This window comes from Photobacterium pectinilyticum (genome assembly GCF_024357955.1).
GTDB lineage: Bacteria > Pseudomonadota > Gammaproteobacteria > Enterobacterales > Vibrionaceae > Photobacterium > Photobacterium pectinilyticum.
The window spans coordinates 1-115,343 of the sequence record NZ_JANEYT010000001.1; the positions used below are offsets into that span (position 1 = coordinate 1).

Annotated in this window: 106 protein-coding genes, 1 tRNA gene, 1 pseudogene, 1 riboswitch and 1 other annotated feature (1 of these 110 running past the window's edge); of the genes and pseudogenes, 48 read left to right on the forward strand and 60 right to left on the reverse strand. The window is 47.1% G+C overall.

What is annotated here, in order from left to right:
• Positions 1–248: 248 nt before the first annotated feature.
• From NHN17_RS00005 to NHN17_RS00020, 4 genes are all read right to left on the reverse strand, one after another.
• Entirely contained in the window at positions 249–1,247 is a 999-nt protein-coding gene (locus tag NHN17_RS00005) for a hypothetical protein (protein WP_255040036.1), read from the reverse strand.
• 291 nt (positions 1,248–1,538) lie between these two features.
• On the reverse strand, positions 1,539–1,832 hold the full coding sequence (locus NHN17_RS00010; protein WP_255040037.1) for a hypothetical protein: 294 nt from the start codon (positions 1,830–1,832) through the stop codon (positions 1,539–1,541).
• A gap of 130 nt (positions 1,833–1,962) precedes the next feature.
• A complete protein-coding gene (locus NHN17_RS00015) occupies positions 1,963–2,214 on the reverse strand; it encodes a hypothetical protein (protein WP_255040038.1) in 252 nt (83 codons plus the stop codon).
• 431 nt (positions 2,215–2,645) lie between these two features.
• Positions 2,646–4,244 carry a recombinase family protein gene (locus tag NHN17_RS00020; RefSeq protein WP_255040039.1) on the reverse strand — a complete coding sequence of 533 codons (1,599 nt, stop codon included), beginning with the start codon at positions 4,242–4,244 and terminating at the stop codon, positions 2,646–2,648.
• Positions 4,245–4,309: 65 nt separating this feature from the next.
• On the opposite strand from NHN17_RS00020, the pseudogene NHN17_RS00025 reads away from it, so the two are divergent.
• Positions 4,310–4,438 (forward strand): annotated as a pseudogene (locus tag NHN17_RS00025) (short-chain dehydrogenase); the annotation flags it as partial.
• Positions 4,439–4,891: 453 nt separating this feature from the next.
• Entirely contained in the window at positions 4,892–6,445 is a 1,554-nt protein-coding gene (locus NHN17_RS00030; protein ID WP_255040040.1) for a GGDEF domain-containing protein, read from the forward strand.
• Here NHN17_RS00030 and NHN17_RS00035 read toward each other — a convergent pair.
• The 5 genes from NHN17_RS00035 to NHN17_RS00055 all read right to left on the reverse strand — a co-directional run bounded on the left by NHN17_RS00035 (position 6,442) and on the right by NHN17_RS00055 (position 13,647).
• Positions 6,442–8,430 carry a DNA topoisomerase III gene (locus NHN17_RS00035; protein ID WP_255040041.1) on the reverse strand — a complete coding sequence of 663 codons (1,989 nt, stop codon included), beginning with the start codon at positions 8,428–8,430 and terminating at the stop codon, positions 6,442–6,444. The two genes, NHN17_RS00030 and NHN17_RS00035, sit on opposite strands and share 4 nt — an antisense overlap.
• A 148-nt stretch (positions 8,431–8,578) precedes the next feature.
• Entirely contained in the window at positions 8,579–9,673 is a 1,095-nt protein-coding gene (gene mnmH / locus NHN17_RS00040) for a tRNA 2-selenouridine(34) synthase MnmH (protein WP_255040042.1), read from the reverse strand.
• 2 nt (positions 9,674–9,675) lie between these two features.
• Entirely contained in the window at positions 9,676–10,716 is a 1,041-nt protein-coding gene (gene selD / locus NHN17_RS00045) for a selenide, water dikinase SelD (RefSeq protein WP_255040044.1), read from the reverse strand.
• Positions 10,717–10,836: 120 nt separating this feature from the next.
• Positions 10,837–11,400 (reverse strand): NAD(P)H nitroreductase, encoded by a 564-nt coding sequence (locus NHN17_RS00050; RefSeq protein WP_255040045.1) that lies wholly within the window; start codon positions 11,398–11,400, stop codon positions 10,837–10,839.
• A gap of 234 nt (positions 11,401–11,634) precedes the next feature.
• Positions 11,635–13,647: an NADPH-dependent 2,4-dienoyl-CoA reductase gene (locus tag NHN17_RS00055; RefSeq protein WP_255040046.1), complete on the reverse strand. Its 2,013-nt coding sequence runs from the start codon at positions 13,645–13,647 to the stop codon at positions 11,635–11,637.
• 309 nt (positions 13,648–13,956) lie between these two features.
• Here NHN17_RS00055 and sppA point away from each other — a divergent pair, with 309 nt between their 5' ends.
• From sppA to NHN17_RS00070, 3 genes are all read left to right on the forward strand, one after another.
• The gene (gene sppA / locus NHN17_RS00060; RefSeq protein WP_255040047.1) at positions 13,957–15,807 is read left to right on the forward strand and encodes a signal peptide peptidase SppA; all 1,851 of its coding nucleotides are present in this window, start codon (positions 13,957–13,959) and stop codon (positions 15,805–15,807) included.
• Between the two features lie 89 nt (positions 15,808–15,896).
• The gene (ansA, locus tag NHN17_RS00065) at positions 15,897–16,907 is read left to right on the forward strand and encodes an asparaginase (RefSeq protein WP_255040048.1); all 1,011 of its coding nucleotides are present in this window, start codon (positions 15,897–15,899) and stop codon (positions 16,905–16,907) included.
• Between the two features lie 129 nt (positions 16,908–17,036).
• Positions 17,037–17,705, forward strand: coding sequence for a glutathione S-transferase family protein (locus tag NHN17_RS00070; protein ID WP_255040049.1), 669 nt, complete (start codon positions 17,037–17,039; stop codon positions 17,703–17,705).
• A gap of 20 nt (positions 17,706–17,725) precedes the next feature.
• Here the strand turns inward: NHN17_RS00070 and NHN17_RS00075 are convergent, their stop codons facing one another.
• On the reverse strand, positions 17,726–18,034 hold the full coding sequence (locus NHN17_RS00075; protein WP_255040050.1) for a YeaC family protein: 309 nt from the start codon (positions 18,032–18,034) through the stop codon (positions 17,726–17,728).
• A 196-nt stretch (positions 18,035–18,230) separates the two neighbouring features.
• On the opposite strand from NHN17_RS00075, the gene NHN17_RS00080 reads away from it, so the two are divergent.
• Positions 18,231–19,043, forward strand: coding sequence for a DUF2989 domain-containing protein (locus NHN17_RS00080; RefSeq protein WP_255040051.1), 813 nt, complete (start codon positions 18,231–18,233; stop codon positions 19,041–19,043).
• Positions 19,044–19,141: 98 nt separating this feature from the next.
• On the opposite strand, the gene msrB is transcribed toward NHN17_RS00080, so the two are convergent.
• Positions 19,142–19,555 (reverse strand): peptide-methionine (R)-S-oxide reductase MsrB, encoded by a 414-nt coding sequence (gene msrB, locus NHN17_RS00085; protein WP_255040053.1) that lies wholly within the window; start codon positions 19,553–19,555, stop codon positions 19,142–19,144.
• Positions 19,556–19,902: 347 nt separating this feature from the next.
• Between msrB and gap the strand changes: the two genes are divergently transcribed.
• Both gap and NHN17_RS00095 read left to right on the forward strand, forming a co-directional pair.
• Positions 19,903–20,898 (forward strand): type I glyceraldehyde-3-phosphate dehydrogenase, encoded by a 996-nt coding sequence (gene gap, locus NHN17_RS00090; protein WP_255040054.1) that lies wholly within the window; start codon positions 19,903–19,905, stop codon positions 20,896–20,898.
• 361 nt (positions 20,899–21,259) lie between these two features.
• Positions 21,260–22,135: a D-hexose-6-phosphate mutarotase gene (locus tag NHN17_RS00095; RefSeq protein ID WP_255040055.1), complete on the forward strand. Its 876-nt coding sequence runs from the start codon at positions 21,260–21,262 to the stop codon at positions 22,133–22,135.
• Between the two features lie 130 nt (positions 22,136–22,265).
• Here NHN17_RS00095 and NHN17_RS00100 read toward each other — a convergent pair whose 3' ends face one another.
• Positions 22,266–22,646, reverse strand: coding sequence for a VOC family protein (locus tag NHN17_RS00100; protein WP_255040056.1), 381 nt, complete (start codon positions 22,644–22,646; stop codon positions 22,266–22,268).
• 574 nt (positions 22,647–23,220) lie between these two features.
• Here NHN17_RS00100 and NHN17_RS00105 point away from each other — a divergent pair.
• Genes NHN17_RS00105 through NHN17_RS00115 form a run of 3 tightly spaced genes read left to right on the forward strand, consistent with a single transcriptional unit; the run spans position 23,221 to position 28,012 of the window.
• On the forward strand, positions 23,221–25,155 hold the full coding sequence (locus NHN17_RS00105; protein ID WP_255040057.1) for a PrkA family serine protein kinase: 1,935 nt from the start codon (positions 23,221–23,223) through the stop codon (positions 25,153–25,155).
• Between the two features lie 32 nt (positions 25,156–25,187).
• Positions 25,188–26,459 (forward strand): YeaH/YhbH family protein, encoded by a 1,272-nt coding sequence (locus NHN17_RS00110; protein ID WP_255040058.1) that lies wholly within the window; start codon positions 25,188–25,190, stop codon positions 26,457–26,459.
• 23 nt (positions 26,460–26,482) lie between these two features.
• Complete coding sequence (locus tag NHN17_RS00115) at positions 26,483–28,012, forward strand: SpoVR family protein (RefSeq protein ID WP_255040059.1); 1,530 nt, start codon at positions 26,483–26,485, stop codon at positions 28,010–28,012.
• A 139-nt stretch (positions 28,013–28,151) separates the two neighbouring features.
• Here the strand turns inward: NHN17_RS00115 and fadR are convergent, their stop codons facing one another.
• Positions 28,152–29,003, reverse strand: coding sequence for a fatty acid metabolism transcriptional regulator FadR (gene fadR, locus NHN17_RS00120; protein ID WP_255040060.1), 852 nt, complete (start codon positions 29,001–29,003; stop codon positions 28,152–28,154).
• A gap of 553 nt (positions 29,004–29,556) precedes the next feature.
• On the opposite strand from fadR, the gene nhaB reads away from it, so the two are divergent.
• The 3 genes from nhaB to NHN17_RS00135 all read left to right on the forward strand — a co-directional run bounded on the left by nhaB (position 29,557) and on the right by NHN17_RS00135 (position 32,540).
• Complete coding sequence (gene nhaB / locus NHN17_RS00125) at positions 29,557–31,149, forward strand: Na(+)/H(+) antiporter NhaB (protein ID WP_255040061.1); 1,593 nt, start codon at positions 29,557–29,559, stop codon at positions 31,147–31,149.
• Positions 31,150–31,389: 240 nt separating this feature from the next.
• Positions 31,390–31,908 (forward strand): disulfide bond formation protein DsbB, encoded by a 519-nt coding sequence (gene dsbB, locus NHN17_RS00130; RefSeq protein WP_255040062.1) that lies wholly within the window; start codon positions 31,390–31,392, stop codon positions 31,906–31,908.
• A gap of 281 nt (positions 31,909–32,189) precedes the next feature.
• On the forward strand, positions 32,190–32,540 hold the full coding sequence (locus tag NHN17_RS00135; protein ID WP_255040063.1) for a hypothetical protein: 351 nt from the start codon (positions 32,190–32,192) through the stop codon (positions 32,538–32,540).
• 16 nt (positions 32,541–32,556) lie between these two features.
• On the opposite strand, the gene NHN17_RS00140 is transcribed toward NHN17_RS00135, so the two are convergent.
• The 9 genes from NHN17_RS00140 to NHN17_RS00180 all read right to left on the reverse strand — a co-directional run bounded on the left by NHN17_RS00140 (position 32,557) and on the right by NHN17_RS00180 (position 45,206).
• Positions 32,557–33,798, reverse strand: a complete 1,242-nt coding sequence (locus tag NHN17_RS00140; protein ID WP_255040064.1) for a carbohydrate porin — start codon at positions 33,796–33,798, stop codon at positions 32,557–32,559.
• Positions 33,799–33,937: 139 nt separating this feature from the next.
• Positions 33,938–36,502 carry a glycoside hydrolase family 3 protein gene (locus tag NHN17_RS00145; protein WP_255040065.1) on the reverse strand — a complete coding sequence of 855 codons (2,565 nt, stop codon included), beginning with the start codon at positions 36,500–36,502 and terminating at the stop codon, positions 33,938–33,940.
• 61 nt (positions 36,503–36,563) lie between these two features.
• On the reverse strand, positions 36,564–37,583 hold the full coding sequence (locus tag NHN17_RS00150) for an ABC transporter ATP-binding protein (protein ID WP_255040066.1): 1,020 nt from the start codon (positions 37,581–37,583) through the stop codon (positions 36,564–36,566).
• The gene (locus tag NHN17_RS00155) at positions 37,584–38,570 is read right to left on the reverse strand and encodes an ABC transporter ATP-binding protein (RefSeq protein WP_255040067.1); all 987 of its coding nucleotides are present in this window, start codon (positions 38,568–38,570) and stop codon (positions 37,584–37,586) included. It lies immediately after the preceding gene.
• Positions 38,570–39,502, reverse strand: coding sequence for an ABC transporter permease (locus NHN17_RS00160; protein ID WP_255040068.1), 933 nt, complete (start codon positions 39,500–39,502; stop codon positions 38,570–38,572). Before NHN17_RS00160 ends, NHN17_RS00155 begins: the two co-directional genes overlap by 1 nt.
• 15 nt (positions 39,503–39,517) lie before the next feature.
• Entirely contained in the window at positions 39,518–40,507 is a 990-nt protein-coding gene (locus tag NHN17_RS00165) for an ABC transporter permease (protein ID WP_255040069.1), read from the reverse strand.
• Between the two features lie 93 nt (positions 40,508–40,600).
• The gene (locus NHN17_RS00170; RefSeq protein ID WP_255040070.1) at positions 40,601–42,247 is read right to left on the reverse strand and encodes an ABC transporter substrate-binding protein; all 1,647 of its coding nucleotides are present in this window, start codon (positions 42,245–42,247) and stop codon (positions 40,601–40,603) included.
• Between the two features lie 22 nt (positions 42,248–42,269).
• A complete protein-coding gene (locus NHN17_RS00175; protein ID WP_255040071.1) occupies positions 42,270–44,012 on the reverse strand; it encodes a DUF2264 domain-containing protein in 1,743 nt (580 codons plus the stop codon).
• A 12-nt stretch (positions 44,013–44,024) separates the two neighbouring features.
• Entirely contained in the window at positions 44,025–45,206 is a 1,182-nt protein-coding gene (locus NHN17_RS00180) for a glycoside hydrolase family 88 protein (protein ID WP_255040072.1), read from the reverse strand.
• Positions 45,207–45,402: 196 nt separating this feature from the next.
• Here NHN17_RS00180 and NHN17_RS00185 point away from each other — a divergent pair, with 196 nt between their 5' ends.
• The gene (locus NHN17_RS00185; protein ID WP_255040073.1) at positions 45,403–46,491 is read left to right on the forward strand and encodes a LacI family DNA-binding transcriptional regulator; all 1,089 of its coding nucleotides are present in this window, start codon (positions 45,403–45,405) and stop codon (positions 46,489–46,491) included.
• A gap of 126 nt (positions 46,492–46,617) precedes the next feature.
• Here NHN17_RS00185 and NHN17_RS00190 read toward each other — a convergent pair.
• Positions 46,618–46,705, reverse strand: a tRNA-Ser gene (locus NHN17_RS00190).
• 244 nt (positions 46,706–46,949) lie between these two features.
• On the opposite strand from NHN17_RS00190, the gene NHN17_RS00195 reads away from it, so the two are divergent.
• Positions 46,950–47,537, forward strand: coding sequence for a UPF0149 family protein (locus NHN17_RS00195; RefSeq protein WP_255040074.1), 588 nt, complete (start codon positions 46,950–46,952; stop codon positions 47,535–47,537).
• 67 nt (positions 47,538–47,604) lie between these two features.
• Here the strand turns inward: NHN17_RS00195 and NHN17_RS00200 are convergent, their stop codons facing one another.
• From NHN17_RS00200 to aspS, 20 genes are all read right to left on the reverse strand, one after another.
• Positions 47,605–48,468 carry a bile acid:sodium symporter family protein gene (locus tag NHN17_RS00200; RefSeq protein ID WP_255040075.1) on the reverse strand — a complete coding sequence of 288 codons (864 nt, stop codon included), beginning with the start codon at positions 48,466–48,468 and terminating at the stop codon, positions 47,605–47,607.
• Between the two features lie 105 nt (positions 48,469–48,573).
• On the reverse strand, positions 48,574–49,635 hold the full coding sequence (nadA, locus tag NHN17_RS00205; RefSeq protein ID WP_255040076.1) for a quinolinate synthase NadA: 1,062 nt from the start codon (positions 49,633–49,635) through the stop codon (positions 48,574–48,576).
• A 120-nt stretch (positions 49,636–49,755) separates the two neighbouring features.
• Positions 49,756–50,502, reverse strand: coding sequence for a tol-pal system protein YbgF (gene ybgF / locus NHN17_RS00210; RefSeq protein ID WP_255040077.1), 747 nt, complete (start codon positions 50,500–50,502; stop codon positions 49,756–49,758).
• 19 nt (positions 50,503–50,521) lie between these two features.
• The gene (gene pal / locus NHN17_RS00215) at positions 50,522–51,052 is read right to left on the reverse strand and encodes a peptidoglycan-associated lipoprotein Pal (RefSeq protein WP_255040078.1); all 531 of its coding nucleotides are present in this window, start codon (positions 51,050–51,052) and stop codon (positions 50,522–50,524) included.
• Between the two features lie 35 nt (positions 51,053–51,087).
• Positions 51,088–52,437, reverse strand: a complete 1,350-nt coding sequence (gene tolB, locus NHN17_RS00220) for a Tol-Pal system beta propeller repeat protein TolB (RefSeq protein WP_255040079.1) — start codon at positions 52,435–52,437, stop codon at positions 51,088–51,090.
• Positions 52,438–52,447: 10 nt separating this feature from the next.
• A complete protein-coding gene (tolA, locus tag NHN17_RS00225) occupies positions 52,448–53,512 on the reverse strand; it encodes a cell envelope integrity protein TolA (protein WP_255040080.1) in 1,065 nt (354 codons plus the stop codon).
• 13 nt (positions 53,513–53,525) lie between these two features.
• Positions 53,526–53,972, reverse strand: a complete 447-nt coding sequence (gene tolR, locus NHN17_RS00230; RefSeq protein ID WP_255040081.1) for a protein TolR — start codon at positions 53,970–53,972, stop codon at positions 53,526–53,528.
• Between the two features lie 5 nt (positions 53,973–53,977).
• Positions 53,978–54,664, reverse strand: coding sequence for a protein TolQ (tolQ, locus tag NHN17_RS00235; protein ID WP_255040082.1), 687 nt, complete (start codon positions 54,662–54,664; stop codon positions 53,978–53,980).
• Entirely contained in the window at positions 54,661–55,068 is a 408-nt protein-coding gene (gene ybgC / locus NHN17_RS00240) for a tol-pal system-associated acyl-CoA thioesterase (protein ID WP_255040083.1), read from the reverse strand. Before ybgC ends, tolQ begins: the two co-directional genes overlap by 4 nt.
• Positions 55,069–55,343: 275 nt before the next feature.
• A complete protein-coding gene (gene ybgE / locus NHN17_RS00245; RefSeq protein ID WP_255040084.1) occupies positions 55,344–55,646 on the reverse strand; it encodes a cyd operon protein YbgE in 303 nt (100 codons plus the stop codon).
• Positions 55,639–55,752, reverse strand: coding sequence for a cytochrome bd-I oxidase subunit CydX (cydX, locus tag NHN17_RS00250; RefSeq protein WP_044622852.1), 114 nt, complete (start codon positions 55,750–55,752; stop codon positions 55,639–55,641). Before cydX ends, ybgE begins: the two co-directional genes overlap by 8 nt.
• Before the next feature lie 11 nt (positions 55,753–55,763).
• Entirely contained in the window at positions 55,764–56,900 is a 1,137-nt protein-coding gene (cydB, locus tag NHN17_RS00255; protein WP_255040085.1) for a cytochrome d ubiquinol oxidase subunit II, read from the reverse strand.
• A gap of 17 nt (positions 56,901–56,917) precedes the next feature.
• Entirely contained in the window at positions 56,918–58,504 is a 1,587-nt protein-coding gene (cydA, locus tag NHN17_RS00260; RefSeq protein WP_255040086.1) for a cytochrome ubiquinol oxidase subunit I, read from the reverse strand.
• 1,004 nt (positions 58,505–59,508) lie between these two features.
• Positions 59,509–60,525 (reverse strand): Holliday junction branch migration DNA helicase RuvB, encoded by a 1,017-nt coding sequence (gene ruvB, locus NHN17_RS00265; RefSeq protein WP_255040087.1) that lies wholly within the window; start codon positions 60,523–60,525, stop codon positions 59,509–59,511.
• Positions 60,526–60,573: 48 nt separating this feature from the next.
• Positions 60,574–61,197 (reverse strand): Holliday junction branch migration protein RuvA, encoded by a 624-nt coding sequence (ruvA, locus tag NHN17_RS00270; RefSeq protein WP_255040088.1) that lies wholly within the window; start codon positions 61,195–61,197, stop codon positions 60,574–60,576.
• 105 nt (positions 61,198–61,302) lie between these two features.
• Positions 61,303–62,013 (reverse strand): methyl-accepting chemotaxis protein, encoded by a 711-nt coding sequence (locus tag NHN17_RS26020; protein WP_373689522.1) that lies wholly within the window; start codon positions 62,011–62,013, stop codon positions 61,303–61,305.
• Between the two features lie 9 nt (positions 62,014–62,022).
• A complete protein-coding gene (locus tag NHN17_RS26025) occupies positions 62,023–62,589 on the reverse strand; it encodes a hypothetical protein (RefSeq protein ID WP_373689523.1) in 567 nt (188 codons plus the stop codon).
• Positions 62,590–62,866: 277 nt separating this feature from the next.
• Positions 62,867–63,388: a crossover junction endodeoxyribonuclease RuvC gene (gene ruvC / locus NHN17_RS00280; RefSeq protein WP_107350185.1), complete on the reverse strand. Its 522-nt coding sequence runs from the start codon at positions 63,386–63,388 to the stop codon at positions 62,867–62,869.
• 12 nt (positions 63,389–63,400) lie between these two features.
• A complete protein-coding gene (locus tag NHN17_RS00285) occupies positions 63,401–64,144 on the reverse strand; it encodes a YebC/PmpR family DNA-binding transcriptional regulator (RefSeq protein ID WP_255040089.1) in 744 nt (247 codons plus the stop codon).
• 207 nt (positions 64,145–64,351) lie between these two features.
• Positions 64,352–66,136: an aspartate--tRNA ligase gene (gene aspS / locus NHN17_RS00290; protein WP_255040090.1), complete on the reverse strand. Its 1,785-nt coding sequence runs from the start codon at positions 66,134–66,136 to the stop codon at positions 64,352–64,354.
• A 417-nt stretch (positions 66,137–66,553) separates the two neighbouring features.
• Here aspS and NHN17_RS00295 point away from each other — a divergent pair, with 417 nt between their 5' ends.
• The 9 genes from NHN17_RS00295 to NHN17_RS00335 all read left to right on the forward strand — a co-directional run bounded on the left by NHN17_RS00295 (position 66,554) and on the right by NHN17_RS00335 (position 75,632).
• The gene (locus tag NHN17_RS00295) at positions 66,554–67,438 is read left to right on the forward strand and encodes a DUF72 domain-containing protein (protein WP_255040091.1); all 885 of its coding nucleotides are present in this window, start codon (positions 66,554–66,556) and stop codon (positions 67,436–67,438) included.
• A 222-nt stretch (positions 67,439–67,660) separates the two neighbouring features.
• The gene (gene cmoA / locus NHN17_RS00300; RefSeq protein WP_255040092.1) at positions 67,661–68,389 is read left to right on the forward strand and encodes a carboxy-S-adenosyl-L-methionine synthase CmoA; all 729 of its coding nucleotides are present in this window, start codon (positions 67,661–67,663) and stop codon (positions 68,387–68,389) included.
• 15 nt (positions 68,390–68,404) lie between these two features.
• Positions 68,405–69,379, forward strand: a complete 975-nt coding sequence (cmoB, locus tag NHN17_RS00305; RefSeq protein WP_255040093.1) for a tRNA 5-methoxyuridine(34)/uridine 5-oxyacetic acid(34) synthase CmoB — start codon at positions 68,405–68,407, stop codon at positions 69,377–69,379.
• Positions 69,380–69,465: 86 nt separating this feature from the next.
• On the forward strand, positions 69,466–70,233 hold the full coding sequence (locus NHN17_RS00310) for an ATP-dependent zinc protease family protein (protein WP_255040094.1): 768 nt from the start codon (positions 69,466–69,468) through the stop codon (positions 70,231–70,233).
• A gap of 20 nt (positions 70,234–70,253) precedes the next feature.
• Positions 70,254–71,759, forward strand: a complete 1,506-nt coding sequence (locus NHN17_RS00315) for an inactive transglutaminase family protein (RefSeq protein ID WP_255040095.1) — start codon at positions 70,254–70,256, stop codon at positions 71,757–71,759.
• Positions 71,760–71,768: 9 nt separating this feature from the next.
• Positions 71,769–72,737: an alpha-L-glutamate ligase-like protein gene (locus tag NHN17_RS00320; RefSeq protein WP_255040234.1), complete on the forward strand. Its 969-nt coding sequence runs from the start codon at positions 71,769–71,771 to the stop codon at positions 72,735–72,737.
• Between the two features lie 123 nt (positions 72,738–72,860).
• Positions 72,861–74,042, forward strand: a complete 1,182-nt coding sequence (locus NHN17_RS00325) for a MalY/PatB family protein (protein ID WP_255040096.1) — start codon at positions 72,861–72,863, stop codon at positions 74,040–74,042.
• Between the two features lie 98 nt (positions 74,043–74,140).
• A complete protein-coding gene (locus NHN17_RS00330; protein ID WP_255040097.1) occupies positions 74,141–74,647 on the forward strand; it encodes a VC2046/SO_2500 family protein in 507 nt (168 codons plus the stop codon).
• 298 nt (positions 74,648–74,945) lie between these two features.
• Positions 74,946–75,632 (forward strand): SDR family oxidoreductase, encoded by a 687-nt coding sequence (locus tag NHN17_RS00335; RefSeq protein ID WP_255040098.1) that lies wholly within the window; start codon positions 74,946–74,948, stop codon positions 75,630–75,632.
• Between the two features lie 140 nt (positions 75,633–75,772).
• Here NHN17_RS00335 and adhE read toward each other — a convergent pair whose 3' ends face one another.
• Entirely contained in the window at positions 75,773–78,472 is a 2,700-nt protein-coding gene (adhE, locus tag NHN17_RS00340) for a bifunctional acetaldehyde-CoA/alcohol dehydrogenase (protein WP_255040099.1), read from the reverse strand.
• 707 nt (positions 78,473–79,179) lie between these two features.
• Between adhE and NHN17_RS00345 the strand changes: the two genes are divergently transcribed.
• From NHN17_RS00345 to NHN17_RS00360, 4 genes are all read left to right on the forward strand, one after another.
• Positions 79,180–79,818 (forward strand): YchE family NAAT transporter, encoded by a 639-nt coding sequence (locus NHN17_RS00345; RefSeq protein ID WP_255040100.1) that lies wholly within the window; start codon positions 79,180–79,182, stop codon positions 79,816–79,818.
• Positions 79,819–80,051: 233 nt separating this feature from the next.
• Complete coding sequence (locus tag NHN17_RS00350; protein ID WP_255040101.1) at positions 80,052–80,489, forward strand: ATP-dependent zinc protease family protein; 438 nt, start codon at positions 80,052–80,054, stop codon at positions 80,487–80,489.
• 6 nt (positions 80,490–80,495) lie between these two features.
• Entirely contained in the window at positions 80,496–81,401 is a 906-nt protein-coding gene (gene rimK, locus NHN17_RS00355; protein ID WP_255040102.1) for a 30S ribosomal protein S6--L-glutamate ligase, read from the forward strand.
• Complete coding sequence (locus NHN17_RS00360) at positions 81,361–82,452, forward strand: succinylglutamate desuccinylase/aspartoacylase family protein (RefSeq protein WP_255040103.1); 1,092 nt, start codon at positions 81,361–81,363, stop codon at positions 82,450–82,452. Before rimK ends, NHN17_RS00360 begins: the two co-directional genes overlap by 41 nt.
• 70 nt (positions 82,453–82,522) lie before the next feature.
• On the opposite strand, the gene NHN17_RS00365 is transcribed toward NHN17_RS00360, so the two are convergent.
• Positions 82,523–82,681 (reverse strand): hypothetical protein, encoded by a 159-nt coding sequence (locus NHN17_RS00365; RefSeq protein ID WP_255040104.1) that lies wholly within the window; start codon positions 82,679–82,681, stop codon positions 82,523–82,525.
• A gap of 18 nt (positions 82,682–82,699) precedes the next feature.
• Here NHN17_RS00365 and NHN17_RS00370 point away from each other — a divergent pair, with 18 nt between their 5' ends.
• Positions 82,700–82,891, forward strand: coding sequence for a magnesium transporter (locus tag NHN17_RS00370; protein WP_373689525.1), 192 nt, complete (start codon positions 82,700–82,702; stop codon positions 82,889–82,891).
• Positions 82,892–83,048: 157 nt separating this feature from the next.
• Here NHN17_RS00370 and NHN17_RS00375 read toward each other — a convergent pair whose 3' ends face one another.
• Together NHN17_RS00375 and cysS are read right to left on the reverse strand one after the other, a co-directional pair.
• Entirely contained in the window at positions 83,049–83,543 is a 495-nt protein-coding gene (locus NHN17_RS00375; RefSeq protein WP_255040106.1) for a hypothetical protein, read from the reverse strand.
• Positions 83,544–83,777: 234 nt separating this feature from the next.
• A complete protein-coding gene (gene cysS, locus NHN17_RS00380; protein WP_255040107.1) occupies positions 83,778–85,160 on the reverse strand; it encodes a cysteine--tRNA ligase in 1,383 nt (460 codons plus the stop codon).
• A gap of 319 nt (positions 85,161–85,479) precedes the next feature.
• Here cysS and NHN17_RS00385 point away from each other — a divergent pair, with 319 nt between their 5' ends.
• On the forward strand, positions 85,480–85,977 hold the full coding sequence (locus tag NHN17_RS00385) for a peptidylprolyl isomerase (RefSeq protein ID WP_255040108.1): 498 nt from the start codon (positions 85,480–85,482) through the stop codon (positions 85,975–85,977).
• A 40-nt stretch (positions 85,978–86,017) separates the two neighbouring features.
• On the forward strand, positions 86,018–86,749 hold the full coding sequence (gene lpxH, locus NHN17_RS00390; protein ID WP_255040235.1) for a UDP-2,3-diacylglucosamine diphosphatase: 732 nt from the start codon (positions 86,018–86,020) through the stop codon (positions 86,747–86,749).
• Between the two features lie 104 nt (positions 86,750–86,853).
• Here the strand turns inward: lpxH and NHN17_RS00395 are convergent, their stop codons facing one another.
• Positions 86,854–87,756, reverse strand: coding sequence for a sulfite exporter TauE/SafE family protein (locus NHN17_RS00395; protein ID WP_255040109.1), 903 nt, complete (start codon positions 87,754–87,756; stop codon positions 86,854–86,856).
• Between the two features lie 208 nt (positions 87,757–87,964).
• Here NHN17_RS00395 and NHN17_RS00400 point away from each other — a divergent pair, with 208 nt between their 5' ends.
• The 10 genes from NHN17_RS00400 to hisIE all read left to right on the forward strand — a co-directional run bounded on the left by NHN17_RS00400 (position 87,965) and on the right by hisIE (position 97,468).
• On the forward strand, positions 87,965–89,197 hold the full coding sequence (locus NHN17_RS00400; protein ID WP_255040111.1) for an EAL and HDOD domain-containing protein: 1,233 nt from the start codon (positions 87,965–87,967) through the stop codon (positions 89,195–89,197).
• Complete coding sequence (locus NHN17_RS00405; protein WP_255040112.1) at positions 89,194–89,733, forward strand: YchJ family metal-binding protein; 540 nt, start codon at positions 89,194–89,196, stop codon at positions 89,731–89,733. Before NHN17_RS00400 ends, NHN17_RS00405 begins: the two co-directional genes overlap by 4 nt.
• Before the next feature lie 379 nt (positions 89,734–90,112).
• Positions 90,113–90,250: a sequence feature (His leader region), on the forward strand.
• Positions 90,251–90,286: 36 nt separating this feature from the next.
• Positions 90,287–91,183 (forward strand): ATP phosphoribosyltransferase, encoded by an 897-nt coding sequence (gene hisG / locus NHN17_RS00410; RefSeq protein ID WP_255040113.1) that lies wholly within the window; start codon positions 90,287–90,289, stop codon positions 91,181–91,183.
• 3 nt (positions 91,184–91,186) lie between these two features.
• Positions 91,187–92,500 (forward strand): histidinol dehydrogenase, encoded by a 1,314-nt coding sequence (gene hisD / locus NHN17_RS00415; protein WP_255040114.1) that lies wholly within the window; start codon positions 91,187–91,189, stop codon positions 92,498–92,500.
• A 7-nt stretch (positions 92,501–92,507) separates the two neighbouring features.
• Positions 92,508–93,554, forward strand: a complete 1,047-nt coding sequence (gene hisC, locus NHN17_RS00420) for a histidinol-phosphate transaminase (RefSeq protein WP_255040236.1) — start codon at positions 92,508–92,510, stop codon at positions 93,552–93,554.
• 17 nt (positions 93,555–93,571) lie between these two features.
• The gene (gene hisB, locus NHN17_RS00425) at positions 93,572–94,657 is read left to right on the forward strand and encodes a bifunctional histidinol-phosphatase/imidazoleglycerol-phosphate dehydratase HisB (RefSeq protein ID WP_255040115.1); all 1,086 of its coding nucleotides are present in this window, start codon (positions 93,572–93,574) and stop codon (positions 94,655–94,657) included.
• Positions 94,657–95,304, forward strand: a complete 648-nt coding sequence (hisH, locus tag NHN17_RS00430) for an imidazole glycerol phosphate synthase subunit HisH (protein ID WP_255040116.1) — start codon at positions 94,657–94,659, stop codon at positions 95,302–95,304. The genes hisB and hisH overlap by 1 nt, the downstream gene beginning before the upstream one ends.
• 15 nt (positions 95,305–95,319) lie before the next feature.
• Entirely contained in the window at positions 95,320–96,054 is a 735-nt protein-coding gene (gene hisA / locus NHN17_RS00435) for a 1-(5-phosphoribosyl)-5-[(5-phosphoribosylamino)methylideneamino]imidazole-4-carboxamide isomerase (RefSeq protein ID WP_255040117.1), read from the forward strand.
• Positions 96,055–96,071: 17 nt separating this feature from the next.
• Positions 96,072–96,845 carry an imidazole glycerol phosphate synthase subunit HisF gene (gene hisF, locus NHN17_RS00440; RefSeq protein WP_255040118.1) on the forward strand — a complete coding sequence of 258 codons (774 nt, stop codon included), beginning with the start codon at positions 96,072–96,074 and terminating at the stop codon, positions 96,843–96,845.
• A complete protein-coding gene (gene hisIE / locus NHN17_RS00445) occupies positions 96,842–97,468 on the forward strand; it encodes a bifunctional phosphoribosyl-AMP cyclohydrolase/phosphoribosyl-ATP diphosphatase HisIE (protein WP_255040119.1) in 627 nt (208 codons plus the stop codon). The genes hisF and hisIE overlap by 4 nt, the downstream gene beginning before the upstream one ends.
• 67 nt (positions 97,469–97,535) lie before the next feature.
• On the opposite strand, the gene NHN17_RS00450 is transcribed toward hisIE, so the two are convergent.
• Both NHN17_RS00450 and NHN17_RS00455 read right to left on the reverse strand, forming a co-directional pair.
• Complete coding sequence (locus NHN17_RS00450; RefSeq protein ID WP_255040120.1) at positions 97,536–98,114, reverse strand: thymidine kinase; 579 nt, start codon at positions 98,112–98,114, stop codon at positions 97,536–97,538.
• Between the two features lie 182 nt (positions 98,115–98,296).
• Positions 98,297–99,892, reverse strand: coding sequence for a Na+/H+ antiporter NhaC family protein (locus NHN17_RS00455; protein ID WP_255040122.1), 1,596 nt, complete (start codon positions 99,890–99,892; stop codon positions 98,297–98,299).
• A gap of 99 nt (positions 99,893–99,991) precedes the next feature.
• A riboswitch (Lysine riboswitch) is annotated at positions 99,992–100,175 on the reverse strand.
• Between the two features lie 371 nt (positions 100,176–100,546).
• On the opposite strand from NHN17_RS00455, the gene NHN17_RS00460 reads away from it, so the two are divergent.
• Positions 100,547–100,942 (forward strand): H-NS family histone-like protein, encoded by a 396-nt coding sequence (locus tag NHN17_RS00460; protein ID WP_255040123.1) that lies wholly within the window; start codon positions 100,547–100,549, stop codon positions 100,940–100,942.
• A gap of 281 nt (positions 100,943–101,223) precedes the next feature.
• Here NHN17_RS00460 and NHN17_RS00465 read toward each other — a convergent pair whose 3' ends face one another.
• The gene (locus NHN17_RS00465) at positions 101,224–102,192 is read right to left on the reverse strand and encodes a lytic murein transglycosylase (protein ID WP_255040124.1); all 969 of its coding nucleotides are present in this window, start codon (positions 102,190–102,192) and stop codon (positions 101,224–101,226) included.
• 3 nt (positions 102,193–102,195) lie between these two features.
• Positions 102,196–102,480 carry a YcgL domain-containing protein gene (locus tag NHN17_RS00470; protein ID WP_255040237.1) on the reverse strand — a complete coding sequence of 95 codons (285 nt, stop codon included), beginning with the start codon at positions 102,478–102,480 and terminating at the stop codon, positions 102,196–102,198.
• Positions 102,481–102,701: 221 nt separating this feature from the next.
• On the opposite strand from NHN17_RS00470, the gene minC reads away from it, so the two are divergent.
• Genes minC through minE form a run of 3 tightly spaced genes read left to right on the forward strand, consistent with a single transcriptional unit; the run spans position 102,702 to position 104,486 of the window.
• A complete protein-coding gene (minC, locus tag NHN17_RS00475; RefSeq protein ID WP_255040125.1) occupies positions 102,702–103,382 on the forward strand; it encodes a septum site-determining protein MinC in 681 nt (226 codons plus the stop codon).
• Positions 103,383–103,403: 21 nt separating this feature from the next.
• Entirely contained in the window at positions 103,404–104,216 is an 813-nt protein-coding gene (minD, locus tag NHN17_RS00480) for a septum site-determining protein MinD (protein WP_255040126.1), read from the forward strand.
• Between the two features lie 6 nt (positions 104,217–104,222).
• The gene (gene minE / locus NHN17_RS00485; RefSeq protein ID WP_255040127.1) at positions 104,223–104,486 is read left to right on the forward strand and encodes a cell division topological specificity factor MinE; all 264 of its coding nucleotides are present in this window, start codon (positions 104,223–104,225) and stop codon (positions 104,484–104,486) included.
• Between the two features lie 85 nt (positions 104,487–104,571).
• Here minE and rnd read toward each other — a convergent pair whose 3' ends face one another.
• The 7 genes from rnd to yoaA all read right to left on the reverse strand — a co-directional run bounded on the left by rnd (position 104,572) and on the right by yoaA (position 112,406).
• Complete coding sequence (gene rnd / locus NHN17_RS00490; RefSeq protein ID WP_255040128.1) at positions 104,572–105,696, reverse strand: ribonuclease D; 1,125 nt, start codon at positions 105,694–105,696, stop codon at positions 104,572–104,574.
• 329 nt (positions 105,697–106,025) lie between these two features.
• On the reverse strand, positions 106,026–107,711 hold the full coding sequence (gene fadD, locus NHN17_RS00495; RefSeq protein ID WP_255040129.1) for a long-chain-fatty-acid--CoA ligase FadD: 1,686 nt from the start codon (positions 107,709–107,711) through the stop codon (positions 106,026–106,028).
• Between the two features lie 110 nt (positions 107,712–107,821).
• A complete protein-coding gene (locus NHN17_RS00500; RefSeq protein ID WP_255040130.1) occupies positions 107,822–108,736 on the reverse strand; it encodes an alpha/beta fold hydrolase in 915 nt (304 codons plus the stop codon).
• 6 nt (positions 108,737–108,742) lie between these two features.
• Positions 108,743–109,297, reverse strand: a complete 555-nt coding sequence (locus NHN17_RS00505) for a Slp family lipoprotein (RefSeq protein ID WP_255040131.1) — start codon at positions 109,295–109,297, stop codon at positions 108,743–108,745.
• Positions 109,298–109,386: 89 nt separating this feature from the next.
• Positions 109,387–109,668: a hypothetical protein gene (locus NHN17_RS00510; RefSeq protein WP_255040132.1), complete on the reverse strand. Its 282-nt coding sequence runs from the start codon at positions 109,666–109,668 to the stop codon at positions 109,387–109,389.
• A gap of 77 nt (positions 109,669–109,745) precedes the next feature.
• Positions 109,746–110,447, reverse strand: coding sequence for a tRNA (adenosine(37)-N6)-threonylcarbamoyltransferase complex dimerization subunit type 1 TsaB (gene tsaB, locus NHN17_RS00515; protein WP_255040133.1), 702 nt, complete (start codon positions 110,445–110,447; stop codon positions 109,746–109,748).
• On the reverse strand, positions 110,448–112,406 hold the full coding sequence (yoaA, locus tag NHN17_RS00520; protein WP_255040134.1) for a DNA repair helicase YoaA: 1,959 nt from the start codon (positions 112,404–112,406) through the stop codon (positions 110,448–110,450).
• Positions 112,407–112,614: 208 nt separating this feature from the next.
• Between yoaA and purU the strand changes: the two genes are divergently transcribed.
• The gene (gene purU, locus NHN17_RS00525; protein ID WP_255040135.1) at positions 112,615–113,448 is read left to right on the forward strand and encodes a formyltetrahydrofolate deformylase; all 834 of its coding nucleotides are present in this window, start codon (positions 112,615–112,617) and stop codon (positions 113,446–113,448) included.
• 174 nt (positions 113,449–113,622) lie between these two features.
• On the opposite strand, the gene NHN17_RS00530 is transcribed toward purU, so the two are convergent.
• The gene (locus tag NHN17_RS00530; RefSeq protein ID WP_255040136.1) at positions 113,623–114,213 is read right to left on the reverse strand and encodes a VOC family protein; all 591 of its coding nucleotides are present in this window, start codon (positions 114,211–114,213) and stop codon (positions 113,623–113,625) included.
• A gap of 424 nt (positions 114,214–114,637) precedes the next feature.
• On the opposite strand from NHN17_RS00530, the gene argS reads away from it, so the two are divergent.
• Positions 114,638–115,343, forward strand: partial view of an arginine--tRNA ligase gene (gene argS / locus NHN17_RS00535; protein WP_255040137.1) — the 5' portion only. It continues 1,025 nt past the right edge of the window; the window shows 706 of its 1,731 coding nt (coding positions 1–706); its start codon is at positions 114,638–114,640; its stop codon lies beyond the right edge, outside the window.

Genomic DNA, 115,343 nt, shown 5'->3' on the forward strand with positions numbered 1-115,343 from the left:
AGACCCTGATCTCGACGCTTTACTGCCCTGGAACTTCGCTCATTAATACTCGCCCCGTGGGATCATGGGGCGCATACTCTTGAACCTATAAGAATAAGTACCTTGAAAAAGGCGATCTAAAGATTCTAGAAGAAATTGATTGTAGTCAAACACCAAACATATTGAGCTGTGAAATGGGTATATACCGAGAATAAAAATGCCCTGCTTCTCTAAACAACGGTGGCAGGGCATTCTAATTTATTTAGGAATTAAGCTTCATCATCAAGACTAAATGGCAACTTTGTATTGGTGCCATCTAATACTTTTAATCTTGGTGTTGGTGAAATCATGCCATGTTCGATTGCACGATTCATGGTGTCTTCATCAACTTGTGCCCAACTATTACGAGAGTCAATCCAGTAGAATGATGGTGTATAAAAGTATGAGTTATCATCCATTGCTAAAGAGTTAAACACCTCGAATTGCCATGCACTAAAAACTTCGAAGTAATTAAGGCTTGTCCATACATAACTGAGTTTTGATTGATTTGTATCAACATCATAGCTTTGAACTAAACGGGAAGCACGGTCACTAACGAAGATCGCACATGAATTAAATAATTCACGATCTCTGTTGTTACGTACTGTGTCCATAATAGTAAAGCTACCAGTCGATAGTTTTGAGTGAATTTGTTCACATTTATCTAAATCAGTCCTAACAAAGAAGTCAGCATTTTCGTTGAATCTTCCAATAAAACCTGAAGTAGAATGCTCAAAGGTATGTTGATAGTGTTTTGTCGGGTATCCCAACGACTCTAAAGAGTTTTCCATAGCATTTAGGACATCGATATTGTTCTGATTTTTTACCTCATTCAAATCAAAACCATCTTCTAATGGAATAATTCGAATTACAGAAGGGTTTTTAACATTTCTAACCATCTTATCATCTACCGTTGTCGCAAACCCAGAAAGCAAACTGCTTCCCAAACTCGCTCCACTTAACAAGCTCATTGCAGTGAACGTTCCACTGGTGACGTTACTACGTCGAGCTAAACGGCTATGGTAATCGCCAGTGAACTCATCAAGGTTGTTCGGGTTTTTCGGTTCAATATTATAAGCCTTCATCATGATGTTCATTGCATCACTGTGGGACTCAGAATGTGTATGAGAAAACTGATTAGAGTATAAAAGATCGTCATGGTTTTTAACGCTTACACACCCTGTCAAAATAGTAGATGCAGCAGCAATAGCAATAAGTGACTTGTTCATTATGCACTTCCGTGTGATTCTAGCGATTATTAAAATTAATATGCTTATACATGCTCATGCATCTTTAAGCCATTGATTTTTTGTAACTATATATAAAAGTAAAAATTAGGGAAAATCAGCCAGCTTGATTTTAGCAAGACTGGACATCATCAATGCTAAGTCTAAGCTAATACATAATATAAAATTATGGCTAAACTTTATTATTGAAACTCACAATGGGGCATAAGTGAGCTTAACCGAACGATCAAGTTCACATGAAAACAAAAAGCCCTACAAGAGGGCTTTCACAGGTTATCTGTAATATTGCTTCCGTCGCTTAGAATTGTGCTTCCAGCATCTGGCTAGCTCATAGACATCCGAGCGGTAGTCATCCCACGGGTTCGCTAATGCCCTCCCCCTCGCTGCTCTGAGCTTGATGGGATAGTCTTTGCATTCCACTTGGTGCAAGAAGTAGTAGCTTTTCTCCTGCTTGGTCGAGAAATGCTTGAATATCCGGTTTCGGACTCTCGGGTACAGTGCCCACTCCGAATTATATCGGCTGTTGTACTCTTGCCGACCTCGGTATTGCCTTTTTAACTTTTTCATTGCCCCTCCAGGTTTACGTTACCTAGAAGGGATCCTCAGCGAAGTAGTTCATACCTATTCCTAAACCATCAACTAACAACTTATTTTTTTGTAAAGTAACAATCAATTAACACTAATCACTTTAAGCATTTCAGAGGGCTGTTTGCCGCCAGACATTTAGCCGGTCCTTTTCTATCTTACTCCTTCGGACTGATTCACGCTCAGCCTGGTCTTTTTCTAGCTTATCTTCTTCTTTTCGAATCCAAGTACCCAGCGTTGAACGAGGGAGGCCTATCTCATTAGCAAAATCTTTTTTTGTCAGAGTCTTATCCGATGCTTTCGCTGCATGCCATTCATTCAGATACTTTGCTTTCTCACTCTCGGTATATTTTTTTCCCATCATTCACAACTCAACAGAAAACATACTACCAAGGCTAGCATTGACTCCACCACACATCAATAAGTCATTGTTTTATAAGCACTCCTTATAATTTAACATATTTTACAACTCCCTTACAGCAACATTAGCCGTTAACCCCCCACTTCCAGGCTGGGAGTTGAACCCGCGTCCAAAAAAATACTAGGGACTCGTCGATGGGAAGATGGAACTGTGTATCCGCGGCTTGCGCTACCCGCCCGGGCAGATAGACTGAGGATAGGAGGGGTCACCAACGGGTGTCACGCCCTCTGCGGAGCTTGCACGGCGCTACTGCGTTGATTGCAAGGCATTTTTATATGATTAGTCACGCACCGAGCCAGCTCCACCCATCAATTATATGGAGCTCTACACCCGCCATGAAGCACGTATGTTCCGTACTAAGTCATTCACGTGTTTCAACCGTTATAAACCTTTCCTTTTGTTAGCTTCTCCTCCTGATATGGGTCATACCGTTTATTTGATGATTCAAAGCTTACGGAATACGGTTCAAAACCATCATTAAACACAAGCTTCGCCACAAAACTCCTTTTATGCCCTTTCGCCGATACCGGCCAAACCTTTATCTCATTAACAGCCCGTTGCATTAATTCTCGCACCTCTAACCTTGCTTCATAGTTCGAGGTATCAAGTGCGTCATCGGCTACTTTTTTCCATCGTTCACTGAGATCACCATCTACCTTAGCAACATTAATTTGCGCAAGTACCAACTTATCTTCTAGCTCTTTCTTAACAGCTTTACACTCATTGAGTTTCAGGCTTATTTGCGCAATATCGCCGTTCAGGCTTGCTAACTCAACTAGACGTTCAATTCTGCTTTCCGTGTCGGCTATTTGCTTGCTAAAGGTATGTATTTCATCATCCTTGGGCTTATTGACGCGGAACTTACTCATTCTCAAACGACTATGTTTCAGGATTTCCCTTTCAAGGTGAGCACCTGCACAAGTCCAACCTTTACAGTTTGTTTTCCTGTGGGTTTTCCCTAGGCAGTTATAGGTTATGTTGCCATGGCGATTTCTATAACTACCTATAGGTGCTCCACAAAGCGCGCATTTAGCCACTCCAATACCTGTGATGAAGTTAACATGCTTATCTGAACCTCTAGGCCTTTTACGAGACTGCCTAGCATCAACTAACCGGAAGTACTCCATTTCAGAAAGCACCGATGGATAGTAATTAGCAAGGGTATGTTCCTGCCCATCAATGGTGATCGTTCGTTCTCCCATCAACGAACGATTTTGGTGAATCTTAGTAATACTGGCATACGTCCACCCCTCATTCTTTTTACTCTTACGAGTGGTTGGTGGTTGAAAATTGGCATTAAGATAATCGAGAATACGTCCAGTGCCATAGCCGTCGAAAATCATCTTGCATACATGTTTGGCGATGTCGAAGTAAACTTCATGCTCTTTGACCTCACGTGTTACCGGGTCAACCGAACACCACCAAACATGTGTTCCAACCGATTGAATTGCGTATGCCAGACCATTTTCAGAACGTCCCCCCTTCTGATGCTCTGCAATTAGCTTTAAAGCATTTCCTTTCGTTCGGTTGGATTTATGCAGGCTCTCATTATGAGCGCGCTCAAGGTAGACCATACTAAGCAATATATCGGTAAAGTCAGAATTACCCTCACCATAAAGCTTGTCATCAATAGCTGAATAAACTCGGATACCACTTTCAATCAGCTTTAAAAACAAGCTCTGGGCTGCAACAATATTTTGCCGAGACAATCGGTCTAGGCTAAACAAAGCCAATATTGAACCAGGCTTCACCTGCCCTGTTTTCACTCCATCAATGAAACGCCCAAGTGCGCCATCAAGATGCTCACCGTGGTAGGCTGACTTACCATCATCAACAAAGCTTTCACTCGATATAGGCAAATCGTACTTTTGAGATAGCTCCTCTAGCTTAATTGCTTCTTTCTGCTGTGCTAAGCCCGTTCCCTTTTTTTGCTTAGCGCTTGATATTCGGCTGTAACTATAAATCTTTGGCATCCTTAAACTCCTTTAGATGATCCATTTACAGCTACTCTATATCACTAGGTGCATACTTTCTGTGACTTGGCGGACCCAATGCCCTAATCGATACTCAGGCATCCGCCGCAGGTCTGAAAAAAGTCATCGATAACCTCACCCCATCCGATTCGGGTTTGTTTATGGATTATCAGGGTAACTATTTGCCGTGGTAAACGATTAACCTTGGTAACCGTGATGTGCCTTGGTAACCATTATTGCAACGACTTAGCCCCATCCCACTTCTACAATACCCTCTTACTTTTAGCTGGCTGAGCAATTAGCCAGTTACACCTATCCGTGTAGTTCGTCGCATTTTCGTCAACCAATCGTTAGAAAAGCGCTAATTTGCTATACCCATAAGCCTTTTATCGTAAAAAATTCGTAACAATAGTACGTCACAAGCTGCATTTACGACTTCACTCAACCAAAAACTATACCGGATACACAACAACTGGAGTTCCTTGGGAGCTGCAGTGTGGTAATGACACGAATTAATATCAACTATTTGGGAAGGTCACTTGGCGCAAGGTTCACACATTCAAGACTTTTACGATCGGGTGATCTCCCTTTCAGGAAAGTCACACGGTTTAAGGGCAACCTGTGAACAAATTTGCAGGAACCTACTGTTGAGCTTTTCCGTGCAAGATGCCACCTTGGTCGTCGTAGACGGCTCTGAATGGAAAATACTGCTAACCGTAGATAATGCAGGGATCAATTACCAATCCCCACCAATTGAATACCAAGAAACCAAGATATTTCCATTTGATCAGGTCACTCAAGCCGTGCGGTTACAAGTGGCTACTATTCGCGAGCTAAACAATACCTACCGCCTTTATCTCCCCTTAGAAAGGCGTTCGACGATCATCGGCTGCTTCATTGCCGATTTTCCCCAAAATAGGGTATCCAAACAATTTAAAGCCAAGGACTTCAGCTTTCTGGGTGTTTTACTTGCCTCTGAACTCAGTACCTCGATGACTGATGCCATCATCCAAGATAAGCACAGCAGCTGGCGTATTGCTGAGCGGGAGCTCAAGATTCGTCAGCACGAACAGCACAGCTTGCAGAAACAGCTCCAAGCCCTGCATGACATCTCATTCAGGCTATGGCGTGCCGACTCGCTCAACAGCATGCTCTTTACTGCTGTTGATGAAGCAAAAAAGCAACTCAACATCGACAGGATGGCGATATTCCTGTTCAAACCTGGCAACCGAATGCAAGGTACTTATGGTACCGACGTTCATGGGAATACAGTCAATGAGCATTATTTTGAGACGGAAATTCCTGACCTGTGGTTTTCGGTAAATCCACTACAGAAAAACGAAGAATACTTAGCAATTGAGGAAAACACCCCGTTGTACCATAACCTCATGGTGGTCGGATTCGGCTGGAGTGCCTATATAACTTTGTGGGATGAAGATACGCCGATTGGCTGGATAGCCTGTGATAACTTACTCAGTGGGATGCCGCTGCCGACCCATTTGCACCAGTTACTCAAGCAATTTGCCTTCATTGTCTCCCAACACTTGGTCAGACGCCAAGCTGAAGAGAAACTTATCCAGCTCAATACCGAACTGGAGCTAAGAGTAGCCGAGCGAACCCAAGCTTTGCAGCAGGCCAACGAAAAACTAGAAAAAGTCTCCCGCGAAGACTCACTAACTCAAGTGGCCAATCGCCGTCAGTTTGATGAACGTTTTTTTGATGAGTGGCGACGGGCCGAACGACATAGCCTACCAATTTCGCTACTGATTATTGATGTCGACCACTTCAAGGACTATAACGATAGCTTCGGCCATGCTGCGGGCGATCAGTGCTTAAAAATGATTGCTGCGACGCTGGCCCCTTTAGAGCGACGGGCAGGCGCGCTTTTTGCCCGCTACGGCGGCGAAGAGTTTGTCTTGCTACTGCCTGGCCAAGACCAACATGCGGCGCAATATGCGGCCGAACGGGCACTGGAAGCCATCAGGGAGCTCGCTCTACCGAGGAGAACACAAAATAGCGACACTACCGACATTGTCACCATCAGTATTGGCGGATGCACTCTCACGCCTTCGGACAATAATTCAGCCGATACCTTCTTCAAACTCGCCGATAATGCACTATATGAAGCCAAATCCTGCGGCCGTAATCAGCTATTCATGAATAACTACATTAACGATTTTAATCACGAGTTACTTCCCTAGTCCGTTTTTTTCGGAGCACGACGACGAGGGGAACGTACTTTACCAGAAGAAGAGCTTCTCGTTGGCGACTTACCGCTACCTTTGCTATAACGGCGCTTCTTAAATGGTTCTGGTGACTTCAAGTCACGTAGGCTCTGGGGAACCTCACTGGTTTTCACCTTTTCCATCAATTGTGTGACCTGCACTTCCAGCGCATCCATGAAAGGCTTGTAAGCGCACTTTTTATCGGCCATATCCTGCAACTGGTGCTCCCAGTGTGCCGTCATATCCGGATAAGTCGCCTCATTTGGCAAGGCATAGATCAAGCCTTTGCCCGCCTCTGTCGCGTGGATGCTTTTGCCTTGGCGCATCAATAGCTGCCTTTTAAACAGAATATCGAGGATCCCGGCTCGGGTAGCTTCCGTACCCAAGCCATCGGTATCGCGAAGAATTTTTTTCAACGAACTGTCAGAGACAAAGCGGGCGATCCCCGTCATCGCCTGTAACAAGGTTGCTTCAGTAAAGGCTTTTGGCGGTTCGGTCATCTTGTCCAGGATCTCACCATCACGACAGGTTAGTACCGTTCCCTTTTCAAGCGGGGGGACTTTATCAGCCAAATCGGCCTCTTTATCTGTCGGTTCATCCCGCCCCAGTAATGCACGCCATCCAGCTGACATCAACTGTCGACCGCGCGCAACAAACAACCCACCAGCTATCGTGAACTCCAACTTGGCTTCGCTGTATATCGCAGCCGGGTAAAACTGCATCAAGTATTGCCTTGCGATCAGCTGATATACCTTCTGCTCACCGCCACTTAGGCTCGCGCTATTGACTGATTTAGGGGTCGGAATAATCGCGTGGTGGGCATCGACTTTTTTATCATTCCAGGCTTTTGATTTCAGGCTGGTATCGGCCCCTTCAACCGCATTCAATAGTTTGCTATCGGTGTTAGCAATCGCTTGGCAAACATCCCCGGCCTGCTTGAAATGATCCATTGGCAGATAGCGGCTATCAGAACGTGGATATGTGATAACTTTGTGCTTCTCATACAATGACTGACATGTTGCTAGGACATCAGCCGCACTCATACCAAAACGCTTAGCGGCATCAATCTGAAGGGCCGACAATGAATACGGTAAAGGCGGTGCCTGACGGGTTTCCTTGCGCTCGGACGCTGTGACTTCTGCTGGCTGGCCTTTTATTCGGCTGACCACGTTTTCACAAAGCTTGCGGTTGAGTATCCGGCCATCTTCATCCTGCCAAGGCTTGCACGATTCACTCGGTTTCCACCTCGCACGGATCTCCTGCTGCTGGTATGGGATCAAGGCAAAAAGCTCATAGAAGGGTTTAGGTATGAAGTTGGCAATATCATCATCGCGACGGGTAACCAAGCCCAGTACCGGCGTTTGTACTCGGCCAACAGATAGCACCCCTCGGTAACCTCCTTTTTGGCCAAGCAACGTATAAGCACGAGTCATGTTCATGCCATACAGCCAGTCGGCACGGGAGCGGGCCAGTGCCGATACTGACAGCGGAATAAAATCGCGGTTGCTACGCAGTTTCCCCAGCGCACGCTTCACTGCGGCAGGGTTGAGATCGGAAATCAATAGCCGCTGCATCGCCGCTTTTTTTCCTTGGGCTAAATTGACGTAGTCAATCACCTCATCCACTAACAGTTGGCCTTCTCTATCCGGGTCACCCGCGTGGATCACTTCCCCAGCTTGCTTGCAGAGCTTCCTTACCACTCCCAACTGCTTCTTGGCTGTTTTACGGGGCGTCAACAGCCACTGCTGCGGCACTATCGGCAAGTCGAGGATATTCCACTTTTTGTATTTCTCGTCATACGCATCCGGCTCGACTTGTTCGAGTAAATGGCCGATACACCAAGTGACGATATCACCGTTGCCCGCTTCAATATAACCGTCATGGTTCTTGTGGGGCCGAGGTAACACGGCGGCAATGGCACGCCCGAGGCTGGGCTTTTCTGCAATATATAGACGAGACATAGTTGGAATTCAGTTGAATAACGTTGGCAAGTATTGGCTGAACTATAAGAAAAAACTGCGGTGAGAACAAGAAAATACTGGATATAGATACAGGTTGACGTTGTGAAAAAATAGCCCAGTCACTGGTGCTGGGCTTGTACTTATGAGCTTAAGCGCAATTTTCTGCCAACCAAGCTTTAACATCGGCATATTCGCCACGATAGGCAATGCGCTCTGCCTTCTTGCTTAGCTGGTAGGTGTACATCGGATCGTAATACTGCTCGAGCAGCAAGCTAAGCCAGTCATAATGACCTGACAGTTCACCACTGGACTGCATGACCTTAATAGCCTGCTGCTGTACCAGTAGCAACTTCTCGTAGCGCTGGTAGCCAAGGCGCTTGCGGATACTGAACATACCGTGCTCAAGGTACTGGGTAAAACGCTCCCAGCCCTCTTGCTCGCCGAATTCAGTACAGAAATCACGTTGCATCTTAACCACGTAGTCGTCCAGCAATCGTTCCAGTCGGACATCGAGTGGATCATCAACAATCGCTATCGGTGCAGCCTTCATCGCCTGGACAATAGGCAAAGGCACGCCGACCGATCCGATGATCTTCCCTTCATCTTCATAGACAAAGTGCGACACGCCCGCTGCTTGCTTCTTAAGCATGGATATCGCCAGCACATTTTCGAAATTAATCTGGGTACGCTGAGCTGATACATAGCGGCCAAATGACGAACCACGATGATTTGCTGCGCCTTCCAAATCGATCCCATTGGCAAGCTCATTGACCATGATCGTCTTGCCACAACCAGTATTACCACCAATCAAGGTCATCGGTTTGGTGGCTACATCATCGATAGTCTCGATCAAGAAGCGTCGCAGCGCCTTGTAGCCACCCTCGATAAACGGATAATCAATACCCGCTTCTTTCAGCCACTGCTGGGTAATACGCGAACGTAAACCGCCGCGGAAGCAATACAGATAGCCGTTTGGGTTAGCCTCACAAAATGCTTTCCACTGCGCGACTCGCTCGGCTTTAACCTCGCCGTTGATCAATTCATGGCCGAGGGCAATCGCCGCTTCCTGACCTTGTTCTTTGTAACATGTCCCTACCGCTTTACGCTCTTCGTCCAGCATCAAAGGGAGGTTACGGGAAGAAGGATAAGCACCTTGTACAAACTCCACCGGCGCACGCATATCCATCAGCGGCGTATCGTTGATTAACAACTGGCGGAAATCTTGGCAATTAGGGCGAGACATACTTAGCAAATCTCAATCAGTACAGTGTCATCGGCTGCAGCTGCAACCAGCTCGCCAATAGCATTGAGTTCAATGTCATGTTGCTGTGCCAAGGCTTTGACCTCGGCCTCCGCATTAGGTGCGACAGCTAATAGCAGACCACCAGATGTCTGGGGATCGCAAAGCAAGGCTTTTTGCTGATCGGTCATCCCCCCCAAACGGTGGCCGTAACTAGCAAAATTGCGCCCGGTGCCACCTGGTACACAGCCTTGCTCAATATAATCAAATACGCCCGGAAGGCTCGGTACCTGTGCAAAATCAAGCTTGGCTTTCAGACCGCTACCTTCACAAATTTCATTGAGGTGCCCCATCAAGCCAAAGCCAGTCACGTCAGTCATGGCTTTCACGCCTTCTACGTTAGCAAAATCAACACCGGGTTTGTTCAATTGACACATCCAGTCACGAGCCAAACCACGGTGTTCATCAAGCAACTTGGATTTTTTCTCTGCGGTTGTCAGCACACCAATACCAAGTGGCTTGGTCAAATAAAGCTGACAGCCCGCTTCCGCTTGGTTGTTACGCTTGACGCGATCAGTATCGACAATACCGGTTACCGCCAAGCCGAAAATAGGCTCCGGTGCATCAATCGAATGGCCGCCCGCCAATGAAATTCCTGCTTCACGGCAAACGGCACGCCCACCTTCAATCACCTGCTGAGCAATTTCTGGCGCCAATACATTGATCGGCCAACCAAGGATAGCAATAGCCATGATAGGTTTACCGCCCATGGCGTAGATATCGCTAATTGCATTGGTTGCCGCAATACGGCCAAAGTCATACGGATCATCAACGATAGGCATAAAGAAGTCCGTGGTACTGACCACTGCCGTACCATTGCCGAGATCGTATACCGCGGCATCATCCTTACTTTCATTACCCACTAGCAGATTAGGGTCGGCAAACGGAGCGAACTGCGTTCGTAGAATAGTATCAAGAACTTGAGGAGATATTTTACAACCACATCCTGCTCCGTGGCTGTATTGGGTTAGGCGAACACTTTCCATGACACGCTCCGGTAAATTGACAAGAGCAATAAATTCTACTCCTGCTGCCAGATCCTGTCATCAACCTGGATCAAAAAGGGGAAACCTATTGGCTTCCCCTTTCAATCAATATAATAGCGGCTATAGGTATTCAACAAATTGGCTGAGATCCCGCCCCGGCGCTTTAGCATCACGGCATCCCGGGGTCCCCAGGTACAGAAAACCGACAATCATATCATCACCCTGTACCCCCAAAGCCTGCCTCACAACAGCATGATAGGCCCATTTACCGGTACGCCAAAATCCGGCAAAGCCCTGAGCGACCGCCGCTAGTTGCATCGCCTGTACCGCGCATCCTGCCGATAAATGCTGTTCAATCACTGGCACCTTGTCATGCTCAGAGACTTTAGCAACTACCGTTATGACCATCGGTGCTCTGAAAGGGGCTTTACTCGCTTTTTGCAAGGTAAGTTCATCAGCCCCCTCACTATTCGCGGCTTCAACAAAGATATCGGCAAGCTTTTGTCGACTGTCGCCTTGAACACCACCCTCATGAGACACAATGAACCGCCAAGGCGTCAGACCGGCATGGTCCGGTGCTCGCAGTCCTGCACGGAGAATGGCGTCCAATGCTTCTCCCTGTGGCGCGGGTGCCACCATTTTGGGCAGCGACCGACGGTTGAGCAATAAGGTAAGTGCGTCCATAACAACCTCGTAAAAATCAGTAGTCACAATAGACGGTAGCATAGTTTGTTCAAACTAAATCCATTAAGAATGAATGGGCTATTGGCAACTCAAGACAACAAAGGGGGGATCTGTACGAGTGTCAATGCAATATGTACATTTCAGAAAAAGCGCTGGGTACGCTTTTCTCGGTACCCAACTTCTTTTGCTGTTCCTATTGCCCCGAGCCTATGGCCGCTCTTGCCAAACGGGTTCCTACAACTTCGCCGCCAACTCAACACCTTGGCGGATCACCCGTTTGGCGTCAACCTCACCAGCGACATCAGCGCCACCAATCACATGGACATTGATGTTCTTGGCCTTGAGCGCATCAGAGAGCTCATCGACAGACGTCTGCCCAGCACACAGTACAATATGATCGGCATCCAATACCCGCGATTGGCCTTCGACAGTAATGTGCAACCCTTCATCATCAACCTTCTCGTAGCCCACCCCACTGAGCAGCTCAACCCCGCGCTTTTCCAACACTTTCTTGTGGATCCAACCCGTGGTTTTACCCGGCCCTTTACCCATTTTGCCCGGACGACGCTGCATCAACCACACCTGTCGCTGGCTTACATACTCTTCATGGGGATACAAACCACCAGCATGCTCAATCGACTTGTCAATTCCCCAGTCTTTCAGCCAGTCGTCCAAGTTTTGGTGCTCAGGCTCTGTCAGCATCGTAGACACATCAACACCGATCCCACCAGCACCAATCACAGCCACTCGCGAACCCAACTCTACCTTGTCTCGGATCAGGGTTTGGTAATCAATCACCTTCTCATGGTCAATACCCGGAATAGGAGGACGGCGTGGTTGAACACCTGTCGCGACAATTACTTCATCATATCCGCTCAGTTCATCAACCGAAGCCGCTTGCCCTAACTTCACATTCACGCCAGTTTGCTCAAGACGACGACTGAAGTAACGGATTGTTTCCTTGAATTCTTCCTTACCCGGGATCTGCATCGCAAGATTGAACTGTCCGCCAAGGTGATCATTCTTCTCGAACAAGTCGACGTCAAAGCCCCGTTCGGCAGCAGCAACTGCCGTCGCCATGCCAGCAGGCCCTGCTCCGACAATCGCAATACGTCGCTGACCCGCTGTCGGAGACAATACCAATTCCGTTTCGTAGCACGCCTGCGGGTTAACCAAACAACTGGCCCGCTTACCAACAAACACGTGATCCAAACAGGCTTGATTGCAACCAATACAAGTGTTGATGTCATCCGCCCTGTCTTGTTCAGCTTTCACCACAAAATCCGGATCAGCAAGGAACGGCCTAGCCATCGACACCATATCGGCTTGGTTACTAGATAAAATGTCTTCGGCCACCTGCGGAGTATTAATCCGGTTACAGGTCACCAAAGGAATCGAAATTTCAGACTTAAGCTTTTCTGTCACCCACGCGAAGGCCGCTCTTGGCACTTGGGTAGCAATAGTTGGGATCCTTGCCTCGTGCCAGCCAATCCCGGTATTAAGGATCGTCACACCAGCTTGTTCTAGTTGCTTAGCAAGCAACACCACTTCTTCATGGGTACTGCCCTGCTCGACCAAATCGAGCATCGACAAGCGGAAAACAATGATGAAGTCACGGCCAACCCGGGCGCGAACCGCTTTGACCAATTCAAGCGGGAAACGCATGCGGTTTTCATAACTCCCGCCCCACTCATCATAGCGATGGTTCGAACGCTTACAGATAAACTGGTTGACTAGGTACCCTTCCGACCCCATCAACTCAACCCCGTCATACCCCGCCTCTCGAGCCAGCTCTGAACTGCGGGCAAAGGCCTCTATGGTTTTTTTAATTTGTCGGGTACTCATTTCCTTGGGCGTAAATTTTGAAATAGGCGCCTTAATTGCCGACGCACTGACGGCAAAAGGATGCATGGCATAACGACCGGCATGGAGCAATTGCAAGGCTATTTTCCCACCCTCTTGATGCACGGCATCGGTGATCACCCGGTGCGCCCTGGCGGCGCGACCCGAACTGAACTCGGCACTTAGCGGGTGAAGACGACCGCGAAAATTCGGAGAGAAACCGCCGGTAACAATGAGCCCGACACCGCCCTTGGCCCTGGCAGCGTAGAAAGCAGCTAGTTTTTTGAATCCATCGCGGGATTCTTCCAGGCCAGTATGCATCGATCCCATCAACACACGATTACGCAATTGAGTGAAACCAAGTTCTAGCGGCGCTAACAGATGAGGGTAAGATTTATCGTCCATGGCTTCCATTCTTTATATAGTTATGGTCTGACCAGTATACGAATCAGGCAAACATATTTCAAACAATCGTTTACATAAACGCAACAATATATTGATTTGGATCTAACTATTCGTAAAAATAATGCATCGACATATTGATCGATAACTATCCTGCATTTGTTTAGCTAAACGGTTCACCCAATACGATTAATTACTGTAATTACTTGATTACTCGGTTAGCATAGAACTAAACCATTATTATTACGTCCAATCTTATATAAATTGCGAAACAAGCAGGCCAAAGGCCATTGCGAAAAATCAGGAACCTTCATGAAAGTGATCTTTAAAGGAATTGGAAAACTCTTCCGTTGGGTATGGAAACTAATCAGCTTTACTCGTCAGCTGATCATCAACCTACTTTTCCTCATTATCATCGGTGCGCTTTTCTTTGCCTTTACCGAAAGCGGTAAAGAACCAGAGTTACCGGAGCAGGCAGCATTAGTCTTAGACCTTTCAGGGCCGATCGTCGAACAGCGTACCAATACAAGCCCGTTAGATAGCCTCACCAGCAGTGCCTTTGGTAATGAGCAGACACAAGAAAACGTGTTATTCGACATTGTCGACACCCTGCGTACCGCAGCCACTGACGAGCGTATTACTGGACTGGTCCTCAATCTCCGTGATATGCAAGAGACTAACCTGACCAAACTCCGCTATATCGCCAAGGCGCTAAAGGAGTTCAAGCAATCAGGCAAACCGGTTTATGCCATTGGCGATCATTACAAGCAAAGCCAGTACTACCTGTCGAGCTTCGCCGATAAAGTTTTCATGTCACCTGATGGCGGTGTGATGTTAACCGGTTACGGCAGCTATACCCTTTACTACAAGACTCTGTTCGAGAAACTGGACGTCAATACCCATGTCTTCCGTGTTGGCACCTACAAATCCTTTGTCGAACCTTACACTTTGGACGGCATGTCTGACGAAGCCCGAGAGGCAAACACCGCATGGCTCAACCAGCTTTGGGGCGCTTACACTTCTGACGTTGCCAGTAACCGCCAGATTGAAGCCAGCACACTGACACCTGAACTTGATCAGTTTGTAACCGAGCTGAAAAGTGTCGACGGTGACTTTGCTCAACTAAGCAAAAAAATGGGCTTAATCGATGAACTCGTCAACCGTCCGCAGCTTCGCCAGCAACTCGTCAACGCCTTTGGCGAAAACGACGACCACAGCTTCAATCAGATCAGTTACTACGATTACCAGCCTACAATTGGTGATATCCAGCTGCCGAGCGACAACCAAATTGCTGTTGTGGTAGCCAGTGGTGCCATCATGGATGGCACCCAACAGAGAGGCAACGTCGGTGGTGACACTACGGCAGCCCTGCTGCGTGAAGCCCGCCTTGATGACAAGGTTAAATCTGTAATTCTTCGTGTCGATAGCCCAGGAGGCAGTGCCTTTGCCTCGGAAGTGATCCGCAACGAAGTTGATGCACTAAAAGCGGCTGGCAAACCTGTTGTGGTCTCGATGTCGAGTGTCGCAGCATCTGGTGGTTACTGGATTTCGGCCTCTGCTGACAAAATCATGGCCCAACCAACCACGATCACCGGTTCGATCGGCATTTTTGCCATCCTGACCACTTTCGAGAAAGGATTGGAAAAAATGGGGATCTACAGCGATGGTGTTGGCACGACCCCATTCTCGGGCGTCGGGGTTACCCGCGAGTTACCGCAGGGCATTGCTGACATCTTCCAGCTTGGTATCGAAAATGGATACCAGCGTTTCATCGGTTTGGTTAGCCAATACCGCGATATGACTCTTGAGCAAGCAGATAGCGTTGCACAAGGTCGAGTGTGGACAGGTAAAGATGCCCTTGCCCTTGGCTTAGTTGACGAGCTTGGAGACTTTGATGATGCCATCGCCAGTGCCGCTGAACTGGCGACGCTAGGGGACGACTACGAGGTTCGTTGGATGGCCAAGCCATTGAGTACTGCAGAGATGTTCATACAGCAATTCAGCTCTGAAGTTAAGGTATTCTTCCACCAACTGGTGTGGGGTGAGCTGCCTGAAGCAATGCAACCTGTCACACAAAAAGTAGTAACAGATCTCTCCACCCTTGGTAACTTCAACGATCCAAAAGGGCAATATTCCTTCTGCGTAAACTGCCCAGAACTATAAAAGTGAGATCAGCCCGGCGTCACCGGGCTTTTTTTACGCTACATACACCGTATAATGCGCCCACCAAACCGATAATTCTGTACCTTCATATGGAAAGAAAACACATTTACATCGCCTACACTGGCGGCACAATTGGTATGCAGAAGTCAGACCATGGCTACGTACCCATTGCTGGTTTTATGGAACAGCAACTGGAAAGCATGCCAGAATTCCATCGTGCAGAAATGCCAAAGTTCACCATCCACGAATACGATCCCCTTATCGACTCGTCGGATATGACGCCAGCGGATTGGCAGCGCATTGCTGATGATATTAAAGCGAACTACGACAAGTACGACGGTTTTGTGATCTTGCATGGTACGGATACCATGGCATACACCGCCTCAGCCTTGTCTTTCATGTTCGAAAACCTCGACAAGCCAGTGATTGTCACCGGATCGCAAATTCCGCTTGCGGAGCTGCGCTCTGACGGCCAGAGCAACCTGCTCAACGCCCTTCACGTCGCGGCAAACTACCCGATCAATGAAGTTACTGTGTTCTTCAATAACAAACTGATCCGCGGTAACCGCAGTACGAAAGCCCACGCTGACGGATTCGGTGCCTTTATTTCACCTAACCTACCACCGTTGCTGGAAGCGGGTATCAACATTCAAACCAATAATGTTGAAATCGACAAGCAGCCAGATGGGCCATTCAAGGTTCATAACATCACACCTCAACCGATTGGCGTGATCACCATGTATCCGGGGATCTCACCAGAGGTGATCCGCAATACCCTCCGCCAACCAGTCAATGCCATGATCCTACTGACATTTGGTGTAGGTAATGCCCCGCAAAACAAAGAATTGCTGGATCAGCTAAAAGAAGCGAGCGAGCGTGGTGTTATCGTGATGAACCTTACCCAATGTCTGTCAGGCAAGGTCAATATGGGCGGCTATGCAACAGGCTGTGCCCTTGCCGATGCCGGTGTCCTCAGTGGATATGACATGACACCAGAAGCCGCACTGGCCAAGCTACATTTCCTTCTGAGCCAAAATCTACCAGTAGAAAACGTACGCAGTCTAATGCAACAAGATTTACGAGGCGAGCTAACGCTCTAATCCTCAATATCGCGGCAAGATGAATATAAACGGCAACCATTGGCTGCCGTTTTTTCTAGTTCTTCCCGCATAAACAGCAACTCGGCTACACTTTGACTATTCCTGTCAGTGAAAGGCCGTACGTACATTATGATCCTACATGGTTCCTCGATTTCACCTTTTGTCAGAAAAATCATGCTGGCCCTTGCTTATAAAGGGATCACCTATGAGCTGCAGCCCCTCAATCCCTATGTCGAAAAAGAACTGGCCCAAAAGCGCCATCCGCTGGGAAAAGTCCCCATATTGGACGTTGAGCAACACAGCATCATGGACTCCACGGTTATTGCCCATTACCTAGATGACCAATACCCTATTCCGCCGTTGTACCCCGGAGATGCCATCACCAGAGCCAAAATCCGTTGGTTGGAAGAGTACGCCGATACCCGCCTTACCTCGCTCATTGGCGGAGTGCTGTTCTACCAAAAAATACTCAGGGGAAAGATGCTCGATAAAGATGTCGATGAAGAAGCCGTTGAGCAATGTCTCGAAATCCACCTACCAAGAGCCATACAATACCTAGAAGAGCAACTGCCAGAACAGGATTACATCGGTGAGCACTTGTCGATGGCTGAAATAAGCTTGTGGAGCGTACTACGAAGTGGCTGGATGGCAGGGCTGAGATTTTCGCATTACCCGCGCTTAGATAGCTACCTCTCACGTATTGAGCAAGAGCCTTGGGTTGCTAATCTGGTTGGCGAAGAAGACCACGAGCTATCTGGCTTCTATTGCCCGCCCGTGGTACTCGCTAGCATCAAATAGTGTAGCTTGGTAGCGACACCTCAAAGTTCGTCGTGGTCAAAACGAACAATATCATCTGCCGTCATTTCAGCGGTTGAGGCATTGTCGCCTGCAAATTCCTTTTTCAGCTCTGCCTTCGATTTAAATTTTATCTCTCCCCCTTTCTCAACCGTCATGTGGGCAGCATCGGCATTATGACGCGACTGATATAACATTACCGCTTGCATTGAAGAGTCACGCTGTTCAGGAGTCAGGGAGCTACCGTCTGGCCACTTACCAATTTCAACCGCAGTGGCTAGCCGTTGGTAAACCTCTGGGGTCATAGCATTAAGCAAAGTTTCAAGATCCATTGCGTTTCACTTTTTCCATTTAATATTGTTGTTGCCCGCAGTAATAACAGTTTCTATTAAAGCTCGCCAAGGATACGTCGATAAACTGCTTGGGGGATCACACTGCTGAAAACCAGCGGCCCGCCGCAATCTTTTATCTCTTTTTTGATAAACTCGTAAATTAAAGCCACCTTTGCCGAAGTCCTTGAAAACTATAATGAGAAAAGCCACATTAAAACTTACCCTACTGCTGGCCAGTGCTGTACTCCTTAGTGGCTGCTTTGAACGCCACCGCTCGACAGACAGCTTATGTCAGGCCGAGCCACAGCTTTGTGCCGATACCAACCTCAATGATGGCCAGTGTCGCCTGCAACGGGTCAGCCTCATTTGGCAGCGATACGATGTGCAAAAAGATCCAACCGACAAAAATAAATTCAAAGAACTGCAATACACCTACGATTACCAAAAGTGCCTGGAATATGCCGCCCGTATCGAGCCTACGGAATTGAAAGAGCGTAAAACCCACCGCACCCAAGCAATGCTCAGTGCTTACGCCTCGATCGACCGACTCAACACTGAGCTTGCCACATCGAACGATCCTGAGATCCTCTATTTTCGCTGGAGCCAAGGAAATAAAGAGGCGTTGCGGAAATTCTTGAGACTCGAAGGATCTTCAGCAATGGAAACGCCAGAGATGCAATTGGCACTAGCCACCTTCTATACATCGAAGGATCAGGAGAAAACCATTGGCCTACTCAAGCGAGCGCTTGAGCTCTATGCTCGTAAGCCGAAGATAAAACCAGAAATCCTCCAAGGCCTGGCCACGTTATCCCATCAACAAGGCGCTAGGGAACAAGCCTACCTTTGGGCCAAAGTCGGTGAAGCGTTAGCGATGCCGGTTGCCAAACAAGACAAATTAAATGCGTTCTATCCGATGAGCGACGAGCGACGTAATGAATTGAATGGCCAGGCAGAGATGATAGCCCGAGCACTTTATGACGGTGACTTCAACGCCAGCATGGCCGAGTAGCACCATTCAGCAGAGAGGCTATTAGGCATTACTCAAAGGCGCCCCGTGTAGAATGCAGGGCGTCACGATGAGCATAGGCATGAATACCCGCCTAACGGCTACTCGTCCTGTTGTTCGGGATCCTCATTCTCGTTTTTAAAAATTAAAGATACCGAATTAACACAATACCGCTCCCCGGTGGTTTTTGGCCCATCTGGAAATACATGGCCAAGGTGGCTATCACACTGAGCACAGCGGATCTCAATCCGGTGCATCCCATGGCTGTTATCTTCAATATATCGAATCACATCACGCTCAGCCGGCGCATCAAAACTCGGCCAGCCACAACCGGAGTCATATTTATTGCTCGAGTGGAACAATGGGGCCTGACAACAAGTACAGCTATACACACCCGTTTCACGGTTGTGCAGTAACTTACCCGAGAAAGGCGCCTCCGTTCCTTGCTCCCGACAGATGCGATACTGCTCTTCCGACAGTTTATCACGCCAATAAGAGTCTGATTTAACTGACATTACATTCCCTTCATTGAATTTTAACGTTATCTATCTGAAAAATGGTTGCCATTTACGTCAACTGTGGCACATACTTTCTGCTCGAAAGGATTTTACATCTTCACTGCTCATTTAAGCATATTTTGGGTGGGCTTCGTGTTGATATTAAAAGTTAATAACAGCAATGATTGATATTCATACAACATCTGTACGAATTTGCAGCGTTGTAGTTGGAATGTAAAAAAGATCCGAACTTTTTTTTGACCTCACGCAATTTAAGTTCGTTTTTCACTTGCAGGGTCACGTTATATTCTGTAATTTTACTACCAGTTATCTTTCATTAGAAATTAAGTTGTGGAGCAACTGTAATGACTATCAAAGTAGGTATTAACGGTTTTGGCCGTATTGGACGTTTTGTTTTCCGTGCTTCTGTAGAGCGTAACGACATCGAAGTTGTTGGTATCAACGACCTAATCGACGTTGAGTACATGGCTTACATGCTTAAGTACGATTCAACTCACGGCCGCTTCAACGGTACTGTTGAAGTTGAAGGTGGTAACCTAATCGTTAACGGCAAAACAGTTCGCGTAACTGCAGAGCGTAATCCAGCTGACCTTAAGTGGGATGCAATCGGTGTTGACGTTGTTGCTGAAGCAACAGGTATTTTCCTAACTGACGAAACTGCTCGTCAGCACATCACAGCTGGTGCGAAGAAAGTAGTTCTTACTGGTCCATCTAAAGACGCAACTCCAATGTTCGTTATGGGTGTTAACCAAGACTCTTACGCTGGTCAAGACATCGTTTCTAACGCTTCTTGTACTACGAACTGCCTAGCGCCAATCGCTAAAGTTCTTAACGACAAGTGGGGCATCGAATCTGGTCTTATGACTACTGTTCACGCTACTACTGCTACTCAGAAGACTGTTGACGGTCCTTCTGCTAAAGACTGGCGCGGTGGTCGTGGTGCTTCTCAGAACATCATCCCATCTTCAACTGGTGCTGCTAAAGCTGTAGGCGTTGTTCTTCCAGAACTAAACGGCAAGCTAACTGGTATGGCTTTCCGCGTACCAACTGCTAATGTTTCTGTAGTTGACCTAACAGTTAACCTTAAAGAAGCTGCTTCTTACGACGAAATCTGTGCTGCTATGAAAGCTGCTTCAGAAGGCGAAATGGCTGGCGTTCTTGGTTACACTGAAGATCAAGTTGTTTCTCAAGACTTCATCGGTGAAGTTCAGACTTCAGTATTCGATGCTAAAGCTGGTGTTGCTCTGACTGACAAATTCGTTAAAGTTGTATCTTGGTACGACAACGAAATCGGTTACTCAAACAAAGTTCTAGACCTAATCGCTCACATTTCTAAGTAATGTAAGCTTTTAGCTAGATAATAAAAGGCGACGCTACGGTGTCGCCTTTTTTGTATCTGGCTTTATACAAAAGCCGATATCAATATCTGATCAGTATTTGCTGGTTACAGCCGTAGATCTCAGTGCTAGACATCAGAGTCACTCATTACGGTACTCAACCTTGATAACAACTTATTAAGCTTGGTCTTCGTGTCTCCCAGCTTAGAAGCAGTAAACACCAGCTAAAAAATAATTACATATTTAACAAATAAGTTTTAACATGGATTGTTAATTTTCAAATAAAAAGAAGTATATAAATAACTGTTACTTTCACGTCAAAGTGGCAATTATTTATACATTGCTACAACTAAAGGATAGTCTGATGGATTTCAATACTCTTCCAGCAGTAGCAGCCTTATCGGATGCTGTTACCATCTGTGAATACCAAGGGATCAAGATAGTAAGAATCAACCATGCCCAAGCAGAAGCCGGGATTTCCCTTCATGGTGGCCACCTGATTTGGTTTAAACCACAAGGTGAAGAAGACGTTATTTGGCTGAGCGAAAAAGCTGAATTTGATACCACCAAGGCAATCCGTGGTGGTATTCCTGTCTGCTGGCCTTGGTTTGGCAAAGCAGCAGCACCATCACACGGTTTCGCCCGTAACAGTGAATGGACTCTTCAGGAGCACCGTGAAAATGACAGCGGTGTTATTGTCGCCCTGACGCTGTCCGACTCAGAAGCAACCCGCGCTATCTGGCCGCACAAATTCCACAATGTGCTGACCTTCGAAATCGGTACAACCCTAAAAGTCTCGCTAACCTCAACCAATACGGATGATACGGCGTGGAGCTTCTCAGGTGCACTGCACACTTATTTCAGTGTCGCAAATATCCATGATATCCACGTAACCCAGATGGGCAACGAGTATGCTGACAGTACCCAAGGCGGTCAAATTTGCCAAGGCGGCGAGCAGCTGAGCTTTGAAGGTGAAGTGGATCGTGTCTATACCCAACCAGAGCCAACGGTAATGATCCACGACGGTAATAGCCGTAAAATTGCCGTCACTAACAGCGGCCACAATGCCGCGGTGATCTGGAATCCGTGGCAAGCGCTGTCAGAAAGCATGGGGGATATGGCAAACAACAGCTTTGAAACCATGGTATGTGTTGAGTCAACCATCCACAACAGCCAGAGCATAACCCTAGCGCCCGGTGAAGTGCATACACTTACCACGGAAGTCAGTGTAAAACGCTAACAACCTTTGCGGGGCTACCGCGTAAGATCAGCATATTGAATACCTGTACGGCAGTTTGCCGTCAGGTATCTTTTCATCCTCACCAACGTGAGATCAAATGGCTTTAATCCCTTTAAGCTGCTCTGATACATCAAGCTAGCATCTGCGAGTTAGCCTCAATAAGTACCCAGCCATTGCCATCAGGATCGGCAAAGGTCGCAAAACGCCCCCCAATCAAAGTTACAATCTCTGATAATGACACACCTCGGCTTGAAAGCTCATCATACGTCGAGTGGATATCATCTGTCTGCACCACCAGCCCCTGCACAGATCCGGCTTTCATCCCTCCAAAGGGCATCACCAAACTGATCGTGGTCTCAGCTCCTTTCGGTGCAAGTTGGATCCAACGCTTATGCTTATCTGCTTGGTGATCACGTATCAGCTCGAAACCCAGTGCATCACGATAAAACGTCAATGACTCGCTTTGATCAGACACAGGGATCGAAACAGTATCAACACGAGAAATACTCATTAAATAGGCTCCCCCCAAATATCGGCATTTTTTTAGCTTAAGCCAGAGTTTTTGATTTAGCTCTCAAAATAACTCCGGATCGCAAATTTTTGACACTCAAGCTAGACCAAAACATCATTACATAATTACTTTGATTTCCCGCGTATTTGCAAAAATCAGCCTTGCAAATTAGTGATTTTGCAAAAAAGCCATCATGCACTAGCCAGAGCATCATTTGTTACCCGTTGGGAGCGATGAAAACCTTTACATTCAGTAAATAACTCTGCTCTGGAAATAAATTTCATCATTTATGACTGTCTATTTTGACAAGCATGGGGAGTCACAATACATCAACATTTTCGTGATTTTTTTTAAACAAGACCTCTTGCAGAACCTGATTTATAGGAGGATAGTAAACAAATGAGCAAAATTTATTCAGCTTGTAAGGAACACCGAAAAAGGAAATTTAGTTTATAAACCAACAACTCAGTCAAGCACTTTAATCAGTTAGGTCTAGTCTTAAGATATGGGGGATGTGAAAGATTTGTGTTTTCGTCCTTTCTAATTGATTAAAGAACGATTCAGGGGGCATACCATGAGTATTTTTGACCACTATCGTCAACGCTATGAAGAATCCAAGGATGAAGAGCTTTCATTGCAAGAGTTCCTTGAGATCTGCCGTAACGATCGAAGCGCTTATGTCAACGCAGCAGAACGTCTGTTGATGGCTATTGGCGAACCCGAGATGATTGACACCGCTCAAGATCCGCGCTTGAGCCGCCTTTTCTCCAACCGTGTAATTTCCCGCTATAAAACCTTTGAAGATTTTTATGGCATGGAAGAAGCGATTGAGCAGATCGTTTCCTATCTAAAACATGCCGCGCAGGGCTTAGAAGAACGTAAACAGATCCTCTATCTATTAGGTCCTGTCGGTGGGGGTAAATCATCACTGGCTGAAAAACTGAAAAGCCTAATGCAGAAGGTACCCGTTTATGTGCTGACAGCCAATGGCGAGAGCAGCCCGGTAAACGACCATCCATTCTGTCTATTCGATAAAACTGAAGATGGAGATATCCTCAAGAAAGAATACGGTATCCCAGAGCGCTACCTCAACAATATCATGTCGCCTTGGGCTGCTAAGCGCCTGCATGAATTTGGTGGCGATATTACAAAATTCAAAGTTGTGAAAGTACGTCCATCCATTCTTGATCAGGTTGGTATCGCCAAAACTGAACCAGGCGATGAAAACAACCAAGATATCTCCTCGCTGGTGGGTAAAGTTGATATTCGTCAACTTGAACATTTTGCCCAAGACGACCCAGATGCCTATAGCTACTCAGGTGCACTGTGTAAGGCTAACCAGGGCTTGATGGAATTCGTCGAGATGTTCAAGGCGCCATTGAAAGTTCTTCACCCGCTGCTAACCGCAACACAGGAAGGTAACTACAACGGTACCGAAGGCCTTTCAGCCCTACCTTTCGACGGCATTATCTTGGCTCACTCGAATGAATCCGAGTGGCAGACGTTCCGTAATAACAAGAACAACGAAGCCTTCTTGGACCGCGTCTATATTGTGAAGGTTCCGTATTGCTTACGCGTTTCAGAAGAAATTCGCATCTACGAAAAACTCCTGCAAAGTAGTGAACTATCAGCAGCACCTTGCTCGCCAAGCACGCTGGAAATTCTGGCCCGCTTCACAGTGCTTTCTCGCCTGAAAGAGCCTGAGAACTCGAGTCTGTACTCGAAAATGCGAGTCTATGACGGCGAAACACTCAAAGATACCGACCCGAAAGCCAAGTCTTATCAGGAATACCGAGACTACGCCGGTGTCGATGAAGGGATGGCCGGACTATCAACCCGTTTCGCATTCAAGATCCTATCTCGCGTGTTCAACTTCGATCATTCTGAAGTGGCGGCCAACCCTGTTCACCTATTCTATGTACTTGAGCAACAGATTGAGCGTGAGCAGTTCCCACAAGAGCTGGCAGAAAAGTACCTTGAGTTCCTTAAAGGCTACCTAACGCCGAAATACGTTGAGTTTATCGGTAAAGAAATTCAAACCGCCTACCTCGAGTCGTACTCTGAGTACGGCCAGAATATCTTTGACCGCTATGTCAGCTATGCCGACTTCTGGATCCAGGATCAGGAATACCGAGACCCAGAAACTGGCCAGCTGTTTGACCGCTCGGCATTGAACAACGAACTGGAGAAAATAGAGAAGCCTGCCGGGATCAGCAACCCGAAAGATTTCCGAAACGAAATCGTCAACTTCGTGCTCCGTGCCCGTGCCAGTAACGCAGGTAAGAATCCGAACTGGACCAGCTACGAGAAGCTACGCACGGTTATTGAGAAGAAAATGTTCTCGAACACAGAAGAGTTACTTCCAGTTATTTCATTCAATGCCAAAACATCAACGGATGAGCAGAAGAAACACGACGACTTCGTTGCTCGTATGATGGAGAAAGGCTATACCCGCAAACAGGTCCGCCTACTTTCTGAGTGGTACCTACGCGTTCGTAAGTCTTCATAAACTGAGTGGTTTGATGAATAAGGGGAGAGCTTATGGCGCATTTTATAGACCGCAGGCTCAACGGTAAAAACAAAAGCACGGTAAACCGTCAGCGTTTCCTGCGCCGTCACAAGCAACAGATTAAAGAATCTATTGCTGACGCGGTAAATAAACGCTCGATTACCGATGTGGAAAGCGGTGAGGATATTTCTATTCCAAGCCGTGACATCCGCGAGCCAAGCTTTCACCAAGGCCGTGGTGGACAACGTGAAGTTGTCCACCCGGGCAATGACCAGTTCAGCCCCGGTGACCGCATTGAACGCCCCCAAGGAGGGGGCGGACAAGGTGGAGCCGGTGAAGGACAGGCCAGCCCCGATGGTGAGGGCCAGGATGAATTCGTGTTCCAAATCTCCAAAGACGAATATCTCGATTTACTCTTTGAAGATTTAGAGCTGCCAAACCTTGAGAAAAATCAGCTCAACAAAATTGTTGAATGGAAAACGTTTCGCTCGGGCTTCAAGTCGTCCGGCGTACCGGCCAATATTGCCATTGTAAAATCGCTCCAGAATTCTCTGGCTCGACGTACCGCAATGACCGCCGCTAAGCGTCGCCAGCTTCGTGAGCTTGAGAAAACACTGGATCTGTTAATGAATACCGAACCAGCCCAACCTTTCGAGGAAGAGCGGGTGAAAAATGAGATCCAGGGGCTACGTCAGAAAATTAGCAGCGTACCGTTCATTGATACCTTTGATCTACGCTACAAAAACTACGAACGTCGGCCACAGCCTAGCAGCCAAGCGGTTATGTTCTGTTTGATGGATGTTTCAGGTTCAATGGATCAGGCAACCAAAGATATCGCCAAGCGCTTTTATATCTTGCTGTACCTGTTCCTTAACCGGACCTATAAGAATGTCGATGTGGTATTTATTCGCCACCACACACAGGCCAAAGAGGTGGATGAACATGAGTTCTTCTACTCTCAAGAGACTGGGGGAACCATAGTGTCGAGTGCACTGAGGTTGATGAATGATATCGTGAAGAAACGCTACTCCCCTGCCGAGTGGAACATCTACGCGGCCCAAGCATCGGATGGGGATAATTGGGCAGATGATTCACCGGGCTGCCGTGAGCTATTGGACAAGGAACTCTTGCCAGTAACCCGTTACTACTCATACATCGAAATTACACGCCGGGCACACCAAACACTATGGCGGGAATATGAGGCGCTACATGCCAGCCACAGTAACTTTGCGATGCAGAACATAAGGAGCGTGGAAGACATTTTCCCTGTATTCCGGGAGCTTTTTAAAAAGCAAGTCAGTTAACGTCGCTTTAGGGGGGATGTGCTATGGAGACAGTCGCTAAATCAAAGACACTCAGTGACGGTCCAGATTGGACATTCGATTTGTTGGATCAGTACCACAAGGAAATCAAGCGGGTAGCCGACCACTACCGGCTTGATGCCTATCCCAACCAAATCGAGATCATCACTGCCGAACAAATGATGGATGCTTATTCCAGTATTGGTATGCCTATCAACTACCATCACTGGTCTTTTGGTAAGCGCTTCATCGAAACTGAGCGAGGCTATAAACATGGTCAAATGGGCCTTGCATATGAAATTGTGATCAACTCTGATCCCTGTATTTCATATTTGATGGAAGAGAATACCATCACAATGCAGGCGCTCGTTATGGCCCATGCGTGTTATGGCCACAATTCGTTCTTTAAAGGGAATTATTTATTCAAGACATGGACAGATGCCAGTTCCATCATCGACTACTTGTTGTTTGCCCGTAAATACATCACCGAGTGTGAAGAAAAATACGGCGTGAATGAGGTTGAAAGGCTGTTGGACTCCTGCCATGCGTTAATGAACTACGGCGTCGACCGCTACAAGCGACCACAGAAAATCTCTATGGTCGAAGAAAAGGCACGACAGCAAGCCCGGGAAGACTACCTGCAAACACAGGTCAATTCATTATGGCGTACCATTCCGGTTACCCATGAGGAAGAAATCGAAGCGGAAGAAATACGATTCCCGGCGGAGCCGCAGGAGAATATCCTTTACTTCATCGAAAAGCATGCCCCTTTATTGGAGCCATGGCAGCGTGAGGTAGTCAGGATTGTGCGCAAAGTAAGCCAATATTTCTACCCGCAAAAACAGACTCAGGTGATGAACGAGGGGTGGGCAACGTTCTGGCACTACACCATTCTCAATCACCTTTATGATGAGGGCCTGGTGACCGACCGCTTCATTATCGAGTTTTTGCACAGCCATACCAACGTAGTGGCGCAACCGGACTACAACAGCCCGTACTACAGCGGTATTAACCCCTACGCGTTGGGCTTTGCGATGTTCCAGGATATTCGCCGGATCTGTGAAAATCCAACCGAGGAAGATAAATACTGGTTCCCGGATATTGCAGGAAAAGATTGGTTAGATACTCTTCACTTTGCAATGGAGAACTTTAAAGACGAAAGCTTTATCAGTCAGTTCCTGTCACCGAAAGTGATGCGTGACTTCAAGTTGTTTGCCGTCGATGACGACGACCGACATAACTATGTCGAAGTCAGTGCAATTCACAATGAGGAAGGTTACCGGGCTATCCGGGAGAAGCTCTCGTCACAATACAACCTCAGCAACAATGAGCCGAATATCCAAGTATGGAATGTCGCACTGAAAGGTGACCGCTCGCTAACCCTGCGTTATGTACCGCATAATCGCATCCCGTTAGCCGACAGCCACCAAGAGGTTCTGAAACACATGCACCGGTTATGGGGCTTTGACGTCACACTGGAGGAAGAGCTCGCCGATGGCCGTTCCCATATATTAGGAACCTGTCCAAACCGCGCGCAGTACAATACGGAGATCTGACCGAAGATTAAATTGCCTGTCAGCCTGTACCGACAACGCCAAAAACACCGTGTTGCCGCCACATACTTATTAACACTTAGAAACAAAAAGGAGATGCCATGGCATCTCCTTTTCTTTTGTACAATGTAATTCGCTTGGCTTACTGTTCTTCTTCGTACAGGTAGCGAGCAATTTCAATACGGTTAGCGTACCAAATTGCCCCACTCTCACGGCCGTATTTGCGGATACGATCAGCAACCATCTCAGGCTGACTGTTTTCACAGTATGACTTCATGTCTCTGTAAAATTCTAGAGCAAGCTCACAGGCTTCTCTCGACATAAAGTAGTAACCACCGACGCGGGTATAAATTTTGCGTAGACCATTGATTGTGAGTACATACAGGGTATTGCCTGATTTCGTCGCCAACCCTTGGAACATGCGGTAATCAAAGTAATTGAAAGCACGAGCGCGGCTAATAGCCTCGCACAGCTCAGGATCGTCTTTACCGTATTTATCGACGATCTTTTTTACTTCCTGCATCAAGTCAGCTTTGTCTTCACTGTGTTCAATATAATCAGCGAAGCTATCAGCCTTCAACAAGGCTTCACACTCTTCGATAACATGATCAATCAAAGTAGAAGATTCTTCCGGGTTACCCTTGATGGCATAGCGCATGTATACACTGCTGATGTCTGTGCGCGCCGAAAGAAGATCTTCCATCACGCCTTGAACATCTTGGCCATCAAGTGTAATTAGGGTATCGAGAATGCTCAGTCCCGAGGTGTCCATGTAGTTATTCACCCGTGTCGGTTTACCGTGCTGAATTGTCAGCCAACCATCACGAGCGAGACGCTGCAATACCTCACGAAGAGTCGTCCGTGTAACACCAATTAGTTCTGACAATTCTCGTTCTGCGGGAAGGATTGAGCCCTGTGGGAAGTGATTATTCCAGATACTCTCAATAATATATTTCTCAGCAAATGTTGCTGGGCTATCAGCCTTTATAACCATCTGATCAGTTTTCCAGTTGCTTCTTGCTCTATTTTTATTAACTCATCATACCACCAGTCTTTACTTATTGCCCACCTAATTACCAAAAGAAGTATCTCTGTTATCTATTTATAACCATGCACACTCATGTGAGTGATATACATTGAGCATACCCATACCACGCAACATTCGGCCCACCGTTTCGTCGGACCAAAATTTGACGAAGCTCAACGCAAAACGAAATTTGTAAGCATATATTTCACAGAGACATAGAAAAACACACGCAAGCCTTTTTTTGCGATGAATTTTCACAATCTTAAATAAATTCATCTATAAGCACTTGACTGCGACGGATCTCGCGGTAGAGTTAGCACGTTTTCACTCTGGGAGCTGAACGGATGCTGCTGCCTGCTTTAAGTTAAACACCATCAAGGAAATGGTTTTTAGCTTAGAGGGTCTCTATAGAAAAATTAACCAAAACAATTACATAATGGTTACCCTCTCTCGGACTTCAAAGGCAAGATAGCAACGCAGCTTATTATTAGTATTTGCGTATATCAAGAGACTCGAACACATGGCAATTTCGCTAGGGAACGCTTTTATAAAAAACTTCCTCGGTAAAGCACCCGACTGGTACAAGGTCGCCATCATTGCTTTTCTGATCATTAATCCTTTTGTTTTCTTTTTGATTGACCCTTTCGTTGCAGGCTGGCTACTCGTTATCGAGTTCATCTTCACCCTGGCAATGGCATTAAAATGTTACCCATTACAACCCGGTGGCCTGCTCGCTATCGAGGCGGTCGCTATCGGGATGACCAGCCCTGAAATGGTCAAGCACGAATTGGTTGCCAATATCGAAGTGATGTTGCTACTGATCTTCATGGTTGCTGGCATCTACTTCATGAAGCAGCTGCTACTTTATATCTTCACCAAAATATTGATCGGCATCCACTCCAAAACCTTGTTATCGCTGGCGTTCTGCATGATGGCCGCTTTCCTGTCAGCTTTCCTTGATGCGCTGACAGTCATTGCTGTTGTGATCAGTGTTACTATTGGCTTCTACAGTATTTACCACAAGGTCGCTTCTGGCCAGGAACCCCACTCCTCACACGACCATACGTCAGATTCAAATATTCTTGAAGTCAGCCGTGACGACTTAGAAAACTACCGTGCCTTCCTGCGCAGCCTGCTGATGCACGCCGGTATAGGTACTGCACTTGGCGGTGTAATGACCATGGTGGGTGAGCCGCAAAACCTGATCATCGCCGATCAGGCCGGTTGGCTCTTCGGTGAGTTCATAATCCGCATGTTGCCAGTAACCCTGCCAGTGTTCCTTTGCGGTATTGTTACCTGTGTGTTAGTCGAAAAATTCCAGATCTGCGGCTATGGTGCTCGCCTGCCAGAAAACGTCCGCCGTATCTTGGTCGACTTTGACAACGAAGAACGTAAACGCCGAACCAATTTGGATTATGCCAAGCTGATCATCCAAGTCGTGATCGCTGTCTGGTTGATCGTTGGCCTTGCAATGCACTTAGCCGCAGTGGGACTGATCGGTCTGACCGTCATTATCCTAGCGACTTCGTTCACTGGTATTACCGAAGAACATGCACTGGGCAAGGCGTTTGAAGAAGCCCTGCCATTTACTGCCCTACTTGCTGTTTTCTTCTCGATTGTAGCGGTGATCATCGACCAGAAATTGTTCGCCCCGATCATTGATATGGTACTGAGCCTTGAAGGCAGTATGCAGATGACCATGTTTTATATTGCCAATGGCCTGCTATCTATGGTGTCAGATAATGTCTTCGTCGGTACGGTATACATCAATGAAGTTAAATCAGCACTGATTGACGGTATTATTACCCGTGAGCAATTCGACATGCTAGCTGTAGCCATCAATACCGGTACTAACCTGCCATCTGTTGCTACGCCAAACGGTCAGGCTGCATTCCTGTTCGCATTGACCTCGGCGCTGGCTCCGCTAATCCGCCTATCCTACGGCCGCATGGTATACATGGCACTGCCATACACTATCGTGCTATCACTGGTTGGCTTGGCCTGTATCGAGTTCACTCTGGTACCTATGACACAATGGTTCTATGATCTCGGTTGGATCACACAGGCGACAGTGGAGGCCGGTTCACATATTGCCCCGGTTGTTGGTCATTAATTAAATTTATCTAACATCTGATTGTCTGTATTAAAGCCCTGAATCATCAGGGCTTTATTGTATTTTTCGTTATTATTTGGTGCTAATATTTACCCTTAAGGCCAAATATATGACAGAAATTGATATTTATTTGATCTTTGTATACTCAAATAACAGTTAAGTGCTAAATCTGCTCGTGATGATAATGCATGACCGAAACCAAGTCGCTTTAGCCGTTAACCTTTCAACCAGGAAACCCGTATGTATTTTCTAAATACTTTTTCGAAGAGTCGACTTTCGTGGGCTATCTTGCTGGCTTTCATTATCTTTTTTGAAGCCTGTGCCCTGTTCTTCCAGCATGTAATGAAACTCGACCCATGTGTGATGTGTGTTTATGAGCGCGTTGCCATGATGGGGATAGCTTTTGCTGCAATTTTGGGAATGATCGCGCCAAAGAACAATGTTATTCGCTGGGCAGGACTTGCAGGTTGGGCTTACAGTTCTTACCAAGGCCTTGCACTGGCTCAAGAGCATGTCTCCTACCAGTTTCCGGAATTCCCATGGTCAGCCACCTGTGCGCTAGACGTAAACTTCCCAGCATGGGCACCGCTTAACCAGTGGGTTCCGTGGTTCTTTGAAGCCTCAGGCGATTGCGGCAAGATTGTTTGGCAATTCTTCGGCCTTTCAATGCCACAGTGGCTAGAAATTATCTTCGCTGCTAACTTGGTTGCTGTTGCTATTATCGTTGTCGCGCAGATCCTTGGAACCAAGAAAGACTAGCCCCCTCCATTCATTGCCCAGCCCAAGGCTGGGCAAGCCTATAGCCCAGTAGCATTCTGTAGAATGCGGTCTAGTAACCTATCTTTTGTATCTACTTCCCCCTGGTAATCTGAGAAGACCCCAAATATTTGCGTAACCGTCAGGCTTGATTTAGCTATTTGCTGATAATATCGACGTCAACAAAATACCTATATTGACCTTTTCTTCCACAAATTAGTTATGGTCCAGTAGTTCTTGAACTACCATTGTCTATGGAACAACCAACAAGAAGGAGAAAATGTATGACTTTTAAACCCATTATATTGGTCTGTGCATTAGCAGCATGCAGCAATTGCTTTGCTGATACCAATACCAATACCAATACCAATATAAAGATTACACTATTCTATGACCAACTCTCTGTTACAGTTTTCAATAATGACGGAATTATGGAAAACGTCATCGTTGAAACCGATTCATCAAACGGGATTAAGTCGGTCACTAACTCATATGGAAGAACGACTATCCCGATTCAACTCAGAGATAGCCGTTATGTTAACGTCAATGTATGGAATAATGAGCAAATCATTGCTAGTCAAAGAGTCTGGGTTCCTGACTATGAAAGATCTATGTTTGGCTCATCATCTCATTAGAGGTAGTTAAAAATGGTTACCACCACGCTTCAAACTGCGCACCAAATGTCCAAGTGTCTAGTTCACGGCTATCTGCGACGTGGTAACCAAAACTGTCTTCCTTCCAATTAGTTTCTGAATCTGCATATGTTGCATAGATTCTTAGGTGTGGAACCCCACCAAAATGGAATTTTTGAGCGATGGTTGATTTAAATGCTGTGTTCTTATTACTGAATCGATCACTTTCCGCTTGCTGATATCCAATCTCGACCTCTGTTTGAGTGAAATCTGTCCAATTATATCGTGGGCGAACACCAACACTGAGTGTTTCCTTACCATCTAAATTATTATCTAGAGAGATATTTTCGTACATGAATGAATATTGACATGACCATCTGTCGTTGATGGTACAAAAACCATTATTTAACACTCGGTAACTATTACCCGGAGTATCCAAATGTACTTTTGCATCTTGAGTCCACCCCGCAACACCGATACCACCATTAAGTTGAACAGTAAAAATGTTCCACGCAGGTCCAATACTCGCTTTGTGGTTGACAGTCAGCATATAACCCGCCTTTTCAGCGTCACTTCCTAAGTTATCAACAAGCTGTTCGTCATCAACAACATAGGCAAAGTTGGCTCCAAGTGTTAGGTTACCTCCCAAAAAATCAATTCCATGAATACGTGCTTCTGGTGAAATAACAGCTGACTTAAGACGACTTGAATCGACTCCGAGTTCATTATAATCACCATTATGGTAGGCAACGGATACATCAATGAGCGAGCCACCAAATGAATCACTCAATTCAAGATCACGTATACCAATACCACGACCAGTATTATCCCAGTGTTTAAAATCGAGCATATCGTCAGCTAAATTACGCGTGTATCGGTGACCAGCCCACATACTTGTGATATCACTACCAAATATACCGTACAGTTGTCCCCATGCTTGCATAATTGTGAACGAGTTAGAGCGAGAAATTGGGTTATGCCAAGTTCCCATCATAAAACCTATTTCAGCTCTTTGGTTATCTTGGTGGTAAAGATCATGCCTTACACCAAGTTCTGCCCAGTCATCCTCATTACCCAGCCTGTATTTCCCTGAAGCTCCTTCAGCCTTAATGTAGTCTGGGTGCCCATTGCCATTTGAGCTGTCAGGTGAAACATGTAAGCCAGCACGTGCGTAGCCAAAAAAATCAGTGGATGCTATCGCACTGCTTGATAAACAAATAACTGAAAGTAGAGCTGCTGTTGGCAGTAATTTCATATCCATGTTCAATATCCATCATTTACGTTATATATAAAGTTCAGGTACAAAAATCCATTGTGGAAATCCCACAACTATTGTTAATTAGGGGTTATGAGAGCTTAGAAGTAAGCTCTCATATTATATTTATATTTATTGATTTAACTCAGTTAGACCAAACTACATTTGCGATTACAAACTCACAAGGACCATCGAGGTAAATAACGAAAGGTGTATCTAAATAATTAACATCAATATTATTGTTTATAATATCTTCCACTGGGATAGCTATTTCTTCAAATGAATCCGACTTATTAAAGTATCGAGTAACATCAATCATGTTGATATCATCAATATCACTAATTAACGTCGTTTTTTGAAGAGATAAATAAACTTTATTCTTCGGTTCAAGTAGCCCTTTAATCTCGAATTTAAGTGTACCATTTCTGTATTTAGAAAAGTTCTCTACACTTCCATCACCAGTTTGAAGATAGACAGCACAAACTGTTTGACCGACAGTCACCTGCATTGCATCCTGCTGCTGCTGATAATTATACGGTTTAGTCCAAACCTCATTCAGCGTCATACTGTTATTTCTGGATATATCATGCCCAATCCAATGTACTTGGTCTGCAATTTTGAGTTTATAGTCGCCAATCGTCGACTTAACACCATAAAGGTGGGTCTCATACGAAGCGATCTCATCAAGCTCAGCATCATTGATATCTAAGGTAAGGTCGTCTAGATTTCGGTCTTGAATTTTATTTGTGTAATTCAACCCATAACCGTACTCAAATAGTGGTTTATGCTCCCCATTAGGACACTGCTCATTATCAGGCAGCACATAATTTGGAATATGAGATGGAATTTTATTCACCGTTGCACTTCGTTTCTTATTTGGCCAGCTGTATGAAAGCTTTCCGGTGAAATCATATTGTGTATATCCTGAGCTATCTCTCAATAACAGGTCTGTAATACCAAACCCTTCACTACCCGGTAAAAATGCAGCAATGAAAGCGTCTGAATTGGCAATTTCTTCATTAAGATACAAAGGACGGCCACTGAAAAAGACACTAATCACTTTAACGCCAGCATTTTTCAGCTTCTTTATTTTATCGCAATCAGCCTTATATGCTTTCTTCAGGGCACTAAACTCTAGCGTCTGCCATACTTTAATGTCACCCATCATTTCTGCATAAGGATCTTCACCAAAAACTACGATGGCAACATCACCAGACTTTAGCGAGATCTCAAGGTTTGGATCATAAGTTACGTTCTCCTGACCTAACTCAGCTTCTAGTGCCATCTTAACCGTTGATGCGCCCGGAAAGTCATCAAGCGTGTTTTCGTCCCCTTGCCAAGTTAAGCTCCATCCGCCCGCTTGCTTTTGCAAGTCATCTGCCGCACTACCCGTCAGGATTATTCTCTGATCTCTATACAATGGTAGGAGCTGATGTTTATTTTTAAGCAAAACCAAAGACTGTCGTACCGCTCGTCGTGCAATATCGCGGTGAGAGCAAGCACCTAACTGCTCCTGCATACCTGCATATTTCCTTAAAATAGGTCTCGACTTATTCCATAGCCCGGCACGCATTTTTACTCTAAGAATACGTGTTACAGCATCGTCTATTCGACTTAACGGTATTTCACCATTGTTTACCCCTTCAAGGGCAGATTTAATGACTCCCTTCCAATTAGATCGGATCGGCACCATTAAAACGTCATTACCCGCATTAATGGCATAATTGGCATTGGTATCTGTACATTTATTAACTTCAGAATGACCATGCCAATCTGTTACAACCACCCCATCAAAGCCCATCTGGCCTTTCAAAACATCACAGATCAAATATTTACTGCCGTGAATTTTGTGGTTGTACACCTCTCCTTGTCCTGGACTCAAGTCATAGTTTGATTCATTTTCCCAACTATTAAATGAAGACATCACCACTTGGGCCCCTGCCTCAAGGCCGCTAAAGTAGCCACAGGCATGAATATTTCTCAGTAACTCTTCACTGTAAGCATTCACCCCACGGTCGATACCTGACGAAGTACCGCCATCTCCAACCCAATGTTTAACATTGGAAAGAACCTTCTCATCACTCTTCAGCTGTTGAGCATCACCTTGCAATCCCTCAACCATTTTAGCTGCATACTGATAAGTAATCTCAGGATCTTCGGAGTACCCTTCATATACCCTTCCCCATCGTAGGTCTCGAGGGGTGGCAACTGTAGGTGCAAATGTCCAGTCTAAGCCTGTTGCAACAATTTCCCTCGCTGTCACTTGGCCTATTTCGAGGATTAACTCAGGGTCACGAGCACACCCCAAGCCAATATTGTGAGGGAACACAGTAGCACCAAATACATTATTGTGGCCATGAACCGCATCAGTCGCCCAAATAAATGGAATTCTAAATGAACGATCTGAGAACATTTCTTCTGTTGCCATCCAGAAATCATCGGCCTTACTTGCCCAATCCTTTGCTGATGCATGTTTATTATCATTGGGCCATGCGCCACCACCATTTAGTATTGAACCAATCTTATACTCTTTAAGTTCTTCTGTTGTAATCTCTCTTATCTCAGGTTGAATCATCTGACCAATTTTTTCTTCGAGGGTCATCTGATTTATAATTAATTCAACCTCATCTTCAATTACATTATCTTGAGAGATTTTAGACACAATTTTAGGCCACGCCTTAAAGTAAGGAGTGCTACAAATATTACTCATTAATATCACCAGCTAATTTTTATTAACCACCTAATTTATATTTAGGTGGTTATTTATCAATTTAAAATAAATGACAACGCACAAAGTGTTCAGGCTCAATTTCTACCGGTTCAGGCAAAGACTGCTTACACTCGTCTCTTGCTTGAGGGCATCGTGATGCATAAGGGCACCCTGTTTTTTCTGGTGACCACATCGGTGTTTCCATGGAACGGTGCGTCGGTAACTTTTCATGAATACTACGACTAGGATCAGGTACCGCTGCTAATAACAATTGCGTATATGGGTGCTTCGGGTTTTGCGTGATACCCTCTGTGGAGCCCCATTCAACCATGTGTCCGCAATATAGTACAACAGTATCCTCTGCAAAATATCTTGCCGTCGCAATATCATGGGTAATATACATAAAGGCTTTACCCATTTCGCGCTTCATCTCATTCATGAGGTTAAGCACACCAATGCGAATAGAAACATCAAGCATTGACGTTGGCTCATCGGCCAAAATAACTTTCGCTCCAATTGCCAAGGTTTTAGCAAGAAACACACGCTGTCGCTGACCACCAGAGAGCTGATGAGGGAACTTATCAAGTACCTCTTTTGCCGGTGTTAGGCCGACTTGCTCAAGAATCTCTATGAGTCTAGATTCCATTTCGGGACCGGATTTAAATCCATGATGGATTTTCAACGGACGAGACAAGTGATAGCGAATGGTATGGAGCGGGTTCAACGAAGCAAACGGGTCTTGGAATACCATTTGCACATCACGACGGTAAGCCTCTAACTCATCTTTAGAGGTAATGTCATCGATATTTTTACCGTGGAAATAGATCCCACCTTCACTTGCCTGGTGAATTTTTGTCGCAATCTTTGCACTGGTACTCTTGCCACAGCCCGACTCACCCACAACAGCCAAGCATCGTCCTTCACGTAGTTGGAAGTTCAACCCATTAAGAGCGCGAAGGTATTGCTTTGGCCCAAACAAAGAGCCCCCCTTCTTACGAAAATCAATCGTTAGATTCTTGGCCTCTAGAACAACTGGGTTCGTTTCGTCAAGAACGCTGTTTTCTGTTTTAATTGCATGCATTTATACGGCCTCCGTGACAGCATCAATTGGCAGTGGGTGGTGACAAGATACCCATCGATTTTCCCCTGCACCTAATAACTTTGGCGGGGTTGTTTTACATAGCTCACATGCTTTAAAACAGCGAGGGGAAAAGCGACATCCCGAAGGAACATTTTTGAGATCTAATGGGCTCCCCGGTATTCCCTTCATTTCTTGCAGTTCACCATGCAAGGTTGGGAACGAGTCACCAAGTCCAAACGAATAAGGGTGCTTAGGCTTAGACAAAATTTCTTTCGATGGCGCCAACTCCACCAATTGACCTGAGTACATAATACCAATGCGGTCACACAGCTCGACCATCAAACTCAAATCATGGGTGATAAATAAAATCGAAAAGCCAAACTCTTCTTTCAATTGGTGAACTTTCTGTAATATTTCTCGCTGTACTACAACATCAAGTGCCGTTGTAGGCTCATCCATAATTAATAACTTAGGCTTCAACGCTAATGCCATTGCAATAACTACTCGTTGACGCATACCACCAGAGAACTGGTGTGGATAATCGAACAGACGCTCTGTAGGGATATCTACAATTCGCAATAATTCTTTCGCTTTCTCGATAGACTCTTCACGGGTTTCTACCAGACCATGAGCATCAAAGATATCAAAGAACTGATATTCGATAGTTTTCACCGGGTTCAAACAGTTCATCGCACTCTGAAACACCATCGAAGTGTCTTTCCAACGGAAGTTACGTAATGCTTCTTCATCCATTTGCAAAACATCACGCCCGTCAAACAATATTTCTCCTTCTGAAATCAAAGCAGGCGGACGGTGCAAACGCATCAGTGAATACGCAATGGTCGACTTACCACACCCTGATTCACCCGCTAGACCTAGAATTTCACCTTCACCAATATGAAAGCTAACATTGTTTACAGCACGCACTCGGCCATCAAAGGTAATGTAATCAACGGATAAGTTATTAACTTCTACTAACTTCTTCATTACACAACCTCCACTACATTGGCTTTTTCAGCTGCCGCTGACTTAAGTGCTTTCTTTTCCTCACGACGGAAACGAGCCATGATACGCTGTGCTTTCAATTTAGGGTTTGAGATCTCATCAATTGAGAAGTTGAGCAACGCAAGGCCAATTGCAATGGAAGCCAGCGCGACACTTGGAGCCGCAATTTCCCACCATGCTCCGATTCGAATCGCAGAGGTTTGATCAGCGTTGTACAGCATCCCCCCCCATGTCACACTTAGAGGATCACCCAGTCCGATAAACTCAAGGGTCGCTTGGGTCATAATGGCGTAGATCACTGTGCCAATAAAACAAGAAGCAAGAATTGACATCATGTTTGGCATTATCTCAGCAAACAGCATGCGTTTTTTAGTTTCACCCATAACTTCAGCGGCATGGACAAAATCACGATTTCTAATCGCTAGCGTCTGAGAGCGTAGTACCCGAGCCCCCCAAGGCCAAGAAGTTGCACCGATAATGACAGCAATGACAACTGGCGATACTTGATCCAAAAATGAAGCAAGAACTAGCATTAGAGGAAGGCTAGGAATAACCATTACCAAATTCGTAAAAAACGAAAGAACGTTATCAACTACACCACCGAAATACCCAGATGCAATCCCAACAACCATCGCCATCAAGATAACAAACGTGCCGGCAACAAAACCAACCATAAGTGAAACTCGACCACCATAGAGAAGCTGTGAAAACACATCACGTCCCATTCTTGTGGTGCCTAAAATATTCTCCATATTAGGTGCCTGGTGTGGCCTTGCAACACGAGCGCCAGGATCAAACTGAGTTAAAAATGGGGCGAATACGCACATCAAACAAACAGAGGCAACAATAAAAATACCAATCGCCGCTTTTGGGTTGTCTAACAAGAATTGCTTTATTAATTTAAGTTTTGTCATTTTATTTCTCTCCCATTAGTCCAGCTGGGTGCGAAGTCGAGGATCAAGGATAAACAGCAAGCAATCTGCAATAAAGTTTGCGCCTAAAACCATCGCTGTCATTATCAGTAAGTAACCTTGAATAAGCGGATAATCACGGGCAAGCATTGCCTGGAACATGACCTGTCCCAACCCTGGGTAATTGAAAATAATTTCAATAATTAATGAGCCACCAAAGATACCACCAACAGACATCGCAAAAGTCGTAATCATTGGCAAAATGGCATTACGAGCTCCATATTGCATCATGACTTTTCTGTCTTTAACACCTTTTGCCCACCCCATAACAATGAAGTCTTCACCCAACTGGTTAATCATATTTGAGCGCATACCCATCACATTACCCATGCCCAGAGCGACCATACACACAAGTGGAAGCACCAAGTGATAAGCGACGCTACTGATAAACTCTGTATTCCAGCCAGCATCCAAAGATGGGTTATAAGCATAACCGGTAGGGAACCAACCCAAATTTGAAGCAAACAAGAAATACATCCCAAGGGCCATTACAACCGCCGGAATAGATGAGATGACCACCGACCCAACAGTAACAATCGAGTCCGCCCATGTACCACGCTTCCAAGCCACATAGATACCGAGCATTGTCGTTACTGTATAAGAGACTAGAAGGTATGAGCCGACTAAAAGTAATGTCCAGAACATACCCCGGCCTAATACTTCAAAAACAGGCTGGAAAAATCGAGTCGACGTTCCCCACTCTCCCATTAAAATAGACTGCACATAGGTTATAAACTGTTGAAACAACGGTGTGTTTGTTGAATAACCATATAATACCTCTAAAGAAGCAATCGTTTCCGGGCTTATTTGACCACCATTTTGGGCTAAGCGTGCTAGGAATGATTGAATTGGGTCACCCGGCATAAACCTTGGCAAGAAAAAGTTAATCGTTATCGCAGCTAAGAAGGCGAGGAAGTAAAAGCCTAATCGACTTAATATAAATTTCATGTTAACCCCTGAAATCGGATTTTATTCCTTGTTGATATTGAGAACGCCACCAACTAATTCATGGCGTTCTCATTTATATATTATTGCTTACCATTATGTTCTTGGCTTTATATGCATAACATGCAGAAGTTTATTTGATTCAAATGGAGCTGGGTGCGCTACTGGATTATCAGCATTAAAGAATCCGGTAAAACGGCTGTCATTATATGAATACCAAATTGCGTTGTAATACAAAGGAATTTGAATAGCATTGTCAGCAAAATGGCGTTCAATTTTTGTCGCTATTTCACGCTGTTCATCATGGTCAAATGTGACACTTAGTTGCTGAATCCAACCATCTAGTTCAGGGTTTTGGTAATTAGTCATTGTTGAAGACCACCATTGACCACTTTTAGCGTAACGAGAATGCATGGTGTAGTCATAAAACTTCCAACCAGAGGAAGCGATACTTCCTCCGCCAAATGTGGCGTCAAAGTTCCCCCCTCTCCAGTTTTGGCTGTATGCCTGAACCTCTGGAGTAATTAAGTTCGCATTGATACCTGCATCCCTTAAGCCATCAATCGCAATCATGGCATTATTGACCATTGCAGACCAACCACTTGGTACTTGCATCAATAATTTAAGCTCTGAACCATCTGGGTTTTCAACATAACCATCACCAGTAACATCTTTATATCCAGCATCGAGAAGATATTTTTTTGCTTCTGCAAGATTATATTGAGTGTATTTTGCCCAAGTCTTATCAGCTTCCTTATTTCGCCAGCTATGTAAAGAACCCGGTAAGTTTGAAGCTGAATTACCTAGTTCAACATAACCATAGGCACCGAGATCTCTCATCGCTTCTCGATCCATCGAAAGGTTAAACGCTTTTCGGAAATTCACATCACTAAACGCTTTTCTTGCACCTTCATTCTTTGTCTGGAAATTAAGTGTAATACGCACACCATCACCAGAAGGGAACCAATATTTATTACCTTCCGCTGCCTTAACAAACAAACGTTCAATATCAGGTACGAAAATACCATTCCAATCGCTTTCCCCTTTCGCCATCATTTCAAGTGCAGCATCACTTGAAGAAAACTGAGGGAACTCCAGACAATTCAATGCCAGATCAGGGTTCCAATAATTTTCATTTTTACATTGGATATAAACCTGCGGCGTAAAACGCTCAATCTCAGTAAATGGTCCCGTACCAACAGGGTTTCGTACTACTTCTTGAGAAGGGTTTTCAATTTCAGACCAAATATGCTGTGGGATGATTTTTGTTGTCAAAATATCATATTGTGAAAATGCATTTTGCTTACTAAGATAAATCTTCACCTCGTAATCATTAACTTTCTCAATACTTTCAACGGATGAACCTAAGCCTGTTAAATCAATACCGGGGTTGTTATGCGTATACTCGAAAGAGAAAACAACATCATCAGCGGTAAATGGCTTGCCATCAGACCAAGTAACGTTTTCCCGCAGTGTTACTGTTAACACTTTTAGATCTTCACTCAGTTCATACCCTGTCGCGAGCCAAGGATACTCTTTTGTATCATCCAATAGGTTAAAAACATAAAGAGGCTCATAAGCAAACTCGGCAGAGCTCAGCCCCCCAAGCCAGGGGTTAAAGTTATGTGTCCAGGCTGTCGTTGACTCACTAAGAATTTTCAGGTTCGGTATTGTTGAATCATTAGCGCTTACAGAAGATACAGATATAGAGGCAAGAGCTAAACCTATCAGAGTTTTATTCATTATTAACGCCTTCTTTCAATTATTAATTATTGTTAGGTGAAACGATAAATTTGCTAGATATTTTGTGTTTCCCTGGCTCCAACTTTGTAAGCAAGTACGGAACATGTGTTCTAGGGGAAACTAAGTTGCTATGGATTCTACAGCATTGCTTGGAGTCTTTATTATGCTGGTCTTGACTCATGATCAATGACGAACCCGTAGTACCTAAAAGTTCAACTGTTGCACTGATACCGGAAGCCTGCTGAAGGGTTTGACGTTCTTGATACCAGTTGCTGACAGCGAAACCGGTCTCGACAATCCAGGCCGCTGAGTGTATTTCAAATTCGTGTGTCCGAATTGATTCTCCATTTTCCAACACTTGAATTAGTGTAGTCACATCAACAGAGCCACTAGTCCATTCAATGACTAAGTCATTATGGTCAACCTCTACCCTGCTATTGCTTAGGCGAGTTTGCCAATTTGCCCCTTGATCAAAACTAAACGCCAAGATGTTATCGCCAAAGCTCAGCATATTGCTGTACTGCAGTGCACCAATATCAGCACCAAAACAGGTTGAATAAGCAAATTTGTTGTATTTATCCAACTCAAATTGCGGCTCAATTGGCCCAGCAAAGTGCACAATACTATGACCATTTATTCGCTGTACAATCGAGCGCGCTGCCGGCATCGGATACACATTTTTATCAAGGATCTGCTCTTGCTCCTCACTCTGCCAAAACGGATGGTTGTCTTCGAGCATCAGAGGATAAAAAGCTTTAAAGGCCCAATATGGAGATGTCGGTGAATTATAGCCTTCACATACTTTGAGGTTCGGATAATCGTAACCACGGCTCAGTAAACCTTCTTGGGTGAAAATAGGCTTATCTTTCCATTGACGAATCTGGCGAGCCCACATACCTTTGATGGCACCGGGCTTCATCGATGCTAAGTCTAAACTAGCAACTGCTCCCCAAAATCCAGCAGTGGCAAATCGATAAGTCAAAGAACGTCCCTGTGCAAGGCACTCCCCCGACTCTGCAAACCAGTATGAAAACGGTTCACAATATGCCTCAGCCCGATCAAGGAATAGCTGGCTTAATTCACGGTCAGGGTTATCGAACAAAGTCGCATAAATAATGCTGTAGAAGTGAATAGCAAAACCACCATAGTGATCAATATTTGCTACTTCACCATCGCCATACCAACCATCTCCTAAGTAAAAACTTTTAAGTTTGTTTAGGTAATCAGCTTCGACGTCAATATCAACTAGATCACTGCGGCCCACTTTACGTAAACCCGCTTGTACTAAAATGGTGAAAAACAACCAGTTATTTTGAGGCATTGGACAATTTTGAATATTTGCCAACCATGCGGCAAAATTGTCCTGCACAACTTCAGGTAACGGATCCCAACCATGCTCGGGAAGAACGGCCAGCAACAAACCAAATGCCGCCATTTCTACACTGCGCTGATTAATACCTGCCGCAGCCCCCCAATAGCGTTCGCTTTCAGGATCGGTGCCTTGTGTAATAATGTCATGGTATAAGTGCCAATGCTTAAACTCACCCCCACCTTTGACCAATGGAATAATTCCCCATAATGGACGGGCGACGCCCTCCAATCCACTGGCTGACATATCAAAGATGGCCCCACCTTCATGGAAATCAGGATGCGAGCCCTGACTTTCTAAATAAGGCAAAATTGGCGTAAAAAGGTCTTGTACTAATTGTTGGAAGTCTTGTTTCGATCTCATTGGGTTTTCAGAAAAAGGAGCATAAAAAGGCATCGTTATTATTCCTTAATTCCAAAAAAATTGGTTATGACCCAAAGCACGCATGGCCGCTTCAAAATAATAGTAATCACCATAAGGCAACATGCCATCCGCAAAATAACTTGTATCAGGGCCTTTCATCATATTTACAAATGAAGCGGCGCCAGAAAGTAAGCCTTGTGCGTGTTCAATATTTGTCAAATCATGGTGGGTACGCAACGCTAATAACATTTTTTCAGCAACGGCATGATATTTTTCTGCCTCAATGCTACGTCCAGATTTTTTATAAACATCAGCCAAAATATAAATACCTGCCGCAGTTACAGCCCCGGCAGATGTATCTTTATATTGCTTCTCACCTGGCGGTAAAGAGTAGTCCCATACTGGAATGTAGTCATCCGTAATATGTTCTATAACATAATCAGTCAACTTTGCCGATATATCGGCATACTCAAGATTTCCCGTCGTCTCTGCTAATTGAGCAAAGCCATGGATAGCCCATGATTGCCCGCGACTCCAACACGAATCATGAGCAAAACCCTGTACTGTTCTTCCTGCTTTCGGTTGGTTTGTTCGTGGGTCGAAATCAAAAGAATGATAAGTACTAAAATCATCGCGAACAAGATATTTCAGTGTTGTATCAGCCTGTTGAATTGCCACTTCTTTATAAGTTTCGATACAGGTTTCTTTATATGCCCACAGTAATAAGCCAAGGTTTTGCATACAATCAATAATGATTTTTCCCTGTACAAACTCAGCATGTCCAGGGTTATCAGCTTGTGCATTCCAAGCTGGTAAATAACGACCATTCCAATTAAAACGGTTTCGTAATGCATCTGCAGCGCGTAAAGCTTGCGTGCGTGCTTTTTCACATCCCGTCAATTTATAATCAGCTACTGCCGTTAAACTAAATAAAAAGCCAAGATCATGATCAATCCACATTGGTGTTGAGAGAATTTTCTCCATTTGAGGACTTCTCATTCTAGCGCTATTTTTAAATTTATCATCACCAGTCAAGCTATACGCTAGCCATAATTGTCCAGTCCAAAAAGAATCAGTCCAAAAATATTCATCTGGATAATGCCAATCAAAATTTGGGGCGCCATTTCCAATCATTGGATTTCTATTTCCAATACGTGGCAAATTACGTTCAATAGAAGCCAATATACTTTCTTGAATTTGGTAGCGGTTATTGCTGGTCACTGTCACTGTTAACCTTCTTTACTGATTGATTTAATGCTTGAGCATTATGAATGAGAATTATCCCTTGCGCAGTGAGCAATATCACAAAGATTGAATATCCCACACTCGTGAAATATTTCACAAAAGAAACATAGGTGAAATTATTTTCTGAGCGGTTTACAATGTAAGCAAAGCAACGATAGATAAGCGTGCGATTAAAATAATGACGACTAAAAAAGTAACAATAACCGATCTTGCCAACATCACAGGCATATCGAGAAGTACCATTTCAAGGGTGCTGAACAATAACGATAAAGTGCATCCGGATGTGAGGCAAAAAGTTGATCAAGCAATAGAGGAGAGCGGTTACCAAAGAAAATCAACCAAAGTCAAATATGAAGTCCCTATCCGCTCAGTAACGATAGCGACGTTAGTGCATGTAGATACACCAGATCATTATTACTCCAATATGATCAGTAAGTTTCGTGACAAATTTAGACAGATGGGTTTAGATGCACACCTCGTCATGCTCACCCCAGAAATGAGCGACTCACAAGTTTTGAACAAGTTTTCCGATTCGGAATGTGTACTAATCCTTGGCCCAGAATTACCTATAATCGCTAACGCGCTGAAAAGCAGAGGAACCCCTGTCGTCTTGGTGAATGGTTTTGATTCTGATATGAAAATATCGAGCGTATCTCTAGACTATTCACTTGGCGGAGAGATGGTTGCAAATTACTTGCTGCATAAAGGCCATAGAAATATTGCGATGCTCACAGCACAAACGAGACCATCAATTAGCCAAAGAACCTATGGTTTTGAACAGAAGGCAAAAGAGCTAGGGGCAGATAAAGTCACAGTGGTTGATATTCTGGACATATGTAACAAATTAGGAGACGCAACGCTAGCCCAAAGTATTAGGCAAGGAAAAGCTGGGGCTGATTTTGGAGCCAGTAAAATACTAGCCTACATCCTAGATAATAAGCTCTTTAATGGCGCAAGCGCTGTATTTTGCTTATGTGATAGAACCGCTATTTCGCTGATTGATGAACTTGAGAAACGCCAACACCAGGTCCCTCGCGACCTGTCAGTAGTAGGCTTTGACAACTCATCTATCGGAACAATGATCACACCATCACTAACCTCTGTAGGTTGTGATTATAACACGATAGCCCAAACAGCCATTCAGCTCATCATTCAAGAGTTTAACACCCCCTCAACAACAGCCAAAAGGATTAACATCGGTGTAGAACTATTTGAAAGAAAATCCGTTATTGCTTTCGAGGATAGCAAAGAGTTTGCCACCGTATAGATTTACGCTCTACCAACCAATACCGAAACCTTATGTTTCTCGCCCTTTAGGCCTTCTAGAGGAAAGACTTAAAAGCACCAGATACGAAAAAGCCCGTTGATAATCAACGGGCTTTTTCATGAAATGTGGCGGTGAGTGAGAGATTCGAACTCTCGATACGTTGCCGTATACACACTTTCCAGGCGTGCTCCTTCAGCCACTCGGACAACTCACCAAATTGTACTGTTTCGGCGTGTCGCCTTAACAGGGTCGCACTATAGTGGCTGGGGTGGTAAAGGTCAACAAAAAACACTGCACAATCAATCAAGTGTTCACAATTACAGCAAAGATCTTGATTTACCTGTGAACAGTCCCACCTTGGTCACTACCCTGTTACTATATGGTATAAACCTAAATCGTGTTTTTCCAGCGGCAAGTGGCGTTGGACCAATCCAGATAAAAATTTACGAGAGCGAATTATGTCTTCATCTTTACGCACACTGCTGGAAAATCCACAACTGGCTCAACAGTTGCTTTCTGAAGCCCAGACCCGTGGTTTTGTTACCGCAATGGCGGCGGCACCGCACCTGATCAACCCATCCGAATGGCTGGCTTTCATGTGGGGTGGCGAAGAAACGTCTCCTTTTAACAGCCAAGAAGAACTAGAAACCTACGCTAATGCCATCATTGACCTATGGAACGAAAGCCGTGAAGCCTTGCTAGAAGGCAGCTGGCACTGGCCGCAAGGCTGTTCGCTAGATGATAAAGAGCTGGTATCTATCGATACCCGTGAATTTGCAGAAGGCCTACTTCAAGGCTGGCAGCTATCTCGTGATGACTGGGAAACTATCATGCCAGAAGAGAGCGAGAACAATGCACTGCTTGGCGGCGTGTTACTTTGCTTCAGCCTGCTGTACGATCCAGAAAATGCGATGGAAGCTCTTTCCCAGGAAGGTGCAGACGGCCTTGCCCAGTTCGAAGAAATCTTTGCTTCTGTCCCAACCATGCTAAGTGGCCTAACAATCCGTGCCTACCAACTAGTCAACGACGGTGAAGAAGACGCTTAGTCGCAAAAACACTCACTAAAAAGGCGGTAACTCAGTTACCGCCTTTTTTCACTACCGCAAAACCTGGCTAGCGAGCAAACAGCGAACGCAACGCCCCCCGCTGATGGCGGAAAATCATTACTGCGACCGGAATATTCATCAGCACACCATACAATAATGGCGTCAGTGCCAACTCAGGCTGCCCAAGCTGAACCACTGCAACAAAAATCGCAGTCCCCGCATTCTGGATCCCTACTTCTATTGCCAATGTCTTGGTCAACACCTCTCCGCCTTTGAGTAAACGGGCGACAATGATTCCAAGCGTCATACCCAGCAAGCACAAGGCAATCGCAACAATTGAGGCACTGGAAAATAACTGCTGGAACACCTGGCTATTCGCCGCTAAGGTAATAGCAACCGTGAACATCAGCACCCAAATCGATGAGCGCCCAGCCCACTTGGCAAAGCTCGCAAACCATTTGCCACGGCCAACATGATGACAGATCATACCGATTGAGACTGGCACCAAAGTCACCATGATCAGCTGTAAGATTGCCGTTTTAAGTGGTAACACTAACTGCGAGTCACTCAGAACGACAGGAAGCAGTAACGGTAGACTGAAAGGTATGATCAGGCTGCTTACTGCAGTCATAGAAATAGACAATGCGGCATTGCCGCCGGACAGATGGGTGATCACATTGGACGATGCCCCACCCGGTGCAAGCGCCAAGAGCCAGAGACCAACCGCTACAACCTCGGGCAATCCAAAAAAGTGGATCAAGGCCAATGCAATCAGCGGCAAACCAACCAACTGGGCAGCCAGTCCGGAGAAAATAAATAGCGGATAACGGCCAACCCGCTTGAAGTCAGCCAAAGACAGCGTCAGGCCAACGCAGTACATCATCCAAGCCAGCGCAATGGGCAAAGCAACAGTGAGCATTGTCAGTCCCATTTAAAACCTCCTATGTTTAAACGTAGAGTCTACGTCAATATGCGTTGTAGCACATAGAAAAAGAGCGACCAATGGCCGCTCTTTTATCTGTCGCTTTATGGTTTGTTACGCATTACCCTTCACATTAACCTGCAGTTGGGCTGCAAAGTCCAACATGCGGTTAAGTGGGATCAGCGATTTTTCGCGTAGCGACTCGTCAACAAAGATCTCGTGCAGCTCACCGCCTTCACGCAAGCCCTGCTCAATCGCCTTGAGACCGTTCATTGCCATCCACGGGCAATGGGCACAGCTTCGACAAGTGGCACCTGCGCCTGCTGTCGGTGCTTCGATAAGTTCTTTACCCGGTACCATCTGCTGCATCTTGAAGAAAATGCCTTTGTCGGTTGCGACAATCAACGTCTGGTGAGGTAAAGACTTGGCTGCCTTGATCAACTGGCTGGTTGAGCCGACCGCATCAGCCAAAGCCACCACACTGGCGGGTGATTCTGGGTGAACCAGAATCGCAGCCTCAGGATACAAGTGCTTCATATCACGCAAGGCTTTTGCCGAGAACTCGTCATGTACGACACATTCACCTTGCCACAGCAGCATTTCAGCACCGGTTTCTTTTGCGATATAACCGCCTAGATGACGGTCCGGTCCCCAAATGATTTTCTTGCCTTCGCTATCTAGCTGTTCAACGATTTCCAGTGCGATACTTGAGGTCACGACCCAATCAGCACGGGCTTTTACCGCCGCAGAGGTGTTAGCGTAAACCACTACAGTATGATCCGGGTGGTCATCACAGAATTTGCTGAATTCATCAATCGGACAACCAAGGTCAAGCGAACACTCAGCTTCCAGTGTCGGCATCAGTACGCGTTTTTCTGGGGTCAGGATCTTGGCCGACTCACCCATGAAGCGTACGCCACAAATCACAAGCGTTTTAGCTGGGTGCTGGTTACCGAACTTGGCCATTTCCAGCGAGTCACCAACGAACCCTCCGGTTTCTTCTGCCAGTGCCTGAATTTCAGGATCGGTATAATAGTGGGCCACCAGCACTGCATCTTTTTCCTTTAGCAATGCCTTGATTTTTGCCTTGTACGCCTGTTGCTCATCGGCAGTTAGCGGTGTTGGCTTAGGTGGAAACGGATAGACCATTTCAGAGGGATCAAAAGTAAGACTCATAGCTCGGTTGCTCTATTGCTGTCCATGTACAATCCGCGCATTATACACCGCAAACGTTCAAATATCATGGATCAAAAAAGGCCGGTTAACCGGCCTTTTTCAATACATACGAGCAAGCGCTTACAGCTTATCGAGATTACTTTTCGCCTGACGCGAACTGGTTGAGTTCGGGTAGGTCGAAATAACTTGCTGGTAGTATTTCTTTGCGTCTTCCGGCTTCTTGCTGCGCTCGGCAATAATACCTAGCTTCAACAATGCATCAGCACGCTTGTTAGACTTCTCAACACTGGCAACAGCGGTGAATTGCTCTGTCGCTTCAGAAAGTTGGTTTTGAGTAAAGTAGAGCTGGCCAAGCCAGTAATGAGCATTAGGCTTGTAGCTTGATTCAGGGTACGTGACCAAAAACGCTTTAAAAGCAGTAATCGCACCGGAGTAATCCTTCTCTTTTAGGATCAGGTTAACCGCGGATTCATACGCTTCATTCTCGCCCACATTACTGGAGTAAACTTCAGTACTTGCTTTATCCGATGCTGGCTCTTCAGTCGCCTTTGCCTGAGGCTGGCGATTAAGGCTGTCAACCTCTCGGTAGAGTTCGCGCTGACGCTCAAGCATCTGGCTGAGATCATAGCTGTTTTTTTCTACGATCCCTCGCAGCTCATCCATTTCGGTTGCCAGCTGATCCAGTTGCCGTTGCATATCCAACTGCACCTGGTTGCGTGCCTCAATCATCCTTTCCAGACGTTCCAGGCTACCGCCCTGCGCACTGTTACCACTGATTTCAGTAACAGGAGCAGGTGCGGCGACCACTTGGGTCGCCGCACCAACCAGCAACGTTAATGCGAGCGTTCGCATTGTGTTACTGTTCATCGTAATTACCTATTATGGCTTAGTAAACCAGAACCGAACGACGGTTCTTGGCGTAGTCAGCTTCAGTATGGCCAAGGACTAGTGGCTTTTCCTCACCGTAGCTAACAATTGAGATCTGGCTTGCAGATACGCCTAGCGCCTGAAGGTACTTAGCAACTGCGTTAGCACGACGCTCACCTAGGGCGATGTTGTACTCAGGTGTACCACGCTCATCGGCGTGACCTTCAACAATCACTTTTACTGCTGCGTTATCGCGAAGGTACTCTGCGTGAGCGGTTAGCATATCTTGGTAATCAGGCTGGATTTCAGCGTTGTCAAACTTGAAGTAAATAGTTTGTTCCTGACGTAGCTGCTGGCTGCGTAGTTCCTGCTCAGAAAGCACTGGCTCTTGCTCAACTGGCGATGTTACGACAGTCGATTGCTCTGTCGTTGAACCGGTGTTAGTTTCTGAAGCTGCAGAGCTATCAGTGCTATCACTAGAGCTACACGCCGCTAGAGTGAACATTGGCAGCGCAATTGCCAATCCCTTTAAAACTTTGTTCAGTTGCATTTTATTTTCCTTTTTTATCGCTTGTTGCCGCTAACTTAGAGGAAAGGTCCCCAGGCGGGAGCCCTCACCCGCCCATTAGTAGCAGGTAATCTTGCCTTAAAACGCCCATCAATCGACACTAATGACAACTCGTTAGATTTGTTATTAACCGAGCTGTAAATCACCATGCCGCCATTCGGTGCAATGCTTGGTGATTCATCCAAAAATGTCTTGGTCAGTACCTGAACAGCATTGGTTTTTAAGTCTTGTTTAGCAATGTTATAGCCAGAATCAGACCTATTCACCATCACCAGGTAGCGGCCATCAGGCGTCAATTGACCACCGAGGTTCTGACTTCCTTGCCAAGTCAGGCGCTTAGTCGAACCGTCAGCTAAATTTACTCTATAAATCTGTGGGTTACCACCTCTGTCTGAGGTAAAAATTAAAGAGTCGCCGCTTGGATCCCAAAATGCTTCGGTATTGTTAGCCCGACCACGGGTGATCTGCTTCAATTCCTTGGTTTCTAGGTCTTTAATGTAGATCTGCAAGCTACCGCTCTTCGACAAAACAATGGCCAGTTTCTTGCCGTCCGGCGAGAAACGAGGACTACCATTATGACGCGGGAATGACGTCACCATTTCACGGGTACCTTTGTAGATATCCATAATGAAAATCTGTGCCTGCTGGTTCTCGAAGCTAACATATGCCAGCTTGCTGCCATCTGGCGACCATGACGGAGACATCAAAGGCTGCTGGGATTTCAGTACCAAACGTTCGTTGAAGCCATCGTAATCGGCAACACGGAGCTGGTACGGATACTCGGCCTTATCATCAATCACAACGTAAGCAATACGGGTAAGGAAAGCCCCTTTCTCGCCGGTCAGTTTTTCATAGACAATATCTGAAATACGGTGAGCGTAGTGGCGAAGGCGTGATTCTTTCACTGTGGCGCGATTATTTAAAAGAAGATGATCTTTGGTTAACACCAGCTCGCCATTCTCCAAGCCGCGGCTCTGACCGCTGGTCAACTGACCGCGCACCACATCAATAAGCTGGTAGTTGATCACATAATTGCCCTGCTCATTCATGGTTACAGTACCAGTCACCAAAGCATCAACCCCCATAGAGGTCCAGGCATTGTAATCTACCTGCTCTTCGTTAGAAGGCGTTTGTGGCATGTTACTGGTCGACACTGGCGAGAACTTACCGCTTCGACGGAGATCAGAGGCAATAACCGCTGAAATATCAGTCGGCATTTTGCCTGCCCCTTCCCATTTGAAAGGAACGACGCCAATCGGACGGGCTGAGTCCACCCCTTCCGTTATCACCAATTCCAGCTCTGCTTGGGCGATTTGGCTGAAACTCAGCAACGCCACGCATAAACCCAATAACCAACGTTTCATCATTACTCCTTCCTTATTGCGGGCTTACTGTTAGTCTGATGTTACGCAGTTGCTCTACAACCGCCTGGTCTTCCGGCATAGGGAACTGACTAACCTTAACCACCGCGGCTTTTGCCGCTCGGCAAAGTGCACTGTCACCGCTATCTTCCGACGCATCAAGAACCAAGCCATTGCTCGACAAGCGCATGCGGATCACACACTCCTTGCCGATAAAACTCTGTTCAACCAACAAGTTCTGCTGGATCATCTGTCTATAGATAGCGCCGTAGCGATCTCTTTCATCAGCCACAAACTGGCCGCGGGCACCGCCACGCAGCTCAGATTCGGCTTCAAGGCCGGCAAACATATCGTTTAATGCCGCTTCCTGCTGGCGTTGAGTTTCACGGGCTTCTGCCGCCTTGCGCTCGGCTTCCTCACGGGCTGCCTCTGCCTGGCGAGCTTCTTCTTCCGCTTTCTTCTTAGCTGCTACTTGGGCCTGGCGTTCGGCTTCTGCTTTCGCGGCTGCCGCTTCAGCTTGACGTTTCGCGTCTTCGGCTTGACGTTTTGCTTCCTCAGCTTTGCGTTGTTCAGCGACCTGACGCTGGCGCTCTTGTTCGGCTTTACGCGCCGCTTCCTGCTTCACCTTACGGTCAGCCTCTGCCTTGGCCGCTTGTTCTCGGGCCACACGTGCCGCCTCATCAGCTTTGCGCTTCTCTTCTGCCACCTTAGTCCGTTCAGCCGCCACTCGCTTTCGCTCCTGCTCAGCATCACGCGCTTCTTTCTCGGCTTTGAGTTTGTCCGCCTTGAGCTGACGCAAACGCTGCTCTTCTTCCAGACGCATTTTTTCCAATGCATCAGCTTGTTGCTCTAAACGCTTCAACCTGTCTTGTTCGGCAACTTTGGCCGCTTCACGTTGCTGGCGAATACGTTGCGCCTGCTGGTTCACCAACGCCGGATCGACCACCACCGCCTGAACGATGTTGCCCGACGGCTTGGGTTTTGTCATGACGAAATCCGATCCCCACAACAACATCACGACCAGTGAACCATGCATAAGTAACGAAATAATGAAGGCAGCACTGTAATCTTTCTTTTTCATCCTGCCTACCTACTTATTGCTCTAATGGCTCGGTCATCAGGCCTACCGACCCAACACCAGCTTGATTAAGGGCATCGAGGGTTTCGATGATATAGGCATAGGGTGCTCGAGCATCGCCGCCCACCAGTACCGCTGACTCTGGATTCAGCTGTAACTCAGCACGCACTCGAGTTAGCAGGTCATTAAGGCCAAGCCCACGCTGCATTTCGTTGTCATCCACACTAATGCCGAGGTGGCCATCTTGGCTGACCTCGACAATAATCGGTGGCTTTTCGTTGTTCTCACCAACTAACTCGGCCGCTGTTTTGGCGGTCGTGGTACTCGGCAAGTCAACATCAACACCTTGGGTGATAAATGGCGCCGTCACCATAAAGATGATCAACAGTACGAACATCACGTCGATATAAGGTACAACATTGATCTCGCACGTAACTTTACGCTTCTTCGGTTGATAAGCCATGCTATTTACTCCTGGTGAGCAGCAAATGCCTGGCGGTGCAAGATGCTAGAAAATTCTTCCATAAAGGTCGCGTAAGAATGCTCAAGCTTAGAGACCTGATTGGTCAGCTTATTGAAGAACATTACCGCGGGAATCGCCGCAAACAGGCCGATAGCCGTCGCAATCAATGATTCAGCAATACCAGGGGCAACCATTGCAAGGGTCGCCTGCTTCACTGCTCCTAGGGCAATAAAAGCGTGCATGATCCCCCATACCGTACCGAACAAGCCGATATACGGGCTGATAGAGCCGACAGTAGCGAGGAAAGGTAGGTTGGTTTCGAGCTCTTCTACTTCACGTGATAATGCTACGCGCATCGCACGGCCAGCCCCGTCCATCACCGCTTCTGGCGCCTTGCCATTGCTGCGGTGCAAACGGGCGAACTCTTTAAAACCAGCATGGAAAATCTGTTCGGTGCCAGTTAGGTTCTCTTTTCGCGCTTCCACTTCTTGGTAAAGCTGCGACAAATCAACACCAGACCAAAAACGGTCTTCAAATCGCTCAACATGGTTCTTTGCCTGCGACAAAACTTGGGATCGTTTGATGATCATTGCCCAAGACGTGACAGACATACCCATCAAAATGAGTACAACAACCTTACCCAGCAGGCTCGCCTGTAGGAAAAGGTCTAAAATCGATAGTTCAGCAGTCACTTCGTTATCTCCGATAAAATATGCTCTGGGATCTTGATAGGTTTCAACGTATCGGGGTGGACACAGGCTACCTGAATCGATGCTCTACACAAGGTTTGCCCGTTATTGTTAACTAAAACCTGACAAAATTCGATAGATGCCCGGCGTATAGTATTAGGCCAGGTCCGCACAACAAGTTGCTCATCCAATGTGGCACCTTTGAGGTAGTCAACCTCCATATGGCGGACAACAAAACTGACTTTATCGGCGAACAAGTCGTTAAGACTGACACCGAAGTGGCGGAAGAGTTCCGTCCTCGCCCGCTCAAAAAACTTAATATAGTTAGCATGATAAACCAAGCCACCTACGTCCGTATCTTCGTAGTAAACCCTAATAGGCCATTCAAATGGGTGCTCTTCGGTCATTATCATTCCAACCATGGTGTTCGTGTGCCAATGTATTTAGGCTTTTACTCAATCGCTTACTATACCTAACTTGGCTACCTGATTGGAATCATGCATTGCTAGTAAACACACGGAGTTTTACTTTTTGATGACCTTGTCACTACTTATCATCCGTTACCAATACGTTACCTGGTTGTATTTTATCCGGATATAAAAAAACAGCCCATTACTCAATTGCAATGGGCTGTTTCAATTGTATATTTTTGTATCAGCGTGAGCAGTTTGAAATCACTTCGCTACGCTAAACGCAGAAACAAAATATAAGCCAATATTGGCAACGAGATGTACGGGGTGAAAAACACCTGCCAGTACCAACGGCGCGGAACAAAACCAACGCCGAAGATCATTGCGGCACACGTTGCCCATATCAAGGCTGGCGAGATCATCGGTCCGAATCCGCCAATCGCCTGGGCAAAGAGTGTGGGTTCCCACACCACCAGTCCTGCTGATGCCAATGACATCAGCAGCGCCACTATGCGCAATAGACCAAAATCTACCCACTGGTGGGCACCCTTCACCCAGTGATCGAGGTTACTCACCAATATCCTCTTTATCCATATTTTCTGTCGCTTCAAGCCACAGCGCGTTGATGATACCGAATGAGCAAGCAAGAAGCACACCCAGGATCCAAGCGAAATACCACATAGTCTGTCTCCTTAGTACAGTGAGTTCTTGTTCTCTTCAATATATTTAGTATCAAGACGGCCAAACATCTTGTAGTAACACCAAGAGGTGTACGCCAGGATAATTGGAACCATCACCACCGCTACACCAGTCATGATGTTCAGCGTCAGTTCTGATGACGTCGCATCCCACATCGTCAAGCTATGAGCAGGGATCAGGCTTGATGGCATGATGAACGGGAATAGAGCAAAACCAGCAGTCAAGATAACACCCGCCATGGTCAGGCTTGAGGTAATAAACGCCAGCGCGCCACGGTTTGCACGAGAGCAAAGCACGGTAAATACAGGCATAGCAACAGCCAATAGCGGTGCAATCCATAGTAGCGGATACGCATCGAAGTTATTAAACAGCGCACCGGTCTGGCGAACAACCTCTTTCGTCAGCGGATTTGATGGTGCATCTTTAATAATTTCAGATGTGATCACATACCCTTCAAGGCTCTGTGCCCAAAGGCCTGCAATTGCAAAGCACACTGCAGTTCCCACTGAGGTTCGCATCGCAACACGGCGTGCACGCTCACGGATAGCGTCGGTTGTTTTCATCTGCAGGTATGCCGCACCTTGGGTTGTGATCATCAGAATGCTCACGATACCGCATAGCAAAGCAAACGGGTTCAGCAGGCCAAAGAACGATCCTTTATAAGTCGGGATCATGAACTCGTTCAGCTCGAATGGAACACCTTGCATCAGGTTACCAAACGCCACACCGAAAATAACAGGCGGAACGAAGCTACCGACGAAGATGGCTTTATCCCATGCTTCACGCCATTTTGGATCTTCAATTTTTGAACGGTAGTCAAAACCAATCGGACGAAGCCAAAGTGCCGCCAGTGTAATGATCATGGCAAAATAAAAGCCAGAGAACGCAGTTGCGTATACTAAAGGCCATGCCGCAAACAGTGCACCACCTGCGGTGATCAACCAAACCTGGTTACCGTCCCAGTGAGGAGCTATCGAGTTAATCATTACTCGGCGTTCGCTGTCTGTCTTTCCGATAATACGGGACAGCACACCGACACCCATGTCAAAACCATCTGTGACAGCGAAACCGATGCATAGCACACCGATCAACGCCCACCAGATAAATCGCAATACTTCATATTCAAACATTGCTCAACTCTCCCTGATTATGCTTCAACCTGACGCGATACCACATTCTGCGGTGCATCATTAGTTTCAAAGTGGTAGCGGCCTGTTTTCAAGCTGCTAGGACCTAGACGAGCAAACTTGATCATCAGGTACAATTCAGCAATCAGGAACACTGTGTACAGTGCAATAATTGCCAGCAAAGAAGTAATGATGTCAGAAGGTGCCAAATTTGACACAGCCATCGACACCGGCAGGATCTCACCTACCGCCCATGGTTGACGACCATACTCGGCAACGAACCAACCCGCTTCAATTGCAATCCAAGGCAATGGAAGACCGTAAAGCGCGGCTTTCAGTACCCATTTATTGTCAGTGATCTTGTGACGGCAAGACTGCACGAACGCTGCACCGATAATACCCAGCATCAAGAAGCCACAACCCACCATAATACGGAAGCTCCAGAATAACGGCCACACCGTCGGGATAGAGTCATCTGCAGCACGTGCAATGTCTTCATCTGTCGCATCAACAACATTGTCAGCATAAGGCTTAACCAGGTAGCCATAGCCAAGGTCATGTTTAACTTCATCGAATGCTGCGATGTTTTCTGGTGTCTTATCACCGGCACGTAATTTTTCCAGCAGGCCGTAAGCCACCATACCGTTACGGATACGGACTTCGTGTTCATCTTTCAAATCACGCAGACCGGTTACTTCCGTATCGATAGAACGTGTTGCGATAATACCCATTAAGTAAGGGATCTTGATCGCATAATCCGTTTCCATGGTTTCCTGATTTGGAATACCAAATAGCGTGAAGGCAGCAGGCGCTTCTTCTGTGTGCCATTCAGCTTCAATCGCTGCTAGCTTGGTTTTCTGAACGTCACCAAGCTCATAGCCTGATTCATCGCCCAATACGATAACAGATAGGATTGATGCCATGCCGAATGCTGCAGCAATCGCAAATGAACGGCGAGCGAAGGCAATATCACGACCTTTAAGCAGATAGTAAGAACTGATAGCAAGAACGAACATCGCACCGGTTACGTAGCCAGACGCAACAGTGTGAACGAATTTCACCTGTGCAACCGGGTTAAGTACCACTTCAGCAAAGCTTACCATTTCCATACGCATGGTTTCGAAGTTGAACTCTGCACCGACAGGGTTCTGCATCCAGCCGTTTGCAACAAGAATCCATAGCGCCGAGAAGTTAGAGCCAAGAGCAACGAGCCAAGTAACAGTAAGGTGCTGACGCTTGGATAGACGATCCCAACCAAAGAAGAACAGGCCAACTAGGGTAGATTCAAGGAAGAAAGCGATAAGCGCTTCGATAGCCAGCGGCGCACCGAAAATATCACCTACGTAGTGGGAATAATATGCCCAGTTAGTACCGAACTGGAACTCCATGGTAAGACCCGTGGAAACACCAAGGGCAAAGTTAATGGCAAAAAGCTTACCCCAGAACTTAGTCATGTCCTTGTAGATTTGCTTTCCGGTCATTACGTAAACCGACTCCATGATGGCGAGCAAGAAAGCCATACCTAGAGTCAGTGGGACGAACAAAAAGTGATACATCGCAGTTAATGCGAACTGTAACCGCGATAGTTCGACGATATCAGTGAACATTGAGAACTCCTTCTTTCGCCAGGCTGACTGACGACAGTACAACACAGTGCACTTATGGTTGGGCTTAGCAAAATGTAGCCAAACGTCGTCGCAATTTTTTCACCTTCCTGGTTGCCATCTTTATTGTTATCAACGGCATCCTTGATATGTTGCAACGCTGTACCAAATTGGTTAATTTGTTGTTAAGCTACAGCTAATAAAGTCATTGCTAATATTACTGACATTCGCTCTCAGGCTCAATGGATTAATTGCACAATTTGCTTTGATAAATATCAATAAACCCTGTTCACTTATTAACCACCACCACCTTACTTGACCTAGATCAAGTTATTGCAAGCCATTTAGGCTGCTGGCAGTAAGAGAATAAAACGTCGGTGTTTTAAATCATCAATAGCCCTATTAATGCGACTTAACATTCTGTTTTATCCATTCATATTCCGGCCAATTACCCTTAGAAAAAAAGAGCATTAAATGAAAACAAAAAGATTGAATAACCCGCACAAATCATCATCAACCACCTATTTATAGGTAGGTACAGTCACCAACAAATACAAACTGGGATTAGATTTAATAATCTTAATAGTGAATTTAATTCGCTTTTTGAACTATGGAAAATACCTATAATCAGCTCCAGAAGCAGATAAGGCCGCCCAGATGCCAAAATTCCAATTTTGGGCGGGCTACAGGCTGTTTCCCCAACCACGTAAATTTAGATTGAGGAAGTAGATATGGCTCGTTTATTTGAAAAAATCGTTGCACTTTATCAACCAAGCTTTGCTGAAATGTACAAAAGCAGCTGCTAAAAAGCGCTCACAAAGCAAGCAATCGCCCTGCTGGCGATTAAATGCATTATCACTTGAATCCTTCGGCAGCCGTTTAGCTTGTTGTGGAGCTGTGACAATAAAAACATAATCCAAACAAAAACCAGCGCTGCTAAGTGTTAAAAAAACAAAAACGAGGCCATATAGCCTCGTTTTTGATAACAATAAATCTTATAAATAGATCTATTTAGTTTCCGGCACATCAAACCCGAAATGCAGGTAGGCACGGTGGGTGGCAATCCGACCACGCGGCGTGCGTTGCAAGAAGCCTTGCTGGATAAGGTATGGCTCAAGCACATCTTCGATGGTATCGCGCTCCTCACCAATGGCCGCCGCAAGGTTGTCCAAGCCAACCGGCCCCCCCATAAACTTATCGATAATCGCCATCAGCAACTTGCGGTCCATATAATCAAAACCACTGCTGTCGACATCCAGCATATCCAGAGCTTTGGCGGCAACATCAGGACAGATATGGCCATTGCCTTTCACTTCGGCATAGTCACGTACCCGACGCAACAAACGGTTAGCGATCCGGGGTGTTCCACGGGCACGCATTGCCACTTCCATCGCGCCAGCTTCTTCAAGCGACAAATCTAGGCAATTGGCACTACGCTGAACAATCCCTTTCAGATCTTCCACCTTATAGTATTCAAGACGCTGAGTAATGCCAAAACGGTCTCGAAGTGGCGATGTCAGTGAGCCAGCACGGGTTGTCGCACCAATCAAAGTAAACGGTGGCAGATCAATCTTAATTGAGCGCGCTGCCGGGCCTTCACCGATCATAATATCCAACTGATAATCTTCCATCGCCGGATATAACACTTCTTCTACCTGCGGACTAAGGCGATGGATCTCATCAATGAACAACACATCATTTTCTTCAAGGTTGGTCAACAACGCCGCCAGATCACCGGCTTTTTCCAACACCGGGCCTGACGTGGTACGGATACTCACGCCCATCTCGTTAGCAACAATGTTGGCCAAGGTGGTTTTACCCAAACCCGGAGGGCCAAAAATCAATAAATGATCCAAGGCTTCATCACGTAGCTTGGCAGCCTGAATGAAGATCTCCATCTGACCACGAACATGATCCTGCCCCTTGTAGTCTTCGAGCAACTTAGGACGGATCGCGCGATCGACAATGTCTTCTTCGCGCGTAGTGGGGAAATCATTAGCGACCAATCTGTCTGCTTCTATCATCAAGCTTACCTAAATAGCGAAACCTAAAACTAAACGGGCAACCACGAGTTACACCATTGAACGCAGGGCGTCACGAATGATCATTTCGCTGGTCATCTCCGGCTGGGCAACCTGCGCAACCACTTTCGAGGCTTGCTGAGGTTTGTAACCCAGTGCAACCAGCGCACTGACCGCTTCATCTTCGGCTCGTGCCTGTGATGTCGTATCTTGTATTGGTGCGTTCGATGCCGCCGTATCAAGTGCAGGCGTAAACAGATCGCCCTCACCCCAACCTTTGAGACGGTCTTTCATTTCAACGACCAAGCGCTCGGCAGTCTTCTTACCCACTCCCGGAATTTTCACCAACGTCGTAACGTCTTCGTTTTCAACACTCAAGACAAACTGGCTCGCCGTCATTGCCGATAGGATAGCCAAACCCAATTTTGGGCCAACACCATTGGCTTTGATCACTTCGCGGAACAGATCACGCTCGCTTTTTTTGTTGAAGCCATAAAGCAACTGAGCATCTTCACGTACCACAAAGTGAGTCGAGATAATCGCTTCCTGGCCAACTTCCGGCAGCTCGTAAAAGCAGCTCATCGGCATCTGAACTTCATAGCCCATGCCGTTCACCTCAAGCAATACTTCAGGTGGTTGTTTTTCAATGATGATTCCACGTAGTCGACCAATCACAGCAAGATCTCTTTTCTCAATCCACAAAATTGGCTCTAGGATAGTAAAGAGCTGGATGTATATCCAGCTCTTTTTTCATTCCTAGTCATGACCAACAGTCGTCGACTATGCCATTTGCTGGCGGCCCCCGACGACCTGATTAAGGCTCTCTGCTAATGTATTAAGTCGTTCAACCTGTTCGGCAAGTAATGCGCCTTGGGAGGCAACAGCATCAGAAACCTGATTAGTTTCGACCACACTGTTGGCGACAGCCTGGCTGGCTGAAGTCAGCTCCCTGAGCGCTTCAACTTGCTGGCTAATGGTTTCAGCCAACTGGGTAACGTCTACCGAGACACTGGTGACTTGCTCGATGATCCCGCCCAGCTCTGATGTGCTGCTTTCAATAACGGCCTGCCCTTGCGATACCTCTCGACGGCTTCGCTCCAACAAGGCACGGATATCCACTGCCGAACTGTTACTTTTAGCCGAAAGCTCGCGGACCTGATCAGCCACAACGGCGAATCCCCTGCCCTGCTCACCGGCCCGTGCCGCTTCAATCGCTGCATTCAATGCCAACAAATTGGTTTGCTCGGCTACGGAAGTGATCACATCCGCCACCGACATGATCTCATCATTGCTACTCTGGATCCGAGCGATGGCCACTTTGGAAGCTTGAAGGGATTCGGAACTAGTTTCGGCTTGACGGTATATGATATCGCTACGCTGCTTCAGCTCAGTCACAAATTGATCAGACGCTTCCATCCCTTGGGTGAGGTGTTTCACTTGCTCACTCATTTGCTCTGCAGCACTGGCTTGCGACTCACAGTTGATATTCAAGGTACCTACCTACCGGTGCAGCGCTGATGATTGCTGCTCAATCACGCCCGAAACTTGGGTTAAGGACTCAGCATTGCCGCTGGCTTTCTCCAACACATCAGATAACTGGCTTTCCCCCTGCTTGGCTTGTTCCGCGATCGCCTCGCTCGCCTTATAGGCTAACTCTGCTTGCTCAATTGCCACTTGCCTTTGCCGTGAAACCCACGCTTGGGCAACGACAATCACGACCAATGGCATTAAGAAACCAGACCAGGCCTCAATAGCAAGAGACGTTGGACTGAGTTCCACGTTAGGGAAAACCTGGCCCGATAGGTGGCCATTCACCATCCAGCCGGACACCAACACCACCAGTAATGACCACGTTGTTGCCGTGTACAGTCTTGCCGATAGATAAAAAGCCACAATCAACAACGGTAACCAGAAGGCCTGGGTTGATTCTGCAATACCGCCAGTTTGGTAAATGATATTGACGGCGTGGATCACCATACCAAGAAAGCCGATGTTCAAGGCAACGTCGGCCTGCCAACTTATCGTGGTTGGCATAAACAGCGCTCGCCAAAGTGCCAATGGCGTCATGGAATCCGTTCCTTATTCTGTTTGGATTATTGTTATCAGGTATTGTTTCGAGTATTTATGGATTTATACCAACCTACATAAATATTTGATCAACGACTTATCCAGATTGGTATTACTCAGCAGTAGTCACCATCACTTGGTCATATGACCTCTGACCAATATATGCCAATAAACAATATCGTTACATAATAAAAAAGCAGCCAAAGGCTGCTTTTTTGATCAAACACTCATTATGCAAGTAAGACAATAATAAGATAACGCTTTGTATTTTTGGTGGTTATCGATAGCGTCCACGGCGAGCTCCACGAGCTTGGCCAGCCATGGCGATCAGTGTTTTATGTGTATGGGCATGACAGATCGCCACCGCCAATGCATCGGCGGCATCAGCCTGGGGTTTACCCGGCAGCTTGAGTACCGAGCAAACCATATGCTGGACCTGTGCTTTGTCTGCCCCACCGGTTCCAACGACGGCCTGCTTAATCAAACGAGCTGCGTATTCACTGACCGGCAAATCGGCATTCACTGCGGCGACAATAGCACTGCCACGGGCTTGTCCCAACTTGAGCGCTGAGCTGGCATTTTTACCCATGAAGACTTCTTCGATGGCAAAGGCATCAGGCTGAAATTGGGTAATGACTTCACTCACTCCAGCATAGATTTGCTTGAGGCGACCCGGGATATCCTCAACAGAAGTGCGAATACAGCCACTACCGAGGTATTCAAGATGTCGCCCAACTTGGCGGATCACACCGTACCCGGTGATCCTTGAGCCGGGGTCAATCCCTAAAATAATAGACATAGTCTTCAGGCGTTACAGCTGCGCCGCAACCTCATCAGAAATTTCACCGTTATGGTAAACTTCCTGAACATCGTCCAAATCTTCCAGTGCATCAATCAGGCGAAGCAGTTTAGGTGCCGTGTCTGCATCCAGTTCAGCTTTGGTTGAAGGCACTAACGTCACTTCTGCATTCTGCGCTTCAAAACCCGCAGTATCCAACGCATCTTTTACCGAACCAAATTCAGCCGGCGTCGTAAACACGTCGATTGACCCATCGTCATTGGTTTCAACATCGTCAGCACCGCCTTCCAGCGCCGCTTCCATAACCGCATCTTCATCTAAACCTGCTGGGTAAGAAATCACACCTTTCTTATCAAACAGATAGCTCACACTGCCATCAGTACCTAAGTTACCGTTCGCCTTTGAGAAAGCATGGCGTACACCAGATACTGTGCGGTTGCGATTGTCAGTCATACACTCAACCATCACCGCGGTACCTGCAGGACCGTAACCTTCATAGATCACGGTTTCCATATTTTCTTCCCCCTCGCCACCGGCACCACGGCTAACAGCGCGATTGACAGTATCGCGGGTCATATTATTCGATAGCGCTTTATCGATAGCAGCACGCAGGCGTGGGTTATTGTCAGGTTCGGCACCGCCTTCTTTTGCAGCCACAACAATTTCGCGAATTAGCTTAGTGAAAATTTTACCGCGTTTCGCATCCTGTGCTGCTTTACGGTGTTTGATATTGGCAAATTTACTGTGACCAGCCATTTCATTCTCCGGATTCTATTAGGCATCTATGCCCAAGTTTCACAATCTGTAGGGGTATATACCCAAGCAACCTCAATAAAACATCTTCAGCAGGAGAGCGAGTTCAGCAAGCGGCGTGCAGCTGAGCATTAAATTTGAAGTCACTTGGGTATATAGGTTAGAAAAAAAGACTGGCCTTTCGGCCAGTCTGTTTTGTTCGCTTATTGCTTATTCTTGCTCGGCGTTTTCTTTCTTCGCCAAGTTAACCGCAATCGCCAGCTCTTCAAGCGCGGCTGGGTTTGCCAGGCTTGGCGCATCTGTCAGTAGACATGATGCCGCTGTTGTTTTAGGGAACGCGATAACATCACGGATATTATCTGTACCACATAGCAGCATAACTAGACGGTCAAGACCGAATGCAAGGCCTGCGTGTGGTGGCGTACCGTACTTCAATGCTTCAAGTAGGAAACCGAACTTCGCTTTTTGCTCTTCAGCTTCAATACCTAGAATGCTAAATACTGCTGATTGCATGTCTGCATTGTGGATACGAACAGAACCACCGCCGACTTCGTAGCCGTTGATAACCATATCGTAAGCATTTGAGTTAGCCGCTGCTGGGTTAGCTGCAAGCTCTTCTGGGCTTACGCCAAGCGGTGATGTGAACGGGTGGTGCATCGCGTGCAGGTTACCTTCGTCGTCTTCCTCAAACATAGGGAAGTCGATAACCCATAGTGGTTTCCATGCTGACTTATCAGTCAATTCAAGGTCTTCACCGAGTTTAAGGCGAAGTGCGCCCATCGCTTCAGTTACAACACGCTTGCTATCAGCGCCGAATAGAATGATGTCACCCGTTTCAGCTTCAGTACGATCAAGAATGGCGTTAACAACGTCTTCGTTTAGGAACTTAGCAACAGGAGATTGAACACCTTCTAGGCCCGCTGCACGGTCATTCACTTTCATCCAAGCTAGACCTTTCGCACCGTAGATACCTACGAACTTAGTGTATTCGTCGATTTGCTTACGAGACAGTGAAGCGCCACCTGGTACGCGAATAACCGCTACACGGCCTTTTTCATCATTCGCAGGGCCAGAGAAAACTTTGAATTCAACATCTTTCAGAATGTCAGCAACATCAACAAGCTCTAGAGGGTTACGTAGATCTGGCTTATCAGAACCAAAACGACGCATCGCTTCTTCAAACTTCATGATTGGGAATGCGCCAAGATCTACGTTTAGTAGTTCTTTCCACATTTCAGTGATCATACGCTCAGTCACTTCACGCACTTCAGGTGCAGTTAGGAAAGAGGTTTCGATATCGATTTGAGTAAACTCTGGCTGACGGTCAGCACGTAGGTCTTCATCACGGAAACATTTAACGATCTGGTAGTAACGGTCAAAACCAGACATCATTAACAACTGCTTGAATAGCTGTGGTGACTGAGGCAGTGCGTAGAAGCTACCTTTGTGAACACGGCTCGGTACCAAGTAGTCACGAGCACCTTCCGGTGTCGCTTTAGTCAGTACAGGTGTTTCGATATCCAGAAATAGGTTGTCATCAAGGAAACGACGCACAAAGCTTGATGCTTTAGCACGTAGCTTGATGCGATCACTCATTTCTGGACGACGAAGATCAATGTAACGATACTTCAAGCGTTGCTCTTCAGAGTTCGTTTGGTTGAAATCTAAAGGAAGCGCTTCTGAGCGGTTGATGATCTCAAGGCCCGTTGCTAGTACTTCAACTTCACCAGTCGCCATGTCTTTGTTTACTTGGCTTTCCGGACGAACACGTACTTCACCAGTAAAACGAATACAGAATTCGTTGCGCAGCTGGTTCGCGACTTCGAATACTTCTTTCATATCCGGATCAACGACTACCTGAACAATCCCTTCACGGTCTCGCATATCAACGAAAATTAGACCGCCTAAATCACGGCGACGGTTAACCCAGCCGCATAACTCTACTGTTTGCCCTGCTAGGGACTTGTTCAGGTGACCACAATATTGGGTGCGCATATGAAATTCCCGATCTGTTTACTAACTTTCCTGTGCGTATGACGGAGCCCGAAGCAACCCGTCATACACAAGCTGAATCCTTCCCGGCCAATTTGATTAAACTTCACGCAACAATGACGCTAAGTCGGGCCGAGAGACAAAAATAACGACGTATTATATACCCAAGCGCCTTCAACATACATGATCAGCGAGAATTAATTGGCAAACAGCCCCAACAACGAACCATTGAGCTGGCAGCCCTTCTCAGGCATAGCACTTTGTATTTTGAAAAGACGAGGGGAATAAGGCGAAAGACCACTTTAAGGACAAGTCGCTAACAAGATCAAGGAAAAACCGGTTATCGGTGACCTAAAAGATTGACCTAGCACTAAAAGCCTTTGCACAATGGGCGCTACTTCTCACTTTGGAAGCCTTGCTATGCCGTTAACTCAAGTTAACCTCCCTGTTCGACTCGGCCTTGCCATGTGGTCTCACAACCATTGGCAGCAGAGCCTTTACGGTAGTGGTTGCAAAGCAGGTGAGCGACTCGCTAAGTATGCAGAGGTTTTTCACACCGTCGAGGGTAACACCACCTTCTATGCCACACCCGGGATCCCCACGGTAAAGAAATGGCATCAAGCCACAGAAGACGACTTCCGCTTTACCTTCAAGCTCCCCCAAGCCATCACCCACCAAAACCAACTGGTACACTGTGATCAACTGTTGGCTGACTTCTTTACCACCATGGCACCACTTGAAGGCAAGATAGGCCTGTGGAAAATCCAGCTACCGGCCCACTTTGGCCCTGCCGCCCTGCCAGCCTTGGAAAAATTTCTCAAACGGTTACCAGCCAATTACCCCATCGGAGTAGAAGTACGCCATCCGGCCTTTTTTGCCAAGGGCGAGGAAGAAAAGCAGCTCAACCGCTTGTTAGTCGAACATGGGGCTAATCGTATCATCATGGATAGCCGACCTGTTTTTGCCGCGCCTCCGACCACTGAGGCGGTGATCGATGCCCACCAGCACAAACCCAAGGTGCCGGTGCATGCCATAGCAACCGCTGACTATCCGATGATCCGCTTTATCGGCCATCACGATGACGCCAGCAACGATGCTTTTTTTGCCAACTGGCTAGTCCGGCTACCACAGTGGCTGCGCGACGGCAAACAGCCTTACCTGTTCATCCACACCCCGGACAACAACCATGCACCGGAGTTGGCCACCCGGCTGTATCACATGCTGCAGAAAAAGGCCGCCGATACAAAACTGCCGGATGTGGATCTGCCAAAAGCTGAGCCGGATCCGCAGATAACATTGTTGTAGGACGATAAACGAACCAACATTGCAGTTTATCTAATCAAATGCTCAAAAAACTCTGGACAGCGGAGAAAATCAATAAAGACAAATGCGCTCATTTTCACTACAATACGCGACCTTTCAGCGGTGATGGATCACCCCAGTATGTAGATTGGCGCCAAAGGCGTGAAAAAGTTCATACTTATCATTTGGGATTTCTGTTTTTTTGTATAGATGAGGTTCGTGAAGATGGCCGGTCACGACAATATTTTTTCGGCACCGATAGATAAAATCGGTGATTTTACGTTTGACGAACGCGTCGCTGAAGTTTTCCCGGATATGATCCAGCGCTCGGTGCCGGGTTACAGCAATATCATTTCAGCCATTGGTATGCTAGCTGAGCGTTTCGCCAAGCCGCATTCGAAAGTGTACGACTTGGGCTGCTCGCTGGGAGCGGCAACCTTGTCAATGCGTCGCCATATCCAGCAAGAAGGTTGTGAAATCATCGCTGTTGATAATTCCAGCGCCATGGTTGAACGTTGCCGTCTGCATATTAACGCCTACCGCTCCGACACCCCGGTCCAAGTAGTAGAAGCGGATATCCGCAACATCGATATCAACGATGCTTCTGTCGTAGTTCTGAACTTCACCCTTCAGTTTCTAGTTCCAGAGGATCGCCAAACGCTGCTTGAAAAAATTTATGCCGGCCTGCGCCCTGGGGGCATATTGATCCTGTCGGAAAAATACATCTTCGACGATGAGCGTGCCCACGAGCTGCTTATCGACCTGCATCACGACTTCAAGCGTGCCAATGGCTACAGCGAGCTGGAAATCAGCCAAAAACGCAGTGCCATTGAGAACGTCATGTTGCCAGACAGCATTGATACCCACAAGCAACGCTTTGAAAAGATTGGCTTCACAAGCTCAGAAGTTTGGTTCCAATGTTTCAACTTTGGCTCGATGTTCGCCATTAAATAAAGGTTTCTATTGTCTATGTTTACTTTTGCTGAGTTTTACCAGCTCCTTGCCCAGCATGAAACACTGCGCCCATGGCTAAACACCCTGCCAAAACAACTGAGCGACTGGGAAGAGCAAGCCCATGGTGACATGGCTCGCTGGATGCGTGCTCTGAAGAAATTTCCAACCGACATGCCGGATATCATCGACCTGAAAAATGCGGTCAGTGTCCGCAATGAAGACGGTATTGCTGACGGCGAGCAAAAACGCCTTGAAAGCTTGCTACGCTTGCTACACCCATGGCGAAAAGGCCCATATCAGATGCACGGCATCGATATCGATACCGAGTGGCGCTCAGATTGGAAGTGGGATCGTGTCCTGCCACATATCTCTCCGCTTAAAGGCCGCACGGTCTTGGATGTCGGTTGTGGTAATGGCTATCACATGTGGCGCATGCTGGGTGAAGAAGCCAAGCTGACCGTTGGTATCGACCCATCGAATCTATTCCTTATTCAGTTCGAGGCTATCAAGCGCCTGATGGGCATGGACGAGCGTGCCTACTTGCTGCCACTGGGTATTGAACAACTGCCTGAGCTTAAAGCCTTTGATACCGTTTTTTCTATGGGTGTGCTTTACCACCGCCGTTCGCCATTGGATCATATCATTCAGCTGAAGAACCAACTGCGTAAAGACGGTGAGCTTATCCTTGAGACCCTCGTCATCGATGGTGACGAAAACGATGTGTTAGTGCCAACCCACCGCTACGCCCAGATGCACAATGTCTACTTCTTCCCATCGGCCAAAGCACTAAAAGTGTGGATGGAGAAATGTGGCCTGGTTGATGTGAGAATCGTTGATGAGTGCGTAACAACCACTGACGAACAGCGTTCAACAGATTGGATGACCAACAATTCGCTACCGGAATACCTTGACCCTAACGATCCATCAAAAACAGTCGAAGGTTATCCTGCACCGAAGCGTGCCGTGCTAATTGCACGAAATCCTGACTAACTACTGACAAGGGGTGCTGTTCGCATCCCCTTTTCTACGCTAAAATACTGCCGCCTAAGAAAAAAGAAGTACCTCCGGGAGATAAAATGCTTCGCCGCTTTGTACCATTACTGACCTTTGCTGTCCTTTCTGGTTGTAGCCTTACCCAGCCACAACAAGACCAAGAGCAAACTATGCAAGCAATTAACATCATGGAAGATCGTGTCAATTTCCAGCTTGCAACCATGATCAAACAAATTGATGACCAAAACGCTAATATTGATAAGCTAGACAAGCAAATATCTACCTTGTCGGAAGATATGAGCCAACGCTACACGGATTCAACTTTACTTACCTTCACTGAAGAGGAAGAGGAAGAAACACCAATTCCTGCGATTGTCGACAACGATCCACGTGTTGCCCACGGCAAAGTGATCCTGGGTGAAGAAGAATGGGTGTGGCTGGATGCGACCCAGAGCTTTTATAAAGCCCGTATTGATACGGGAGCAACGACCTCATCGGTCAGTGCGACCAACGTCCAAATTTTTGAGCGCGACGGTAAAGAATGGGCACGTTTCAATATGAACCATACCTCGGATGAAAACCCGAGTGAGGCTGATATTTTTGAGGCTCCGGTCGTTCGCTGGGTGAAGATCCGCCAAGCCAGTGCTAACGGCGCAAACCGTCGTCCGGTGATCGAAGCGTGGGTAAAACTCGGTCAGCTTCATGAAAAAGCACAATTTACATTGGCAGATCGCACACAAATGACCTATCCAGTATTATTAGGGCGAGAATTTTTCAAAGACATAGCGCTTGTTGACGTAGGTAAAAAATTTGTTCAGGGAATGAATGAGCAACAACTACAACAAAACTAATAACAAATGATGAGGACGTCATGACATCAAGAATCCCGTTTTATTTTCTTATTACCCTGTTAGTCATCGCAGGTGCGGCACTGAGTATGTACCGCCACGATGTCTACGGGGTGCCATGGACGCCGGGTGAAGAGCGTGCGCTATGGGAACTCGAGGCACGCATTGAGTTTGATGCCATTGGTGATCCGGTTAAAGTCTCCATGGCAGCACCGGAAACTCAGCAAGGCTTTACCCAAATTGATGAGAGTACCTCATCACCAGGTTATGGCGTCGCTCTCATTGACACCAACAAAGGCCGACGTGCTGAATGGTCCATCCGCGAGGCGACCGGCAAGCAGATTCTTTATTACAAAACCCAAATGCTGGTCGACGATCAGGCAAGCTTCAACATGGCCCCACCTAAAGGTGAGACCGTTGCAGTTAGCCTTGATAACCCGCAGCAAACTGCCGCTACCGCACTACTTGCCCAAGCTCGCAGCCTGTCTTCCGACAACATCACCCTTACCCGCGAGCTTATTAAGCAATTCAACGATCGCAACAATCAGAATTCTGCCTTGTTGCTCAACAGCCTCAGTCGCGAGCAGGCTATCATCAACCTGCTTTCTCTGGAAAAGGTCCACGCCCGTATTGTCGGGGGCTTACAGCTGGAAGATGGCCGACGTCGCCAAAGCATAACCCAAATGGTAGAGGTGTGGGGTGGCCAAACTTGGGAGCTGTTTGACCTTCAAACAGGCCAAGAAGGCAAACCTGACAATATCCTGCTTTGGAACCAACAAGGGCACTCCCTGTTGGACGTGATCGGTGGTCGCAACTCCAATATCAGTTTCTCGATCATTGCCCAGGACATCACACCGCAACAGGCAACAAGAGAAAAAGTTCAAGCCGAAGACTTACTTAACTTCTCGATCCACAGCCTTCCGGTTGAAGAACAGGCTATGTTCAAGACCATTATGCTTGTACCTATCGGTGCGTTGATTGTGGTATTCCTGCGTATCATTATCGGTCTGAAGACCTCTGGTACCTTCATGCCTGTTTTGATCGCGGTGGCGTTTGTCCAGACCCAATTGGTCACGGGTATTCTCGGCTTCCTACTGATTGTCGGTACCGGTTTGGTGATACGTAGTTACCTGTCTAAGCTCAACTTGCTTCTGGTGGCGAGGATCTCTGCGGTGATCATCACGGTTATCATGATTATCTCGGTATTTACCGTTGTCGCCTTCAAGATTGGCTTGGTCGAAGGCCTGACAATCACCTTCTTCCCAATGATTATCCTATCGTGGACCATCGAACGTATGTCCATCCTGTGGGAAGAGGAAGGCGCGAAGGAAGTTCTTGTCCAGGGTGGTGGCTCGCTACTTACCGCTGTATTCGTGTACTTGGCGATGACGAACCCGTTGATCCGCCACCTGACATTCAACTTTATTGGTATTCAGCTGCTTATTCTGGCGCTGATCCTAATGTTAGGTAACTACACTGGCTACCGTTTGAGTGAGCTACGACGCTTCAAGCCACTAGCGGAGGACTAAACTATGTCACTGTTTTCACAGTTTACGTCTCCGTTCAAGCTGCGTGAGCGCGGTATCATGGGGATGAACCAGCGCAACCACAGCTACATCGGCCGTTACAACGATCGTAGCCTGTACCCGCTGGTTGACGACAAGCTTAAAACCAAGCTGATCGCCAAGCAGGCCGGAGCCACGGTTCCCGAGCTTATTGGCGTTATCGACAGCCAGGTTTACGTTAAGCGCGTCCATGACATGGTTAAAAACTGGCCCGGCTTTGTTATCAAGCCGGCCCAAGGCTCTGGAGGTAAAGGGATCTTGGTTGTGGTCAAGCACAAAGATGGGGTTTACGTAAAACCGTCTGGCGCCGAGATCAACAAGCAAGATGTCGAACGACACATCACCAACACGTTGGCGGGACTGTTCTCTCTGGGGGGCAAAAACGATGTAGCGATGGTCGAAAACCTAATCCAGTTTGATGACGTTTTCGATGGCTTTAGCTATGAAGGCGTGCCCGATGTACGGGTTATCGTTTTCAAGGGCTACCCGGTAATGGCGATGATGCGCTGCTCTACAGCGGCGTCTGATGGCAAAGCCAACTTACACCAAGGCGCAGTCGGTGTGGGTATCGATATCGCGACCGGCAAGGCTATCCGAGCCGTCCAGTTCGACCAACCGGTTGAACGTCACCCTGATACTGACCGCTTACTGAGTGAGCTAGCAGTGCCAAACTGGCATAAGCTACTGACCTTGGCCTCCAGTGCCTGGGAGATGACCGGATTGGGTTACATGGGTACCGACATGGTGCTTGATAAAATTCACGGGCCCATGGTTCTTGAACTTAACGCCCGGCCGGGACTTGCGATTCAAACCGCCAACGGTGCCGGTCTGCTGCCGCGTCTTCAGCATATTGAAAATCTTGGTGTGCCATCCAAGCCGCCAACACCAGAAGAACGCGTCGCCTATGCGGCCGAACAGTTTGGTGTGAAATCAAAGTTCTAATAGTAATAACGTTGATATTCGGTTGTTAACATCGATATTAAGCCCCAGCCTTGTGCTGGGGCTTTTTTCTTTGCTCATCCTATGGCAATAATGAACCTTTGCAGCAGCGTAAAGGACTCATGAATGCACTCCGACACTCGGCAACTCGATCCCCTGTTTGATCAACATATCGACCGCACCAACAGCAACAGTATCAAATGGCAAAAATACCAAGGCCAAGATATTCTGCCGATGTGGGTGGCCGATAGCGACTTCAAGGTACCGCAGGCGATCACCGATGCTCTGCATCAACATGTTGACCATGGTATCTTCGGTTATGGCAGTGCCCCAACAGCGCTGACCGATCTGATCGTCGAACGGATGCAGCACCTCTATCAATGGCATATTGAACCTGAATGGATTGTTTACCTACCGGGGCTGGTTTGTGGTATCAATTTAGCCGTTCGATCGGTCTGCCAGCCAGAGCAAGGGGTTGCCTGCCCGAGTCCAATTTATCCGCCATTCAAGTCTTCCGCCAAACTGGCCAAACGACCGCTGAGCAAGTTGCCTGTTACGCTTGAGGAACAGCGCTGGTTAATGTCATTAGATGACAGCGCCTTATTGCCTGATACACGATTGCTGTTATTCTGCAATCCGCTTAATCCCGGCGGCACCGTATATCGCAAGAACGAACTGGAAGCCGTTGCTGCATTTGCCCAGCAACATAAGTTAATTGTCTGTTCCGACGAGATCCACTGTGACTTATTGCTTGCACCCAATTGCCAGCACATTCCCTTCGCCAGCCTCAATGATGATGCCGCGCAGCGCTCCATCACCCTACTTGCACCAAGCAAAACCTTTAATATCGCCGGGCTCGGAGCCTCGATGGCCGTTATTCCCAACCCGACGTTGAGACGAGAGTTCGTCCGCGCCAAGGCCGGGGTCGTACCCGACGTCAATGTACTGGCCTATACCGCCGCTCAGGCCGCCTATGCCCAAGGCCAGCCATGGCTGGAAAAACAACTCGCTTACTTAAGGCGCAACAAGGCCACGGTTGAACAGGCCATCAAGAACATGCCCTACCTTACCATCGCTCCAATAGAGGGAACCTACTTAGCATGGATCGATGCAACAGCATTACCGGTTAGCTCTCCGTTTAAGTTTTTCGAGCAAGCCGGTGTGGGGTTATCACCCGGTGCTGATTTTGGCAACCCAGGCTTTGTCAGGCTAAATTTTGGCTGCCGTCACCACACATTACTGAAAGCATTAAACCGAATGGAAAAAGCCGTTACGACGCTACAAGCACAACAAATGGCGAAAGAGTAACCATTCGATTGCCAACCCATACTTTTAATTAAAGAAATCATCAGCTGTACCGATACAAACCCCATAACACTGGTTTGTTTGATTCGGTACAGTTCTTAATGCAAATTCATTCACTCGACAAAGCACAGCTGATCAATGAAGTTCAGCTTGGTAGCCAACTCAGCCATGCGGTTGAGGGGGGACGTCGTGCCGATTTTGCCTTAATGCTAGCCCTGCTCTCTCCCGATCAACTTGAAACCACCCCCGTCGACGCACTTCCAGCGCAGGGCAAAACCGAACGCGAGCTCCGTGCTTACTTTGAGTTGCCCGAGCCACAGCCGCTTTCGACCAATGAAAGTAGTTATCAAAATGCCGCCCAGCAAGCCAAGGCCTTTCATGAAAGTGGCTTGGCCGATGCACGCCTGCTTGATGGGCTAAAGCCAACGCCACTGTCTTACCCGCCACAAGGCACAAAGGGCATGCCGGAGGAGGTATACCATAACCTTTCTGGCCACGAACGCCGCCTGCTGCCACCAACCGAAGATGCAACGATCAAGGCATCACCTCAGGATCTTTACCTTTCTTTGGTACAAGCCAAACGGTTCGCCGAAATGTACGGTGTATAACCCTCACCTTTACGGTATGAAAGGCAAACTTGCCTAATTTTCATGGCATGTTAGGCCAATTTACCAGTTATAGCGTTGATAAAGCTGTCATTACGGATTTAATTTCGTGACCGCCCTCATAGCTTTGTTACTTGAATGCTGCACTGTGATCACGTTTCACTAACATTTTATTGCTAGGTCGCGAGTTTGGGGGATTATTCACAGACATGCTTTCAGCGACTCCGTAACCTAACTACATGATTTGTAAGTTGGCTTTTTGACAGTAACAGTGTGTCGGCAGCCTAATATAGGAAGAGCTATGAATATCGCACATTCAGTCATTCTCATCACCGCTGCGGGCAGCCCGCTGGGTAAAGCCCTATCGCTGCACTTTGCTTCTCTAGGCGCAAAGCTAGCTTTGGTTGATGAGCGCCAACATGCCCTTAGCCAAACCCTGCAAGCATGCCAGGCCGCAGGCGCTCCCTGTCAATCCTACCTGATCCCAGATCAAAGCGAGAGAACGATTGGTACGCTGATCAACAACATCCACCAGCATTTTGGCAAAATCGAAGTGCTGGTTAATTGCTGGGTGGGGTCAGAATTACCGTTGTTGCTCAGTCCTTCATCAGTGGATAAGTTCAACCGTTCGATGAATGAAAAAGCGACCCCGTTCTTTACCTTCGGCAAACAAACTGCCCATTATATGCGGGATCACAATTGCCACGGCGTCATTATCAACCTGGCTGCGAATGAAGATTGTATCAATAGCTCTGTCCACTCAAGTTCAAAAGCCATCGTATCAGGCCTGACCCAGAGCTGGGCCAAAGAGCTTGCCGAGTTCAAAATCCGGGTCGGAGGTGTCGTGCCACTCAATATCGAGTGTCCCTGCAGTAATCACCCCAGCAAACTGAGCTCACCGCTTCAATATGAGATCGCCCGTAGCGCTGAATATATTGTTGCCAATGACTATTTCAACGGCAGAATGATTGAAGCCGAAGTCAGTTAATATCAACCTGGATAAGTAATACCAACCTACATAAATATTTGATCAGCCTTGCTACTTTTTGGCAGGCAATAAAAAAGCCCGCCAAAATGGCGGGCTAAATTCAGGTAGTCTTTCTTGCGCTAGCTAAGCTAAAACAATGCTTATGCTTCAGCTTTTTCTTTCTTTGCTTTCGCTGCTGGTTTTTCTGCAACTGGCTCAGATTTCTTGATAACTGAAGTGCCTTCGTACGTCTCACCTTCAACGTAAGGCTTACCGTAGTAAGCAGCTGTTAATACTTCTTTCAGCTCGCTGATTAATGGGTAACGAGGGTTTGCACCAGTACACTGGTCATCGAACGCTTCAACAGATAGCTCGTCTAGTTTCGCTAGGAAGTCAGACTCTGGAACACCTGCTGCCTGGATTGACAGTGGGATATCTAGGTCGCCTTTCAGCTCTTCTAGCCATGCTAGTAGACGCTCGATCTTCTGAGCAGTACGGTCACCTTCTTGGCTTAGACCTAGGTGGTCAGCAACTTCAGCGTAACGACGACGTGCCTGTGGACGGTCGTACTGAGAGAATGCAGTCTGCTTAGTTGGGTTATCGTTCGCGTTGTAACGTACAACGTTAGAGATTAGTAGTGCGTTCGCCAAACCGTGTGGAAGGTGGAACTCAGCACCAATCTTGTGCGCCATTGAGTGACAAACACCTAGGAAGGCGTTCGCAAACGCGATACCAGCGATAGTTGCTGCGTTGTGAACTTTCTCACGTGCGATTGGGTCGTTAGCACCGTTCGCGTAGCTCGAAGGTAGGTACTCTTTAAGCATCTTAAGTGCTTGAAGCGCCTGTCCGTCAGAGTATTCGTTCGCAAGAACAGAAACGTATGCTTCTAGTGCGTGAGTCACGGCATCGTAACCACCGAAAGCAGTTAGCGACTTAGGCATATTCATGACTAGGTTCGCATCAACGATAGCCATTTGTGGTGTTAGTTCGTAGTCAGCTAGTGGGTACTTAGCACCAGTCTTGTCGTCGGTAACAACCGCGAAAGGTGTAACTTCAGAACCTGTACCTGATGTCGTCGTGATACATACAAGCTCAGCTTTCTTACCCATTTTCGGGAACTTGTAAATACGCTTACGGATATCCATGAAACGCATCGCTAGTTCTTCGAAGTGTGTTTCTGGGTGCTCGTACATAACCCACATGATCTTCGCAGCATCCATTGGTGAACCACCACCAAGCGCTAGGATTACGTCAGGCTGGAAGCTCTTCATTGCTTCAGCACCTTTCTCAACAACAGAAAGCGTTGGATCTGCTTCTACGTCGAAGAAAGTTTGAACTTCAATGCCTTGCGCTTTAAGCAGGCTAACTACGTCATCTGCGTAACCGTTGTTGAATAGGAAACGGTCAGTTACTAGGAATGCGCGCTTCTTACCTTCTAGGTCGCTAAGAGCGATTGGAAGGCTACCACGACGGAAGTAAATTGATTTAGGTAGTTTGTGCCACAACATATTTTCAGCTCGCTTCGCTACTGTCTTCTTGTTGATAAGGTGCTTAGGACCTACGTTCTCAGAGATAGAGTTACCACCCCATGAACCACAACCTAGAGTTAGAGAAGGTGCGACGTTGAAGTTGTAAAGATCACCGATACCACCGTGGGTTGTCGGGATGTTTACAAGAATACGTGCAGTTTTTAGCTTATCACCGAAGTAACGGATACGGTCTGCGTTTACATCTTGGTTAGTGTAAAGACCAGATGTGTGACCGATACCACCGATCTCAACCATAGTGACGGCCTGAGCAACCGCGTCCTCGAAGTTGTCAGCACGGAACAAACCTAGTGTTGGAGACAGTTTCTCGTGAGCAAATGCGTCGTCGTAAGACACTTTACCCAGGCCTTCACCAACAAGTACTTTCGTATCTGCAGGAACTTTAACGCCCGCCATCTCTGCGATAGCTGCCGCTGGCTGACCAACGATCTTCGCGTTTAGGTTACCGTCGATAAGCAGTACTTTACGTACTTTATCGGCTTCTGCTTTGCTTAGTACATAAGCTTTGTGCGAAGCGAAACGCTCTTTTACTTCGTCGTATACTTCGTCAACTACGATTGCAGCCTGCTCAGAAGCACATACCACACCGTTATCGAATGTCTTAGACATTAGGATAGAAGCAACAGCACGCTTAACGTCTGCAGTTTCGTCGATAACAACAGGAACGTTACCTGCACCAACACCGATAGCTGGTTTACCAGAAGAGTAAGCCGCTTTAACCATACCTGGACCACCAGTCGCAAGGATAAGGTTGATGTCATCATGCTTCATCAGTGCGTTAGAAAGCTCAACTGAAGGCTGGTCGATCCAACCAATGATGTCTTTCGGTGCACCAGCAGCAATCGCAGCATCAAGGACTAGCTTAGCAGCATCGTTTGTTGAGTTCTTAGCACGTGGGTGTGGCGAGAAGATAATCGCGTTACGTGTTTTAAGTGAGATTAGAGATTTGAAGATTGCAGTAGATGTTGGGTTAGTTGTCGGTACGATACCGCAAATAATACCTACTGGTTCTGCGATAGTCATGGTGCCGAACTCTTCGTTCTCGTCCAAAATACCGCAGGTTTTTTCGTCTTTGTATTTGTTGTAGATAAATTCTGAAGCGAAGTGGTTTTTAATAACCTTATCTTCAACAATACCCATACCAGACTCGGCTACAGCTTGTTGAGCTAGAGGAATACGAGCATTGTTCGCGGCAAGAGAAGCTGCGCGGAAAATTTTGTCTACTTGCTCTTGAGAGTATGTAGCAAACTCTTTCTGAGCCGCTTTAACGCGTGCAACCATTGCATCTAGTTCAGCCATATTAGTAACAGGCATAGTTAACTCCTAACTTAAGATTGAAAACTTTTTAGTAAGGATGCGAAAACATCCTTGGGGGTTATCCGGGAGCTATCCTGCTCAAAAAACCGGTAACACACATACTTAGTAAATTGCTTTCAAAACTGATTATATTCTTTCACAGCTCGAAAATAATTGATTTAGATCACTTGTAACCATTTAGAGCTACACCATGCTATTTTTTGACGCATATCACCCAAGACACTAACCTGAATGGTCAAATTGTGACCCGATCGATTAATAACCAACAAACAGCAGCTGTATCACACCGACATCAAGCCATAAAATTACGTAATAAAGCTACACAGTTTGTCATATTTAGTTCATAACGAGAGCTGATTCACACTTTTTAAGGTCACCAATCCAGTTTTGTTTCATTAATGTAGCACGTAATCCGCTCATCAAAGAGTAACCTAAATCAACGCCTTTTACACCACCGCAACAAGATATTCATAAATAACTTTTTATAGGGGTAGATATAACTATTTTTAATTGGTGCAATACAGACTATTGGCTTAAAGTATCGCCGATCAACAGGTTTATACTGTTTTAATCGAAGGTTCGATCACGGGATGAACAAGCCTAGCTGACTTTAGTCACCATTCCCTGCGATGCAATTTCTTACCCTTTGGCTATTCTGGTTACCTGTTGGGCTTAAAACTCCCATAATTAATACTAAAATCTATATGCAAACATTTGAATTAGCCATTTTTCTGCAGTTTTTTGTTGGCCTGATTGCTGCCGTCAACCCGATAGGTATCATGCCGATTTTTGTCTCGCTGACTGGCCATATGAGCCCGGAAGAACGAAACAAAACGGCACTGACGGCCAACATTGCTGTCACTGTTATCCTGACCGTATCACTACTTGCGGGTCAGTTCTTGCTGGACATGTTCAGTATTTCCCTGGACTCATTCCGGGTCGCCGGTGGTCTGCTACTATTAACCATCGCGTTTTCGATGATGAGCGGTAAGCTGGGTGAAGATAAACAGAACAAACAGGAAAAATCCGAATCTGTCAGCCGTGAACAGATTGGCGTTGTACCACTAGCGATGCCATTGATGGCTGGCCCCGGTGCGATCAGTTCAACCATTGTTTATGGTTCACGTTACCCGGGGATGAGCAGCACGGTCGGTATTGCGCTAACTATCGTTGTTTTTGCAACCTGTTGTTGGATGCTATTTCGCGCGGCACCCATTATCGTCCGTTTCTTGGGCCAAACTGGTATCAACGTGATCACCCGTATTATGGGTTTGATTCTAGCCGCGCTGGGTATTGAATTTATTGCCAATGGCCTGCGTACCCTTTTTCCAGGATTAGCCTGATCAATTAAGCGGAAAACCTTCATTTTCTCCCACTCAAATAGCCGAATGTTCACTTCGGCTTTTGAATAACGCCTCCCCCCCCTTCCGTACTCAATTTAATCAATAATCGCGACTAAAAATTGAGCGGTTTAGCATAACTATAAGATAAATAACTATTTGCGCTTCAGCGTCAACTATACTCGATTTAGTTCCTTTCCACCTACAGACTGCATCAGCCATTATGGGAAGACACGTTGAAAAATAAAGATAAAGTCATAGTTGGATGGCAAGAATGGGTGAGTTTGCCTCAACTTGGAATCGAAAGAATTAAAGCCAAAGTAGATACGGGCGCCAAAACCTCATGTCTACATACATTTGCCATCGAAGAATTTCGCAAGAATGAACAGCTCTGGATACGATTTTGGGTCCACCCCGTTCAGTCAAATGATGAGTTAGTTGTTCAGTGCGAATCACAGGTGTTAGACCAACGGTTAGTGAGGGACTCTGGCGGTCATCAGACACAGCGTTACGTTATTAATACGGAGTTAGTCGCTGGCAATTTATCTTTTCCGATCGAAATGACACTCACTCCAAGGGACAATATGAAATTCCGAATGTTGCTCGGTCGTACATCACTGAAGGCGAAAATGGTGGTTGACCCAGCGAAATCCTTCCTGCTTGCTAAGGAGTAACACGTAGTGAAAATAGGTATTTTATCCCGCAACAAAGAATTATATTCAACTCGCCGACTCATAGAGGCGTGTGAAGCTCGTGGACATGAACACAAAATCATTGATGTGCTTCGTTGTTATATGAACATCAACTCAACATTACCCTCCATTCACCTTAAAGGAGAGGAACTTGAAGGGTTTGATGCCATTATTCCTCGTATTGGCTCATCCGTCACTTTCTATGGATGTGCTGTGTTGCGGCAATTTGAAATGATGGGGGTTTTTCCTGTCAATGAATCAGTCGCTATTACTCGCTCTCGGGATAAATTACGTTCATTACAATTACTGTCGCGTAAAAATATTGGCATGCCCATCACTGGTTTTGCTAGTAAACCGGGTGACATTAAAGATTTAATAAAAATGGTTGGCGGTGCACCTGTCGTCATAAAATTATTGGAAGGCACACAAGGTATTGGTGTTGTGCTTGCTGAGACTCCAAAAGCCGCAGAAAGCGTAATTGAAGCATTCATGGGGCTCAAAGCAAACATTATGGTACAGGAATATATCAAAGAAGCTGGTGGTGCTGACATTAGGTGTTTCGTTATTGGTGATAAAGTGATCGCCGCCATGAAGCGACAAGCACAGGCTGGTGAATTTCGTTCAAACCTCCACCGAGGTGGAGAAGCCTCACTCATACGAATAACGCCAACAGAAAGAAAAACCGCCGTTGAAGCGGCTAAAGTGATGGGACTCAGTGTCGCTGGGGTCGATTTACTACGCTCCGAACGTGGCCCCTTAGTCATGGAAGTGAACTCTTCCCCGGGTCTAGAAGGCATAGAAACAGCAACGGGCAAAGATGTGGCTGGTATGATCATCGATTACATTGAAAAAAATGCCCACTCAAAAAGGACAAGAACTCGTGGTAAAGGTTAAAAAAAATCAGCCTTTTCAATGTAGCGATACAATCGTAAACCCGGGCGAGAGAGTTAGCGTGGACTTGGAAGTCGCCCGGCTATATACCCATTCAAAACTGTCGGTCACATTAGAAATAGTTAACGGCCGCCTTGCTGGCCCTACATTACTTGTTGATGCAGCTATTCACGGCGATGAGTTGAATGGCGTTGAGGTTGTGCGCCAATTATTAGCCAAAATCGATCCGCATAAACTGAGGGGGACCTTAGTTGCCGTGCCTGTCGTTAACGTGTTTGGCTTTATTCATAAGTCTCGCTATCTACCGGACAGGCGCGATCTCAACCGCTCTTTCCCAGGTTCGCCACGCGGATCCATTGCGGGACGTATTGCCTATCAGTTCTTCAATGAAGTTGTCATGAAGTGCACGCATGTTATTGACCTTCATACCGCTGCCATTCATCGCACAAACTTACCTCAAATACGGGCTAACCTGAGCAATCAAGCCTCCTCCCAAATGGCCATGGCTTTTGGTACACCTGTTGTTATAGATGCTTCTTTGCGTGATGGGTCATTACGCGCCGTAACTGAAAAAGCAAACATTCCCATCATTACTTATGAAGCGGGTGAAGCATTAAGATTTGAACCCTATGCTATCAATGCGGGCGTGAGGGGAATCCACAGGGTCATGAGACAACTTGAAATGCTACCGCAAAAGAAACTACTTAAAACAAAGCAGCCCGTAGTTGCGAGCGCTACCCGATGGATACGGGCAGATCTTGATGGCATTCTTCGCTCCCACGTTGCTTTAGGGCAACGCGTTGAAAAAGATCAGACGATAGCTTACATCAGCGATCCATTAGGCAGCGAGGAATTGGCCGTCAAAGCAATACAAGGCGGCATTGTTATCGGTCAACAAACATTACCATTAGTCAATGAAGGTGATGCTATTTATCACATTGCTTATTTTGATGAACCCGATCACCTTGTAGAAGAAAATGTAGAGCTTTATTTAGATAATGTAATGGAAGACAATGACGTTGAGATAAAAACGGGGTTCGAAATCAATAGATGACCAGTAAAAAAGTCATCTATCAATTTCAATTAATTATTACTACCGTAAGATTATACGCTAACAAATAAGTTTAGTAGTAAAACCGGGTACCAAACACATCGTCGGCGTAGTCGAAATCGAGGCTTCCTTGTAAACCGAACTCTTGCGTTCCTTTTTTAAGGTCAACAAAAAACGTTGCAAAAGAGAAAATACTCGAAACGATAAATAGTGCCACTAACTTTTTGTTCATGATAATTATTCATTAGGACTGGCAATTATTATCTTTTTTGCCATATGCATGAATATTATTGCTGCCGCTATATCTGGTACCGTAATTCCATTTAAACTTAAGCCGTTAAATATTTATCCAGCGGTTGCAGGTTCAGTAATACTAACGACTGTAACAGATGTTGTGGTTTTTTTAGTCTTTCTAGGACTTGGTGCTATTTTCCTTGTTTAGAATTAATTTACATTTATACCAATCTGGATAAGTAGTTGATCAAATATTTATGTAGGTTGGTATTATAGCTAATGTTTTTTATTTTTATAAAATACTATCCCCAAGTAACGTCAAGTTACTGGGGATAGGCACTTAAGTGGATGAAGAACAAAGTATTCTAGTTACATGCTTCACTTTTCCAAACCACTTCCCAAATTCCATAGATAGGGCTTCTTAATACCGATTTACCTACCACGCGCTCTATTCTACTGTCTCTCTGAGCATTCCACCCATAGTCTGGGTATTGGCTATTCATTTGATAATGGTAATTGTCAGAACTGCTGCTAACCTCAAAGCTATCTTTACATGTACCAGTACGTAAATCAGTTTCAATTGATGCCCAGCGTGGTACCACACCGGTGTCTAGATCATGTAAAAAAAATGAGCCGCTATATTCTGTATAGCAATCGCTTGCACTAGAGCACTGCCAATAATGAATGTGTTGTTTTGACCTAAATTCAAAGTGGGGTTGTTTCACAACAGTACTATTTGACTCACTTATTTTGTTTATTCCGCTTAAATTTAACGCTAGTGTTTGTTCACTAACATCATCATTACTCGAACACGCCACTAAAAATACGACACAAAGTATGAAGCTTATTATTTTAGACATGACGAACTCCTAAGAACTCACGATGAGTAAGGTATGACGAAGTGCGATCATATCGGTTACAACATGATAAACACAGTTCAATATTAGTTCTTAGAAGTAATGCACCCATCTCACGATTGAGACTCCAGCCTATCTAAATAACTATAGCCTTGATTTGATAGCTGATGATTATTATAGGAAAATAAAAAGCCGGAGCAAAAACTCCGGCTTTTCAATTACGAAAAAGGCTAACCTTTACTTACGACGCCAAGTTGTACCTTGAGGGCCGTCTTCCAGAATGATCCCCATCGCAGTCAGCTTGTCACGGGCTTCATCTGCTGCCGCCCAATCTTTTGCGGCACGAGCATCTAGGCGTTGTTGGATTAGCGCTTCAATTTCAGCCACATCATCGTCTTCACCTGCGCCACTCTGAAGGAAAGCCTCTGGGTCTTGACCCAATAGGCCAAGTACATCAGCCAATTCACGCATACGTGCACCCAGAGCTGATGCCGCGGCAAGATCTTCGGCTTTCAGACGGTTGATTTCACGCGTCATGTCAAACAGTGCCGAGTAAGCTTCTGGTGTGTTGAAGTCGTCATCCATCGCTTCTTTGAAGCGTGTAACAAACTCATCACCACCAGCGGCTTCAACAGAGCTATCAAGACCACGAAGTGATGTGTACAGGCGCTCAAGTGCAGAACGAGCCTGCTTCAGGTTATCTTCGCTGTAGTTTAACTGGCTGCGGTAGTGGCCAGACATCAGGAAGTAACGCACAGTTTCGGCGTCGAAGTGGCCCAATACATCACGGATCGTAAAGAAGTTACCCAAAGACTTAGACATCTTCTCGCGGTCAACCATTACCATACCGCTGTGCATCCAAGTATTCACGTACTGGGAACCTGTTGCACAGCAAGACTGGGCAATTTCATTTTCGTGGTGCGGGAACTGCAAGTCTGAACCACCGCCATGGATATCAAAATGATCACCCAAAATAGCAGAGTTCATCGCTGAACATTCAATGTGCCAACCCGGACGGCCTGCGCCCCATGGTGACTCCCACGTCGGTTCACCCGGCTTGGACATCTTCCACAGTACAAAATCAAGTGGGCTACGCTTAGCCGTTTCGATGTCAACACGTGCACCGGCTTGCAGCTGGTCAAGATCTTGTTTAGATAGCTTGCCGTATTCGTCAAACTTACTCACTTCAAACATTACGTCACCATTATCGGCCACGTAGGCAAATCCGCGCTCAATGAGACGCTCACACATTGCGATAATTTCAGCAATGAAATCAGTCGCACGTGGCTCGATATCGGGGCGCTTCATACCTAGCGAGTCAAAGTCAGCGTGCATTTCGCCGATCAGGCGCTCGGTCAAAGAGTCACAGCTTTCGCCATTCTCTGCTGCACGCTTGATGATCTTGTCATCGATGTCGGTAATGTTACGTACAAAAGTCAGATCGTAACCCGAGTAACGCAGGTAGCGAGAAACCACATCGAATGACACAAAAGTACGACCGTGACCGATGTGACAGAGATCGTAGATGGTAACCCCACAGACATACATGCCAACTTTACCTGGCTGAATGGGTGTAAATTCCTCTTTCTGTCTTGTCAGTGAGTTATAGATCTTCAACATGTCTCTTCGATACTCATTATTGGGGGTTACGGTATAAGGCTGTAATTACACCTTTATTGGCAAGCTAAGGCAAGGAAAAATACCGTTCAGGCGGCTTATGCCCGTGTAAAGTATATCGCCCAGCCGTAAATTTGCGCACCCTACCTTGCCGATGCATCACATGCGAACTAAACGACCTTCATCTATAGTTAGGCAACAGGCTAATTTTTCACCTATTTGAGCCAGAGAAAGCGAACAACGTCAGTTAATATTGACGCCTAGGTCGGTTAAGATAGAATCCAATGTTTAAAGCAATATACACCTATCAAAGGACAAGCTCATGGTAACGCTTCACACTACTTTTGGTGACATCAAAATCCAACTAAACACTGAGAAAGCGCCGGAAACCTGTGCAAACTTCCTGCAATACTGCCGCGACGGCTTCTACAACGGTACGTTGTTCCACCGTGTTATCGATGGTTTCATGGTTCAGGGCGGCGGTATGTCTTCTGGTATGGAAGAAAAAGAATCACGCGCTCCGATCAAGAACGAAGCAAGCAACGGCCTAAGTAACAAGATTGGCACGCTAGCAATGGCTCGCACCATGGAACCGCATTCAGCAAGCTCTCAGTTCTTCATCAACGTGAACGACAACAAATTCCTAGATTTCAAATCAGAGACACCTGATGGCTGGGGTTACTGCGTATTTGCTGAGGTTGTTGAAGGCATGGACGTCGTAAACAAGATCAAAGGCGTTGCAACGGGTAACTGGGGTTACGTTCACCAGGACGTACCGGTAGAAGAAGTTGTTATCAACAACGTAACTATCGAAGAGTAAGACTTCACAAAGGGTGGCCGTTGTGCCACCCTTCCCGCCTATGACCACACTTTTTATTTCTGATCTGCACTTGAGTGCCGACAGGCCAGATATCACCGCCTGTTTTCTTCATTTTATGTCCGCGGAGGCTCGTGGTATTGATGCCCTCTATGTCTTGGGCGATCTATTCGAAATGTGGATTGGTGATGACGACGACTCCCCTTTCCACCAGCAAATTAAAACGGCCTTCCGCCAACTGACCGACAGCGGTGTCCCTTGCTATTTTATCCATGGCAACCGGGATTTTCTCATTGGAAAGCGGTTCAGCCAAGAAACCGGCGTCCAGCTGCTGCCTGAGCACACCGTGGTTGATCTCTATAACACTCCAACTCTGATCCTGCACGGAGATACCTTGTGTACGTTGGATGAAGGCTATCAGCGCTATCGCAAGAAGGTACATAACCGCTTTATTCAATGGCTGTTCTTCCGGCTGCCACTGAGCTATAGGCAGCGTATCGGTGATAAAATGCGTAGCGGCAGCAGCCAAACCAATCAAGCCAAAAGCCAATCCATCATGGATGTAACGCCAGATGAAGTCATCCATGTCATGGCCGAGCATCAGGTCAGGCAGATGATCCACGGCCATACCCACCGCCCTGATGTCCATACCCTTACAGTCAACGAGCAAGCAGCCAGCCGTATCGTGCTTGGCGATTGGTATGATCATGGCTCTGTATTAGTTTGTACCCCGCAAGGCTGCCAGCTCGAAACGCGCGATTTTCAACCGCAATAGCTTCCGGGCCATAATAGTTCCCTTGCGAATATTCAGCCACTCAGAAACAAAAAAGGTACGCCATCGCGTACCTTTATTATATCAAAGAGGCCAACCTCAAAGGGTTATTTACCCAACCCCGTCAATACCTCGTTTCCAGCATTCGGTCGATCTTTTGCCCACGAGCGGTACATAGTAATTGAGGTATACAACACCACGCCAATCACCAACCACGCCAACAAGTGCAAATCCAATGACTTCACTAAATACGCCGCAATGACCACACAGATAGGGCCAGTAATCGCCACAACCAACGCCGCACGGCTATTAATCCGGTTCATACGAATAAAGCCACCCGCCGAGAAGAAGCTCAAGAAAGCACAGGAACACATCATGATCGGAAAAGCCGCCAACGGATGCATACCCAGCAAGTACACCATGGTCATGCACGGGGCATAAAGGCCAATCCCTACCGTCATTAACGCACCGAACAAGAAGTTACCAGCAATAGCTACCGCCAATTTCCAACCCGTTAGCCCGAGTTCAAGCCCCCCCAAAGGGAAAAGCTTAAGCTGACCGGCCAGCATTAGGCTTGCAACGACCAATAGAGCGATACTCATTACCAAGCGGATCAACTGGCGATCCCAGCTTGACACCAAACGAGCGCCAACTGTCGCCCCCAAACACGCAGCCAGCACCATACTAACAAGGGTCGTCGGGTCGACGTCTACAGCCGTCAGGAAAATAAGCGATTGAACCACCGTCGCCAACACCGCCTGGCAATTCAACGTGCCCGGCAAAAGCTGATCATCAATAAGTTTGAACTGTTTATATCCTGCGGTTTTGATGGCAAAGCTACCCACCCCTAAGGTGTCACAAAAGTTGGCAAAGCCACCAATAAGGCCAATGGGTAAAATTTTTGTTTGTGCTTCCTGCACTCGATTTTTTCGCCACGAAACAAGTAGCATGGCGATGAAAATCAGTCCACCTACAAGCAATCCCGCTTGTATGAATGTGAATACTGTCATGAGTTACACAAATTTTTTCGGAAAGGCGCGGATTATCCATTATGCTCGAGCATATTTCCATGCTTGAAATCATGACAAATAATAAGAAACAGTAACACTGTCTTAATCGGGTTATTTTTGTCATAATTTGTACGGAAAGCCATACATCAGTCATGAAATGCAACCGCGTTTATAATGACTACCATGCCTAAGAACGACTATTGTTTACATGAATTCATATCTTGCCAGACAGCCTGTACTAAATAGGGAAAAGGATACCATCGGTTATGAGTTGCTATTCCGAGATGGCCCGAAAAACAGCTTCCCTGATATTGGTGACGAGCAGGCAACTCATCGCCTGCTGACAGATAACTTTTTAAGCTCTGGCAATAGTGATGTGACCTCGGGAAAAAAAGCCTTTGTTAATTTCCCACACTGTAGCCTGATCAACCGGGTACCGCTGCTATTTCCTAAAAAAAGCTTCATTATTGAAATACTGGAAACTTGCCAGCCTGATGATGAGCTTTGGGAAGCCGTGGTAGAACTTCACCGAGCCGGTTATACCTTAGCCTTGGACGATTTTACTCCTAGCCCTGAATGGAACCGCTTTATCCCGTATGTTCATATTATCAAATTTGATCTTCGGGTGACGCCATTGGCCAAGGCGAGCTTTTTTATCCGTCGCCACAAAGAAAAAGGCAGCCGCCTTACCTTTCTGGCAGAAAAAGTTGAGACCCATGCCGAGTTCATGGCGGCCAGCGAAGCCGGATTTGACCTGTTCCAAGGCTATTTTTTCAGCCGCCCTGAAATCGTGCGTAAGAAAGCGCTCAAGCCTTCTGCCCTCACGACTTTGCGACTATATCGTGAAATAAGCTCTGCCGAAGTCGACTTTAACAAGGTAGAGCAGATTATCGCCACCGACTTAACGCTGTCATACAAGTTGCTGCGCCATGTCAATAACATGACTTATACCCGCGCCAAGCCCATCTCCTCCTTCAAACAGGCATTGGTGTATTTAGGCGAAGAGAAACTACGACGCTTTGTGACCTTTGTTGCGACCTCCCATGCGGTTGAAAAAAAACCCGAATCGCTTTACTTCTTATCGCTACAGCGCGCCCGCTTCTGTGAACAGTTAAGCCAACAATTCCAGTTACGAATAGACAGTAACCAAGCCTTCTTAACCGGTTTATTTTCCCTGCTCGATTCTATCCTCGAGCAACCTATTGAAGCGCTGATTGACCAATTACCACTGGATAAACCCGTCCAGCACGCCCTCATTAACCGCAAAGGCCACCTAGGGGGACTATTGCGCCTAGCTATTGCCTACGATCAAGCTGACTGGCAGACCATTGAACGGCTGTGCAAAGCACTAACGATTGATGAATCAATCGTTGCAGAGGCCTATCTTGAATCTTTAAAATGGGCAACTGTCTTTGAGCAAACATTACCGAGTAAACCATGACCCAATCCCCCCTGTCGTGTCCATGTGGCAGCCAACGTCCGCTGGCTGAATGCTGCCAACCTATCCACCAAAATCCAAGTTTAGCTAACCACCCAGAGCAATTGATGCGCTCCCGTTACAGCGCCCACGTGCTAGGGTTAGTCGATTATGTTGTGGCAACCTACCACCCTAGTTGCGAAGCAGAGCAACACCGTGAAGCGATTGCCGAATCGGTCAATAGCCAATGGCTGGGTCTAGAGGTAATCAACAGCGAAATTGCAACAGAGACCGAAGGTTTTGTCGAGTTCAAAGCGTTTTATCAAGATGGCGACGAGCAATACTGCCTACACGAACGCTCTCGCTTCATCAAAGAGGCAGTTAATAACCAACTCCAATGGTTCTACATTGACGGCGAATACCCAGGGCCTTCAAATTCCGAAGAGCACCGTGCAGCTGTCGAGAAGCATAAGCCAACCTCAGCAGTAAGCGATAAGATCGGCCGCAATGATCCTTGCCCATGTGGTAGTGGTAAAAAATACAAAAAGTGTTGCGGTTAATACCAACCGATACCTTCATTTAGCGCCCCTGCCTATGCAGGGGAGCTTTCTCTTCCAGAACATTATTCACCAATTCGAATAACCACCTTCTAGGTTGTCTTTACTCTCCCCAGATCACCGTTAACGGTTCGTAAAACACCTTGTTGCAAACGCGCATGCAGCTTCTTGTGGTAACCGCTTAAAAACGTCTAATATCATCGCATCATCCCTATAGTTGACTGTATTTTACCCACCGCCCAATCACCGCCTGATAAATTTTTAATATTTCCGTAAAATTGCTATTGCAAAATAAATCCAGCTTCGTTAGTGTGAATCACAAGCAAGCGTTAATAATGATTTATACAGAGTACATAACTATGCGTATCCCAATGGTAAACTTTCACCACCATCATCATCCTGATTAGTCTTTCGGGAGGATACGCCTCGCTCTGGAAGACGCAAAAAATACTCTTCCAGCGGTCGTCATAGTACAGATTACAAGGCCCTCGGAAGAGACATCTTCCGAGGGTTTTTTCGTTTTCAGGCTCAACATCGAGTAACAGGGATTAAAACAATGCAGACACAACGACTACGAATTGCGATTCAAAAAAAAGGACGCCTGAGCAAAGAGTGCCAGGAACTGCTTAAGCGCTGTGGCGTGAAGTTCAACATGTTGGGCGAGCGCTTGGTGGTGCACTCTGAAAACATGCCAATTGACCTACTGCTGGTACGTGATGATGATATCCCAGGCCTGATCATGGACGGTGTGGTTGACCTTGGCGTCATTGGCGAAAACGAACTGGAAGAAGTCGGCCTTGAGCGTGAAGCCCGTGGTGAGCCAGCAGACTACATCAAACTTCGACGCTTGGACTTCGGCGGTTGCCGCTTGTCGATTGCCATCGACAAAGATGCCCAGTACAACGGACCTCAGGACTTGCAAGGTAAGCGGATTGCGACCACCTACCCGCAGTTGGTAAAGCGCTATATGGACGAGCTGGGCGTGACTTTCAGTACCTGTATGCTTAACGGCTCAGTCGAAGTTGCCCCACGAGCTGGACTTGCCGATGCTATCTGTGACTTAGTCTCAACTGGAGCAACACTGGAAGCCAATGGCCTAAAAGAAGCAGAAGTGATCCTTCGCTCTAAAGCGGTTCTTATCCAGCAGACTGGCGACCTAGCTGCTGACAAGCAAGCCCTTATCGAGCGTTTGCTAACCCGTATGCAGGGTGTCATCCAAGCCAAAGAATCCAAATATATCATGCTGCACGCGCCAGCAGAGCGCCTTGACCAAATCAAAGCACTGCTACCGGGCGCTGAAGATCCAACCGTGTTACCTCTTTCACAGGATAAAAGCCGCGTAGCCGTTCATCTTGTTAGCTCCGAAAACTTGTTCTGGGAAACCATGGAACAACTTAAAGAACTGGGCGCTAGCTCAATCCTGGTTCTACCAATTGAAAAAATGATGGAGTAAGCAATGAAAACCGTTGTGTGGCAATCCCTTAGCAAAAACCAACAAGAAAACCTGCTTGAGCGCCCAGCAATCACCGAAGGCGCCAACATCACCGCGATTGTTGCCAATGTGATTGCTGATATCCGCAATCGTGGCGATCAGGCCCTGCTTGAACTGACTGAAAAGTTTGACGGTGTTAAACCTGATAGCATCAAGGTCGGTGAAGATGAAGTATCCGCCGCCTGTGCGAGGTTGAGCGATGACATGAAGCAGGCGCTACAGCAGGCCTACAAAAATATCGCGACCTTCCACAAAGCGCAAAAACAACCCACTTTGCGGGTCGAGACCCAACCGGGTGTAGTGTGTGAACAAGTGACCCGCCCGATCAACTCTGTGGGCTTGTATATTCCGGGCGGCAGCGCCCCATTGCCATCAACGGTTCTCATGCTTGGTGTACCAGCCCAGATTGCAGGCTGCCGCGAAGTGGTACTTTGTTCACCGCCACCGATCGCCGATGAAATCCTCTATGTCGCCAAACTGTGTGGCATTACCAATATCTATAACGCCGGTGGTTCGCAAGCTGTTGCCGCCATGGCTTACGGCACCGAGACCGTGACCAAGGTGGATAAAATTTTCGGCCCAGGTAATGCGTTCGTTACCGAAGCTAAGCGCCAGGTCAGCAATGACTTTCGCGGCGCAGCGATTGATATGCCAGCAGGCCCATCCGAAGTCTTGGTCATTGCCGATAGCAGTGCCGATCCTGATTTCATTGCCGCTGACTTGCTCAGTCAAGCCGAGCACGGCCCTGACTCACAGGTCGTCCTGCTCACACCGGACCCAAGTATTGCCGATCGTACCGCCGATGCGATCCAACAACAGCTCAAGGCCCTACCCCGTGCAGACATTGCCCGCCAGGCGCTTGGCTCAAGTATTTTGATTGTGGCCGAAAGCCTGACCCAATGTGTATCGATTTCCAACCACTACGGTCCAGAGCACTTGATTGTTCAAACCCGCAATCCGCGAGATCTGGTATCGCAGCTGGATAATGCAGGATCAATATTCCTCGGTAACTGGTCACCGGAATCGGTGGGCGATTACGCTTCCGGAACCAACCATGTATTACCAACGTACGGCTACACCCGTACTTATTCAAGCCTGGGTTTAGCCGACTTCAGCAAACGCATGACAGTACAAGAGCTCAGTGCCGATGGCCTGAGAGAGTTAGCGCCAACAGTTGTCGCTATTGCCGAAGCCGAAGGTCTCGATGCCCATAAACGTGCAGTCACAATCCGTATGGAAAAACTGATCGGCACAAACGATGTAAACAATGAGGCATAAAATGAAAATAGATCAACTGGCACGGAAAACAGTTCGCGAGCTGACACCTTACCAGTCAGCACGTCGCCTTGGTGGCAGCGGTGATATCTGGCTCAATGCCAACGAGTCGCCTTTTGCCAATGAATATAACATCAACTGCGATCGCCTCAATCGCTACAGCACCTGCCAGCCAGCGGAGCTAATTGCAGCCTATGCCGATTACGCTGGTGTCCGCCCAGAGCAGACCCTGACCTCACGCGGCGCCGATGAAGGTATTGAGCTGCTGATCCGCGCATTTTGCGAGCCAAACCAAGATAGCATTCTATACTGCCCACCAACTTACGGTATGTATGCCATCAGTGCGCAAACCTTCGATGTCGGCACCAAGACCGTTCCGCTGACCGAAGAGTGGCAGCTTGATCTTGAGGGCATCCGCGACAACCTCGATGGGGTTAAACTGGTCTTTGTTTGCAGTCCAAACAACCCAACAGGCAACCTGATCAAGCGTCAGGATATCGAAACCTTGCTGGATATGACCCAGGGCAAGGCACTGGTTGTGGTCGATGAGGCATACATTGATTTCTGCCCTGAGGCCACAACGGCCAATATGCTGGATCAATACCCGAACCTGGTTGTGCTGCGTACTCTGTCTAAGGCCTTTGCCCTTGCCGGTCTGCGGTGTGGATTTACCTTGGCCAGCCCAGAGGTCATTGATCTGCTATTAAAAGTCATTGCCCCCTACCCAGTACCGGTTCCGGTAACCGATATCGCGGTGCAAGCGCTGTCCCCTGCTGGTCGCGCCAAAACCAAATTCCAGGTACTGGATATCGGTGCCAACCGCGCTTATCTCCAAGCTGGCCTCGGTATGCTGAAAAACGTGACCGTTTTTGAAGGCTACGGCAACTACCTACTGGTGAAATTCCCCGATGCAGAGGCCCTGTTTAACGCCCTGTGGGATCACGGCATTATCCTGCGCCGTTCACCAATAGAAAACTGTATCCGGATCAGCATCGGTAACCGCGACGAATGTGAAAAAACACTGGCCTTCATCCGAGAGCAGCTAGGACAAAACTAAGAGAAAAGGACAACACTGTGAGCAAGGAAAAAATCTTATTTATCGACCGTGACGGCACCCTGATTGTTGAACCGCCTATTGATTTTCAGGTCGACCGCCTAGACAAGCTCAAGCTGGAGCCCTTTGTGATCCCTGCATTGCTAAAGCTTCAGGATGCAGGTTACAAGTTAGTGATGGTCACGAACCAAGACGGCCTTGGCACCAGCAGCTACCCACAAGAAGAGTTCGATGCCCCGCATAACATGATGATGGAGATCTTCGAGTCGCAAGGGGTGAAATTCGACGATGTGCTGATCTGCCCGCACTTCAATGAAGACAACTGCAGCTGCCGCAAGCCAAAACTTGGGCTCGTCAAAGACTACCTTCAACAAGGCAAGGTGGATTTCGAAACATCGGCAGTGATCGGCGATCGCCAAACCGATCTCCAGCTGGCTGAAAACATGGCTATCCGTGGTATCCAGTACACCCCGAACTCTAGCGAAGAGGACGGCATGAACTGGCAACAGATCGTTAAAGATCTAACCACTCGCCCACGGATCGCCGAGGTGGTGCGCACCACCAAGGAAACCGATATCCGAGTCAAGGTTAACCTGGATGAAACTGGCGGCAACCACATTGCCACCGGCCTTGGCTTTTTCGACCACATGCTGGATCAAATTGCGACCCACGGCGGTTTCCGCATGGAGCTGACCGTCGATGGCGATTTGCACATTGATGATCACCACAGCGTAGAAGATGCAGCGCTGGCACTGGGTGAAGCCTTGAAGACGGCCCTTGGCGACAAACGCGGGATCGGCCGATTTGGTTTCAGCCTGCCAATGGACGAATGCCTGGCCCAGTGTGCACTGGATCTATCCGGCCGCCCATTCTTGAAGTTCGACGCAACGTTCAGCCGTGAGCAGGTAGGCGATTTATCGACGGAAATGGTCTCGCACTTCTTCCGCTCACTAACCGATACTCTAGCCTGTACGCTGCACCTATCATCGACCGGTAACAATGATCACCACATTGTCGAAAGCCTGTTCAAGGCCTTTGGTCGTACCCTGCGCCAAGCTATTCAAGTGGAAGGCAACGAGCTGCCAAGCAGCAAGGGAGTATTGTAATGTCAGCGCCTAACCAACAAGTCGTTATTATCGATACCGGTTGTGCCAATGTGTCATCAGTGCGTTTTGCCATCGAGCGGCTAGGCTACCCGGTAACGGTAAGTAAAGATCCCGAGGTCGTTTTGGCAGCAGACAAACTCTTCTTGCCAGGCGTCGGCACTGCCAGCGAGGCAATGAAAAACCTCGAAGAACGTGATCTTATCAACCTGGTAAAGAAGGTTGATAAACCGCTGCTTGGTATATGTTTGGGGATGCAGCTCCTCGGTGAGCTGTCGGAAGAGCAAGGACAAAGCGGTACCGAAAAGGTCGATTGCCTCGGCTTGTGTGGCGCGCCGGTGAAAAAGATGCAAACCGGCAATCTGCCCCTGCCTCACATGGGCTGGAACACCGTTGCCGCGGAAGCTGAACACCCTCTATTTAAAGACATCCCAGCAGAGAGTTACTTTTACTTTGTTCACAGCTATGCGATGCCAGTGTTCGGCGAACCAGAATCTGAGCAAGGTAAAGGTCGAACGATTGCCCGTTGCGAATACGGACAACCATTCACCGCAGCGGTACAGAGCGGCAATTACTACGGCGTGCAATTCCACCCTGAACGCTCAAGCAAAGCCGGCTCGCAACTGATCAAAAACTTTCTGGAAATGTAAGGACAAGGACGAATTATGATTATCCCCGCACTCGATTTAATTGACGGTCAGGTTGTCCGCCTATTTCAGGGAGACTATGGCAAGGTCACCGAATACAAGGTTGATCCTGCCGAGCAGTTCAGCCTCTACCACCAAGCTGGTGCCGGGTGGCTACACTTGGTTGACCTTACAGGTGCCAAAGATACCGCTGCCCGCCAGTTGACTTTGATCAGCAAGTTGCTGGCTAGCACACCGGCCAATATCCAAATTGGCGGAGGCGTTCGTACCGAGCAAGACGTTGCGGATCTTCTCAATGCCGGCGCTCAGCGCGTGGTGATTGGTTCAACGGCCGTGAAACAACCTGAATTGGTCAAAGGCTGGATGGAAAAATACGGCCCTGAGCGTATTGTGCTGGCACTGGATATCAATATTGATGCAAACGGCAAGCGTAATGTCGCCGTTTCTGGTTGGCAAGAAGACTCGGGCGTGACGATCGAAGCCCTGCTCGATAACTTCCTGACTGTCGGCCTCAAGCATGTTTTGTGCACCGACATTTCCCGTGACGGTACATTGGAAGGCTCCAATGTCGAGCTCTACCAAGATCTTTGTGCCCTTTACCCGCAAGTACAATTCCAGTCATCGGGTGGAATTGGTTCACTCGATGATATCGCCGCCCTAAAAGGCTCAGGCGTTGCTGGCGTGATCGTTGGCCGAGCCCTGCTTGATGGCAAATTTACCGCTGAGCAGGCCTTTGCTTGCTGGGCAGAATAAGGCAAGGAGATTGACAGATGTTAGCTAGACGAATAATTCCCTGCCTTGATGTAAGAGATGGTCAAGTAGTTAAAGGGGTACAGTTCCGTAACCACGAAATTATCGGTGACATCGTTCCGCTCGCCAAACGTTATGCAGAAGAAGGCGCCGACGAGCTAGTGTTCTATGACATTACCGCGTCCAGTGACGGACGGGTAGTCGATAAGAGCTGGGTTGCCCGTGTGGCAGAAGTGATCGACATTCCTTTCTGTGTTGCCGGCGGGATCAAATCTGCCGAAGACGCCAGCCGTATCTTGCAGTTTGGTGCTGATAAAGTTTCGATCAACTCGCCAGCATTAGCTGATCCAAACCTGATCACTGAGCTTGCTGATAAATTTGGCGTGCAATGTATCGTGGTGGGCATCGATTCCTACTTTGATGCCGATACCGGCAAATACCAAGTCTACCAGTTCACTGGAGACGAAAGCCGTACCAAGGCTACCCGCTGGGAAACTCGCGACTGGGTGCAGGAAGTCCAGCGACGCGGTGCTGGTGAAATTGTCCTCAACATGATGAATCAGGACGGCGTTCGCAACGGTTACGATCTCACTCAACTCGACATGGTGCGTGACGTCTGCCATGTGCCGCTTATTGCCTCGGGAGGTGCCGGGGAGATGGTGCACTTTGCCGATGCCTTTAACAAAGCGAATGTCGATGGTGCCCTTGCCGCATCGGTGTTCCACAAACAAATCATCAATATTGGTGAGCTCAAGCAATATCTGAAACAACAAGGTGTGGAGATCCGACTATGAGCCTAGCAAGCAGCATTAATTGGGACAAAGTAGACGGATTGGTTCCGGCTATCGTGCAAGACAACACCAGCGGTCAGGTACTGATGCTGGGGTACATGAATGACTCAGCATTGAGCAAAACCCTTGAAACCCAACAAGTCACTTTTTGGTCTCGCACCAAAGAACGTCTTTGGACCAAAGGGGAAACCTCCGGCAATGTGTTACAACTCAAAAGTATCAAACTCGATTGCGACCAAGATACCCTCCTGGTGAAAGTTGATCCTATCGGCCCAACCTGCCACTTGAATACCACAACCTGCTTTGACAGCGATACCGCTGAAGAAGGACAGGTTGAGCAGCCTGCTCTGGTGTTCCTTCATCAACTTGAACAGGTCTTGGCTTCTCGTAAAGGTGCCGATCCCGAATCGTCCTATACCGCCAGTTTGTATGCCCGTGGGACCAAGCGGATTTCGCAGAAGGTGGGTGAAGAAGGCGTTGAAGTCGCGCTTGCGGCAACGTCGGGTGACAAGGCGGAATTAGTCTGTGAGTCAGCTGATTTGATCTACCACCTGTTGGTGCTTTTGCAAGATCAGGGGATGTCGCTGTCGGATGTCACGGCCAAGTTACAAGAGCGCCATAAATAGAGCGACTTGACAATTGTTAACAAAAAGCCCGGTCAAAATTGGCCGGGCTTTTTATTGAATGCAATATTTAGCGCTCAAGGGCTTCCTTGTAGTGCTTTCGGCATACCGATACATAGCGATCGTTACCACCAATTTCAACCTGATCACCGTCAGCAATTGCTTTGCCGCTGGCATCTTGGCGGATCACCATATTGGCTTTACGGCCACAATGGCAGATGGTTTTCAATTCAACCAATTTATCTGCCCACGCAAGTAAATAACGGCTTCCTGCGAATAATTCACCACGAAAATCACTGCGCAACCCATAGCAAAGCACAGGTATATTTAACTTGTCGACGACTTCCGTTAATTGATAAACCTGCTCTTTGGTTAAAAACTGGCATTCATCAATCAATACGCAGTCAACTTTTTGTGTTGCATTCATATCTTGCAGGCGGGCGTAAAGATCATCGCTTGCATTAAAAAGCTCAGCTTCTTCTTGCAAACCAATACGAGAGCTGACCATGCCTTTGCCATAACGGTCATCAATCGCCGCGGTAAAAATCACCGGCGTCATACCCCGCTCGCGGTAATTAAATGATGACTGTAATAATGTTGTCGACTTACCCGCATTCATTGCCGAGTAATAGAAATACATCTGGGCCATTAAGCTTCCCTAGTAATACGATTGGTGCGTAAAAAATCAGCCGAGATGCTACAGAAAAGCCCTTCAGATTGAAAGGAGCAAGCTCAACTTCTTTGTAACCAGATAGCGGACAACCTCACATCTCACTGAAATAAAAAAGCCTGCATCAAAATACAGGCTTTTTCATATTCAAACGATCAGCATCAAGCGTTAGCCGTTGCTTCCTGAGGACGGCGAGATAGCCATGACAATCCAGCACAAGCTAAGATAAAGGCTACGGTTGCGGCCAAGAACGACACCGCGAGAGAACTGGTGAAGCCAAGTACCAAGAAGCCAATGGTTGATACTACTGCCATCGACAACGCATACGGTAGCTGAGTAGAGACATGATCAATATGGTGACAACGGGCACCTGTCGACGACAGGATAGTCGTATCAGAGATAGGCGAACAGTGGTCACCAAAAACAGAACCCGCCAATACAGCGCCTAGCATAGGTAGCATTAGCATGATATCCGTCGCGGCAGCTAAATCACCCGCGATTGGTAGCATGATGCCGAACGTACCCCAAGAGGTACCGGTTGAGAATGCCATCAGGCCTGCAAGCAAGAACAGAATAGCAGGCAACAGCATCGGGCTGATATTCCCTTCCACCATTGTCGACAGGTATTTACCGGTCGCCATATCGCTGATCACCGAACCGATGCTCCACGCAAACAGCAGGATTAAAATCGCGCCTAACATAGACTTAGCACCGATCCACAACGTAGACGACACATCAGCCGCCGGGATACGCTGGCGGATTACAGGAATAAGCGCAGCAACAAAACCCACAAGGCCACCGTAGACCAGAGACATACCCACATCGGTATTCTCAAAGGCGCCTAATACATTAAACGCAAGGCCGTCAGCTGCCAGCGCTTGGTAACCCGTAAAGATCATAAAGAAGAAAGTCGCCACAATCAGCATCACGATTGGCATGATAAGATCGGCAACACGACCATTTTTGCTTTCTTCAATTTCAAGTTCATCATTCAGATCTTTGGCACGGCTGTCGTCATCACCTTCGTCAAAACCGCGGCAGTGACTGGCTTCTAGCTCGTGTTTTTTCATCGGGCCAACATCAATTTGGAACCACGCCACCACGAATACCATCAGCAGGGCAAACACTGCATAGAAATTCATTGGTGCCAGCTGCACGAATGCACCCAACGGAGTATATTCCGTCACACCATGCGATGCCAAAATACCGCCAATCAAAGTGATAATATAGGCACCCCAGCTAGAAGCAGGCATGAGCACACACATTGGCGCAGCTGTTGAGTCAAGGATATAGGCCAGCTTAGCGCGGGAAACATAGAAGCGATCTGTCACTGGACGTGAGATCGAACCAACGGCCAAACTATTGAAGTAATCATCAACAAAAATAAACACACCCAAGAAAGCAGCTAGCAGTTTAGCACCACGCTTGCTCTTGATTTTAGTTTGTGCCCATTCAGCAAATGCACGGGTACCGCCAGAAAGTGTTAGCAATGCTGTGGTCATACCCAGCAAAATAAGGAAGGCGACGATACTCATGTTCCAGCTGTTAATGGCACCGTCATCAATAAACAGCCCTTTAACCGTGGTTCCAATATAGTTTGCGGTGCCACCTACCGAAAAATCAGTCAGCAGGAATGCGCCCAACAGGACACCAACACCCAAAGAAACTAAAACGCGTCGTGTAAGGATTGCCAAACCCAATGCAACCAAAGGTGGCAACAATGACATGGCGGAATGGGAAAAATCTACAATATTCATGATCTCGACTACAACCGATCCTGGTTGGAGATCTACTGTTTAACACGACATCTTGTCGTGTATAGAAGAGCATAAGGAAGGGATAAGACCCTTTTCCGACTCCACAGTAGCGCTCCATAGTTAATGTAATTATATACTATGGCAGTGTTATCCCTATTCGGTGACAACCCCAGCAAGTTGGCTTGATAATCCGAGCTTGCTTCGGCAACGGCTCCTTTCGTAAATCCTCATCGGTATCACCCTACGATTTACTACTAATAGACGATGCACCTCTACCCTTAGTCTAGGTTTGGTCAATTCTACGGAATAGACATTCAAATGCAACCAGTTAACGTGAAAAAAATGACACAAATAGTGAATAGTCTTGCCGCAAAGAACAAGAATTAGACAGTTAAAAGCAATTTTTCACACCCGTTACATATGAAATTGATGGCAATTATTTAACCGTCCCTGTTGATTGTGGATAAGAATATTTACTCATCTCGACCATTACAATCTATTACAAATGAGAAATGAACCCAGTAAATTGCAAAAAAATAAATAAACACTTCATTTTTTAATTGGCATCGCCGTATTAAAAGTATTATTATTGCAATTATTGAATTGTCACTGCTATTATTAATTTATAGTTTTAGACCTACAGGAAATAAAAAAATGTCTGATGCAATGAAAGCGCTACTTAACCTTCGCAGCCTTCGCGCTCTTTCTCGTGAATATTCTCTTGAGCAACTACAGGAAGCGCTAGAAAAACTTCAAACTGTTGTTACTGAGCGTGAAGAGTCTGAAGCTGAAGAAATCGCTAAAGAAAAAGAACGTACAGAGAAACTAGCTCAATACCGTGAAATGCTTCTTGCTGACGGCATTGACCCAGAAGAGCTTCTAGCAACTCTAAATAAAGCTCCTAAAGCGAAACGTGCACAGCGTCCAGCTAAATACCGCTTCATCGATGAAAACGGTGACGAGAAAACTTGGACTGGCCAAGGCCGTACACCAAGTGCTCTTAAAAAAGCTCTTGATGACGGTAAGTCTCTAGAAGAATTTGAAATCTAATAGTTCAAATCATCTGCGAACATCTAAAAAAACCCGACTTTTGTCGGGTTTTTTATTATCCGTTAAACGTCAGAAGCCTTTTATTTAAACCTTTGATTTTCAAAGGCTAAACTTGTATTACCAAGTGCTTAGTAACAACACGGTTAGATTGAACACTATATGACAGTCAATAATAAACCATTGGTATTGCGCCATCATTACAGGTTATTGGTGAGTCTTTACTTACTTTTTAGCATAAAAAGCCAGACCTTTTAGCCTGGCTTTTTTGTCATATTATGACATTAACGAATCTGATCGGCTAAATGACTTACCGCTAAGGCGAAATAGTGCGAACGGTTCCACTTAAGTAAGGATTGGTAATTACCGTAGATCAAGTAGGCTCGACCATGTTTATCATCCGGTTGGATAAGCCATGCTTCAATATCAACACTCGGCAGTGCCTGGCCATTAAAACGGCGAACACCTAATCGTTGCCAGTCTACTAGGCTTTTGGCTTTGCTCTTTTCAACCCCCATCAACGAAGCATCGAGAGAAGCGGGTAATGAAACTTGTCGGCCCCAGGTATATTGATCATCCCAGCCCGCTTTTTTTAAATAATTCGCGGCAGAGGCAAAAACATCAGCCTCTGTCTGCCAGATATCAATCTTTCCGTCATTATTGCCATCAACTGCATAAGACAAAAATGACGTTGGCATAAACTGAGGTTGCCCCATCGCCCCCGCCCAAGAGCCCTTCATCTCTTTTGGACTAATATGGCCAGCATCCAATATTTCCAGCGCCGCCATGACCTGCCCGCGAAAAAACGCTTCACGACGACCTTCATAAGCCATAGTTGATAAAGCTTCAACCACATTATAATTACCCATCAGGCGACCGAAATTACTTTCCACCCCCCACAGGGCAACAATAAAGCGTGGCTGAACGCCATATTGCTGGCCGATTTTATCCAGCGTTGATTTATGCTGACGATAAAGCTCATTTGCCTGCTTTACTTTCCAAGCTGGCACCGCACGCGGAATATACTCATCCAGCGTCAATTTACGCTCTGGTTGGTTTTTATCCGCTTTTACTGCACGTTCGACAAACGTAATGCCCTCAAAAGCAGAGTTGATAATCGACTCTGAAATTCCTTTTTCCTGGGCTTCTACTTTTAGTCCTTCGACATAATCATCAAACCCCTCATCAGCATAAACTGCCGACGATAATCCTAACCCTAAGGCCACAAAGGCCGATATCAATCGCTTATGCATAGTTTATCCTTTGCTGCTGGCGGCTTTATCCGCTTTGTATTGCTCCAGTAAGTTTGGCACGGGTGGCGGTACTTGCAGGTAATATCCATTTCCTTTGAGTTCCACTTTCACTTTTTCGATATCTGCCTGTGCCAACTTATGCCGTTCATCTAACTTAATTACCATGACAAATTGTGGCGTACCAAATGTTTTCAACAAAGCGTCAGGTACTGGTGAGAAATCATCTTTATTGTTGATATACAGATAGGTATTATCTTTTTTAGGGCTTTTGTAAATAGAACACAACATATTGTCGGTAACCTGTACGTTAATTTCGCTCTTTGTCAGACAACGATTCACGCGAATCATTCCCCTGTCGAGGGTGAATCGCCTACTTGATGAGACGGTTGTCTGAATTTCCAACGCAAAAGCAAGGATAGCTTGCTGATATACGGTTTGGAATATAACATGCAAGTTACCCAAGAGATAACGTTCCCGAACGACTAATTTAGCGACAGTCATCAGCAAACATGACAAAATCTGCAGAACTCAAGGGAGGCTCATTCACCCTCTCTGCCCTCCATTTAGTGGACGGCGACATACAGCAAGCAGTTAACTTTCTCAAAGAGAAGGTTGAGCAGGCTCCCCATTTCTTTTCAGCAGCCCCCATCGTCATTGATGTCAGCCAAGCCGGAAATAAGTTGGACTTCGCGTTACTAAAAAGCCAGGTCAAGAAGGCCGGAATGATCCCTGTCGGAATAAGTGGTTGCAAACAACCTGAACTGCAAGAGCGGGCGAAACAAGCCGGATTTGCCATCATGAATGCGGCCAAACAGGCCAAAGCGGCCAAACAGGCCAAAGCGGCTGAGCCTGTGATGACACCGACAAAAATCATTAAGAATCCAGTTCGGTCAGGGCAGCAAATTTATGCTAAAAATAGTGATCTGATAGTATTGGGACATGTAAGCCCTGGAGCAGAAATAATTGCTGATGGTTGTATCCATATTTATGGAACCCTACGAGGCCGTGCTATCGCCGGGGCCAACGGTCAAAAAGAGGCGAAGATATTCTGTCATAACTGCCAACCGGAGCTCATTTCCATTGCTGGAAATTACTGGTTAAGCGACAAAATACAAGAAGAGTTCTGGGGAGAGAATGTCGTTATCTCGCTGGCTGAAAATAATTTGAACATAGAGCAAATGGCTTTATAGCGTTTAATAAGGAATTTTAAGATGGCACGAATTATCGTTGTTACCTCAGGTAAAGGTGGCGTTGGTAAAACGACCTCGAGTGCAGCTATTGCATCGGGCCTTGCACTTACAGGCAAGAAAACAGCGGTGATCGATTTCGATATCGGCCTGCGTAATCTTGACCTCATCATGGGCTGCGAACGTCGTGTAGTATATGACTTCGTCAACGTCATCAATGGTGAAGCTAACCTAAACCAAGCACTTATCAAAGACAAGCGTGTCGACAATCTGTATGTCCTGCCCGCTTCCCAAACCCGTGACAAAGACGCGCTGAGTCGTGAAGGCGTCGAACGTGTTTTCAACGATATGACTGAAATGGGTTTTGATTTCATTATCTGTGATTCACCGGCAGGCATCGAGACCGGCGCACTGATGGCGTTGTACTTTGCAGATGAAGCCATCGTCACCACCAACCCTGAAGTCTCTTCTGTGCGTGACTCAGACCGTATTCTTGGTATCCTCGACTCTAAGTCCCGCCGTGCCGAGCAAGCCGAAGACCCAGTGAAAACTCATCTACTGCTAACACGCTATAACCCAGCTCGTGTGACATTAGGTGAAATGCTGAGTGTTGGCGATGTCGAAGAAATTCTTCATATCCCTCTACTCGGAGTGATCCCTGAAAGCCAAGCGGTACTGAACGCCTCAAACAAAGGTGAGCCAGTCATTTTTGACAAAGAATCGGATGCGGGTATCGCCTACGAAGATACCGTTGCTCGATTGCTTGGCGAAGAGCGTCCCTTCCGCTTCCTTGAGGAAGAGAAGAAAGGCTTCCTAAAACGCCTATTCGGAGGGTAATACACGATGGCATTGTTAGAATTCTTCCGCCCCAAGAAAACAACGACTGCCAGTCTAGCCAAAGAGCGGCTGCAAATTATCGTTGCTGAACGCCGCTCTGCTGATCAAAGTGCACCTAGTTATTTACCGCAGTTGAAGCAGGATATCCTGGACGTCATCCGCAAGTATGTTGAAATCAGCCCTGAGCAGGTAACAGTCAACCTCGATCAGAAAGAAGAAGATCTTTCCGTACTCGAACTCAACGTTACCCTACCTGACGAAGAAAAGTAATACCAACCTCGACTTACTCCTATTAAAAAGCCCCGCACACAATGCGGGGCTTTTTGTTTGCTATATAGCGGCTTTTGTTATGCCCTTAATCTTTTTTCAACAGGGGCAAGACTTTTTTTTCAAACAACGGTTTGCGCCATGTCTTTAGCATATCCGGCATGTTTTCAGCCGGTGAGTCTTTTTTCCAAGCCCACGAGATCAACTGGTTGATCTGTTTTTTCGATGCTAAGAACTCAGCCATCAGACCGGTTTCCGCCTCCACCGCCGTCACCACATCTTTGATATGCTTAACTTTCTGCTTGTAACCCGGAAAATCCACCAGCCTACTGAGCTTTTCAGGGTACTGTTCTTGCGGCATGTCATCGACATCGTGAACCATTTTCAGCAAACGGTTAGCATGGCGTTGAATCTCCATGCTCTCGAAACCTTCTTTGGCCATTACCGCTTTGGACTTAATGCCGAAACGGGCCAGCTTCCAAAGATGCAGCTCTTTAACCACGAAATTGAGGGCCAAGTCGCGCTTGCGCGCTTCCAATAAACGCCACTTGGCCGCTTTTTGCAAAATAGCCAGTTGCTTAGGGTTTAGCTGCCAAGCGTTTTTGATATCAAGGTAGGCTTTATCTGGATCTATGGTCTTGACCCGCTTGAGCATCAAACCAGCACACTCCTGCGCCAGTGCCTCTTGCCAGCCTTTATCAACCACTTGCGGCATCAGTTTCTGGTAAAGCGGCAGCAAATAGTACACGTCGGCAGCGGCATAATCGAGTTGACGATCGGTCAATGGACGAGCGAGCCAGTTAGTTCGGGCTTCGCCTTTATCAAGCTCAACACCAAGAAAGTCCTTAACCAAGGTACCGAAGCCGGCTGACACACCGTAGCCAAGGAATGAGGCCATCACCTGGGTATCAATCATCGGCACCGGTAAGCAGCCGGCGTAATATTGGAAGACTTCCAAATCTTCACCACAGGCATGAAGTACCTTGATCACCGATTGGTCACGCAGCAGGTCCCACAACGGTTCTAAGTCATCTATCGCCAACGGGTCGATCAATGCCAAAGACTCACCGTCAAACAGCTGGATCAAGCCAAGCTTCGGATACAGTGTGCGGGTTCTAACAAACTCGGTATCTAACATTACCGCTGTCTGGCGGCGCGCCTGGAGGCAGATCGTCTCCAACCGTTCGCGGTTGGTAATTATTTCAAAATTCACAGTATTCTCACCATAAATACCAAACTGAGCAATATGCTGAGCATATCAGAGTTCTCTCTGCCGTTTGAGAACAACCTAAATTGAAGAAGATATAGTTACTCTACATCAATGCAATTTGGGGAAGTTATCGAATGGCAGAGAAACTCCCAAAGGGCGAGTTTAAAAAGCACAACTACTTCGTTACTTGCTTTAGATGGATATGAATACACCGGCAAACAAGTGCCTTGTATCTGCACTTTTTAATTCTCGCTGATAGAACAGAATATTACTCAGCTTGGTATCAAATGCCGGCTTGAGGCCGGCATTCTTTGTATTAATTCACGATGCGCTTACGCACTCTGGCTTTGCTGAGCAGACTCTTCACGCAATGCTCGGCGGAGGATCTTACCGACATTGGTCTTTGGAAGCTCATCTCGGAACTCAACAATTTTCGGCACCTTGTAACCTGTCAGGTGCTCGCGGCAGTGCTCAAGCAGCTCTTCGCGAGTTAGGCTAGCGTCGCGCTTAACTACGCAGATCTTGACCAACTCACCTGAAACCTCATGAGGTTCACCGATCGCTGCCACTTCCAACACTTTACTGTTGAGGGCAACGACATCTTCAATTTCATTCGGATAGACGTTAAAGCCTGACACCAAAATCATGTCTTTTTTGCGATCAACAATATGCAGGAAGCCTTCATCATCAAAACGGACAATATCGCCCGTTGATAACCAACCGTCTTCAGTCAGTACTTCTTTGCTCGCTTCTGGGCGCTGCCAGTAACCTTGCATTACCTGAGGACCACGGACTTGAAGCTCACCAGTCTGGTCATTAGCCAGTACCAGGCCTTCGTCGTCAACAATACGGACGTCTGTTGACGGTACCGGCAAACCGATAGAACCATTATAGTCGGTCAAATCATACGGGTAAGCAGCAACCAATGGTGAACACTCAGTCAGGCCGTAGCCTTCCAGCAAGTAGTTGCCCGTGATTTGCTTCCACTTTTCAGCCACGGCACGTTGTACCGCCATACCGCCACCGACCGATAGACGAAGCTGGCTGAAGTCAATTTCATGGAAGTCTTCATTATTGACCAACGCGTTGAACAAAGTATTCACACCGGTGATCGCTGTAAACGGATAACGCTGTAACTCTTTAACAAATGTCGGAATATCACGCGGGTTGGTGATCAGCAGATTCCGCCCACCCATTTCGATAAACAGCAAGCAGTTCACGGTCAGGGCAAAAACATGGTACAGCGGCAGCGCTGTCACAATCAGTTCACGACCTTCGGTCAGAACCGGACCATAAGCTCCCTTGGCCTGCATCACGTTGGCCAGCATATTACGGTGGCTTAGGACCGCGCCTTTGGCTACGCCCGTCGTACCTCCGGTGTACTGCAAGAAAGCAGTATCTTCGCCAGACATAAACGGCTTAACATATTGCATGCGGCGGCCTTTCCGCAGGGCCATACGCATCGAAGTCGCATGCGGAAGGTGGTATTTAGGTACCATCTTCTTGATGTATTTCACGACAAAGTTAACTAATGTGCCTTTCGGGCGTGACAGCTGGTCACCCAGACTGGTCAGTACCACATGCTGAACGCTGGTGTTTTTAACGATACTTTCTAGGGTGTGGGCGAAGTTAGAAACAATGACGATAGCCTTGGCACCGGAGTCGTTCAACTGGTGCTCAAGCTCTCGAGGAGTATAAAGTGGGTTAACATTCACCACCACACAACCGGCACGTAAAATACCAAACAAGGCAATAGGATACTGAAGTAAATTAGGCATCATCACCGCTACGCGGTCACCTTTTTTCACCTTCAGTTCATTTTGCAGGTAGGCGGCAAAAGCACGGCTACGCTCTTCCAGTTTGCGGAAGGTCATGACCTGTCCCATATTGATGAACGCCGTCTGATCAGCGTACTTCTGTACTGACTGCTCAAACATTTCAACCAATGACGGATACTGATCCGGGTTAATTTCAGCCGGTACATCTTCCGGATAGCGGTTAAGCCAAACCTTATCCACTTTGCACTCTCCTTATTGATTTTGGCATGGTGCCTATACTGTGCTGGCGGGTAATTAAAACATGTGGTTACACCGCATTACAGCACACTTAACATACAAGTAACACTGACCTATTTAGTCAATGCATTAAAATTTGAACTGAATAACAATATCTCACCGATCACCCGTTCAGGGCTGTCCAGGTGACAGTGGTGGCCACCAGCAATCTCTACTTGCTCAAGCTGTTGCCACTCTAGGGCTTGAGATTGGCTCATTTTCAGCTGCCGATAACCGGTTTGCCCGATGAGCGATAACACCGGACATTGCACCGATCCCACCAAGGCACTGACCTGCTCTGGTGTCATTCTATATAACGACTCACACCTCAAGCGGTTGTCATGACGCCAATACCAGCGGCCATCACGCTGATAAACACCGCGCTCTACCACTGGCTTGATCTGCTCTGGCAGTAGGCCGTTAACCGCACAACGCAGATCCAGCGCCTGCAGGAAAGAATCCATGGAACGATTCTGTCGCTGATGCGCCCTTGAACGGTAGCGCTGTCGACTTTCAATACCCTGACGTAGTCGCTCCGGGGCATTTTCCGCCGCCTGTGATAGTGGAGACAAGCCTTCAATCAGCACCAAAGAGGCGACCTTATCGGCAAACGCCGCAGCATAAGACATTGCAACCAAAGCGCCCATCGAGTGACCAGCAAGCACCACCTGCGGCTGATCTAATAAAGCGACCAGTTGGGCCAAATCATCGACATAATCGAAAAAGTGGTAGAAGTTATCTGCCGCTCTCGGTGCCGACAACCCGTGCCCAGGCCAATCTATGGCGATGATATGGAAGTGCTCGGCCAATTTGCCAAACAAAGGGGCAAAACTTGCGGCATTATCCTGCCAACCATGTAGCATTACCATGACTGGCTTTTGCGTTAAAACAGCGCTTAACTGGGCTTTGTTCTCTATCGGTAATGGGGCAGAAAACGAGGCTAACCCTGACAACATCTGATCGGCTAACTGGAGCTCTATCTGATACATAGCAATCTACTTGGTCACCCGCTCTCTGACTTCAGCCCTTGAGAAACCATTATAAATAAGGCTGGGTGAACACTGTAGACCGACACAGCTCCTGAAACGGTCAAAATCATCGATCCAGACTTCCTGTTTCACTTGCCATAGTTGGGTTCCAGAGGCTGCAACGACTGGGAAACGGTAGTTAAACTCACCCACCTTGCCTTCTTCTTCCCCAGCAACGTGTCCCGCAACAGAAACCAGTCGCCCTGGATGGTATTCAATAGGCTCTAGGAAGCCATCAACATACGCGACAAAGCGCGGTTGGGCGCTGCTACCCAATTTGGGTTTACCGTCACTGCCTATCGGCATGGCTACGATTTCCAACCGGGTTTTATGTTCGCCATTATCAATTGCTGCAATCACCCCGCCGAGGCGGATCGCCTGGCCAAAATCTTGACCTGTAGGATCGCTAAGCACAGTGACATCTGTGATTGGGTCATCACTATCAGTCATGAGGGCCTCAGGTACCGCGGCGCAGCCTATCATAGTCGCAGCAAGCAACCCAACGATTAGCTTCCTAAACATCGGTAACTCCATTGTAAATGATGAATATCCACGCAATCCCCTGACTTTCAGGCAACGAATCACACGGCTTATTCCAAACAGACATGGTATTAAACATAGACATCGACCCCGACCAGCATCGAGAGTTCATCTCGCTTTTGCTGGTGCATCACCCCCATATAGCTCTCCAGCGCCTGGCGGTTTTTACCTTCAGGCTGATCATACTGAATTTGAGAGTGGGCTGCGCCTAGCAACTCAGGATCACGCACCGATTGAGCAACGGCTTTGGCAACAGGGGTTGGGTCACCGGCTCCTTGCACAGGGGCGCGGGTAACTTTCGTCTTTGAAGGCGTTTGGGGTATTGTGACAGGAAGGCGCTGAATAGAAACCATAGGAAACGTCCAGTATCCAAGTGATTGCCGAGTATGCTACGACAATAGTATGCATACACGGCAATGAGGCAAACGTATTATTCGCGACCCGGCAACTTTTTCCAGGTGACAGTATCACGAAGGTACACCGGGCTAGCTTCCTCAGCTATCACGGCCTCGCTACGAGCCAATGCATATTTGGCTAAATGCACCATATCTGCGGCATCCGGGTAAAGTACTGAACCCGATACGGCTTCAACAGGCAATTGTGCCAGTTGATCAGCATAGCTTTCCCAACCTGTACCGGCCGTTAACCACTGCCCTTCACTCATTGGCAGTTGCGTGATCAACATCTCAGGCTTAATCACTAACTCACTGCCTTGCACTGCCCAGTCGCCATCTGCCTGACGACGATACTGGCCCCAGTAGATTTCATTCATGCGGGCATCAATGGCTGCCATGACCTGCTCGGCCTGATGCTGGCGATATGTACCCTGTGCCATCGCGGCCAAGGTCGAGATACCTAGCATTGGCAGATCTGCGCCAAATGCCAACCCCTGAGCAATACCAATGCCGATACGTACCCCGGTAAAGCTACCTGGGCCACGGCCAAAAGCCAGTGCATCAAGTTGGTTTAATTTAAGGCCAGCCTGTGCCAGTACGTTATCCACCATAGGGAGTACCTTAGTGGTGTGCTCACGTGGCGCATACTCACAGTGAGAAATCACTTCATCGCCCACCAGAAGGGCTACGGAACAGTTTTCGGTTGCAGTATCTACTGCAAGAATTTTGTTGCTCATTCAAGCCTCTGAATGCTGTTCTTCGATTGTGGCAGGCTCTTGGCGGCCATTAACCGAAGATAAGAATTGCCCGACGCTAACAACATCCCGAGTTCGCGGGATAGACGGCAGGCTGTTAAGAAAGACCGCGCCATAAGGACGCGTTACTAACCGGTTGTCACAGATCACCAGGACACCTTTATCCTGTGTGTCACGAATAAGTCGACCGACCCCTTGCTTGAGGGTGATCACCGCATCCGGGATCTGTACTTGCGCAAAAGGATCTCCGCCACGTAAACGGCAGTCCTCTATGCGCGCTTTCAGCAGCGGATCATCCGGTGCTGTAAAGGGTAATTTATCAATGATAACACAGCTTAGGGCTTGCCCTCTAACATCCACGCCTTCCCAGAAGGCACCGGTCGCTATCAATAAGGCATTGCCCCGCTCAAGGTATTCCGCCAGCAACTTCTGCTTGGTCGTTTCACCCTGCACCAATACCGGAAGGTCGAGCTTGGCCCGGAACCCTTCGGCCAACTCACGCACCATCTGATGTGAGGTGCACAAGAAGAAACAGCGCCCTTGGTTCTCTTCAATAACTGGGGCCATCATCTCCACCAGCCTGTCAGCAATACCAAAACTATTAGGCTCAGGCAAAAAGCGAGGCACGCACAGTAAGGCCTGTTGCTGGTAATCAAAGGGACTTTCCAGCGAAAACTGCTGTTTGGGTTTGAGCCCCAGGCGCTGGCTGAAGTGGCTAAAGTCATCATTCACCGCAAGGGTCGCCGAGGTAAAGATCCACGCCCCGCCCTGCTGCTCAATCTGTTCGTTGAACTTATCGGCGACCGACAATGGCGTTATATGCAAGTTGAAATGGCGCGGGGTACATTCATACCAGTAGGAATAGCCCGTAATGCTGGTATCGCAGACCCGCTCTAGTCGCGCCTTAATCAAGGTTGCCCGCTCAAAGGCTGCATCCAGCAACTGGCTCCGGCCCAATGCCAGCTTCAGAACTTCATGGGTGAGATCCAAGGCGTCAGTCAACCGGGTAATTTCACGCTGAATCGCCTGGCTGGTTATCGCTTCGCGCCAATTGCCACGAAAACCGGGTTCGCCAAGCACAATACGCATATCTGCCGCCGCTTGATGCAGCCTGTCGGCGGTTTTTTGCAGCTGGCGCATATCTTTAGCTTCGGTGCGGTAGCCTATCTCGACATCTTTCGCCAGCTCTTGGATCTGGCGACTAGATAAACTCTGGCCAAAATACTGGCTGGCAATATCTGGCATCTGATGGGCTTCATCAAAGATGAATACTTCAGCTTCAGGGATCAACTCACCAAAGCCGGTTTCCTTGATTGCCTGATCGGCCAAGAAAAGATGATGGTTTACCACCACGACATCAGCTTCCATTGCCCGACGGCGCGCTTTGACCACGAAGCAATCGTCATAGGACGGACATTCCCGACCGAGGCAGTTTTCATTGGTCGAGGTGATCATCGGGATCACCGGGCTGTCTTCGGCAATATCTTCACAATCACCCAAGTCACCGCTCTTGGTCGATGATGACCAGCCCCGAACCTGAACCAGTTGGCTGAGCAGCTTCGGATCGGTATGGACGCCGTGGCTTTCAGTGATTTGACGGCTCAGCCGATCAAGGCACAAGTAATTAGACCGCCCTTTGAGCAAAGACACCCGACCGGTAAAGCCGAGGGCATCCGCCATTAACGGCAGATCTCGGTGGAACAATTGTTCCTGTAGGTTCTTGGAACCCGTAGAAATTATGGTCTTTTTTCCACTGACCAAAGCCGGCACCAAATAAGCAAATGTCTTGCCGGTTCCCGTTCCCGCTTCAACAACAAGCTGGCTCTCGGTCTTGATGGCATCGGCCACGGCTTGTGCCATATCGATTTGCGGTTGGCGGGCCTGGAATCCGGGGATGGCTTTATCTAACGCACCACCGGAGGCAAAAAACTTGGCTATCATAGGCTTTCGAATATCTGGACTTTAGGCTATTTGCTTGAGAAAAACGGGCTTAAGGCAACACCGTCGATTGACCGGGCATTATGCCAATATTCCAACTAAGCAGCCATGATTTATTCCCGTTCAAGATTTAGCCTTTGACCCCGCAAGCAATCCAAGGTAAATACTATGAAACCGGATTTGACAAAATAGTAGTTCAAGGAAGAGCACCATGGAAAAGAAAACCCTGCTGACCGATTGCCCTGATGCGATGGGTCTGATCAGCAAAATCACCAACATCTGTTACAAGCACCAACTCAACATTGTTCATAACAATGAGTTTGTCGCTCACTCCCATAGTCAGTTTTTTATGCGCACCGAACTGGAAGGCTACTTCAATGACGAAACCTTCCTTCTCGATCTCGACCATGCACTGCCAGAAGGGAGCCAGCGACGCCTGATCGGTTCTGAGCGTAAGCGCATTGTGATCATGGTGACCAAAGAAGCTCACTGTTTGGGAGATATTCTGGTCAAAACCTTTGATGGAACACTTGATATCGAAATTGCCGCCATTGTTGGCAACTACGATGATTTGGCAGAGCTCGCCCGCAACTTTGGCGTTCCTTACCATCACATCAGCCATGAAGGGATCAGCCGGGACGAGCATGAGGCCCTATTGCTTGAAACGGTGCAACAGTACACGCCGGATTATGTGGTGCTGGCCAAATACATGCGTATCCTCACGCCGAATTTCGTTGCCCAGTTCCCCCATAAAATCATCAATATCCACCATAGCTTCCTGCCCGCTTTTATCGGTGCCAAACCGTACCAGCAAGCTTTTGAACGCGGGGTAAAAATTATCGGAGCCACGGCCCACTTTGTGACTAACGACCTTGATGAGGGCCCGATCATTACCCAGAACGTGATTCCGGTTGACCATAACTTCAGTGCCAAAGACATGGCACGGGCAGGCAAAGATGTTGAAAAGTCGGTGCTGAGTAAAGCCCTAGGCTTAGTGATTGATGATCGAGTCTTTGTTCACGGGAACCGGACTGTGATTTTGTAATCACCAACAACACTGAACGCCAAGCAGCAGGGCAAATTATCAAAAACGCATAAAGACATCCATGTCGCTCCTACCCACCGCCCATGGTGGGTCGGTTTTGCTCATTTACCCTGCAACTGTCGCAAAAGCAGTACCGCAGATTCGATCAGTTCAATAAAGGAGTGACTTCTTTGCTTACTCCGCTTCACTTTCAATTACCGCCTTTAACGAATGCGGATGCAGCTTGATACACACCCCATCGAACTTGAAAGCATAGGTTGGGTTGGAAAGGCGCTCTTTCTCACCTGACGGGCTGCTGGCTTTCACCTTAATGCCTTTATCGACTAATTTGTCCCACTGACTCGCTAACTCAGGAAACGCTTGATCCAAAGTGACCTTCAACGCATCGGTATCACTCGCCTTTGACGGGATCACAAATTCGACATGCTCCCACCCCTCTTGTGAATATGCTTTCTCACCCGGATACGGTAATTCCAACGCTTCGATCTGCCAAGGGCCGCAGCTAAGCGGGGTATCAAAACCAATCACTACAATCGGCCGGCCGTTGATTTCATTGGTCGACCATTCCTTGCCATGCGCCAACCACGCCTTGTGTAACTGCTCTGCAACCTCCCAGTCGTTGACCCGCAAAGCAATATGATCGGCTTGGTAACCGGCAAGCGATAGACCCAACTCGCCGGCAAGGCGTTCAATTTTTGCCATGAAAGCGGGTAACTGGGCCAACATTTGCTCTGGTAACAGACCTCTTTGTTCTAGCTTGTGCATGTCTTTTCTCCAATTAGTCACGCTGAGCGATTGAACGCATAATTATCCACAGTTTTCGGCTTGACAACAGCCCTATTCGCATCGGCAAAGCCCTTGTGCTGGCTAGACTCCTGCATATTTTTCACCCCGCTATGGATATTAAAAAAAAATCGCAATCTATTGTCTTTACGGCTTGCCAAACCACCTAAATTTGTGGGTATTATTAGGGCAATGCAACTAGCGTATTCAAGATGTCTCCCCTCTTCCACTTCTGAGGCGGCCCCGTCAAAAATACTCACGTAAATAAATTATCACTTGGTGCTATCTTTAATAGGCCAATGGTCGTGATTATTTTTGACGGTTATATCCCTTGAATACGGTGCCGTTTTTGCCTCGCCAATTTGCATTACTTATTGGCGTTACAAACGATTTAAAGGATAAGCGTGTGAACATTCAAGCACTCATTAATGACAAAGTATCTCAGGCACTAGAAGCCGCAGGCGCACCTGCCGGTAGCCCTGCTGCAGTTCGCCAATCTGCAAAAGCACAATTTGGTGACTACCAAGCCAACGGTGTAATGGGCGTAGCCAAAAAGTTGGGTACTAACCCTCGCGAGTTCGCACAAAAAGTTATCGAACAGCTAGACCTTGACGGTATTGCTGAAAAAGTTGAAATCGCCGGCCCTGGCTTTATCAACATCTTCCTGAGCAAAACATGGCTTGCCGAGCAAGCGGAAAGTGCCCTGAAAGATGAACGCCTAGGCGTATCAACTGAAGAACAGCAAACTATTGTTGTTGATTACTCTGCACCAAACGTTGCTAAAGAAATGCACGTCGGTCACCTACGTTCAACCATCATCGGTGATGCAGTGGTACGTACCCTTGAGCACCTAGGCCACAAAGTGATCCGGGCTAACCACATCGGTGACTGGGGTACGCAGTTCGGTATGCTTATCGCTAACCTTGAGCGTGTACAGAAAGAGTCTGGTGAAGTTTCTATGGAACTTTCTGATCTGGAAGCGTTCTACCGCGAATCGAAAAAGCTTTACGATGAAGATGCCGAGTTTGCAGCACGCGCACGTAACTACGTAGTTAAACTCCAAGGTGGTGACGAGTACTGCGCTGATATGTGGAAGAAGCTGGTTGATGTCA

Coding starts and splice junctions, on each gene's coding strand:
- NHN17_RS00005 (WP_255040036.1), bottom strand. CDS start 1,247: ATGAACAAGTCACTTATTGCTATTGCTGCTGCATCTACTATTTTGACA.
- NHN17_RS00010 (WP_255040037.1), bottom strand. CDS start 1,832: ATGAAAAAGTTAAAAAGGCAATACCGAGGTCGGCAAGAGTACAACAGC.
- NHN17_RS00015 (WP_255040038.1), bottom strand. CDS start 2,214: ATGATGGGAAAAAAATATACCGAGAGTGAGAAAGCAAAGTATCTGAAT.
- NHN17_RS00020 (WP_255040039.1), bottom strand. CDS start 4,244: ATGCCAAAGATTTATAGTTACAGCCGAATATCAAGCGCTAAGCAAAAA.
- NHN17_RS00035 (WP_255040041.1), bottom strand. CDS start 8,430: ATGTCTCGTCTATATATTGCAGAAAAGCCCAGCCTCGGGCGTGCCATT.
- mnmH (WP_255040042.1), bottom strand. CDS start 9,673: ATGTCTCGCCCTAATTGCCAAGATTTCCGCCAGTTGTTAATCAACGAT.
- selD (WP_255040044.1), bottom strand. CDS start 10,716: ATGGAAAGTGTTCGCCTAACCCAATACAGCCACGGAGCAGGATGTGGT.
- NHN17_RS00050 (WP_255040045.1), bottom strand. CDS start 11,400: ATGGACGCACTTACCTTATTGCTCAACCGTCGGTCGCTGCCCAAAATG.
- NHN17_RS00055 (WP_255040046.1), bottom strand. CDS start 13,647: ATGGACGATAAATCTTACCCTCATCTGTTAGCGCCGCTAGAACTTGGT.
- sppA (WP_255040047.1), top strand. CDS start 13,957: ATGAAAGTGATCTTTAAAGGAATTGGAAAACTCTTCCGTTGGGTATGG.
- ansA (WP_255040048.1), top strand. CDS start 15,897: ATGGAAAGAAAACACATTTACATCGCCTACACTGGCGGCACAATTGGT.
- NHN17_RS00070 (WP_255040049.1), top strand. CDS start 17,037: ATGATCCTACATGGTTCCTCGATTTCACCTTTTGTCAGAAAAATCATG.
- NHN17_RS00075 (WP_255040050.1), bottom strand. CDS start 18,034: ATGGATCTTGAAACTTTGCTTAATGCTATGACCCCAGAGGTTTACCAA.
- NHN17_RS00080 (WP_255040051.1), top strand. CDS start 18,231: ATGAGAAAAGCCACATTAAAACTTACCCTACTGCTGGCCAGTGCTGTA.
- msrB (WP_255040053.1), bottom strand. CDS start 19,555: ATGTCAGTTAAATCAGACTCTTATTGGCGTGATAAACTGTCGGAAGAG.
- gap (WP_255040054.1), top strand. CDS start 19,903: ATGACTATCAAAGTAGGTATTAACGGTTTTGGCCGTATTGGACGTTTT.
- NHN17_RS00095 (WP_255040055.1), top strand. CDS start 21,260: ATGGATTTCAATACTCTTCCAGCAGTAGCAGCCTTATCGGATGCTGTT.
- NHN17_RS00100 (WP_255040056.1), bottom strand. CDS start 22,646: ATGAGTATTTCTCGTGTTGATACTGTTTCGATCCCTGTGTCTGATCAA.
- NHN17_RS00105 (WP_255040057.1), top strand. CDS start 23,221: ATGAGTATTTTTGACCACTATCGTCAACGCTATGAAGAATCCAAGGAT.
- NHN17_RS00110 (WP_255040058.1), top strand. CDS start 25,188: ATGGCGCATTTTATAGACCGCAGGCTCAACGGTAAAAACAAAAGCACG.
- NHN17_RS00115 (WP_255040059.1), top strand. CDS start 26,483: ATGGAGACAGTCGCTAAATCAAAGACACTCAGTGACGGTCCAGATTGG.
- fadR (WP_255040060.1), bottom strand. CDS start 29,003: ATGGTTATAAAGGCTGATAGCCCAGCAACATTTGCTGAGAAATATATT.
- nhaB (WP_255040061.1), top strand. CDS start 29,557: ATGGCAATTTCGCTAGGGAACGCTTTTATAAAAAACTTCCTCGGTAAA.
- dsbB (WP_255040062.1), top strand. CDS start 31,390: ATGTATTTTCTAAATACTTTTTCGAAGAGTCGACTTTCGTGGGCTATC.
- NHN17_RS00135 (WP_255040063.1), top strand. CDS start 32,190: ATGACTTTTAAACCCATTATATTGGTCTGTGCATTAGCAGCATGCAGC.
- NHN17_RS00140 (WP_255040064.1), bottom strand. CDS start 33,798: ATGGATATGAAATTACTGCCAACAGCAGCTCTACTTTCAGTTATTTGT.
- NHN17_RS00145 (WP_255040065.1), bottom strand. CDS start 36,502: ATGAGTAATATTTGTAGCACTCCTTACTTTAAGGCGTGGCCTAAAATT.
- NHN17_RS00150 (WP_255040066.1), bottom strand. CDS start 37,583: ATGCATGCAATTAAAACAGAAAACAGCGTTCTTGACGAAACGAACCCA.
- NHN17_RS00155 (WP_255040067.1), bottom strand. CDS start 38,570: ATGAAGAAGTTAGTAGAAGTTAATAACTTATCCGTTGATTACATTACC.
- NHN17_RS00160 (WP_255040068.1), bottom strand. CDS start 39,502: ATGACAAAACTTAAATTAATAAAGCAATTCTTGTTAGACAACCCAAAA.
- NHN17_RS00165 (WP_255040069.1), bottom strand. CDS start 40,507: ATGAAATTTATATTAAGTCGATTAGGCTTTTACTTCCTCGCCTTCTTA.
- NHN17_RS00170 (WP_255040070.1), bottom strand. CDS start 42,247: ATGAATAAAACTCTGATAGGTTTAGCTCTTGCCTCTATATCTGTATCT.
- NHN17_RS00175 (WP_255040071.1), bottom strand. CDS start 44,012: ATGCCTTTTTATGCTCCTTTTTCTGAAAACCCAATGAGATCGAAACAA.
- NHN17_RS00185 (WP_255040073.1), top strand. CDS start 45,403: ATGACGACTAAAAAAGTAACAATAACCGATCTTGCCAACATCACAGGC.
- NHN17_RS00195 (WP_255040074.1), top strand. CDS start 46,950: ATGTCTTCATCTTTACGCACACTGCTGGAAAATCCACAACTGGCTCAA.
- NHN17_RS00200 (WP_255040075.1), bottom strand. CDS start 48,468: ATGGGACTGACAATGCTCACTGTTGCTTTGCCCATTGCGCTGGCTTGG.
- nadA (WP_255040076.1), bottom strand. CDS start 49,635: ATGAGTCTTACTTTTGATCCCTCTGAAATGGTCTATCCGTTTCCACCT.
- ybgF (WP_255040077.1), bottom strand. CDS start 50,502: ATGAACAGTAACACAATGCGAACGCTCGCATTAACGTTGCTGGTTGGT.
- pal (WP_255040078.1), bottom strand. CDS start 51,052: ATGCAACTGAACAAAGTTTTAAAGGGATTGGCAATTGCGCTGCCAATG.
- tolB (WP_255040079.1), bottom strand. CDS start 52,437: ATGATGAAACGTTGGTTATTGGGTTTATGCGTGGCGTTGCTGAGTTTC.
- tolA (WP_255040080.1), bottom strand. CDS start 53,512: ATGAAAAAGAAAGATTACAGTGCTGCCTTCATTATTTCGTTACTTATG.
- tolR (WP_255040081.1), bottom strand. CDS start 53,972: ATGGCTTATCAACCGAAGAAGCGTAAAGTTACGTGCGAGATCAATGTT.
- ybgC (WP_255040083.1), bottom strand. CDS start 55,068: ATGACCGAAGAGCACCCATTTGAATGGCCTATTAGGGTTTACTACGAA.
- cydX (WP_044622852.1), bottom strand. CDS start 55,752: ATGTGGTATTTCGCTTGGATCCTGGGTGTGCTTCTTGCTTGCTCATTC.
- cydB (WP_255040085.1), bottom strand. CDS start 56,900: ATGTTTGAATATGAAGTATTGCGATTTATCTGGTGGGCGTTGATCGGT.
- cydA (WP_255040086.1), bottom strand. CDS start 58,504: ATGTTCACTGATATCGTCGAACTATCGCGGTTACAGTTCGCATTAACT.
- ruvB (WP_255040087.1), bottom strand. CDS start 60,525: ATGATAGAAGCAGACAGATTGGTCGCTAATGATTTCCCCACTACGCGC.
- NHN17_RS26025 (WP_373689523.1), bottom strand. CDS start 62,589: ATGACGCCATTGGCACTTTGGCGAGCGCTGTTTATGCCAACCACGATA.
- ruvC (WP_107350185.1), bottom strand. CDS start 63,388: ATGTCTATTATTTTAGGGATTGACCCCGGCTCAAGGATCACCGGGTAC.
- NHN17_RS00285 (WP_255040089.1), bottom strand. CDS start 64,144: ATGGCTGGTCACAGTAAATTTGCCAATATCAAACACCGTAAAGCAGCA.
- aspS (WP_255040090.1), bottom strand. CDS start 66,136: ATGCGCACCCAATATTGTGGTCACCTGAACAAGTCCCTAGCAGGGCAA.
- NHN17_RS00295 (WP_255040091.1), top strand. CDS start 66,554: ATGCCGTTAACTCAAGTTAACCTCCCTGTTCGACTCGGCCTTGCCATG.
- cmoA (WP_255040092.1), top strand. CDS start 67,661: ATGGCCGGTCACGACAATATTTTTTCGGCACCGATAGATAAAATCGGT.
- cmoB (WP_255040093.1), top strand. CDS start 68,405: ATGTTTACTTTTGCTGAGTTTTACCAGCTCCTTGCCCAGCATGAAACA.
- NHN17_RS00310 (WP_255040094.1), top strand. CDS start 69,466: ATGCTTCGCCGCTTTGTACCATTACTGACCTTTGCTGTCCTTTCTGGT.
- NHN17_RS00315 (WP_255040095.1), top strand. CDS start 70,254: ATGACATCAAGAATCCCGTTTTATTTTCTTATTACCCTGTTAGTCATC.
- NHN17_RS00325 (WP_255040096.1), top strand. CDS start 72,861: ATGCACTCCGACACTCGGCAACTCGATCCCCTGTTTGATCAACATATC.
- NHN17_RS00330 (WP_255040097.1), top strand. CDS start 74,141: ATGCAAATTCATTCACTCGACAAAGCACAGCTGATCAATGAAGTTCAG.
- NHN17_RS00335 (WP_255040098.1), top strand. CDS start 74,946: ATGAATATCGCACATTCAGTCATTCTCATCACCGCTGCGGGCAGCCCG.
- adhE (WP_255040099.1), bottom strand. CDS start 78,472: ATGCCTGTTACTAATATGGCTGAACTAGATGCAATGGTTGCACGCGTT.
- NHN17_RS00345 (WP_255040100.1), top strand. CDS start 79,180: ATGCAAACATTTGAATTAGCCATTTTTCTGCAGTTTTTTGTTGGCCTG.
- NHN17_RS00360 (WP_255040103.1), top strand. CDS start 81,361: ATGCCCACTCAAAAAGGACAAGAACTCGTGGTAAAGGTTAAAAAAAAT.
- NHN17_RS00365 (WP_255040104.1), bottom strand. CDS start 82,681: ATGAACAAAAAGTTAGTGGCACTATTTATCGTTTCGAGTATTTTCTCT.
- NHN17_RS00375 (WP_255040106.1), bottom strand. CDS start 83,543: ATGTCTAAAATAATAAGCTTCATACTTTGTGTCGTATTTTTAGTGGCG.
- cysS (WP_255040107.1), bottom strand. CDS start 85,160: ATGTTGAAGATCTATAACTCACTGACAAGACAGAAAGAGGAATTTACA.
- NHN17_RS00385 (WP_255040108.1), top strand. CDS start 85,480: ATGGTAACGCTTCACACTACTTTTGGTGACATCAAAATCCAACTAAAC.
- lpxH (WP_255040235.1), top strand. CDS start 86,018: ATGACCACACTTTTTATTTCTGATCTGCACTTGAGTGCCGACAGGCCA.
- NHN17_RS00395 (WP_255040109.1), bottom strand. CDS start 87,756: ATGACAGTATTCACATTCATACAAGCGGGATTGCTTGTAGGTGGACTG.
- NHN17_RS00400 (WP_255040111.1), top strand. CDS start 87,965: ATGAATTCATATCTTGCCAGACAGCCTGTACTAAATAGGGAAAAGGAT.
- NHN17_RS00405 (WP_255040112.1), top strand. CDS start 89,194: ATGACCCAATCCCCCCTGTCGTGTCCATGTGGCAGCCAACGTCCGCTG.
- hisG (WP_255040113.1), top strand. CDS start 90,287: ATGCAGACACAACGACTACGAATTGCGATTCAAAAAAAAGGACGCCTG.
- hisD (WP_255040114.1), top strand. CDS start 91,187: ATGAAAACCGTTGTGTGGCAATCCCTTAGCAAAAACCAACAAGAAAAC.
- hisH (WP_255040116.1), top strand. CDS start 94,657: ATGTCAGCGCCTAACCAACAAGTCGTTATTATCGATACCGGTTGTGCC.
- hisA (WP_255040117.1), top strand. CDS start 95,320: ATGATTATCCCCGCACTCGATTTAATTGACGGTCAGGTTGTCCGCCTA.
- hisF (WP_255040118.1), top strand. CDS start 96,072: ATGTTAGCTAGACGAATAATTCCCTGCCTTGATGTAAGAGATGGTCAA.
- hisIE (WP_255040119.1), top strand. CDS start 96,842: ATGAGCCTAGCAAGCAGCATTAATTGGGACAAAGTAGACGGATTGGTT.
- NHN17_RS00450 (WP_255040120.1), bottom strand. CDS start 98,114: ATGGCCCAGATGTATTTCTATTACTCGGCAATGAATGCGGGTAAGTCG.
- NHN17_RS00455 (WP_255040122.1), bottom strand. CDS start 99,892: ATGAATATTGTAGATTTTTCCCATTCCGCCATGTCATTGTTGCCACCT.
- NHN17_RS00460 (WP_255040123.1), top strand. CDS start 100,547: ATGTCTGATGCAATGAAAGCGCTACTTAACCTTCGCAGCCTTCGCGCT.
- NHN17_RS00465 (WP_255040124.1), bottom strand. CDS start 102,192: ATGCATAAGCGATTGATATCGGCCTTTGTGGCCTTAGGGTTAGGATTA.
- NHN17_RS00470 (WP_255040237.1), bottom strand. CDS start 102,480: ATGTTGTGTTCTATTTACAAAAGCCCTAAAAAAGATAATACCTATCTG.
- minC (WP_255040125.1), top strand. CDS start 102,702: ATGACAAAATCTGCAGAACTCAAGGGAGGCTCATTCACCCTCTCTGCC.
- minD (WP_255040126.1), top strand. CDS start 103,404: ATGGCACGAATTATCGTTGTTACCTCAGGTAAAGGTGGCGTTGGTAAA.
- minE (WP_255040127.1), top strand. CDS start 104,223: ATGGCATTGTTAGAATTCTTCCGCCCCAAGAAAACAACGACTGCCAGT.
- NHN17_RS00500 (WP_255040130.1), bottom strand. CDS start 108,736: ATGTATCAGATAGAGCTCCAGTTAGCCGATCAGATGTTGTCAGGGTTA.
- NHN17_RS00505 (WP_255040131.1), bottom strand. CDS start 109,297: ATGTTTAGGAAGCTAATCGTTGGGTTGCTTGCTGCGACTATGATAGGC.
- NHN17_RS00510 (WP_255040132.1), bottom strand. CDS start 109,668: ATGGTTTCTATTCAGCGCCTTCCTGTCACAATACCCCAAACGCCTTCA.
- tsaB (WP_255040133.1), bottom strand. CDS start 110,447: ATGAGCAACAAAATTCTTGCAGTAGATACTGCAACCGAAAACTGTTCC.
- yoaA (WP_255040134.1), bottom strand. CDS start 112,406: ATGATAGCCAAGTTTTTTGCCTCCGGTGGTGCGTTAGATAAAGCCATC.
- purU (WP_255040135.1), top strand. CDS start 112,615: ATGGAAAAGAAAACCCTGCTGACCGATTGCCCTGATGCGATGGGTCTG.
- NHN17_RS00530 (WP_255040136.1), bottom strand. CDS start 114,213: ATGCACAAGCTAGAACAAAGAGGTCTGTTACCAGAGCAAATGTTGGCC.